General features: G+C 61.3%; 111 protein-coding genes and 3 tRNA genes. 71 read left to right on the forward strand and 43 right to left on the reverse strand.

The genetic code is table 11. The features are described from left to right. Window positions 1-183 precede the first annotated feature (183 nt). Window positions 184-918 carry a glutamine amidotransferase gene (locus AB1E34_RS17840; protein ID WP_372573671.1) on the reverse strand — a complete coding sequence of 245 codons (735 nt, stop codon included), beginning with the start codon at window positions 916-918 and terminating at the stop codon, window positions 184-186. Window positions 919-1026: 108 nt separating this feature from the next. On the opposite strand from AB1E34_RS17840, the gene AB1E34_RS17845 reads away from it, so the two are divergent. Further along, window positions 1027-1647, forward strand: coding sequence for an HAD-IA family hydrolase (locus tag AB1E34_RS17845; protein WP_372573672.1), 621 nt, complete (start codon window positions 1027-1029; stop codon window positions 1645-1647). A 16-nt stretch (window positions 1648-1663) separates the two neighbouring features. Here AB1E34_RS17845 and AB1E34_RS17850 read toward each other — a convergent pair whose 3' ends face one another. Further along, the gene (locus AB1E34_RS17850) at window positions 1664-3436 is read right to left on the reverse strand and encodes an SLC13 family permease (RefSeq protein WP_372573673.1); all 1773 of its coding nucleotides are present in this window, start codon (window positions 3434-3436) and stop codon (window positions 1664-1666) included. Window positions 3437-3543: 107 nt separating this feature from the next. On the opposite strand from AB1E34_RS17850, the gene AB1E34_RS17855 reads away from it, so the two are divergent. Further along, a complete protein-coding gene (locus AB1E34_RS17855; RefSeq protein ID WP_372573674.1) occupies window positions 3544-4284 on the forward strand; it encodes a YebC/PmpR family DNA-binding transcriptional regulator in 741 nt (246 codons plus the stop codon). A gap of 69 nt (window positions 4285-4353) precedes the next feature. On the opposite strand, the gene AB1E34_RS17860 is transcribed toward AB1E34_RS17855, so the two are convergent. Next, window positions 4354-4791, reverse strand: a complete 438-nt coding sequence (locus tag AB1E34_RS17860) for a hypothetical protein (RefSeq protein WP_372573675.1) — start codon at window positions 4789-4791, stop codon at window positions 4354-4356. Between the two features lie 108 nt (window positions 4792-4899). Between AB1E34_RS17860 and AB1E34_RS17865 the strand changes: the two genes are divergently transcribed. Beyond that, entirely contained in the window at window positions 4900-5673 is a 774-nt protein-coding gene (locus tag AB1E34_RS17865; RefSeq protein ID WP_372573676.1) for a helix-turn-helix domain-containing protein, read from the forward strand. On the opposite strand, the gene AB1E34_RS17870 is transcribed toward AB1E34_RS17865, so the two are convergent. Continuing rightward, on the reverse strand, window positions 5666-5968 hold the full coding sequence (locus AB1E34_RS17870) for a YciI family protein (protein ID WP_372573677.1): 303 nt from the start codon (window positions 5966-5968) through the stop codon (window positions 5666-5668). The genes AB1E34_RS17865 and AB1E34_RS17870 overlap by 8 nt on opposite strands. An 87-nt stretch (window positions 5969-6055) precedes the next feature. Between AB1E34_RS17870 and AB1E34_RS17875 the strand changes: the two genes are divergently transcribed. After that, on the forward strand, window positions 6056-6934 hold the full coding sequence (locus AB1E34_RS17875; RefSeq protein ID WP_372573678.1) for a LysR family transcriptional regulator: 879 nt from the start codon (window positions 6056-6058) through the stop codon (window positions 6932-6934). Here AB1E34_RS17875 and AB1E34_RS17880 read toward each other — a convergent pair. After that, window positions 6921-7715: an ArgP/LysG family DNA-binding transcriptional regulator gene (locus AB1E34_RS17880; protein WP_372573679.1), complete on the reverse strand. Its 795-nt coding sequence runs from the start codon at window positions 7713-7715 to the stop codon at window positions 6921-6923. The two genes, AB1E34_RS17875 and AB1E34_RS17880, sit on opposite strands and share 14 nt — an antisense overlap. Window positions 7716-7802: 87 nt before the next feature. Between AB1E34_RS17880 and AB1E34_RS17885 the strand changes: the two genes are divergently transcribed. From AB1E34_RS17885 to AB1E34_RS17915, 7 genes are all read left to right on the forward strand, one after another. Next, window positions 7803-8402 (forward strand): LysE/ArgO family amino acid transporter, encoded by a 600-nt coding sequence (locus tag AB1E34_RS17885; protein WP_372573680.1) that lies wholly within the window; start codon window positions 7803-7805, stop codon window positions 8400-8402. A gap of 40 nt (window positions 8403-8442) precedes the next feature. Then, window positions 8443-9354: a DMT family transporter gene (locus tag AB1E34_RS17890; RefSeq protein WP_372573681.1), complete on the forward strand. Its 912-nt coding sequence runs from the start codon at window positions 8443-8445 to the stop codon at window positions 9352-9354. An 84-nt stretch (window positions 9355-9438) separates the two neighbouring features. Then, entirely contained in the window at window positions 9439-10011 is a 573-nt protein-coding gene (betI, locus tag AB1E34_RS17895) for a choline-binding transcriptional repressor BetI (RefSeq protein ID WP_372573682.1), read from the forward strand. Next, entirely contained in the window at window positions 10008-11516 is a 1509-nt protein-coding gene (gene betC / locus AB1E34_RS17900) for a choline-sulfatase (protein WP_372573683.1), read from the forward strand. Before betI ends, betC begins: the two co-directional genes overlap by 4 nt. A gap of 95 nt (window positions 11517-11611) precedes the next feature. Next, window positions 11612-13270: a choline dehydrogenase gene (betA, locus tag AB1E34_RS17905; RefSeq protein ID WP_372573684.1), complete on the forward strand. Its 1659-nt coding sequence runs from the start codon at window positions 11612-11614 to the stop codon at window positions 13268-13270. 105 nt (window positions 13271-13375) lie between these two features. After that, window positions 13376-13615, forward strand: coding sequence for an HP1242/YdcH family protein (locus AB1E34_RS17910; protein ID WP_372573685.1), 240 nt, complete (start codon window positions 13376-13378; stop codon window positions 13613-13615). Window positions 13616-13816: 201 nt separating this feature from the next. After that, complete coding sequence (locus AB1E34_RS17915) at window positions 13817-14773, forward strand: hypothetical protein (protein WP_372573686.1); 957 nt, start codon at window positions 13817-13819, stop codon at window positions 14771-14773. Between the two features lie 3 nt (window positions 14774-14776). Here AB1E34_RS17915 and AB1E34_RS17920 read toward each other — a convergent pair whose 3' ends face one another. Continuing rightward, window positions 14777-16177: a helix-turn-helix domain-containing protein gene (locus AB1E34_RS17920; RefSeq protein WP_372573687.1), complete on the reverse strand. Its 1401-nt coding sequence runs from the start codon at window positions 16175-16177 to the stop codon at window positions 14777-14779. Window positions 16178-16237: 60 nt separating this feature from the next. Then, window positions 16238-17452, reverse strand: a complete 1215-nt coding sequence (locus AB1E34_RS17925) for a multidrug effflux MFS transporter (RefSeq protein ID WP_372573688.1) — start codon at window positions 17450-17452, stop codon at window positions 16238-16240. Between the two features lie 180 nt (window positions 17453-17632). Here AB1E34_RS17925 and AB1E34_RS17930 point away from each other — a divergent pair, with 180 nt between their 5' ends. From AB1E34_RS17930 to AB1E34_RS17955, 6 genes are all read left to right on the forward strand, one after another. Continuing rightward, window positions 17633-19165 carry an acyl-CoA carboxylase subunit beta gene (locus AB1E34_RS17930; protein ID WP_372573689.1) on the forward strand — a complete coding sequence of 511 codons (1533 nt, stop codon included), beginning with the start codon at window positions 17633-17635 and terminating at the stop codon, window positions 19163-19165. 73 nt (window positions 19166-19238) lie between these two features. Then, window positions 19239-19700: a DUF6497 family protein gene (locus AB1E34_RS17935; RefSeq protein ID WP_372573690.1), complete on the forward strand. Its 462-nt coding sequence runs from the start codon at window positions 19239-19241 to the stop codon at window positions 19698-19700. A 214-nt stretch (window positions 19701-19914) separates the two neighbouring features. Next, a complete protein-coding gene (locus tag AB1E34_RS17940; RefSeq protein ID WP_306197514.1) occupies window positions 19915-20052 on the forward strand; it encodes a hypothetical protein in 138 nt (45 codons plus the stop codon). A gap of 69 nt (window positions 20053-20121) precedes the next feature. Next, window positions 20122-20469 carry a hypothetical protein gene (locus AB1E34_RS17945; protein ID WP_372573691.1) on the forward strand — a complete coding sequence of 116 codons (348 nt, stop codon included), beginning with the start codon at window positions 20122-20124 and terminating at the stop codon, window positions 20467-20469. A gap of 349 nt (window positions 20470-20818) precedes the next feature. Further along, on the forward strand, window positions 20819-21022 hold the full coding sequence (locus tag AB1E34_RS17950; RefSeq protein WP_372573692.1) for a hypothetical protein: 204 nt from the start codon (window positions 20819-20821) through the stop codon (window positions 21020-21022). 135 nt (window positions 21023-21157) lie between these two features. Then, a complete protein-coding gene (locus AB1E34_RS17955; protein ID WP_372573693.1) occupies window positions 21158-23203 on the forward strand; it encodes an ATP-binding protein in 2046 nt (681 codons plus the stop codon). A 66-nt stretch (window positions 23204-23269) separates the two neighbouring features. Here AB1E34_RS17955 and AB1E34_RS17960 read toward each other — a convergent pair whose 3' ends face one another. Next, on the reverse strand, window positions 23270-23716 hold the full coding sequence (locus AB1E34_RS17960; protein ID WP_372573694.1) for a DUF4174 domain-containing protein: 447 nt from the start codon (window positions 23714-23716) through the stop codon (window positions 23270-23272). A 150-nt stretch (window positions 23717-23866) separates the two neighbouring features. On the opposite strand from AB1E34_RS17960, the gene scpA reads away from it, so the two are divergent. The 6 genes from scpA (at window position 23867) to AB1E34_RS17990 (ending at window position 29366) form a co-directional block, all read left to right on the forward strand. Then, entirely contained in the window at window positions 23867-25993 is a 2127-nt protein-coding gene (gene scpA, locus AB1E34_RS17965; RefSeq protein WP_372573695.1) for a methylmalonyl-CoA mutase, read from the forward strand. A 116-nt stretch (window positions 25994-26109) separates the two neighbouring features. Next, window positions 26110-26718, forward strand: a complete 609-nt coding sequence (locus AB1E34_RS17970) for a VOC family protein (RefSeq protein WP_372573696.1) — start codon at window positions 26110-26112, stop codon at window positions 26716-26718. Continuing rightward, window positions 26715-27218, forward strand: coding sequence for a GNAT family N-acetyltransferase (locus AB1E34_RS17975; protein WP_372573697.1), 504 nt, complete (start codon window positions 26715-26717; stop codon window positions 27216-27218). Before AB1E34_RS17970 ends, AB1E34_RS17975 begins: the two co-directional genes overlap by 4 nt. A 31-nt stretch (window positions 27219-27249) precedes the next feature. After that, window positions 27250-27930 carry a TerB family tellurite resistance protein gene (locus tag AB1E34_RS17980; protein WP_372573698.1) on the forward strand — a complete coding sequence of 227 codons (681 nt, stop codon included), beginning with the start codon at window positions 27250-27252 and terminating at the stop codon, window positions 27928-27930. Window positions 27931-27933: 3 nt separating this feature from the next. Next, window positions 27934-28947, forward strand: coding sequence for an endonuclease/exonuclease/phosphatase family protein (locus tag AB1E34_RS17985; RefSeq protein WP_372573699.1), 1014 nt, complete (start codon window positions 27934-27936; stop codon window positions 28945-28947). A gap of 38 nt (window positions 28948-28985) precedes the next feature. Continuing rightward, a complete protein-coding gene (locus AB1E34_RS17990; protein ID WP_372573700.1) occupies window positions 28986-29366 on the forward strand; it encodes a hypothetical protein in 381 nt (126 codons plus the stop codon). Window positions 29367-29375: 9 nt separating this feature from the next. Here the strand turns inward: AB1E34_RS17990 and AB1E34_RS17995 are convergent, their stop codons facing one another. The 4 genes from AB1E34_RS17995 to AB1E34_RS18010 form a co-directional block, all read right to left on the reverse strand. Beyond that, on the reverse strand, window positions 29376-30917 hold the full coding sequence (locus AB1E34_RS17995) for a Ppx/GppA phosphatase family protein (protein ID WP_372573701.1): 1542 nt from the start codon (window positions 30915-30917) through the stop codon (window positions 29376-29378). Between the two features lie 46 nt (window positions 30918-30963). Further along, window positions 30964-31653 (reverse strand): P-loop NTPase family protein, encoded by a 690-nt coding sequence (locus AB1E34_RS18000; RefSeq protein WP_372573702.1) that lies wholly within the window; start codon window positions 31651-31653, stop codon window positions 30964-30966. Beyond that, entirely contained in the window at window positions 31654-32724 is a 1071-nt protein-coding gene (locus AB1E34_RS18005; RefSeq protein WP_372573703.1) for an AI-2E family transporter, read from the reverse strand. 108 nt (window positions 32725-32832) lie between these two features. Then, window positions 32833-34200: an FAD-dependent oxidoreductase gene (locus tag AB1E34_RS18010; protein WP_372573704.1), complete on the reverse strand. Its 1368-nt coding sequence runs from the start codon at window positions 34198-34200 to the stop codon at window positions 32833-32835. 169 nt (window positions 34201-34369) lie between these two features. On the opposite strand from AB1E34_RS18010, the gene proS reads away from it, so the two are divergent. The 5 genes from proS (at window position 34370) to AB1E34_RS18035 (ending at window position 39571) form a co-directional block, all read left to right on the forward strand. Beyond that, window positions 34370-35767, forward strand: a complete 1398-nt coding sequence (gene proS / locus AB1E34_RS18015; RefSeq protein ID WP_372573705.1) for a proline--tRNA ligase — start codon at window positions 34370-34372, stop codon at window positions 35765-35767. Window positions 35768-35780: 13 nt separating this feature from the next. After that, a complete protein-coding gene (locus AB1E34_RS18020; protein ID WP_372573706.1) occupies window positions 35781-36686 on the forward strand; it encodes a glycosyltransferase family 2 protein in 906 nt (301 codons plus the stop codon). Beyond that, entirely contained in the window at window positions 36665-37474 is an 810-nt protein-coding gene (locus AB1E34_RS18025) for a glycosyltransferase family 25 protein (RefSeq protein ID WP_372573707.1), read from the forward strand. Before AB1E34_RS18020 ends, AB1E34_RS18025 begins: the two co-directional genes overlap by 22 nt. Before the next feature lie 131 nt (window positions 37475-37605). Continuing rightward, complete coding sequence (locus AB1E34_RS18030) at window positions 37606-38892, forward strand: lipoprotein-releasing ABC transporter permease subunit (RefSeq protein WP_372573708.1); 1287 nt, start codon at window positions 37606-37608, stop codon at window positions 38890-38892. Continuing rightward, complete coding sequence (locus AB1E34_RS18035) at window positions 38885-39571, forward strand: ABC transporter ATP-binding protein (RefSeq protein WP_372573709.1); 687 nt, start codon at window positions 38885-38887, stop codon at window positions 39569-39571. The genes AB1E34_RS18030 and AB1E34_RS18035 overlap by 8 nt, the downstream gene beginning before the upstream one ends. On the opposite strand, the gene AB1E34_RS18040 is transcribed toward AB1E34_RS18035, so the two are convergent. Next, complete coding sequence (locus tag AB1E34_RS18040) at window positions 39555-39992, reverse strand: DMT family transporter (RefSeq protein WP_372573710.1); 438 nt, start codon at window positions 39990-39992, stop codon at window positions 39555-39557. The genes AB1E34_RS18035 and AB1E34_RS18040 overlap by 17 nt on opposite strands. A gap of 104 nt (window positions 39993-40096) precedes the next feature. On the opposite strand from AB1E34_RS18040, the gene AB1E34_RS18045 reads away from it, so the two are divergent. From AB1E34_RS18045 to tnpA, 3 genes are all read left to right on the forward strand, one after another. Next, on the forward strand, window positions 40097-40486 hold the full coding sequence (locus AB1E34_RS18045) for a c-type cytochrome (RefSeq protein ID WP_372573711.1): 390 nt from the start codon (window positions 40097-40099) through the stop codon (window positions 40484-40486). A gap of 16 nt (window positions 40487-40502) precedes the next feature. Next, window positions 40503-40907 (forward strand): c-type cytochrome, encoded by a 405-nt coding sequence (locus AB1E34_RS18050; protein WP_372573712.1) that lies wholly within the window; start codon window positions 40503-40505, stop codon window positions 40905-40907. Window positions 40908-41039: 132 nt separating this feature from the next. Then, window positions 41040-41456 (forward strand): IS200/IS605 family transposase, encoded by a 417-nt coding sequence (tnpA, locus tag AB1E34_RS18055; RefSeq protein WP_372572594.1) that lies wholly within the window; start codon window positions 41040-41042, stop codon window positions 41454-41456. A 4-nt stretch (window positions 41457-41460) separates the two neighbouring features. Here the strand turns inward: tnpA and AB1E34_RS18060 are convergent, their stop codons facing one another. Continuing rightward, window positions 41461-42141, reverse strand: coding sequence for a hypothetical protein (locus AB1E34_RS18060; protein WP_372573713.1), 681 nt, complete (start codon window positions 42139-42141; stop codon window positions 41461-41463). Between the two features lie 164 nt (window positions 42142-42305). Here AB1E34_RS18060 and AB1E34_RS18065 point away from each other — a divergent pair, with 164 nt between their 5' ends. From AB1E34_RS18065 to AB1E34_RS18090, 6 genes are all read left to right on the forward strand, one after another. Then, a complete protein-coding gene (locus AB1E34_RS18065) occupies window positions 42306-43511 on the forward strand; it encodes an oxidoreductase (protein WP_372573714.1) in 1206 nt (401 codons plus the stop codon). 241 nt (window positions 43512-43752) lie between these two features. Continuing rightward, window positions 43753-44709 (forward strand): ABC transporter substrate-binding protein, encoded by a 957-nt coding sequence (locus tag AB1E34_RS18070; RefSeq protein WP_372573715.1) that lies wholly within the window; start codon window positions 43753-43755, stop codon window positions 44707-44709. A 10-nt stretch (window positions 44710-44719) separates the two neighbouring features. Next, window positions 44720-45772, forward strand: coding sequence for a quaternary amine ABC transporter ATP-binding protein (locus AB1E34_RS18075; RefSeq protein WP_372573716.1), 1053 nt, complete (start codon window positions 44720-44722; stop codon window positions 45770-45772). Further along, window positions 45769-47835 (forward strand): ABC transporter permease, encoded by a 2067-nt coding sequence (locus tag AB1E34_RS18080; RefSeq protein ID WP_372573717.1) that lies wholly within the window; start codon window positions 45769-45771, stop codon window positions 47833-47835. Before AB1E34_RS18075 ends, AB1E34_RS18080 begins: the two co-directional genes overlap by 4 nt. An 86-nt stretch (window positions 47836-47921) precedes the next feature. Then, window positions 47922-48587, forward strand: a complete 666-nt coding sequence (locus AB1E34_RS18085) for an NnrU family protein (RefSeq protein WP_372573718.1) — start codon at window positions 47922-47924, stop codon at window positions 48585-48587. A 67-nt stretch (window positions 48588-48654) separates the two neighbouring features. Next, a complete protein-coding gene (locus AB1E34_RS18090; RefSeq protein ID WP_372573719.1) occupies window positions 48655-49182 on the forward strand; it encodes a DUF2478 domain-containing protein in 528 nt (175 codons plus the stop codon). A 479-nt stretch (window positions 49183-49661) separates the two neighbouring features. On the opposite strand, the gene AB1E34_RS18095 is transcribed toward AB1E34_RS18090, so the two are convergent. From AB1E34_RS18095 to AB1E34_RS18105, 3 genes are all read right to left on the reverse strand, one after another. Continuing rightward, a complete protein-coding gene (locus AB1E34_RS18095) occupies window positions 49662-50660 on the reverse strand; it encodes a HupE/UreJ family protein (RefSeq protein ID WP_372573720.1) in 999 nt (332 codons plus the stop codon). After that, window positions 50657-51487, reverse strand: coding sequence for a peptidylprolyl isomerase (locus tag AB1E34_RS18100; RefSeq protein ID WP_372573721.1), 831 nt, complete (start codon window positions 51485-51487; stop codon window positions 50657-50659). Before AB1E34_RS18100 ends, AB1E34_RS18095 begins: the two co-directional genes overlap by 4 nt. A gap of 166 nt (window positions 51488-51653) precedes the next feature. Continuing rightward, window positions 51654-53597: a DUF3604 domain-containing protein gene (locus AB1E34_RS18105; protein ID WP_372573722.1), complete on the reverse strand. Its 1944-nt coding sequence runs from the start codon at window positions 53595-53597 to the stop codon at window positions 51654-51656. An 87-nt stretch (window positions 53598-53684) separates the two neighbouring features. Here AB1E34_RS18105 and AB1E34_RS18110 point away from each other — a divergent pair, with 87 nt between their 5' ends. Beyond that, window positions 53685-53969 (forward strand): hypothetical protein, encoded by a 285-nt coding sequence (locus tag AB1E34_RS18110; RefSeq protein WP_372573723.1) that lies wholly within the window; start codon window positions 53685-53687, stop codon window positions 53967-53969. A gap of 192 nt (window positions 53970-54161) precedes the next feature. Here AB1E34_RS18110 and AB1E34_RS18115 read toward each other — a convergent pair. Further along, a tRNA-Tyr gene (locus AB1E34_RS18115) sits at window positions 54162-54245 on the reverse strand. 217 nt (window positions 54246-54462) lie between these two features. Between AB1E34_RS18115 and rlmB the strand changes: the two genes are divergently transcribed. The 4 genes from rlmB to AB1E34_RS18135 all read left to right on the forward strand — a co-directional run bounded on the left by rlmB (window position 54463) and on the right by AB1E34_RS18135 (window position 56759). Beyond that, window positions 54463-55239, forward strand: coding sequence for a 23S rRNA (guanosine(2251)-2'-O)-methyltransferase RlmB (gene rlmB, locus AB1E34_RS18120; RefSeq protein WP_372573724.1), 777 nt, complete (start codon window positions 54463-54465; stop codon window positions 55237-55239). Between the two features lie 9 nt (window positions 55240-55248). Further along, entirely contained in the window at window positions 55249-55539 is a 291-nt protein-coding gene (locus AB1E34_RS18125; RefSeq protein WP_372573778.1) for a hypothetical protein, read from the forward strand. A gap of 102 nt (window positions 55540-55641) precedes the next feature. Beyond that, entirely contained in the window at window positions 55642-56088 is a 447-nt protein-coding gene (locus AB1E34_RS18130) for a YHS domain-containing (seleno)protein (RefSeq protein ID WP_372573725.1), read from the forward strand. 200 nt (window positions 56089-56288) lie between these two features. Beyond that, a complete protein-coding gene (locus tag AB1E34_RS18135) occupies window positions 56289-56759 on the forward strand; it encodes a CoA-binding protein (RefSeq protein WP_372573726.1) in 471 nt (156 codons plus the stop codon). A gap of 102 nt (window positions 56760-56861) precedes the next feature. On the opposite strand, the gene AB1E34_RS18140 is transcribed toward AB1E34_RS18135, so the two are convergent. Continuing rightward, on the reverse strand, window positions 56862-57239 hold the full coding sequence (locus AB1E34_RS18140; protein ID WP_372573727.1) for a winged helix-turn-helix transcriptional regulator: 378 nt from the start codon (window positions 57237-57239) through the stop codon (window positions 56862-56864). A 115-nt stretch (window positions 57240-57354) separates the two neighbouring features. On the opposite strand from AB1E34_RS18140, the gene AB1E34_RS18145 reads away from it, so the two are divergent. Further along, window positions 57355-58071 carry a glutathione S-transferase family protein gene (locus AB1E34_RS18145; RefSeq protein ID WP_372573728.1) on the forward strand — a complete coding sequence of 239 codons (717 nt, stop codon included), beginning with the start codon at window positions 57355-57357 and terminating at the stop codon, window positions 58069-58071. Between the two features lie 194 nt (window positions 58072-58265). Here the strand turns inward: AB1E34_RS18145 and AB1E34_RS18150 are convergent, their stop codons facing one another. The 3 genes from AB1E34_RS18150 to hisF form a co-directional block, all read right to left on the reverse strand. Next, a complete protein-coding gene (locus tag AB1E34_RS18150) occupies window positions 58266-58826 on the reverse strand; it encodes a hypothetical protein (RefSeq protein WP_372573729.1) in 561 nt (186 codons plus the stop codon). Window positions 58827-58893: 67 nt separating this feature from the next. Continuing rightward, window positions 58894-59211 (reverse strand): phosphoribosyl-ATP diphosphatase, encoded by a 318-nt coding sequence (locus tag AB1E34_RS18155; protein ID WP_372573730.1) that lies wholly within the window; start codon window positions 59209-59211, stop codon window positions 58894-58896. After that, entirely contained in the window at window positions 59208-59969 is a 762-nt protein-coding gene (hisF, locus tag AB1E34_RS18160; RefSeq protein WP_372573731.1) for an imidazole glycerol phosphate synthase subunit HisF, read from the reverse strand. Before hisF ends, AB1E34_RS18155 begins: the two co-directional genes overlap by 4 nt. Before the next feature lie 171 nt (window positions 59970-60140). Between hisF and AB1E34_RS18165 the strand changes: the two genes are divergently transcribed. Beyond that, window positions 60141-60533, forward strand: a complete 393-nt coding sequence (locus AB1E34_RS18165; RefSeq protein ID WP_372573732.1) for a DUF302 domain-containing protein — start codon at window positions 60141-60143, stop codon at window positions 60531-60533. A gap of 1 nt (window position 60534) precedes the next feature. Here AB1E34_RS18165 and AB1E34_RS18170 read toward each other — a convergent pair whose 3' ends face one another. After that, a complete protein-coding gene (locus tag AB1E34_RS18170) occupies window positions 60535-61014 on the reverse strand; it encodes a DUF2867 domain-containing protein (protein WP_372573733.1) in 480 nt (159 codons plus the stop codon). Between the two features lie 4 nt (window positions 61015-61018). After that, window positions 61019-61741, reverse strand: coding sequence for a 1-(5-phosphoribosyl)-5-[(5-phosphoribosylamino)methylideneamino]imidazole-4-carboxamide isomerase (gene hisA / locus AB1E34_RS18175; protein ID WP_372573734.1), 723 nt, complete (start codon window positions 61739-61741; stop codon window positions 61019-61021). A 136-nt stretch (window positions 61742-61877) separates the two neighbouring features. On the opposite strand from hisA, the gene AB1E34_RS18180 reads away from it, so the two are divergent. Further along, window positions 61878-62276, forward strand: coding sequence for a DUF2147 domain-containing protein (locus AB1E34_RS18180; RefSeq protein WP_372573735.1), 399 nt, complete (start codon window positions 61878-61880; stop codon window positions 62274-62276). A 16-nt stretch (window positions 62277-62292) separates the two neighbouring features. On the opposite strand, the gene hisH is transcribed toward AB1E34_RS18180, so the two are convergent. The 9 genes from hisH to AB1E34_RS18225 form a co-directional block, all read right to left on the reverse strand. Then, on the reverse strand, window positions 62293-62931 hold the full coding sequence (hisH, locus tag AB1E34_RS18185) for an imidazole glycerol phosphate synthase subunit HisH (protein WP_372573736.1): 639 nt from the start codon (window positions 62929-62931) through the stop codon (window positions 62293-62295). A 58-nt stretch (window positions 62932-62989) separates the two neighbouring features. Next, window positions 62990-63577 carry an imidazoleglycerol-phosphate dehydratase HisB gene (hisB, locus tag AB1E34_RS18190; RefSeq protein WP_372573737.1) on the reverse strand — a complete coding sequence of 196 codons (588 nt, stop codon included), beginning with the start codon at window positions 63575-63577 and terminating at the stop codon, window positions 62990-62992. Window positions 63578-63763: 186 nt separating this feature from the next. Then, complete coding sequence (locus AB1E34_RS18195; RefSeq protein WP_372573738.1) at window positions 63764-64630, reverse strand: GNAT family N-acetyltransferase; 867 nt, start codon at window positions 64628-64630, stop codon at window positions 63764-63766. 94 nt (window positions 64631-64724) lie between these two features. Beyond that, window positions 64725-64799, reverse strand: a tRNA-Gly gene (locus AB1E34_RS18200). Between the two features lie 32 nt (window positions 64800-64831). Next, window positions 64832-64906, reverse strand: a tRNA-Gly gene (locus tag AB1E34_RS18205). A gap of 100 nt (window positions 64907-65006) precedes the next feature. After that, window positions 65007-65390: an MAPEG family protein gene (locus AB1E34_RS18210; RefSeq protein ID WP_372573739.1), complete on the reverse strand. Its 384-nt coding sequence runs from the start codon at window positions 65388-65390 to the stop codon at window positions 65007-65009. A 75-nt stretch (window positions 65391-65465) separates the two neighbouring features. Further along, window positions 65466-68903: a pyruvate carboxylase gene (locus tag AB1E34_RS18215; RefSeq protein WP_372573740.1), complete on the reverse strand. Its 3438-nt coding sequence runs from the start codon at window positions 68901-68903 to the stop codon at window positions 65466-65468. A gap of 130 nt (window positions 68904-69033) precedes the next feature. Next, window positions 69034-70185 carry an alpha-hydroxy acid oxidase gene (locus tag AB1E34_RS18220; protein ID WP_372573741.1) on the reverse strand — a complete coding sequence of 384 codons (1152 nt, stop codon included), beginning with the start codon at window positions 70183-70185 and terminating at the stop codon, window positions 69034-69036. A 269-nt stretch (window positions 70186-70454) separates the two neighbouring features. Continuing rightward, window positions 70455-72251 carry a sensor domain-containing diguanylate cyclase gene (locus AB1E34_RS18225; protein ID WP_372573742.1) on the reverse strand — a complete coding sequence of 599 codons (1797 nt, stop codon included), beginning with the start codon at window positions 72249-72251 and terminating at the stop codon, window positions 70455-70457. 186 nt (window positions 72252-72437) lie between these two features. On the opposite strand from AB1E34_RS18225, the gene AB1E34_RS18230 reads away from it, so the two are divergent. Beyond that, a complete protein-coding gene (locus tag AB1E34_RS18230; protein WP_372573743.1) occupies window positions 72438-74777 on the forward strand; it encodes an ATP-dependent helicase in 2340 nt (779 codons plus the stop codon). 346 nt (window positions 74778-75123) lie between these two features. Here the strand turns inward: AB1E34_RS18230 and AB1E34_RS18235 are convergent, their stop codons facing one another. Further along, a complete protein-coding gene (locus tag AB1E34_RS18235) occupies window positions 75124-75348 on the reverse strand; it encodes a DUF1127 domain-containing protein (RefSeq protein WP_372573744.1) in 225 nt (74 codons plus the stop codon). Window positions 75349-76331: 983 nt separating this feature from the next. Here AB1E34_RS18235 and mraZ point away from each other — a divergent pair. Genes mraZ through murD form a run of 9 tightly spaced genes read left to right on the forward strand, consistent with a single transcriptional unit; the run spans window position 76332 to window position 85893 of the window. After that, entirely contained in the window at window positions 76332-76835 is a 504-nt protein-coding gene (mraZ, locus tag AB1E34_RS18240; protein ID WP_372573745.1) for a division/cell wall cluster transcriptional repressor MraZ, read from the forward strand. Continuing rightward, window positions 76816-77826, forward strand: a complete 1011-nt coding sequence (gene rsmH / locus AB1E34_RS18245; RefSeq protein ID WP_372573746.1) for a 16S rRNA (cytosine(1402)-N(4))-methyltransferase RsmH — start codon at window positions 76816-76818, stop codon at window positions 77824-77826. Before mraZ ends, rsmH begins: the two co-directional genes overlap by 20 nt. Next, window positions 77823-78179, forward strand: coding sequence for a cell division protein FtsL (gene ftsL / locus AB1E34_RS18250; protein ID WP_372573747.1), 357 nt, complete (start codon window positions 77823-77825; stop codon window positions 78177-78179). Before rsmH ends, ftsL begins: the two co-directional genes overlap by 4 nt. After that, window positions 78176-79963, forward strand: coding sequence for a peptidoglycan D,D-transpeptidase FtsI family protein (locus AB1E34_RS18255; protein WP_372573748.1), 1788 nt, complete (start codon window positions 78176-78178; stop codon window positions 79961-79963). Before ftsL ends, AB1E34_RS18255 begins: the two co-directional genes overlap by 4 nt. A gap of 23 nt (window positions 79964-79986) precedes the next feature. Next, the gene (locus tag AB1E34_RS18260; RefSeq protein WP_372573749.1) at window positions 79987-81468 is read left to right on the forward strand and encodes a UDP-N-acetylmuramoyl-L-alanyl-D-glutamate--2,6-diaminopimelate ligase; all 1482 of its coding nucleotides are present in this window, start codon (window positions 79987-79989) and stop codon (window positions 81466-81468) included. After that, entirely contained in the window at window positions 81465-82847 is a 1383-nt protein-coding gene (locus AB1E34_RS18265; RefSeq protein ID WP_372573750.1) for a UDP-N-acetylmuramoyl-tripeptide--D-alanyl-D-alanine ligase, read from the forward strand. Before AB1E34_RS18260 ends, AB1E34_RS18265 begins: the two co-directional genes overlap by 4 nt. A gap of 30 nt (window positions 82848-82877) precedes the next feature. Next, entirely contained in the window at window positions 82878-83960 is a 1083-nt protein-coding gene (gene mraY / locus AB1E34_RS18270; RefSeq protein WP_372573751.1) for a phospho-N-acetylmuramoyl-pentapeptide-transferase, read from the forward strand. Further along, a complete protein-coding gene (locus tag AB1E34_RS18275; protein WP_372573752.1) occupies window positions 83957-84502 on the forward strand; it encodes an AAA family ATPase in 546 nt (181 codons plus the stop codon). The genes mraY and AB1E34_RS18275 overlap by 4 nt, the downstream gene beginning before the upstream one ends. Continuing rightward, window positions 84499-85893: a UDP-N-acetylmuramoyl-L-alanine--D-glutamate ligase gene (gene murD / locus AB1E34_RS18280; RefSeq protein ID WP_372573753.1), complete on the forward strand. Its 1395-nt coding sequence runs from the start codon at window positions 84499-84501 to the stop codon at window positions 85891-85893. Before AB1E34_RS18275 ends, murD begins: the two co-directional genes overlap by 4 nt. A gap of 76 nt (window positions 85894-85969) precedes the next feature. Here murD and AB1E34_RS18285 read toward each other — a convergent pair whose 3' ends face one another. Next, window positions 85970-87154 carry a BaiN/RdsA family NAD(P)/FAD-dependent oxidoreductase gene (locus AB1E34_RS18285; RefSeq protein ID WP_372573754.1) on the reverse strand — a complete coding sequence of 395 codons (1185 nt, stop codon included), beginning with the start codon at window positions 87152-87154 and terminating at the stop codon, window positions 85970-85972. A 129-nt stretch (window positions 87155-87283) separates the two neighbouring features. Between AB1E34_RS18285 and ftsW the strand changes: the two genes are divergently transcribed. The 15 genes from ftsW to AB1E34_RS18360 all read left to right on the forward strand — a co-directional run bounded on the left by ftsW (window position 87284) and on the right by AB1E34_RS18360 (window position 103818). Beyond that, window positions 87284-88447, forward strand: coding sequence for a putative lipid II flippase FtsW (ftsW, locus tag AB1E34_RS18290; RefSeq protein WP_372573755.1), 1164 nt, complete (start codon window positions 87284-87286; stop codon window positions 88445-88447). After that, window positions 88447-89544 (forward strand): UDP-N-acetylglucosamine--N-acetylmuramyl-(pentapeptide) pyrophosphoryl-undecaprenol N-acetylglucosamine transferase, encoded by a 1098-nt coding sequence (locus tag AB1E34_RS18295; RefSeq protein WP_372573779.1) that lies wholly within the window; start codon window positions 88447-88449, stop codon window positions 89542-89544. Before ftsW ends, AB1E34_RS18295 begins: the two co-directional genes overlap by 1 nt. After that, window positions 89541-90947 carry a UDP-N-acetylmuramate--L-alanine ligase gene (murC, locus tag AB1E34_RS18300; protein ID WP_372573756.1) on the forward strand — a complete coding sequence of 469 codons (1407 nt, stop codon included), beginning with the start codon at window positions 89541-89543 and terminating at the stop codon, window positions 90945-90947. The genes AB1E34_RS18295 and murC overlap by 4 nt, the downstream gene beginning before the upstream one ends. A gap of 93 nt (window positions 90948-91040) precedes the next feature. After that, window positions 91041-91298, forward strand: coding sequence for a DUF2484 family protein (locus tag AB1E34_RS18305; RefSeq protein WP_372573757.1), 258 nt, complete (start codon window positions 91041-91043; stop codon window positions 91296-91298). Further along, complete coding sequence (locus tag AB1E34_RS18310) at window positions 91295-91537, forward strand: DUF2484 family protein (RefSeq protein WP_372573758.1); 243 nt, start codon at window positions 91295-91297, stop codon at window positions 91535-91537. The genes AB1E34_RS18305 and AB1E34_RS18310 overlap by 4 nt, the downstream gene beginning before the upstream one ends. 4 nt (window positions 91538-91541) lie before the next feature. Next, complete coding sequence (gene murB, locus AB1E34_RS18315; RefSeq protein WP_372573759.1) at window positions 91542-92468, forward strand: UDP-N-acetylmuramate dehydrogenase; 927 nt, start codon at window positions 91542-91544, stop codon at window positions 92466-92468. Window positions 92469-92569: 101 nt separating this feature from the next. Continuing rightward, window positions 92570-93490, forward strand: a complete 921-nt coding sequence (locus AB1E34_RS18320) for a D-alanine--D-alanine ligase (protein ID WP_372573760.1) — start codon at window positions 92570-92572, stop codon at window positions 93488-93490. Continuing rightward, window positions 93478-94491, forward strand: a complete 1014-nt coding sequence (locus AB1E34_RS18325; protein WP_372573761.1) for a cell division protein FtsQ/DivIB — start codon at window positions 93478-93480, stop codon at window positions 94489-94491. Before AB1E34_RS18320 ends, AB1E34_RS18325 begins: the two co-directional genes overlap by 13 nt. Before the next feature lie 4 nt (window positions 94492-94495). Next, window positions 94496-95830, forward strand: coding sequence for a cell division protein FtsA (gene ftsA, locus AB1E34_RS18330; RefSeq protein WP_372573762.1), 1335 nt, complete (start codon window positions 94496-94498; stop codon window positions 95828-95830). 4 nt (window positions 95831-95834) lie between these two features. After that, entirely contained in the window at window positions 95835-96239 is a 405-nt protein-coding gene (locus tag AB1E34_RS18335; protein ID WP_372573763.1) for a hypothetical protein, read from the forward strand. A 348-nt stretch (window positions 96240-96587) separates the two neighbouring features. Beyond that, window positions 96588-98249, forward strand: a complete 1662-nt coding sequence (ftsZ, locus tag AB1E34_RS18340) for a cell division protein FtsZ (RefSeq protein ID WP_372573764.1) — start codon at window positions 96588-96590, stop codon at window positions 98247-98249. Window positions 98250-98462: 213 nt separating this feature from the next. Beyond that, complete coding sequence (lpxC, locus tag AB1E34_RS18345) at window positions 98463-99383, forward strand: UDP-3-O-acyl-N-acetylglucosamine deacetylase (RefSeq protein WP_372573765.1); 921 nt, start codon at window positions 98463-98465, stop codon at window positions 99381-99383. Window positions 99384-99513: 130 nt separating this feature from the next. Continuing rightward, on the forward strand, window positions 99514-100359 hold the full coding sequence (locus AB1E34_RS18350; protein ID WP_372573766.1) for an outer membrane protein assembly factor BamD: 846 nt from the start codon (window positions 99514-99516) through the stop codon (window positions 100357-100359). A 25-nt stretch (window positions 100360-100384) separates the two neighbouring features. Beyond that, window positions 100385-102034 carry a DNA repair protein RecN gene (gene recN / locus AB1E34_RS18355; protein ID WP_372573767.1) on the forward strand — a complete coding sequence of 550 codons (1650 nt, stop codon included), beginning with the start codon at window positions 100385-100387 and terminating at the stop codon, window positions 102032-102034. Window positions 102035-102135: 101 nt separating this feature from the next. After that, window positions 102136-103818 (forward strand): chloride channel protein, encoded by a 1683-nt coding sequence (locus AB1E34_RS18360; RefSeq protein WP_372573768.1) that lies wholly within the window; start codon window positions 102136-102138, stop codon window positions 103816-103818. A gap of 167 nt (window positions 103819-103985) precedes the next feature. Here the strand turns inward: AB1E34_RS18360 and AB1E34_RS18365 are convergent, their stop codons facing one another. From AB1E34_RS18365 to AB1E34_RS18375, 3 genes are all read right to left on the reverse strand, one after another. Next, window positions 103986-105344 (reverse strand): MFS transporter, encoded by a 1359-nt coding sequence (locus AB1E34_RS18365; RefSeq protein ID WP_372573769.1) that lies wholly within the window; start codon window positions 105342-105344, stop codon window positions 103986-103988. A gap of 524 nt (window positions 105345-105868) precedes the next feature. Next, window positions 105869-106213, reverse strand: a complete 345-nt coding sequence (locus AB1E34_RS18370) for a DUF427 domain-containing protein (RefSeq protein WP_372573770.1) — start codon at window positions 106211-106213, stop codon at window positions 105869-105871. Window positions 106214-106384: 171 nt separating this feature from the next. Continuing rightward, window positions 106385-108175: an aminopeptidase P family protein gene (locus AB1E34_RS18375; RefSeq protein ID WP_372573771.1), complete on the reverse strand. Its 1791-nt coding sequence runs from the start codon at window positions 108173-108175 to the stop codon at window positions 106385-106387. Between the two features lie 108 nt (window positions 108176-108283). Here AB1E34_RS18375 and AB1E34_RS18380 point away from each other — a divergent pair, with 108 nt between their 5' ends. After that, the gene (locus AB1E34_RS18380; protein WP_372573772.1) at window positions 108284-108661 is read left to right on the forward strand and encodes a hypothetical protein; all 378 of its coding nucleotides are present in this window, start codon (window positions 108284-108286) and stop codon (window positions 108659-108661) included. 37 nt (window positions 108662-108698) lie between these two features. Here the strand turns inward: AB1E34_RS18380 and cobT are convergent, their stop codons facing one another. The 5 genes from cobT to AB1E34_RS18405 form a co-directional block, all read right to left on the reverse strand. Further along, complete coding sequence (gene cobT, locus AB1E34_RS18385) at window positions 108699-110576, reverse strand: cobaltochelatase subunit CobT (protein WP_372573773.1); 1878 nt, start codon at window positions 110574-110576, stop codon at window positions 108699-108701. Between the two features lie 96 nt (window positions 110577-110672). Then, window positions 110673-111065, reverse strand: coding sequence for a hypothetical protein (locus AB1E34_RS18390; protein WP_372573774.1), 393 nt, complete (start codon window positions 111063-111065; stop codon window positions 110673-110675). Window positions 111066-111226: 161 nt separating this feature from the next. After that, on the reverse strand, window positions 111227-111907 hold the full coding sequence (locus tag AB1E34_RS18395) for an aspartate/glutamate racemase family protein (protein ID WP_372573775.1): 681 nt from the start codon (window positions 111905-111907) through the stop codon (window positions 111227-111229). Window positions 111908-112043: 136 nt separating this feature from the next. Next, a complete protein-coding gene (cobS, locus tag AB1E34_RS18400; protein WP_372573776.1) occupies window positions 112044-113030 on the reverse strand; it encodes a cobaltochelatase subunit CobS in 987 nt (328 codons plus the stop codon). A 152-nt stretch (window positions 113031-113182) separates the two neighbouring features. Further along, window positions 113183-113452 (reverse strand): hypothetical protein, encoded by a 270-nt coding sequence (locus AB1E34_RS18405; RefSeq protein ID WP_372573777.1) that lies wholly within the window; start codon window positions 113450-113452, stop codon window positions 113183-113185. Window positions 113453-113835: the final 383 nt, after the last annotated feature.

Raw genomic sequence — 113835 nt, forward strand, 5'->3', positions numbered from 1 at the left:
GCTCTTTGGAAAGTAAGGCTGAAGCCGCGCCATCTGCTCATCGGTCAGCCAGAATAGATTGCTCATGTTATACCCCTGAAACTCACGGGCATGAATCACGCAGGCGGGATGACGGCAACAAAATTAATAGGTCCAGAACCTAGAGGAAGGCAGGGCGGTCGGGCAACGGGGAATGCCGCTAGGTTATTCGTATTTTCTGGCAAAACGGCGCAGGATTTCACCGGGTTCGGTGACGTCTGCTGCCTTGCATTCGGCAATCAGCCGTTCCGCATCAGAGGGCGGGAAATAGCCATAGTCCTTGTAGATATTGATGCGCTGCTCGAAATCGCGCGCATCCGCTTCCGGGTGAAACTGCGTGGCATAGATGTTTTCGCCATGCCGGATCATCTGGTACGGGCAGGCCTCGGACCTGACCAGATGCACACAGCCAGGCGGCAGGTTCTGCACCGCTTCCTTGTGGCCGACAAAAGCCTCGAATTCCGGTTTCAGCCCGGTGGTGAGCGGGTCGGTCGTGCCATCGGGCGTCAGCGCGCAATGTGATGGGCCGACAGGTTCGCCGTATCGCGCCTTGCTCACCTCACCGCCCAGATGGGCCGCCAACACGCCCAGACCGTAACAACAACCCATGAAGGGGTGATCCTGTTCGATGATCTGCGGCATCAGCCCCATCACCTGCGCTTCGATCCGCGCCTCAAGCGGGGGTTTGGAGGCCGGATCGTCACTGACGCATCCCGGCCCGCCGCCAACGATGACCCCGGCATAATCGCTCACTTGCAGCCCCTCTGGCAGCGTTTCGCAATCCAGCCGGATGCGATGGGCGCGATCCTCGGTCAGGTCGCACTTGTGCAGTATCGAGGCATATTCGGCATCCGCCGCATCATGTTCGGGGCGCAATTGCAGGATCAGAAAGCGTTTCATGGCTGGGCTCTAGCGCGATATGGCCGGTATTGGCAACGCCCATTGGGGCGGCTTGCCATCCCGTATCGCCGCGATAGTCTGAGCGTTCTTCACGTGACGGAGAGTGGTATGACCGAACCTCCTATCATCGCCTGGGACTTCGATGGCGTCCTGAACCGGAACATCCGCGATGGTGTGTTTTTATGGGCAGAGAGTTTCGAGCAGGATCTCGGGCAGTCGCTGGATGTGTTCACCAAGCATGTCTTTGCCGATGATTTTGACCGGATCATTACGGGGCAGGAGGATTTGCGGGATCGCGTGGCCTCTTGGGTCGAAAGGGTGGGGTTTGTTCCGGGGCCGGATGCTTTGCTGGAGTATTGGTTCAAAAAAGATGCCCTGCCGGATGTCGAGGTTCTGAAGGTGCAGGCAGCGCTTTCGGCCAAGGGGATCAGGCACGTCATCGCCACCAATAACGAGGCCCGTCGCGCGCGCTATATCGAGGTCGAGATGGGTTTTGGCGACCGGGCCGTGCATGTCTTTTCCTCGGGCCGGATGGGCGTGCGTAAACCGGACCCGGCGTTTTATGCACAGATCACCGAAACGCTGGATGTGGCACCCGACAGGATGCTTCTGATCGATGACTATCAGGCCAGCGTTGACGCGGCGCGTGCCGCGGGGTGGCAGGCCCATTTCTTTTCGGATAAGAGCAGAGACGATGTTCTGGACCGGCTGAGCGCGGAGTTTTTGTGAACCTGGGTGCGATGCCTCACATCGGCCAGAACAGCAGGATCGCGGGGATCGAGACCGCGACCACCAGTATTTCCAGCGGCAGGCCCATGCGCCAGTAATCGCCAAAGCGGTATCCACCGGGGCCGAGGATCAGCGTGTTGTTCTTGTGTCCGATCGGCGTCAGGAACGCCGCCGAGGCAGCAACCGCCACCGCCATCAGGAACGGGTCGGGTGAGACATCTAGCGTGGTTGCCATCTGGATGCCGACCGGGGCGGCGACAATGGTGGTCGCGGTGTTGTTGAGCACATCCGAAAGCGTCATGGTCACCACCATCAGCACCGTCAGAATCGCCCAGGCGGGCAGGCCGTTGGTGAATTGGATGAGGGCACCGGCAATCAACTCCGTGCCGCCCGAACTTTCCAGCGCCGCGCCCAAGGGGATCATCGAGCCCAGCAGGATCACCACTGGCCATTCGATGTGATCATAAAGCTCGGTGATGGGCAGGATGCGGGTCAGTACATAGGCCACCACGACCATTCCCAGCGCCACCGGCAGGTAGATCAGCCCAACGCTCGCCGCCAGCACCGCCGCCGCAAACAGCCCGATGGCGAGCCACACCTTGTCATTTGCGGTCACAGACAGACCGCGCTCGGCCAGTGGCAGACAACCCAGCCATTCAGTGACGTCGGCGGTCCTGTCGCGGGGGCAGAGCAGCAACAGGATGTCGCCGGGCTCGACCTCGGTCTTGCGGACCTGGTGCAGGATACGCCTGCCCTGGCGCGAGATGCCCATCAGCAGCGTGCTTTGCCGCCAGGCCAGCCCGATTCCCTGCGCCGTGCGTCCGGTGATCCGTGCCCCTTCGGGGGCCACCACCTCGATCACCTCGAGACCTTCGCCCGAAGCGGTCAGCAATTCCTGCCGCTGCGCGTCCGAGAAATCCAGCGACAGTGCTGCGCGAAACTCGTCCAGCGCCTCGGGTTTGGCCTCCAGCACCAGCGCGTCGCCCGCCCGAAGCAGCGAGTTTGCGGCGCGGCCATAGCGGCGCTTGCCGTCGCGGATCAGGCCGATGATGGCCACATCCGACTGGTCCGCAGTATCGTAGAACTCGGCCAGGCGTTTGCCGATATGGGGCGACTCTTCCGGGATCGTAAGTTCGGCGATGTAATCGGCCAGCGCGGTTGCGGTATCACCCTCGGCGCCGCGATCGGGGATCAGCCGCCAGCCGATCAGCGCAACAAATGCCAGCCCGGCCAGCGCGGCAAGACCGCCCACCGGCGCGAAATCGAACATGTGATAGGGCGTGCCCACGGCCTGTTCGCGGATCGAGGCGATGATGATGTTGGGCGGAGTGCCGATCAGCGTGGCCATGCCCCCCAGGATGGTGGCAAAGCTGAGCGGCATCAGCGACAGGCCCGACGCGCGTCCCGCCTTGCGCGCGGTCTGGATATCGACCGGCATCAGCAATGCCAGCGCCGCCACGTTGTTCATGAAGGCTGACAGCACCGCGCCGATCCCGCCCATAAGGGCGATATGGGTGCCCAGTTTGCGCCCCGAATCCACCAGCGTGCGGGTGATCAGGAACACCGCGCCCGAGCGCACCAACCCGGCCGATACCACCAGCACCAGCGCCACCACCACCGTGGCGGGGTGGCCAAAGCCGGAAAACGCGTCCTTGACCGGGACCACACCCAGCACAACGCCGATAAGCAAGGCGGAAAAGGCAACCAGATCATAGCGGTAGCGGCCCCAGAGCAGCATGCCGAAGACCCCGATGAACAACGCGAACAAAATGATCTGATCCAAAGTCATGCTGCCACCATAGGGAAGGGTGGCGCGCGGGCAAGCCGGTCCCTTGATCCTTTTGCCCGCAAGGGTCTATATGATCGCCAATCAGAACACCGAGCGACGAGGACGATATGGCCGGCCATTCCAAATGGGCAAATATTCAGCACCGCAAAGGGCGTCAGGATGCGGCGCGCTCCAAGCTGTTTTCCAAGCTCAGCAAGGAAATCACTGTTGCGGCCAAGATGGGCGATCCCGACCCCGACAAGAACCCGCGCCTGCGTTTGGCGGTGAAAGAGGCCAAGTCGAACTCGGTCCCCAAGGACGTGATCGATCGCGCGATCAAGAAGTCGCAGGCGGGCGAGGGCGATGAATACGAAGAGATCCGCTATGAGGGCTATGGCCCCAACGGCGTGGCCGTAATCGTCGAGGCGATGACCGACAACCGCAACCGCACCGCCTCCACCGTGCGCTCGACCTTTTCCAAGAACGGCGGCAATCTGGGCGAGACCGGCTCGGTCGGGTTCATGTTCGAGCGCAAGGGCGAGGTGATGTACACCGTCGAAGCGGGCGATGCCGATACGATCTTCGAGGCCGCGATCGAGGCCGGTGCCGAAGATGTGGAAAGCTCCGAAGATGGCCACATCATCTATTGCGCCGATACCGACCTGAACGACGTGTCGAACGCGCTGGAAGCGGCGCTGGGCGAATCCGAATCCACCAAGCTGGTTTGGAAACCAACCACAACCACCGAGCTTGATCTGGATGGTATGCAAAAGCTGATGCGGCTGGTGGATGCGCTGGAGGATGATGACGACATCCAGCGCGTGACAACCAATTTTGAAGCCGATGACGAGGTCATGGCGCAACTCTGATCGTGCCTTGAAGAATGACATGGCCCGGAGCATTGCTCCGGGCTTTTTTGCGCGCGCTACCGCGACGGTCTATCCGGTGACGGCGGCACGTTCCTGCGCCGGTCGCCAGAGTGGCCCGACGCCGACCAGCAAAAAAATCATGTTAAAGAACACGTTCGACATATTGCCCGAGGCTGCCGAACCTGCGCTGTCCAGCACGAACCAGGCGAGAATGCCGTAGAGCACGGATTTGCGCACCGCCTCGGGCGCGTGATCGTAGACATGTTCGGACAGGTTCCAGATCATCACGCCCCAACCCAGCAGGAAGCCGCCCGCCAGCGCTGACAGAAAGCGCGTATCAGGCGCTGTGAAGGTTGCGCTGCCATCCAGGGGCCAGCCCAGCAGGTCCAGCGTGATGCGGGCAGGGCCGGTCGTGGCCTCGATGGAGCCGAGGAAGAAAACCGGTGCGAAACTGGCCACCATCAGAGCGGTGATCTTGAGCCAGAACTTGTGGAAACTCTGTGACATCTCTGTCCTCCTTTTGGGATATGGCCCAAGGATGGGCTGCCGGGGATCATCGGCGCAATTACCTGTAAGGTAACTGACCTGCGTCCCGGTCCACGCTATGCTTCGGGTATGACCGAGTTTCCCAGCACCCTGAAAACCTGGCGCTCCGCGCGCCGGATGTCGCAACTGCAGCTCGCGGTCGAGGCCGAGGTTTCGTCCCGGCACATATCCTTTCTGGAGACCGGGCGTGCCCGCCCCAGCCGCGAGATGATCGGGCGCCTGGGCGATGCGCTGCAGATGCCGCTGGATGCGCGCAATCAGATGCTGATCACTGCAGGCTTTGCCCCGCGCTATCCGCAGCGCCAGTGGGAGGCTGACGAGATGGCACCGATCCGCGCGGCGGTCGCGCATACGCTCGACAATCACGCGCCTTATCCCGCGCTGGCTCTCGATCGGCTCTGGACGGTGCTGCGCATGAACGCCGCCGCGCAGCAGCTTTACGGCCAGTTGGGCTTTGCCGAGGGCGGCAGCCTGCTTGATCTGCTGATGTCGGATCATCTGCCCAACGTCATCGAGAACTGGCCCGAAGTCGCCCATCACGCCGCCCGTCGGTTGCGGATCGAAAGTGCCTCGCAGGGCGGGGTGGCCCAGTTGGATGCGGCGGCGGATCATCTGATGCAGGCACCCCCGCCCGCAGATCACGCGCCTGCGCCGGTCGTGCCCACGATCCTGCGGATGGGCGATATGCGGCTGGCACTGTTTGCAACCATCGCCCAGTTCGGCACGCCCGAGGATCTGTTGCTGGATGATCTGAAGGTTGAGCTGTATTTCCCCGCCGACCCCGAAAGCGGCGCGCTGCTGCGCGCGCTGGCTGGGGCCGGGGGAAGACGCGTTCCTAAATGATCTGCCGGATGCCGTTTGCAAAGACTTGCCGCCAGCGCAGAATGCGATAGCTTTTGCGCAACCCGGTGTCCCAGAACGGATCGCGATGCACCAACTGCTCGACCATGTCTTCTGTCTCGGCCGCCACGATCCATAACCCACCCTGACCCGCGCCCGCGGGGCTGAAAAGCGGACCCGCAGCGGTAATGGCCTCTGAATGCGATTCCAGAAAGGCCAGATGCGCGCTCATATGTGTTTTACGGATGTCGGGGTCGGCATCCGGGTTGTCCTCAAACAGAATGATAAAGGTTGTCATGTCAGCTCCTGCATGTGCTTGGGAACACAGAATAGTTCGGCGTTCATGTCGGTTGATCTGGCAAATGAGTAAGTTCATTCTGCAAAAATGCAGGATCATAACTGGAACGACCTGAAGTATCTTCTCGCTCTTCACCGCGCTGGGCGGATGTCTGGCGCAGGCCGCCTTGTCGCGGTGAACGAGACCACAATCGCGCGTCGGATCAGAACATTGGAACGGGTATTGGGCGCGCCGCTCTTTGTGCGTGCGGCGGACGGGAGGTATGAGGTCACCGAATTCGGCCAACGGATCGTGGCGCAGGCCGAAGTGATCGAAACGCAGCACTTGCAGGTCTCCGAGAGTGCCGGTCTGGCGCAATCGGGCCTCACCGGAACGGTCCGGGTCAGCGCCGTACCTGCGTTGGTCAACCGCGTGTTGGTGCCTGGCTTCGCGCCGTTCAACTGCCAGCATCCGGACCTGACGGTCGAGCTTGTGCCCGAGGCGCGCAATGCCGATCTGACGAAACGCGAGGCTGATCTTGCACTGCGGTTTGCCCGCCCCGCGTCGGGCGGGTTGCGCGTGAAGGCGCGAAAGCTCGCGGCTCTGAAATTTGCGGTCTACGGGCCCAAGGCAGATTGCGGGCGCACTGATCTGCCCTGGATCGTCTATGACGACGCCCATGCATCGCTGCCGCAGGCGCGCTGGCTTGGAAGTGTGGCGGGGAGCGATATCAGCGCGCTGCGGGTTTGCGACCTGGACACGGCGCAAGAGGCGGTGGGCGCAGGGTTGGGAAGCACTGCGCTGCCGGTGATCTGTGCCGAGGGGGATGCGCGCCTGATGCGGCGCGACACAGGCGGTATCGCACCACCCGACCGCCCGCTCTGGCTGCTGTTTCATGCCGACCAGCCCCGGCGCGCCTCGGTTGAGGCGGTCAAGGAGTGGATCATCGGTTTGGAGTGGCAGGCCAGCGCGCTCAACCCGCCCTGATCAGCCCAACCTGTGCGGCCTGTTTCACGGCGCGGGTGAGCGGGGCGAGCGCCGGGGCCATCACCCGGCTGACCTGCCAACTCAGCGCAACGTCCAGCGGTTGATACGCCAGCACGGTGACAAGCCTGCCGTCGCGGATCGGTTGCCGCGCAAGCGATTCAGGGTTCATGCCCCAGCCCAACCCGGCGCAGGCGGCATCGACGAAGGCCTGGGTCGAGGGCAGGAAATGGCTGGGTGGCGTGACCCGTTTGCCGATCACCTGCTCGATCCATTTTTGCTGCAGGTCGTCTTTGCGGTTGAAGGTCATGCAGGGCGCGACAGAGAGCGTTGCGGCGCTCACGCCTTTGTCAAACCAGCGATTGGCAAAGGCCGGGCTGGCGGTCGCAAGATACCGCAGATGCCCAAGCGGAACCGCGTCACAGCCCGGTGCCGCTTTGGTGCCGGAACAGATCGCGGCGCTGACTGCCCCGCGCCGCAGCCAGTCGGCAGAATGGTCCTGATCATCGATCACAAGGTCAAACAGCACATCCTCGACCTGTGCCATCGCATCCACGAACCATGTGGCGAGGCTGTCGGCATGTTTGGCGATCCGCAGCCCGGCCCGCGTGCCCGTGCAAGGCACACCGCGTTCGATCAGCGCGGCACCCACCCGTTCCTCCAATGCCCGGATACGCTGCGAGATGGCCGATTGTGTCACCGCCAACTCGGCGGCGGCGGCCTCGAAACTGCCCAGTCGCAAAATCGCGGCAAGGGCGCGCAGTTGGTTGGGGTCGAACTGCATTAGAGTTACTTATCTGGCGTTACCATCTTTAATTTGATAGCGGCGATGCGCCCGGTTAGTCAAACCCCGTTCATAGCGGAGAGGCACATGCTGGCATCATTCATTCCCGGCTTCCTTCTAGGGTTCAGCCTGATCCTGGCGATCGGGGCGCAGAATGCGTTTGTGCTGCGCCAGGGGCTGCGGCACGCGCATGTCTTTGCGGTGTGCCTGAGCTGCGCCATCTCGGATGCGCTGCTGATCGCGGCGGGTGTGGCAGGCTTTGGCGCGCTGGCCATGGCGGTGCCCTGGTTCGAGCCGCTCATGCGCTTTGGAGGGGCCGCGTTTCTGATCGTCTATGGCGCGCGCAGCTTTCACGCCGCTTGGCGCGGTGGCGAAGCGTTGGAGACCCGCAATGGTGCAGGGGCCGGATTATGGGCGACATTGGCGACGCTGCTGGCGCTCACCTGGCTCAATCCGCATGTCTATCTGGATACCGTGGTGCTGATCGGGTCGGTCTCGGCACAATATCCGGATCGGTTGAGCTTTGGTCTGGGGGCGGTGACCTCAAGTTTCGTCTTCTTTTTCTCGCTGGGCTATGGCGCCCGGCTGCTGGCACCGCTTTTTGCCCGCCCGCGGGCCTGGCAGGTGCTGGATGTGCTGATCGGCGTGATCATGTGGGCCATTGCCGTCAAACTCATTATCATGTGAAGGGGTTGTCCCAGTTCGCAATAGGGTGTTGAACCGGGTCATGCCCACGCTCGATTCCCCTCCGCAGCGCCCGCTTGTCGGTATCCTTTGGATGCTTGCGGCGGGTGTGTGTTTTGTTCTTATGACGGCATTGGTCAAGGTGATTGGCGGTACCATGCACCCGGTTCAGCTGGCCTTTCTGCGCTACATATTGGGTTTGGTCTTTGTGCTGCCGGTGATCCGCCCGCTGATCACCACGCGGTTCACGCGCCGCCAATGGTCGCTGTTCTGCATCAGGGGCGCGCTGCAATCGGTGGCGGTGATGCTGTGGTTTTTTGCCATGACGCAGATCCCCTTGGCCGAGGTCACGGCGATGAACTATCTGACCCCGATCTATGTCACGCTGGGGGCCGTGTTCCTGTTGGGTGAGCGGTTGGCTATGCGTAGGATCACAGCCATCGGGTTTGCTTTTGTCGGCGCGCTGATCATCCTGCGGCCTGGCTTCCGCGAAGTCTCTCCCGGTCATCTGGCGATGCTGGGAACCACGTTGTTGCTGGGCGGCGCCTATCTGCTGGCCAAGGTCACCGTGGACGAGGTGCGCCCGGCGCTGGTGCTGGCGCAGATGTCGATCTGGGTGGCGGTGTTCCTTGCCCCGTTTGCGCTTGTGGTCTGGCAGCCTTTCAGTCCCTCAGATCTGGGTTTTGTCTTTCTCGTCGCGACCATGGCGACCGCCGGGCATTACTGCATGACCCGCGCGCTGCAAGCCGCGCCTGTGGCCGTGACCCAACCTGCCACCTTCCTGCAACTGGTCTGGTCGGTCGCGCTGGGGGCACTGGCCTTTGACGAAGGGATCGACCCCTGGGTGGTCGCCGGCGGCACGCTGATCCTGGCCTCGGTCAGCTTTATTTCGTGGCGCGAGGCAGCGCTGCAACGGCGTCAGATTACCCCGGTCAATCTTGCGCCGAAGCTGTGACGCAAGGTGCTTGCGGGTTATTGATTGACGGGTCAATAAAAACATCCTAGCTGTTTTCCCAACCTCACGGAAAGGGAAGCGACGATGCCAAAACTGGGAATGGAACCGATCCGGCGCGAAGCCATCGTGCGGGCGACCATCGCCGAGCTTGGCCAGACTCGCTCGCTGGATGTGACCGTCAGCCAGATCGCCAAACGGGCCGGTATGTCCAGCGCGCTGGCGCATCACTATTTCGGCGGCAAAGATCAGATATTCCTGGCGGCGATGCGCCGTATTCTGGCCGATTTCGCTGCCGAGGCGCGCGCCGAGCTGAAGGCCGCCGCGCCCGAGGATCGCGCGCGGGCAGTGATCCGCGCCTGTTTCGCGCCGTCATGCTTTTCACCGGATGTCATTGCAGCCTGGATGACTTTCTACGTGATGGCCCAGACCAATCAGGAGGCGCTGCGGCTTTGGCAGATTTATCAGTCGCGCATCCGATCCAATCTTGTGCATGCGCTGAAAGGCCGGACCAAAGACCCCAGAGATGTCGCCGAAACGCTGATCGCCCTGATCGACGGGCTTTACATCCGGGCCGCATTGGGTGCGCCGGAGCGGCCTGAACTGGCCGTGCGGCAGGCCTCGACCATCCTCGATACGCTCACAGGCAGACTTTCATGACACAGCCCAACATTTTGATCCTGATGGTGGATCAGCTCAACGGAACCCTGTTTCCCGACGGCCCCGCCGACTGGTTGCATGCGCCCAACCTGAAGCGCCTTGCCGCGCGCTCGACCCGGTTTGCCAACACCTATACCGCCTCGCCGCTTTGCGCGCCGGGGCGGGCGGGCTTCATGTCCGGGCAATTGCCGTCGCGCACCGGGGTCTATGACAACGCCGCAGAGTTCCGCAGCGACATCCCCACCTACGCGCACCACCTGCGCCGGGCGGGTTATTACACCTGTCTCAGCGGCAAGATGCATTTCGTCGGCCCAGATCAGATGCACGGGTTTGAGGATCGACTGACCACCGATATCTACCCCGCCGATTTCGGCTGGACGCCGGATTACCGCAAGCCCGGCGAACGGATCGACTGGTGGTATCACAATATGGGGTCGGTGACCGGTGCGGGCGTGGCCGAAATCTCGAACCAGATGGAATATGATGATGAGGTCGCTTATCACGCCACCGCCAAGCTCTATGATCTTGCGCGCGGCAAGGATGAGCGTCCGTGGTGTCTGACCGTCAGCTTTACCCATCCGCACGACCCTTACGTGGCGCGGCGGAAATACTGGGACCTCTATGAGGATTGCGAGCACCTGACGCCGCAGGTTTCCGACCTTGGCTATGACAATCAGGACCCGCATTCGCAGCGTATCTTTGATGCCAATGATTGGCGCAGCTTTGACATCACCGACGAGGATATCCGCAAGTCGCGGCAGGCCTACTTTGCCAATATCTCGTATCTGGACGACAAGATCGGTGAGATCCTGCATGTGCTGGAAACCACGCGGCAAGAGGCGATCATCCTCTTCGTCTCCGATCACGGCGACATGCTGGGCGAGCGGGGCCTCTGGTTCAAGATGTGCTTCTACGAGGGCTCGGCGCGCGTGCCTTTGATGATCTCGGCGCCTGACATGCCTGTCGGCCGGATCGACACTCCGGTGTCCACCATCGACGTGACGCCGACGTTGGGGGCGCTGGCAGGCGTGGATATGGCTGAGATCGCGCCCTGGAGTGACGGCGAGGATCTTGTGCCGCTGGCCAATGGCGTCGAGCGGAGCGCGCCGGTGGCAATGGAATACGCCGCTGAGGCCTCCTATGCGCCGCTGGTTTCCCTGCGCTATGGCAAGTGGAAGTATAACCGCTGCGCGCTGGACCCCGATCAGCTGTTTGATCTGGAGGCCGATCCGCATGAGCTGACCAACCTGGCCGACAGCCCGGCGCATCAGGGCACGTTGCAGTCGCTGCGCGCCAAATCCGAGGCGCGCTGGGATCTGGACGCATATGATGCCGATGTGCGTGCCAGCCAGGCCCGTCGCTGGGTGGTCTATGAGGCGTTGCGGCAGGGCGGCTATTACCCCTGGGACTACCAGCCGCTGCAACGGGCCTCGGAACGCTACATGCGCAACCATATGGACCTGAACACCGTCGAGGAAAACCAGCGCTTTCCGCGCGGCGAATGATCCCCGCGGCCCCTTTTTTATTGAGCGCTTCCGCGCGCTCTTTTTGCAGACAACAACAGATGTGACGCGCCGGGGCGAGCCGGGCGGAGGTGGACATGGAAGCAGATTTTGTGATCGTTGGCGCGGGCAGCGCCGGCTGCGCGATGGCCTATCGGCTAAGCGAGGCGGGGGCCTCGGTATTGGTGATCGAACATGGCGGCAGTGATATCGGGCCGTTTATCCAGATGCCCGCTGCGCTGAGCTATCCGATGAACATGTCGCGCTATGACTGGGGGTTCAATTCCGAGCCGGAGCCGAACCTGAACAACCGACGGCTGGTGGTGCCGCGCGGCAAGGTGATCGGCGGGTCCTCGTCGATCAACGGCATGGTCTATGTGCGTGGTCACGCGATGGATTTCGAGACCTGGGCCGAGATGGGCGCCGATGGTTGGGCCTATGCGGATGTTCTGCCCTACTACAAGCGGATGGAGCATTGGCACGATGGTGGGCATGGCGGTGACAGCGAATGGCGCGGCACTGACGGCCCGTTGCATGTCAGCCGCGGCCCGCGCCGCAACCCGCTCTATCATGCTTTTGTCGAGGCAGGGCGTCAGGCCGGGTATGAGACCACGGGCGATTACAATGGCGAGAAGCAGGAAGGTTTTGGTCCGATGGAGCAGACCGTCTGGCGGGGCCGACGCTGGTCGGCGGCCAATGCCTATCTGCGGCCCGCGCTAAAGCGGCCCAATTGCGATCTGGTCAATGGGCTGGCGCAGCGGGTTGTGATCGAAGAGGGCCGCGCCGTCGGTGTCGAGATCAAGCGCGGCAACAGCACGCAGGTGATCCGGGCGCGGCGCGAGGTGGTTCTGGCGGCCTCGTCGATCAACTCGCCCAAGTTGCTGATGCTGTCGGGGATCGGTCCGGGGGCGCATCTGGCGGAACATGGGCTTGATGTAGTCGCGGACCGGCCCGGCGTCGGTGCCAACCTGCAAGACCATCTGGAGGTCTATTTCCAGATCGCCTCGCTGAAGCCGATCACGCTTTATCGTCACTGGAACCTGATCAGCAAGGCGCTGATCGGGGCGCAGTGGCTGTTCACCAAGACCGGGCTGGGGGCGTCGAACCAGTTCGAAAGTGCGGCCTTCATCCGGTCTCGCGCCGGTATTCCCTATCCGGATATCCAGTATCACTTCCTGCCCATGGCCGTGCGTTATGACGGGCAGGCCGCTGCCGAAGGACATGGCTTTCAGGCTCATACCGGCCCGATGCGCTCGCCGTCGCGCGGGGCGGTGACGTTGCGCTCAGCGGACCCGGCTGAAGCGCCCGTGATCCGCTTCAACTACATGTCGAGCGAACAGGATTGGGACGAGTTCCGCACCTGCCTGCGCCTGACCCGCGAGATCTTCGGGCAGGAGGCGTTCAAGCCTTTTGTCGGAAAGGAAATTCAGCCCGGCGCCGATCTGCAAAGTGATGATGAGTTGGACGGTTTCATCCGCGAACATGCCGAAAGCGCCTATCACCCTTGCGGCACCTGCCGCATGGGTCGGGCCGATGATCCCAACGCGGTGGTGGACCCCGAGGCGCGGGTGATCGGGGTTGACGGGCTACGGGTTGCCGACAGCTCGATCTTTCCGCAGATCACCAATGGCAACCTGAACGCGCCCTCGATCATGGTCGGGGAAAAAGTATCCGATCACCTGCTGGGTCGCGGAATGCTGCCACGCTCGAACGCGCAGCCATGGGTGCATCCGGACTGGCAGACCGCGCAGCGCTGAGGGAGTTGTACTTTGCTGTGTCCATGCCCAGCTTGATCCGTGTCAAAGCGGTTCACCACGCTGCGATTCTAATCTGAGCCGCACTCAACGATCAGGAGCACACATATGTCCCACACCCCGCACGAACTGGCCGAGGAATTCCCGGACAAGGCCGACCTCATGAGCCAGCTCAAGCAGAGCGATGCCCATTTTGCACGGCTCTCGGACGAATATCATGAGATCAACCGCGCCGTGCATCGCGCCGAGACCAATGTAGAGCCCATCGAGGATCTGGCAGAGGTCGAACTGCGCAAGAAGCGGGCAGCGCTCAAGGACGAGATCTGGGGCATTCTGTCAAATAACTGACGTTCTGAAACCGGCGCCCGCAATACGCCGCGCCTCTCTGGGTCTCGATCAGGCACCAGAGGGGCTTACTCAGCATTATGCTGAGCATATTGTGAACAAGTTTGCACGCATTTGGCTATTGACCTGACATAGGCTGCCCGCAGAGCGGGCGACGAGATTGGCCCGTTTCCAAAATCTGAATTTGATCGAAGGAATGGGGCAATGGCGAAGACGCTTGCGACGATGACCAAAACATTCAACAAGCTGGAAGCACGATTTCAGGAATGCTCTTTGGATCAAGCCAAGATACTTACCGACTATATCAAGCTCAAAGAGCAGGCTTCGGTAGCCGCAGAACAAGCCGGAAAGGATGCCGCCGAGCTCTGCAAGAAAGGTCACAAGGGCAAGGTTCTGGCGGATTTCGCAAAAGACAAGCCGGTTAAGCAAGCGTTGAAGTTTTGGGCGGCGAATGAAGCACAGGCTGCCAAGCGGCGCGACGCCTTGAGCAAGTCACACGCGGCGCTTTTGGCGCTGGGCAAAGATATGCAGTCGATAGCGAGCGAGTTAAGGGCCGATATTGAGAAGCGTGACAAGAAAGCCAATCGCAAATTGCTGAAGATAAAGTCTGATTCACTTCCTGACCTGAAGAAATTGATGAAGAAGACGGAAACTCAGTTCAAGCAGATGCAGAAGCTCGACAAACAGATGCGCGACGATCTCAGGGATGTGCTCGAGATTCCGTTTGCTTCGGGGTTTGAGTATTTCTTTGACAGTTTTTTCAAGGGATCCGAGAAATACCGCAGAGCGGATGACATGCGGGTACAGGCGAAAGGAATCGTCAACCTGAGAGCCCAAAGCGGCAAGCTGCGCGACGCCAAGAAAAAACATGCTGAGCTTAAGAAACTTTGCACGCATGCCCTGAAAGAGGCCCAGGCCGGCAATTCCCCCAAGGCGGCACTGGACGGCGCGTCCAAGGCTCTCAAGGAAATTCGCAAGATGCTCAAAGTACAGCAACAGGGGCTGAATACGTTGTCAAAGGATGAAAAGGCATCGGCGGATGGCAAGGCCTTCGTCAAGGGCCTTGGTGAATTGACAGCGTTGTCAAAGGACGGGCTCAAGCTGTTGACAAGCGCGACAAGAGCCTGCTTTGCCTTGCAGAAGAAAGCGCAAGGGGCCTGACGCCTAGCTGACCTGATAGGGCAGCGTATCGCGCGTATCGGGGTCGATGGTCAGCCTGCGCTCCAACGGTGGTACGGAGCGCTGGTGGCATGTGGCGCGTTCGCAGATGCGACAGGAAATGCCGATGGGCTCGAAGGCGCTGGCATTGTTGACGTCGAGATTATCCGCATAGACCAGCGCATCGGCGTGACGTATCTCGCATCCAAGCGCGATGGCATAGCGGCGCACGGGCGCGCCGAACGACCCACCGGGTTTCGACACGTCGCGCGCCAGCGAGATATAGCGCACCCCGTCGGGCGTTTCGGCCAGTTGGCGCAGGAAATGTCCGGGTGTCTCGAACGCGCGATGCACGTTCCAAAGCGGGCAGGCCCCGCCGAACCGTGCAAATTGCAGCCGTGTGGCAGAGTGGCGCTTGGTGATGGTGCCCGCCTGATCCACCCGGACAAAGAAAAACGGGATGCCCTTGGCGCCGGGCCTTTGCAGGGTGGACAGCCGGTGCGCGACCTGTTCGATCGACGCGCCAAAGCGATGGCCCAGCAATTCCAGATCATGGCGGGTTTCGCGCGCTGCCTCCAGAAAGCTGCCATAGGGCATCAGCGCGGCCCCGGCGAAGTAATTGGCCAATCCGATCTTGGCGATGGAGCGGGCAGCCTCGGTCTGGAACCGCGCGAAGTCGAGCGTGGCCTCAAGCAGCTTGTCCTGCGTCAGCAACGCCACTTGCAGCAGCAGTTGAAAGACGCGTGTCTCGGGCGCGGCGCGTGAGGACAGCCTGAGCAGGCGCGCCTCGGCATCGTAGCTGCGCAATGTCTCGGTATCGATATTTCTGACGGTGATACCCTGCGCGCCCAGCATCGCTTCGGCGGCGGCACTGACGCCGTTTTCGCGGCGGGCCAGATCGGCAAAGCGCTCGGCGCTGCGGTCGACCGCGTCGATGTAGTTGTCACAATAATGGAAGAAATCGCGCACCTCTTCCCACGGGCTGGCCTGTAGGCGGGCATCCTCGCGGCCAAGCGCCTCGTCCAGCGAGGCCAGCCGTTCATGGGTTTGCCGGTAGTGGCGGTGCAACTCGATAAAGGCGCGGGCCAGCGCGGGGGCGTTCGAGGCGGTCAACCGCAGATCAGCAGGCGGTGGCATCGCCTCTGCAAAAAGCGGATCGGCCAGCACCTCGCGCATGTCCGAGACCAGCCGCTCGCTGTCGCCGCTGCTCAGTTCGGTTACATCCAGCCCGAACTCCTGCGCCAGCGCCAGAACCACCGTGGTCGAGACCGGGCGGTTGTTATTTTCCATCTGGTTGAGGTAAGGCAGCGAAATGCCTAGTTTTGTGGCGAATTCTCTCTGGGTCAAAGCCAGCCTGTTGCGGATTTCCCGCAGCTTGGCACCGGCATAGAGCTTTTGGGGAGGCATGAGCGGCCTTTGCAGATTTACCTACCCGTCAGGTTAGGTTTGCAAACCCGCCAGCGCAAGTCATCTCAGGGCAAGTTGGCGCTCGCGCCGGATGACCACGGTGATCGACCCGATCGCCAGCACTGCGGTGCCCAGCATCAGGCCCAGCAGCGGTGCCTCAGAGCTGCCGGGACCCAGCAATGCACCCGCCAACCCGCTCAGCGCCGCACCACCACCCAGCATGATCGCGCCGGACAGTCCCGAGGCGGTTCCGGCCAGATGCGGGCGCACCGACAGGGCGCCTGCGGTCGCGTTGGGGATCGACATACCATTGCCAAGGCCCACAAAGGTCATGAAGCCGAAGAATGTCAGCGCCGAGGCCATGCCGGACAGGGTCAACACCAGCGACAGGCCAACACCCGCGGCATTCAGGATGCAGCCCCAGAGCACCATGCGGTTTACGCCGAAGCGCATTGAATACCGTCCCGACAGGAAGTTACCGAGAAAATAGCCCAGGGCTGGCGCGCCGAAATAGATCCCCATGATCGAGGGCGGCATGCCATAGATCTCGGTGCCGACAAAAGGCGCGCCGCCCAGATAGGCAAAGAACGCGCCCGAACTCATTCCCGACGCCAGCGAATAGCCCCAGAAGCGGGGCGAGGTCAGCAATTCGGGATATTCGCGGAACTGTGCGATCAGGGTCTTGCCACTTTTCAGGGCAGTTTCCCCGAAATCCACATAGGTCAACGCCAGCGTGATGGCGCCAAGGCCGAAGAGCAGCCAGAAATTGGCGTGCCAGCCAAAGATTTCATCCAGAAACCCGCCAATGGCCGGCCCGATCATAGGCACCACTGCCATGCCCATGGTGACATAGCCGATCATTGAGGCCGCCTGATCCTGATCATACATGTCCCGCACAGCGGCGCGGCTCAGCACCATGGCCACAACGACCACAGCCTGACACATGCGGGCCGCCAGAAAGGCTTCGGCGCTGGGGGCATAGATGCAGGCCAGCGTTGCGACCAGGAACAGGGCCAGCCCCCACAAGATCACCGGTCGTCGCCCCGCCTTGTCGGCAATCGGGCCGATCACGATCTGCATCATCGCATTGACCGCCAGATAGAGCGCGACGGACAACTGCATCAGGCGGTAGTCGGTTTCAAAATGCAGCGTCATGTTCGGCAGGCTGGGCAGGAAGATATTCATCCCCAATGCCGACAAACCCGCCAGCAGAATCAGGGTCCCGATTCTGGGCGGGCTGCGCCGCGCCGAAGTCTCATGCTGAAGCTGGGTCATTGTGGGGATGTATGCTGAGGGCTGCGGCCTGTCCATAACCAAGATTCATGAGGATGTTAATTAACAAATTTGCATTTCGCATCAGGATCGCTTCAAAAACTTTGCAAATTTGCTGAAAACTGCTTTGGCCCCAGCACGATCCCCTATATGTATCGCGCGATTTTGAAAGGGACACCGGCCATGAAAGATATCCTCTCCGAGCTTGAAAACCGCCGGGACGCGGCGCGTCTGGGTGGCGGGCAAAAACGGATCGATGCCCAGCACGGGCGTGGCAAGCTGACTGCGCGCGAGCGGATCGAACTGCTTCTCGACGATGGCAGTTTCGAAGAATTCGACATGTTCGTCAGCCACCGCTGCACCGATTTCGGCATGGAAAAGCAAAAGCCCGCAGGGGATGGCGTTGTGGTCGGATGGGGCACGATCAATGGCCGTCAGGTCTATGTGTTCAGCCAGGACTTCACCGTGCTGGGCGGGTCAGTGTCGGCCACGCATGCGATGAAAATCTGCAAGATCATGGACATGGCCGTGGCCAATGGCGCGCCGGTGATCGGGATCAACGATTCCGGCGGTGCGCGGATTCAGGAAGGCGTCGATTCGCTGGCCGGTTATGGTGAGGTGTTCCAGCGCAATATCGAAGCCTCGGGCGTTGTGCCGCAGATCAGCGTCATCATGGGCCCCTGCGCCGGTGGCGCGGTCTACAGCCCCGCGATGACCGACTTCATCTTCATGGTAAAAGACAGCTCTTATATGTTTGTGACCGGCCCCGACGTGGTCAAGACCGTCACCAACGAGGTGGTTTCGGCTGAGGAACTGGGCGGGGCGTCAACCCATACCAAGAAATCCTCGGTCGCGGATGCCGCGTTCGAGAACGATGTCGAGGCGCTGGCCGAAGTGCGCCGCCTGGTCGATTTCCTGCCGCTCAACAATCGTGAGAAGCCGCCGGTGCGCCCCTTCTTCGATGAGCCGGGCCGGATCGAGACCTCGCTGGACACGTTGGTGCCGGAAAACCCCAACACGCCCTATGACATGAAGGAATTGATCACCAAGGTCGCGGATGAGGGTGACTTCTACGAGATTCAGGAAGATTTCGCCAAGAACATCATCACCGGTTTCATCCGTCTGGAAGGGCAGACCGTAGGTGTTGTGGCAAACCAGCCGATGGTTCTGGCCGGATGTCTGGACATTGACAGCTCCCGCAAGGCCGCGCGTTTCGTGCGGTTCTGCGACTGTTTCGAAATTCCGATCCTGACTTTTGTTGATGTGCCGGGCTTCCTGCCCGGAACGACGCAGGAATATGGTGGCGTGATCAAGCACGGGGCCAAACTGCTCTTTGCCTATGGCGAGGCCACCGTGCCAAAGGTGACGGTGATCACCCGCAAAGCCTATGGCGGGGCCTATGTTGTGATGTCCTCCAAGCATCTGCGCGGCGATTTCAACTATGCCTGGCCATCTTCCGAGGTGGCGGTGATGGGTGCCAAGGGCGCGACCGAGATTATCCACCGCGCCGATCTGAACGATCCCGAAAAGATCGCCCAGCATGCCGCCGACTATGAGGAACGCTTCGCCAACCCCTTTGTGGCGGCGGAGCGCGGTTTCATCGATGAGGTCATCATGCCGCAATCGACCCGCAAACGGGTGGCACGCGCCTTTGCCTCGCTGCGGGGCAAGAAAAGCCAGAAACCCTGGAAAAAACACGACAACATTCCGCTCTAAGCCCCATTCGGGCCGCAGCGCAGTTTCATGCGACGGCCCATAGCTTGTTTCAACCGCAGGGACGCCCCATCAGATGATTCGCGCTCTCAGATACCAAGGCTCGCGCGCCGCACCGGCCGCCAGGCTCTGCCGCGGGCAGTGGCTTGGCTGTGTCGTCGGGTTGGTCCTGTGTGGTGTTGCGGGAACGGTGCAGGCGGATGCGCGAATACCGGTGCCCTCGGGGCAACCGGTCGAACTTCAGGATGTGCTGCTCGACAAGAACCCTGGCGCGCTCTGGCTGCGGTTCCGCTTCATGGCCCCGGCCATTGGCAAGACCGAAGAACGCATCGGCTATGAGGTCGCGGCCCAAGACATGGAGTTTCTGTGCAACCAAGTCGTCGTGCCCTATGTCGGCAAGCACGAGCTGGACCCCGCGCGTATCGTCATCTCGATGGCGGACAGAAATGTGGAATTTGGCCAGTCTGACCCCAAGGCAACCCAGTTTTTCGAGACCTATCGGCTGGAAGACGCTCGCTGCATATGGGAGGAATACTGATGCTGCCACTAGATGTTGTGTTTGCGGGGCGCCCCTGTGGCCATAATACGCCTCTGTCTTGCCGCAGCGCAGCTATATCGCTTGTCGCATGTGCATTTCCGTCCTGCTGCCCTATGGTCGCTGCGATCCGCAACACTGCGGGTCACAATCAAAAGATGACGCGGGCAGGGGGCGAACCCTCTGCAGAGGCTGCGTTTATTATCAGGAGAAGCAGATGTCGAAGAGCATCAAATTTGTCACCATGCTTGCCTTCGTCGGCACCGTCGCGGCATGTGCCGGCCAGCAGGAAGAAGAGATCGTTGTGGTCGAGCCGGTCTCGACTGAACCGGTCTTCACCGGCAAGTACAAGTAATACCGGTCCGGGACCGGCCTATGCGCTGGTCCCGACCCATCCATGGCACTCTGTCCGGGGGGCGCTGCCATGCTGAAACATCGCGGTTTTCCCGGCCGTCTTCCCGGCACCGACTTCCAGTTCACGATTCGCCGCCCGAATCCCAAGGGTGTGACGCCTCTGGTTGCGCGCGATCGCTATCGTGATCGCAGACCGGCGGATAAACGCGCCGATTCCGGGTTCATGGCGGCGCTTTGGCAGCAATTCGGCGATCAGCCTTTTGAGCGGGGCAATCTGGATGCCGGCCGATTGAACTGGCTCTTCGGGCGCGAAGTGATTCCCGCAGAAGATCCTTTTGACCCAGAGAGTTACGAGGCGTTGCTTGTGGTTGACGTCAACGTTGCGCGGGCCTCTTTTCCCGATGTTTTTGGGGATTGATCGGCATGAACCCGCAGGCCCCAACCTCAAATCGGCAGAAAGTGGCTCAAAGTGAGCCTTCGAGCTTGCCGTGCTTGGCGCGCCGCGAACTGTCGGGCAATCTCTCAACTGTGGGTGGCTACGCATTGCCTGCGTCACCTGCAAACCATCTATTCCGTACCCCTTCTCTGTGCGGGCAGATTGATGTTCCCCCCTTCAATCTGCCCGCCTTTTTTTCGCCTAGTGCTGCGCGTGCGGGTCGGCGGGGATTTGCGCAGGCATCCGCTTCAACCCGAATTGACTTGCCCGTGACCGGGCTGCGGCTGCATGACTGCGCGCATAAATCCTACGAAAAAGAAGGAAGAGCAGCATGTACACGAACAAGATCGTATTGGCCCTGGCGGTCTGTGCAGGTCTGTCGGCCTGCGGCGACAACACCACCGAGCGGGTACTCTATGGCGGCGCGGCAGGCGCTGCGGGCTCGGCCATCCTCGACACCAACGTGGTTGCCGGTGCAGCCGTCGGTGCGGCGGCAAACGTCATCTACTGCGAGGAAAACCCCGGCAAGTGCTGATCGCACCGCGGGTCTGACCACATTACATACACGACCCCGTTCCGGGTCGTCTGAACTCATGCGATTCGCCGCTCTGGTCCGAAAGGACGGGGGCGGCGTTTTGCGTCTGCGGAATTACAAGACAAAGGACTGCCCATGTTCAACAAGATCCTGATCGCCAACCGGGGTGAAATCGCCTGCCGGGTCATCAAGACCGCCCGCAAGATGGGCATCGCGACCGTCGCCATCTATTCGGATGCCGACAAGCAGGCGCTGCATGTGAAGATGGCCGATGAGGCGGTGCATATCGGCCCGCCGCCCGCCAACCAGTCCTATATCGTGATCGACAAGGTGATGGAGGCGATCCGTTCCAGCGGCGCGCAGGCGGTACATCCGGGCTATGGCTTCCTGTCGGAAAACGCCAAATTCGCCGAGGCGCTTGAGGCCGAAGGTGTTGCCTTTGTTGGCCCGCCCGTTGGTGCGATCGAAAGCATGGGTGACAAGATCACCTCTAAGAAGATCGCGCAGGAGGCTAATGTCTCGACCGTGCCCGGCTATATGGGGCTGATCGAGGATGCCGAAGAGGCGGTGAAAATCTCCAACGAGATCGGCTATCCGGTGATGATCAAGGCCTCTGCCGGGGGTGGCGGCAAGGGGATGCGGATTGCCTGGAACGATGACGAGGCGCGCGAGGGCTTCCAGTCCTCCAAGAACGAGGCCGCCAGTTCCTTTGGCGATGACCGGATCTTCATCGAGAAATTCGTCACCCAGCCGCGCCATATCGAGATTCAGGTGCTGTGTGACACCCATGGCAACGGCATCTATCTGGGCGAGCGCGAATGCTCGATCCAGCGCCGCAACCAGAAAGTGGTGGAAGAGGCGCCCAGCCCGTTCCTTGACCCCGAGACCCGCAAGGCGATGGGCGAGCAGGCCGTGGCTCTGGCCAAGGCGGTGGGCTATGCCAGCGCCGGTACGGTGGAATTCATCGTTGATGGTGACAAGAATTTCTACTTTCTGGAAATGAACACCCGTCTGCAGGTTGAACACCCGGTGACCGAGCTGATCACCGGTGTCGATCTGGTTGAACAGATGATCCGCGTTGCCAATGGCGAGCCGCTGAGCATCACTCAGGACGATGTCACGCTGACCGGTTGGGCGATTGAAAACCGTCTTTACGCCGAAGATCCCTATCGCGGATTCCTGCCCTCGATCGGGCGGCTGACCCGCTATCGCCCGCCGCAGGAGGTTGCCTCGGGCCCGCTGCTGGTCAACGACAAATGGCAGGGTGACGCGCCCGAGGGCGAGGTTGCCGTGCGCAACGATACCGGAGTCTATGAAGGCGGCGAGATCAGTATGTATTACGACCCTATGATCGCCAAGCTCTGCACCTGGGCACCGACCCGTGAGGCCGCGATCGAGGCGATGCGCGTCGCGCTCGACAGTTTCGAGGTCGAAGGCATCGGTCACAACTTGCCCTTCCTGAGCGCGGTGATGGATCACCCGAAATTTGTCTCGGGCGACATGACCACGGCCTTCATTGCCGAGGAATATCCCGACGGGTTCGAAGGGGTCACGCTGCCCGAAGAGGATCTGCGCCGGATCGCGGCCTCTTGTGCTGCCATGCACCGGGTGGCCGAGATTCGCCGCACCCGCGTGTCGGGCCGGATGGACAACCACGAGCGCAAGATCGGCAAACGCTGGAACGTGGCGCTGCAGGGCCAGGAGTTTGCGGTCAAGGTCAAGGCCGACCGCGAAGGCTCGACCGTCAAGTTCGAGGATGGCAGCAAGCTGCGCGTCACGTCGGACTGGACGCCGGGCGATCAGTTGGCGGTTCTCGAAGTGGATGGCAGCCCGCTGGTGCTGAAGGTCGGCAAGGTCTCGGGCGGGTTCCGCGTCCGCAACCGGGGCGCGGATATGAAAGTGCATGTACGCACCCCGCGTCAGGCCGAACTGGCCCGCCTGATGCCGGAAAAACTGCCCCCCGATACCTCGAAAATGCTGCTCTGCCCGATGCCCGGCCTGATCGTGAAGGTCGATGTCGAACTGGGTCAGGAAGTGCAGGAGGGGCAGGCGCTCTGCACCATCGAGGCGATGAAGATGGAAAACATCCTGCGCGCCGAGAAGAAGGGCGTGGTGGCCAAGATCAACGCAGGCCCCGGCGACAGTCTGGCTGTGGATGACGTGATCATCGAGTTCGAGTGATCCGGAACCCACCGGGAAAGGCGGCACCGTGACAGTGGTGAATGTGAAATCAGATCGGCAGCGGGGTCAGTTGAGCCCCCGCTGTTCGCGCAGCTCGCGCTGGCGCAGCGGCATCTTGTCGATGGACCGGCTGATTTCGCGCACGCTCCATGGAAAGGGTTTTCGCAGACGCACGCCGCCATCCTTGCCGATGATGACCAGTTGGAACCCGCGCGGGCGCAGCTTTTTGCGCAGCTCGGACGGGTTGGCCGGGTCGGTATCGGTCAGAACCACCACATCGCGATCCGTCAGCATGCCTTCTTCTGCCATCAGCATGTCGATCTGCTGCTGGAACCGCGGATCGGCCTCGGTGTCGGCAAAGACCACGATGGGTCGGTTTGTCCACAAAAATTCGCTCAGATCGCCATCATCCGCCGTACGGATCATTCCGGCTTCTTTAGGCTCGGACCCATCCGTCGCGGCTGCCGCGAAGGGAATTAGTGTCGCAAAAACAAGCGCGAGCGTGCGTTTCATACTCTCTCCCTTTGGATTGAATATAGACGCGCTGGCGCGGAATGCGACCGCCGAATTGCACCCGTTCACCAAAATGTTGCGCATAGCAGCGCAAGAGACTTCCGGCAAAGCCTGCTTTGCCATTCTCCGACAAGACGAGAGGACCCCGAGATGACGACGACCGCAGATTGGCGGGCGCTGGCCGAGAAAGAACTGCGTGGCCGCGCGCTGGATGACCTGAACCGCGAAACGCTTGAGGGGATTGAGGTCAAACCGCTCTATACCGCCGAGGATACGGCCGAGCTTGATCATATGGGCACTCTGCCCGGCTTTGGCCCGTTCACGCGCGGTGTGAAGGCGACGATGTATGCCGGCCGCCCTTGGACCATCCGTCAATATGCCGGGTTCTCGACGGCTGAGGAATCGAACGCCTTCTACCGCCGCAATCTGGCGGCCGGTCAGCAAGGTGTTTCGGTGGCCTTCGATCTGGCCACCCACCGGGGCTATGACAGCGACCACGCCCGCGTGGTGGGTGATGTGGGCAAGGCCGGTGTGGCCATCGACTCGGTTGAGGACATGAAGATCCTTTTCGACGGCATTCCGCTGGACAAGGTCTCGGTCTCGATGACGATGAACGGCGCGGTGATCCCGGTTCTGGCCAGCTTCATCGTTGCTGGTGAAGAGCAAGGCCATGACAAGTCGCTGCTGGCGGGCACCATTCAGAATGACATTCTGAAAGAGTTCATGGTGCGCAACACCTATATCTACCCGCCCGAACCCTCAATGCGGATCATCTCGGATATCATCGAATACACGTCAAACGAGATGCCGAAATTCAACTCGATCTCGATTTCGGGTTATCACATGCAGGAGGCCGGGGCGAACCTGGTGCAGGAACTGGCCTATACGCTGGCGGACGGGCGCGAATATGTACGTGCCGCGACCGAGGCCGGGATGGATGTGGACAAATTTGCCGGGCGTCTGAGCTTCTTCTTTGCCATTGGCATGAACTTCTTCATGGAGATCGCCAAGCTGCGCGCCGCGCGCACGCTCTGGCACCGGGTAATGACCGAGTTTGGCGCGAAATCCGAACGCTCCAAGATGCTGCGCACCCATTGCCAGACCTCCGGCGTATCGCTGCAGGAACAGGACCCCTATAACAATGTGATCCGCACCGCCTATGAGGCGATGAGCGCGGTTCTGGGCGGAACCCAGTCGCTGCACACGAACGCGCTGGATGAGGCGATTGCCCTGCCCACTGACTTCTCGGCCCGCATCGCGCGCAACACGCAACTTGTGCTGCAGGAAGAGACCGGTGTCACCGATGTGGTCGATCCCTTGGCGGGGTCCTACTACATCGAGAGCCTCACCAATGAGTTGATCGAAAAAGCCTGGGCCCTGATGGAAGAAGTCGAAGAGATGGGTGGCATGACCAAGGCCGTCGCCTCGGGCATGCCCAAGCTGCGCATCGAGGAGTCGGCGGCGCGCCGTCAGGCGATGATCGACCGGGGCGAAGAGGTGATCGTCGGGGTCAACAAATACCGCAAGGAACAGGAAGACCCGATCGATATTCTCGATGTCGACAACATGGCGGTGCGTGACGCCCAGATCGCGCGGCTGGAACGCATCCGCACCACGCGCGATGACGCGGCCTGCGTGGCCGCATTGGACGAGTTGACCCGCGTATCGCGGGAAGGTGGAAATCTGCTTGCCGCAGCGGTAGAGGCCGCGCGGGCGCGTGCATCCGTGGGAGAGATCAGCATGGCGATGGAAAAGGAATTCGGCCGTCACCGCGCCGAGGTGAAAACGCTCGCCGGTGTCTATGGCGCGGCCTATGAGGGCGATGAAGGCTTCGCCGCGATCCAGAAATCCATCGAGGATTTCGCCGAGGCCGAAGGCCGCCGCCCGCGCATGCTGGTGGTCAAGATGGGTCAGGATGGTCATGACCGGGGCGCCAAGGTGATCGCCACCGCCTTTGCCGATATCGGGTTCGACGTGGATGTCGGGCCCCTGTTCCAAACACCCGAAGAGGCAGCGCAGGACGCGGTGGACAATGACGTGCATGTGGTGGGCATCTCGTCCCAGGCTGCGGGTCACAAGACGCTGGCGCCGCAACTGGTCGAGGCCCTGAAGACGGCGGGTGCCGAGGACATCATCGTGATCTGCGGCGGGGTGATCCCGCAGCAGGATTACCAGTTCCTTTATGATCACGGGGTCAAGGCGATCTTTGGGCCCGGCACCAACATCCCCGAGGCGGCGCAGGATATCCTGAAACTGATCGCCGCAGCGCGGAACTGAGACAGAGGGCGCAATGCGCCGAGCAAATTCCAAGCCAGAGCAGGGGGCGCATCAGCGCCCCTTTTTCATTGCGCGCAGGTCGTGGCGCTGTAGCCTGACGGACGGGAGGACCTTTCATGCGTCTGGATCATCTGGCAGTTTTGGGAACGAGCCTTGAAGAGGCCGTAGAGCATGTCGAGACCTCGCTGGGTGTCGCGCTTGGCCCCGGCGGGAAGCATGCGCGCTATGGCACTCATAACCGGCTGATGGGTCTGGAAGGCGGGCTTTATCTTGAGGCAATTGCCATTGAGCCGGGGGTGGAGCCGCAGGAGCGGCCGCGCTGGATGGATCTGGACCGGTTCACCGGACCCGCGCAGCTGGCCAACTGGATCATCCGGTCCGAGGATCTGGCCTCAGAGCTTTCGCTGCTGCCTGAACCGTCGCAAAGGATTGTCGAGTTGGATCGCGGCGATTTGCGCTGGAGGATGACGGTGCCCAAGGACGGTATCCTGCCCTTTGGCGGCATGTTCCCGTCGGTTCTGCAGTGGATGGGGCGGATGCCGGGCGACAGTTTCGCCTCGTCCGGTTGTGCGCTCAAACGGCTGACGATCAGCCATCCGCACGGCGATGATTTACGCGCGGCATTGGGGCGGGTGCTGGCCGATGACCGGATCTCGGTCGAGATCGGCGCGATCGGTATGGTGGCTGCGTTCGCCACGCCCACGGGGCAACGGGTACTGCAATGATCATCCGGCCGGCAGCGGCAGCAGATGCGCCCGCGGTTTCGGCGCTGGTCAATGACATGGTGCGCGGTTCGCTGACGACCTTCACAGTTGAAGAGCGCAGCCCCGGAAGGGTGGCGGAGCAGATCAGGCAGGATGGGCGTCGTTTTCTGATTGCCGAAGAGGCGGGCGCGGTTCTGGGCTATGCCACGTACAAGCCCTTCCGGGACGGTCCCGGCTATCGCCACACCAAGGAGCACTCGATCCTGCTCGCCCCTGCTGCCCATGGGCGCGGGATCGGGCGGGGGTTGATGATCCGGCTTGAGGGCATCGCTGCCGAAGACGATGTCCATGTGCTGGTCGCTGGCATCAGCAGCGCCAATCCGGGTGCGGTGGGGTTTCACAAGGCGCTCGGGTTTGAGGAGGTCGGGCGCATGCCGCAGGTGGGCCGCAAATGGGATCAGTGGCTGGATCTGGTGCTGATGCAGAAAATTCTTGCGGCTGATGCTGAAACCCTTACCTGACAGTGTCAGAAATCCGCAGTAGGCTATAGCCATGTCACTCTGGACCAGAATATCCGAAGCGCTGAGCGCGCTGGCCAAGGGCGAAAGCCTGTCGGACGTGTTCGAACGTCTGCGCACCCCGCCCGAGCGGTCGGTGGCTTTTGCCATTGCGGTTGTGGCGCTTGGGGCCAAGATGGCTAAAGCCGATGGCCGGGTGACCCGCGACGAGGTCACCGCCTTTCGCGACGTGTTCCAGATCGCGCCCGAGGATGAAGAGGGCGCGGCGCGGGTCTTTGACCTCGCCCGCAATGATGTGGCCGGGTATCAGGACTATGCCCGCAAGATCAAACGCATGTTCGAAGAGGATTCGACAACGCTTTGCGATCTGATGGAGGGGCTTTTCCATATCGCGATGGCGGACGGGTTTTATCACCCCAATGAAAACGAGTTCCTGAAAGAGGTCAGCGGTATCTTCGGCCAGACCGAGCAGCAGTTTCGCGCCTTGCGGGCGCGGTTTGTGCCGGATGCCCCCAAAGACCCCTATACGGTTCTGGGTGTGGCACCGGATATGCCTCGTGAAGATATTCGCAAGGTCTGGCGGCAATTGGTGCGCGACACCCATCCCGATGCCATGATGGCGCGCGGGGTGCCGGAAGAGGCGGTGAAGCTGGCCGAAAAGCGGATGATCGATATCAACCGTGCCTGGGACGAGATCAACCAGGCCGCGGCCTGAGCCATGCGGCTGGCAACCTACAACATCGAATGGTTCGCCACGCTGTTTGACGATGAAGACAAGCTGCAACTGGATGATGAACGCTCTGGCCGCTATGGCGTGACCCGCGCGCAGCAGGGTGAGGCAATCGCCAAGGTTCTGACTGCCATGGACGCTGATGCGGTGATGGTGGTCGAGGCCCCCGATACCGGTCGCAGGCAAAGCACCGTTGCGGCGCTTGAGGGGTTTGCCGCCGCCTTCGACCTGCGCACGAAGAAGGCGTTGATCGGTTTTGCCAATGACACCCAGCAGGAAATTGCGCTGCTTTATGACCCCGCACAGCTGCGCGCCCGGCATGATCCGCAGGGGGAAGAGACCGGCAAGAAAGGCAGCGGCGCTGCGCCGCGTTTTGACGGGGTCTTTCGCATCGATCTGGATATCGACGCGACCGAGGATCTGGTACGTTTCTCCAAACCCCCACTGGAATTGGCGGTCGAGACTGCGGCTGGCACGCAATTGCGCATGATTGGCGCGCATCTTAAATCCAAGGCGCCGCACGGGGCGGAAACCCGCGATGAAGTGATCCGTACCTCGATCGCCAACCGACGCAAGCAACTGGCGCAGGCGATCTGGTTGGCCACACGGGTCGAGGCACATGTGACGGCGGGGCAGGAGGTGATCCTGCTGGGTGATCTGAATGACGGGCCGGGGCTTGATGAGTACGAACATCTGTTTGGACGGTCTTCGGTCGAAATTTTGCTGGCTGCGGGGCTTTATGATCCGCATGCGGATCAGGCGCGGCAGCTTCGGCCCGGTGCCGTGCCGACGACAGCGCGCTTCCATCTGGCCGACCAAGGGCGCTATCTGCGGGCATTGCTGGATTACATCATGGTCACACCCGGATTGCGGGCGCGGCAGCCTGCGTGGCGCATCTGGCACCCGTTTGACGATGTCGATTGCTGGTCTGTGCCAGAGCTGCGGGATGCGTTGCTGACCGCCTCCGATCATTTCCCGGTCACATTGGATATCGAGATATGACCTTTGAACACACAGCCAACCGCGCCTATACTCACCCTATGCGTATCTTGCTTGCCATTGCTCTGACTGCTGGCCTTGCCGCACCGGTTTCCGCTCAAGATGACGAGGGGCGGTCGCTGATGGAGCAGGGGGCGGAGCTGTTCCTGTTTGGCCTGCGTCAGGAAATGGACCCGATGCTGCAAAACCTTCTGGGGCTTGCCGATGAGTTTGGCCCCTCGATGCTGAGCTTCTTCGAGGAAATGGGACCCGCCTTTGCCGATATGGCACAGGAGGTGAAGGATTGGAGCGTCTATGAGATGCCCGAAATCCTGCCCAATGGCGATATCATCATTCGCCGCAAGCCCGAGCCGAGCCCTGACCCGGTACCCGAGACGCCCGGACAGGATGCGGAACCGAACCTCGAAGGCACCGAAATCTGAAACGCGGGATCAGCCGCGGATCAGCATTTTGGTTTCGGCCTCAAGCGCAGAGCTGAGCGATTTCAGCCGCGCTTCGGCGATCTCGCTGAACAGCGGGCGGGCCGAGGCGGGCATGCGCAATTCCAGCACGCGCTTTTTCGGAAACCAGTTCAGCTTGCCGATCTTGGCATCCTCGCGCATCCACATCATTGCGCCAAAGCGCATCGCCTTGCCCAGAATCTCGGCCTGTTTCTGGCCCTTCTCGTCCAGCAACTCATAGAGCGGTTCGAACCGGTTGCCTTCGCGTTTGTTCCGATAGCGATGCTGCAAGGCAAGGCCCAGAAAGACCCGTTCGGAGTGTTTCAAGCCGCCCAGATTGGCGCGGGTGACATAGTCGAAACAGACCTCGGCCCGGTAGTCGGGATGCGCGCGCCAGCTGACGTCATGCAGCAGGCAGGCCGCCTTGACCAGGCGTTTGACATGGGCAGGTTGTGATTTGAACAGCGGCATGACGAAGTCAAAGAGCTGCTTGCCAAATTCCGGCAGGCGGGCATCCTTGGCTTCGGCAAAGCGGCAGGCCTCGATCAGCGGATCGCGGTCGCGCAATTTCTGCGACATTTGTTCATAGAGCAACCCTTCGCGGATGCCATAGCTGGACACGGCGATGTCCTTGGGCTTGAAGGTGCGGATCAGGCGGGTCAGCACGTCCATGGCATAAGGTACCAGCGCCATGCGCGAGCCGGACACGCCCGCGGCGCTGCGCAGGTCTTCGGCGTCGCCTGCTTCGATGAACTTCACCGTCTTGCGGATGTCCGAGGCCGTCATCCGGTATTCGTGCAGCACCGCTAGCGGATAGCCCCGGCGCAGCATGTCCAGACGTGCAATCGCCCGCCAGCTGCCGCCGACAAGAAACAGCCGGTCGCGTTGCGGACCCAATTGGTCGCGCAGGTCTTCCATGACTTTCTTGATTTGGGCTTTGCGCCCGCGCCTGCCGCCAGAGATGTCGCGCAGCTTCAACGGACCCAGCGGAGAGGTTAGGCGCTTGCCGACCTGACCATCCGATATCTCGGCCAGTTCCATCGACGAGCCGCCGATATCGCAGATCAGGCCATAGGCGCCCGGCCAGCCCAGCAACACGCCCTGCGCCGAAAGCCGTGCCTCTTCATCGCCGTCGATCACCTGAATGGTCAGCCCGGTCTTTTTCTTGACCTCGGCGCAGAACGCCGGCCCGTCCTTGGCCTCGCGTACGGCGGCGGTGGCCACGACGCGCAGGGGCGGCAGGTCCAGCCCCTCGGCCAGATGCTGGAACCGGTGCAGCGCGGCCAGCGCCCGCTCGCGGCCCTTGGGGTTGAGCAACCCGGTCTCGGACAGCCCGGCCCCCAACCCGCACATGAGTTTTTCGTTGTAGAAATAGGCCGGCGAGCGCGCGGCCCCGTCAAAGATCACCAGCCGGACAGAGTTCGAGCCGACATCGACCACGCCGACACGCGACAGCGCGCGCGCGCCGGGGTCATTGAACAGCGGGCTGCCGAACTCTCCCCAATCCGGGGCTCTGTGTGTGTGCTGGTCCATATCGTGCCTATCGCTGTTCAGAGGATGCAGGGCCACGTCGCACGGGTCAATTCCCTGCAGTGGCCAGATCGGCGTCGTCCGCCATCAGCCTTGCGGCCAGCGCGCGGGTGATTTCGCGCTTTTCGGTCAGCGCGATATGGTCAAGTCGCTCAACCATACGGGCGGCCGCATCGAACCGGCGGTCCATATGTCGCACCAGATAGCGGATCAGATCGGGGCGCGGGTTGAGCTGGCGGTCGAAAAACAGCTTGGCGATCACCGCCCCCAGCAACTCGTCATCAGGCGGCTCAAGCGCGACATGCTGCGCGCCCTGCACCCGGCTTTGCAGATCCGGCAGAGACAGCGCCCAGAAGGGCGGCGCGGCGCGACCCGTAATCAGCAACGGGTGACCATTTGCCAATGTCAGGTTGTGCAGGTGAAACATTGCGTCCTGCGCGGCGGTGTCCGTGGCGATCCGTGGCACATCCTCGACTGCGAGGGGGCTGTCGGAGAGCTGCAACAAGTCTTGCGACGTCAGCGTAGTGGCCGATACGATTCGCGCGCCGGTCTCGGCAGCCCAGACATGGACCAGATGGGTCTTGCCCGACCCCTCCGGGCCGGTCAGCACCAGCTTGCCGCCCGGCCATGTCGAGGCTGAGAGCAACGCAACCGCCATGGCGTTGGAGGGGGACACGAAGAAATCTTCGCGCCCGCGCGCGGTTTTTGATGGCAACTCGAAGCTGAGCTGTTCGGCCATTTACGGGGCGTCCTGTTCATTCTGCTGACTGCCATAAAGCCTGCTGACCATATATTGTGCCGTGCCAAACCGTGCCAACACGCCCAATGCGGCTGCAATCGGAACAGCGATCAGCATCCCGACAAACCCGAACAGCGCGCCGAACACCGACAGGGCCAGCAGCAGCCAGACCGGATGCAGGCCAACCGAACTGCCGACAAGCTTGGGCGTAAGAAAGTTGCCCTCGACCATCTGGCCGATGGCAAAGATCGTTGCGACCAATCCGACCGAGACCCAATCGCCCCAGAACTGAAAAAGGGCCAGACCGATCGCCAGCGCACCGCCGATCAATGCACCTAGATAGGGAATGAACGTGACCAGCCCGGCGATGGCGCCGACCACGAGACCAAATTGAAGCCCGACGAGCATCAACGCGATGGCATAATAGCTGCCAAGGATCAGGCAGACGGTCCCCATGCCCCGCACGAACGAGGCCAGCACGGCATCGATCTCACCCGCGAGCCGACGAATGACCGCGACATGTTCACGGGGCAGCAGTTGATCGATACGCGCAATCATCCGGTCCCAGTCGAGCAACAGATAGACGGCGACGACCGGCGTAACGATCAGCAAAACCACGATGTTGAATGCCGAGGCCGCCGACCCGAGGATCGTTTGCAACAGCTCACCGGATTTAGACTTTATCGCGTCACCGACTGACGTAAGGATCTGATGTACATTGGAATTGCGGTCCAGCAGGGATGGAAACTTCTCGTGCACAAAGCTGCGCATATCTTGATACAGCTGCGGCAGGATATTGATCAGATCGGCCAACTGAGTGATCAGGGCCGGTACCACCAACAACAGCAGCACGACAAAAAGCAGGATCGACACCGCGGTGATCAGCGCCGTCGCCGCAATGCGCGACAGGCCCAGCTTTTCAAGCCGGTCTGCGACGGGATCAAGGAAATAGGCGATGGCCGCGCCGATGACAAAGGGCAAAAGCACATCGCCCAGGGCCCACATGACCAGAACGAACACCGCCGCAGCGATGCCCCAATACCGAAGCTGAGTTGCAACTGGGAGTGACATAGGACCTCTCTGCGCTGGCCACACTCATCGCCCATGGGGCGCTGGCGATCAAGAGGGTGTTCCGTGTTTCGCAACGGTATCCTGGCCCTTGGGAAAGGTCCGCGCTGCTTAGTGTGTTCGCACCCCCTGCCGCCTTAGTTCGGCTTGGACGGCGCTCAGGTCGATTGCGTCCAGCGCGCGGTTGCTTTTCAGCGACAAGGCCGCCGCCACGCCTGCGCCTTGCCCGGCAACGGCGCAGCAGGACATGTTGCGGGTGGCCGCATGCGCGATCCGGTCGCCACCGGTTGACCGGCCCGCAACCAGCAATCCGCTGATTCCTTTGGGCAGCAGGGAGCGATAGGGGATCTGCATATAGCGCCCGGTGGTGGGCAGGATGAGAATGCCGTAGCCGTCAATGAATTCGGGATAGATGCCGATCGTATCCTCGAACCGGCCCTCGTGGCGCACATCACTTTCGGTCATGTTATAGGCGGCGTCGATCTTGCGGGTGTCGCGCACGCCGATGGTCATGCCGAAATTGCGCAGCCGCGCGTTTTCGCAGCCCGGCATGAAACGGCGCAGCGCCTCGATCGCCAGCATCGATTGCCGCCGCCCCTCGATCTCTCCCAACGTCAGGCTGTCGGGGTCGGTGCCGTCCACTTCGTCGAGATGGATCAGATTCATGTAAGTCAGTTCACCAGTATCGTGCAACGCGCCCCAGGTTCCGGCGATGGTGTTCAGATGGGCAGGGATCAGCCCCTCTTTGATCGCCTGATCAAAGGGCTTCTTGATGAAGGGCGAGAACATGTCGTCCTCTTTGCCGCTGGTCTCGATCACCCATTCACCGCTGCCGCCCCAGTCCTTGTAGGTTTGCGGGTCGGATTTGATCCCCTCCATGAAGGTGCGTTTGTCGACCCCGGCCAGATGGAACATGACCGAGGCCGCCATCATCTGCTCGCGTTCGGTCTTATAGGTCGGCGCACCTGCGCGATGCGCCACATCCGCATCGCCGGTGGCATCAATGACGATACGGGCGAGAATGGCCTCGCGCCCCGCCTTTGATTCCACGATGACGCCGGTGACTCGATTGCCGTCCATGATCGGTGCCACGAATTGCCGGTGCATCATCGGGTGTATGCCCGCCTCCTCTACCAGCTTGTCAGCCACCAGCTTGAAGCCTTCGCTGTCCAACTCGTAGCTGAGCGATTGCGTTTCCGGCACCGCTGCGCCCATCTCCTTGGCGCGCTGCTCGAATTCCCAGCCGATGCCGCCCGCTTCGACGGTCTTTTCATGTCGGTACCAGGCGAAGCCCTCGACACCCACGGCGGTGATGTTGCCGCCGAAACAGCCAAACCGTTCCAGCAAAGTCACCTCGGCGCCTGCGCGCGCGGCGGCAAGGGCGGCAGCAAGGCCACCGGGACCGGAGCCCACAACCAGAACCTCGGTGCGATGCACAACCGGAATCTCGCGCGCCGGTTCGCTAATCGTGTCGGCCATCCTGTCCTCCGCCCTCTGTGCTTCGCGCCAGAGTTCGGGATTGCCGGGCGGTTGGTCAATCCCCATTGCGACGCATCGGAGGTCGCCCGGCGGAACAGGTTCGGATTGCCCCCGCCGGGGCTTTGGCATAATCACGGGTCAACTCAAACTTTACCTTCAGGGTCAAACCATGCGCCTCAGCCGTTACTTTTTGCCTGTTCTCAAGGAAAACCCGTCCGAGGCCCAGATCGTAAGTCACCGGCTGATGCTGCGCGCTGGCATGATCAAGCAGGCCACTGCAGGGATCTATTCGTGGCTGCCGCTGGGCTTCAAGGTGCTGCGCAAGATCGAAAACATCGTGCATGAAGAACAGATTCGCGCGGGTCACATCCCGATCCAGATGCCGGTGATGCAATCGGCCGATCTGTGGCGTGAAAGCGGACGGTATGAGGCGTATGGCCAGGAAATGCTGCGCATGAAGGACCGGCATGACCGGGACATGCTGTTCACGCCCACCGCCGAGGAACTGGTCACCGATATCTTCCGCAGCCATGTCAGCAGCTACAAGGACCTGCCGCTGACGCTCTACCAGATTCAGTGGAAGTTCCGCGATGAAATCCGCCCGCGTTTCGGCGTGATGCGGGGGCGTGAATTCTACATGAAGGACGGCTATAACTTCGACCTGACCAAAGAAGACGCGCTGCACGCCTATAACCGCCATCTGGTCAGCTATCTGCGCACCTATGAGCGGATGGGTTTGCAGGCGATCCCGATGCGCGCCGATTCCGGCCCCATCGGCGGTGACGACACGCATGAGTTTCTGGTGCTGGCCGAGACGGGCGAATCCGAGGTGTTCTATGACAGCGCGGTCACCGATCTGACCTTCGGCGATCGTGAGATCGACTATGATGACAAGGCGCAATGCCAGGCAATCCTCGAAGAGTTCACCAGCAAATACGCGCGCACCGACGAAACCCATGATGCGGCCCTGTTCGATCAGGTCCCCGAAGAACGCCGCCGCGTGGCGCGCGGGATCGAGGTGGGGCAAATTTTCTATTTCGGCACCAAATATTCCGAGCCGATGGGTGCCACGGTGCAAGGCCCCGATGGCAAGCCAGTCCCGGTGCATATGGGCAGCCACGGCATCGGCGTCAGCCGTCTGGTTGGTGCCATCATTGAGGCCAGCCATGATGATAACGGCATCATCTGGCCCGAAGGTGTGACGCCGTTCCATTGCGGGATCGTCAATCTGAAACAGGGCGACGATGAGGCGGATGCCGCCTGCGAGGCGCTCTACAAGGCGCTGGCCGCGCTGGGGCTAGAGCCGCTTTATGATGATCGCAACGAGCGGGCAGGGGGCAAGTTCGCCACCATGGACCTGATCGGCCTGCCCTGGCGGATCACCGTGGGCCCGCGCGGGCTGAAGAACGGCGTAGTCGAACTGACCAGCCGCCGCACGGGCGAAAGCGAAGAGCTGAGCCCCGAAGAGGCGGTCAAGAAGGTGGCCCGCATCTACGCTCCGCATCGCGGCGGCACCGAGGAACACCCCGAGCCGATGGCAGGCAGGCCGTTTCACACCTGGCTGTGACCGGCGGTCCGCTATGTCCAAACCGCTGATATCGGTGATCACGGTTACCCGAAACCTCATTGAGGCCGGACGCCGCGAGACGATGCGCGCGGCGCTAGATTGCGTGCAGGCCCAGAGCTTTCGTGCGGTGGAGCATGTGATCTGGGACGGGGCGTCAACAGATGGCACCCAGGCCCTGCTTGAAGAGTGGCAGGCAGAGAATTGTGCCGATGCGACGGCGATTCCCATCATTTATCAAAGCGATACGGATGCCGGGCTTTATGATGCGATGAACAAAGCGGTCGCCTTGGCCAGCGGTGAGTATGTGATCTTCCTGAACTCCGACGACTCGCTCGCGAGTACCGACATCTTAGGTGAATTAGCCACATTGGTGCGGGCCGAACAGCCCGATTTTGTCTATGGTGGCACGCTGCAGACCCTTGAGGATGGCAGCACCAAGAACCACAGCCGCACGAACCTGTCGGCCTTCCTGCAGCGGATGCCGTTCTGCCACAACTCGATGCTGGTACGGCGCGACGTGTTTCTGGCGCTTGGCGGGCATGACCTGTCCTATCGTGTGGCGTCGGATTACGATTTTGTTTTTCGCATGCTGATGGAAGGATATTCCGGCGCGGGCACAAAACTGCCGGTGTCCAAATTCAGCGCGCGCGGGGTTTCGGCAAATATCCTGGGTGTCGCCAAGGATTACGCCGAGGTGTGGAGCCGCTACTTTGGCCAGATGGCGGGGTGTGGCAAGATCGACGGTGAAGAAACGCTGAACTGGTATCGAACAGGGCAATTGCCGATCTCGATGTGCCGGGCAGCCTTGCGGGGGGCCAAGGGCAATGAAACGATGCGGCGGGCGGCCCTGCACAGTCTGAAGATCACCTTGCGCAGGCGGATGCAGCCCTGGCGCAAATGGGATTATTTGCAGGGCTGATCATGCAGATATTCGTCATCAACCTCGACCGTTCGCCAGAAAGGTTTTCCGCGATCCAGGCGGAATTCGCCAAGGTGGGGCTCGACCACCACCTGAACCGGATCAGCGCCATCGACGCACGTGACCCGGGCTTCGAAGCGCCGGGCTATACCCCCCATAGCTGGCGGGACCGGTGGGAGTTAAAACGCTCTGAGCAGGCGGTGTTCGAAAGCCACCGCGCGGCCTGGCGCCGGATCGCCGATCTTGAGGACACGGTGGGTATCGTCTGCGAGGATGACATTCTGGTGTCCACCGCGTTCCCGCGCGTGTTGGAGGTGCTGGAGGGCCAGCATTTCGGCGTGGTCAAGCTCGACGGGTTCAACGCTACGCGCCGCTATGGGCGTGCCACCGAAGTGGACGGCTGGCAGCTGCGCGCGATCGTCGAGCCGGTGCCAAGCGCCGCCTGCTACGCGGTGTCTTCAGCCGCCGCCCGGCACTTGCTGGCGGATAGCGAAAGCTACTGCGAAACGCTTGATGATTTCGTGTTTCGCGCCCGTGCCGGTATTGATCCGTTGCAGCTCTTTCCCGCCGTGGCCGTGCAGCAGATGTGCTGTATCTCTCCCGATAGCGAAGAGGTGCCCGAGACAAGCCAGCGGGAGCGGCAGGACAGCAGCAAGGCCGCCAAGGGACCCGCAGCTTATCGCGTATTGAAAGAAATCCGACGTAGCCTGCGCAAGCGCAATTTGCGCGGATTTGAGGCGCACATGCCCGCGCTTTGCGACGATCTGCCCCGTTATCGTGATGCCTGAGCGGGCGCTGGCCCGGTGCAGGCGGATTGAGGCCATCGGCAAATGGCTGCCAGCTTATGCGCGCTATCGCCGCTTGACCCCGGACGGCTGACAACGCAGGTTGCGCCGACTTTGTTTCGAGGAACTCCGTAATGGCCTCTCAACCGGCACCTTTTGCCCCGTTCGAATGGAAGATTGCCTGGCGCTACCTGAGGGCGCGCCGCGCCGAGGGGGGCGTCAGCGTGATGACTTGGATCAGCCTGATCGGGATCACCCTGGCAGTCTTTGCGCTGATCGCCACGCTGGCCGTGCGTTCGGGTTTTCGGTCCGAGTTCGTGGGCACCATTCTGGGGGCCAATGCCCATGTGACGGTCTACAGCGTGGGTGAGATGGACGCGCAGGGACGGGTGGACAGGACCATCCCGGATTATGACGCCATGGCCGGGAAAGTGGCGCAGGTGCCGGGCGTGACGCGGGCCGCCCCGCTGGTGCGCGGACAGGTGATGATCGCGCAGCAAGGCCGCAATGCCGGGGTGCAGGTTCTGGGCATCTCTGCCGAGGATCTTGCCAGCCTGCCGGGTATCACGGATGGCGAGGCCTCTTACGGGGATCTGGCGCGGTTTGGCGAGGGGATCGCCATCGGGTCGGGCGTTGCGCGCACGATCGGAGCCAGCGTTGGCGATCGGGTCAAGCTGATCTCGCCCGACGGGGCCAAGACGGCCTTTGGCACCTCGCCTCGGGTCAATGCTTATGAGGTGGTCTATGTCTTCAGCGCCGGGCGCTATGATATCGACAACACCCGCGTTTACATGCCTTTCGCCGAGGCGCAAAGTTTCTTCAATCGCGAGGGGGTAGCGGACGAAATTGAAGTGATGGTCGAAGAGCCCGAAGCACTGGACAAGGTGGTGATCCCGATCCTGGTGGCGGCCGGGGATGCGGCCCGCGCCTGGACCTGGCAGGACGCCTCGGGCGGGTTCCTGCGCGCGCTTGAGGTCGAGGACAACGTGATGTTCATCATCCTGTCGATCCTCGTGCTGATCGCGGCGATGAACATCGTTTCCGGGCTGATCATGCTGGTCAAGAACAAGGGGCGTGATATCGGCATCCTGCGCACGATCGGGTTAAGCGAGGGGTCCGTGCTGCGGGTCTTCTTCATCTGCGGCGCCTTCACCGGGCTGATCGGCACCGCGCTGGGCGTGGTGCTGGGCTGCCTGTTCGCGATCTATATCGACCCGATCTTCTCCTTCGTGAATTACGCGATGGGCGGCGGTGTCTGGGACCCGGCCATCCGGGGCATCTACGCCTTGCCGGCCGAGCTGCACCTGTCCGATGTGCTCAAGGCGGTGGGGCTTTCGTTGGGCCTGTCGTTTTTTGTCACCTATTTTCCCGCCCGCCGCGCGGCGCGGATGAACCCGGTTGAGGCGTTGCGTTATGAGTGATCCGGTGCTGAGCCTGTCGGGGCTGACCAAATCCTACAAACGCGGCACGCCGGGTGAGGTGGCGGTGCTTCGCGGCGCTGATCTCGAGATTGCGCCCGGCGAAGTGGTGGCGCTGGTGGCCCCATCGGGGGCGGGCAAGTCTACCTTGCTGCATATCGCAGGCCTGCTGGATACGCCCGATCAGGGGATTGTGCGGATCGGTGGCCGGGACATGACCGGCAGGAGCGATCGCAAGCGCACCGCGACGCGGCGGCGCGACGTGGGTTTCGTCTATCAGTTCCACCATCTGCTGCCCGAGTTCACCGCGCTGGAAAATGTTACCCTGCCGCAACTGGCGAACGGAGCCGGAGAGCGGGAGGCGCAAGCGCGCGCGAAGGAGCTGCTGGCACGGGTCGGCGTCGCAGAACGGGCCGATCACCGGCCCGCAGCGCTTTCGGGCGGTGAGCAGCAGCGGGTGGCGTTCTGTCGGGCGCTGGCCAATGCACCGCGCCTGCTGCTGGCGGATGAGCCGACGGGCAATCTCGATCCCGGCACTTCGGATCAGGTGTTTGGCGCATTGATGGACCTAGTTGCGGGTACCGGATTGTCAGCCCTGATCGCCACGCACAATCTGGAGCTTGCGGCGCGCATGGACCGGGTTTTGCGGCTGGAGGAGGGCGCGATCAGGCCAGCTGCGTGATCGCAACGCCCACGGCCATGATCGCGATGCCCGCCGTGCGCGTCAGGTTCAGGGGGCTCACTTGCGCGCCGAACAGCCCATAGTGGTCGATGGCCGCAGCTGAGATCAACTGACCGATCAGTACGAAGAACACCGCGTTGCCGACCCCGAAATGCGGGGCGACATGGGTGATCGACAGCACATAGAACGCGACTAACAAGCCCGCCAGAAACAGGTGTTTCGGCGCGCCGCCCAGCTTTGCCAATGCCTGAGGACCGGGAAACAGCATCATAATCAGCGCCGAAGCGGCAAAGGCGATCGCAAACAGGACCACTCCCGCAGCCGTGGGGGATCCGATGAGCTTGCCAAGTGCTGCGTTCAATGCGGCAAGAACCGGAATGCCGATCCCGGCGGCCAGCATGATCAGGGCGTATTGTGTCATCGGGTCCGGTCCTTGGGTCGGGTCAGGGGTTGATCTGGATCATTGCGCCCCGCAGCCTTGCGGGCAAGCTTTCCCTGAAGCAAATTCGGCTGCGGAGAGAGAAGATGAAAGCACCCGTAATCTCAATGCTGATGGTTCTGGCGCTTCCGGTTGCGGCACAGGATGTCGCCAATGGCGAGGCGCTTTATATGAAACACTGTGCGACCTGCCACGGGATCGACGCAACCGGGCAAGGGCCCATGGCCGGTGTCCTGATGATAAAACCGGCAGATCTGACGCAATTGCAGGCGGATGGTGTTTTCCCCACCGAACGGGTGGTGCGCCGCATTGATGGTCGCGACCCGCTGGTCAGCCATGGCAGCCCGATGCCGGTCTATGGCGATTTCTTCGAAGGCGAGGACAAGGCCACCAAAACGCATTCTGGCCAACCCATTCTCACAAGCGCGCCGATTGTCGATCTGTTATCCTATCTTGAGACATTGCAACCCAGTTAGAGGAGTTCTGGACACCATGACGCTCAGGTTCGTGCTGATCCCAACCACGATGTTCGCCTTGGCCGCATGTGCCACAGAAAACGCGATGCCCGAGGCTGAGGAGGGGCGGGTGCTGTTTGTGCAGAACTGCGCCGCCTGTCATGGCTCCGACGCCAAGGGAGGGTCCTTGGCAGATGGTCAGCGCGCGCCCGATCTGACCCGGATCGCTGAGCGAAATGGCGGTGTGCTGCCCCGTGCGCAGGTGCTGTCCCAGATCGATGGCTATGGCAGGGGCAAGGCCCCGGCCAGCGTCATGCCCGAGTTCGGCGCCTTGCTGGAGGGCGACACGGTCCCGGTCGAGGTGGATGGCACCCTGACGCCCACGCCACGCCCGCTGGCCGCGCTGCTGGCCTATCTCGAAAGCATTCAGGTTCCCGGTTAGTATCCACGCTCTGGAGCAAACCCTCCGACTTCCAGTCGGACCCGCTTCAGCGTAAAGAATCGTGTAATGATCTTACCCTCTGGAAAATGAGCCGCAGCCGGGTCGAAGGCTCATTTTCCAGAGGGTAAGATCATGCAATATGACAGCGGCAAGCACTGCGTTTTCTATCATCGCTATCATATCGTCTGGTCGACGAAGTATCGCTACAAGGTGTTGACCGGGGCGTTGCGCTTGCGGGTGCGCGACATCCTTCGGCAGGTCTGTCGGGAGAACGAGGTCGACATCTTGCGCGGTGTGCTGTCGAGTGACCACGTCCACATGTTCGTGTCCGCGCCGCCGAAGATTGCCATTTCCGATCTGGTGCGCAAGATGAAGGGCCGTTCGTCCCACAAGGTGCAACGGGAATTCCCCGCGATCCGCAAGCGCTATTGGGGACGCCGGTTCTGGGGGCGAGGGTATTTCTCAACGACCAACGGCGCCATCACCGAAGACGTCGTGTTGCAATACCTCGAAAACCACATCGCCGATCCTACCGACGTCAGTCGGTAGTCGTTTAGTCGCAGATCCCGTCGATCTCGACGCCGTCCCAGGGCAGGTAGACATCGCTCTCCCGCAGCTTGGGCAGATCCGAAACCGGAAAGGCCGCACTCAGCATCTTGTGCAGGCGTTGGGTCCGGGCTGCATCGGGCGCCAAAGCGCGGCAGCAGACATATTCCTCGACAATGGTGCCCTGCTGCTCGAAGCCGTAGTCCAGAAAATTGGGGGTTTCGTCCAGATCGAACAGGTAGGGATCATTGGTCCGGCCATGCTCTGCCGCTGCACGCAATGGGTGATAGCCAGTTTTGTGGCGGTTTTGCCATTGCCAGACATGGGTCAATTCGTGCGCGAATAGCATCGCCTGTACCAGATGGAGGCGATCAGGGTATTCCTGCGCATAGTCCTCCAGATACCAGTCCCGTGTGAACAGCACATGGTTGAACAGGGCGACCGCAGCGGGTTTCGAGGTGACGATCTCTTCCTTTACAGGGGGCAGGATACGCTCGCGGCAGGTCACGCGCGGGCGCGGTTTGCGCTTAAAGGTGACGCTGCCCACCGGCGCGCCTTCAACCAGCCGTACCCGGTCCAGATTAAGCGCGTCACCATGGATGCGACTGGCAAAGTCCTTTTCGGTTTCGGTCAGGGGGCGGCCACAGGCCGCAACCAGAAACAGGATCACAAGGAAACGCAGGAACATGACCGAAACCCTAGCCCGCCGGTCTTGCGCCGCAAGCGTTTTCTGAGCGATGACGCAGCTGTGTTTGGAACAATCGGTAAATTGCCATGATGCGGTGCCACCGTGGGAATACGGTGACGGGCCTGATAGGTAGTCTTCGATCGAAAATCCCAATGGAGGATGATATGAGCCGGATCGTGCAGGATGACTGGATCGCCTTGACGCAACCGCTGGAGTTGCCTTGCGGTGTTCAGCTGAAGAACCGTCTGATCAAGGCCGCCATGTCCGACAGCCTTGGGGATGGTGAGGGGAATCCGAGCGAAACCCAGATGCGGCTCTATGAGCGATGGGCCGAGGGCGGTGCCGCCCTGTCTCTGATCGGCGAGGTGCAGACGAGCCCTTTCTTTCCCGAGAAGCCGGGAAATCTTGTCCTCGTGCCGGATGCGGATCTGGATGGGCTGCAAGCCCTCGCGGCGCGAGGGTCGGTGAACGAGGCGCATATCTGGCCACAGCTTGGTCATGCCGGCGCGCTGTCGCACGGGCCGATCAGCGAGCCAAAAGGACCGTCGCCCCTGAATATCGAAGGCTTGCAATGCGAAGGGATGACACAGGCTGACATCGAAAGCTTGCCAGGGTATTATGCCCGCGCCGCCGGTCTTGCCAAGGGGGCCGGATTTGGTGGCGTGCAAATACATGCAGGTCACGGGTTCCTCTTCAGTCAATTTCTGTCTCCTCTGTTCAATCATCGAACGGATGTCTATGGCGGGTCGGTCGCCCGGCGTTTCCGTGTCATCGACGAGACCATCGAGGCCATCAGACAGGCGGTTGGAGCATCCTTCCCGATCGGCATCAAGATCAACGCCACCGACAAGCTGGTCGGGGGCCTGACCGAGGAGGAGGCGCTGGAAGTGGTGCAACTGCTCGACAAGACCTCCGTGGACCTTATCGATATAAGTGGGGGCACCTATTTTCCCGGTGCCGCCTCCAGTTCGGACGGTAGCGCTTCCTCTGGCCCCTACTTCCTCGAATTTGCCCGCCGCGCCAAAGGCGTCACCTCCATCCCGATCATGCTGACCGGCGGCTTCAGGACGCGGCCACAGGCCGTGGCGGCAGTGCAGGGTGGTGCGGCGGATGCGATCGGGCTGGCGCGCACGATGGCGCTGAACCCGTCGCTGGCAAACGCCTGGTTAAGCGACGCGGGTGGCGATCCAGGGTTTCCGACCTTTGATGCGCCGACGCGTGGCGGTATCACGGCATGGTATTCGATGCGTCTGACGGCGTTAGGAGAGGGTAGCGAGGATCGGTTCGATCAAAGCCTTGTCGCTGCTCTACGGGCCTATGAGGCGCGCGATGCCGAACGCTGTGCGCGATGGAAGAGACGGTTTGACTAGAGGACGCGGAATTGCGCCCCGCTGTTGGTCTTCAGGAAACGCGCAGCGTTTTCAGATCACGTGCGCACCGAAACCGTCCAAAAAACCGCTCTAGGGTCACTTTTTTCTCGACAAGAATCGGGTGACCTGATTGATGATTGACTGATCAATCAAGAAAAACACCATCGCGTAGCGTTGCGTGACACTGGCCAGGAATCAGCCGATACTGCCGGGCGACGCAACAGATGCATAACAGGGAGAAATGCAGATGAAGACAGCAAGCTTGGGGATCGTTCTGAGTGCAGTGGCCGGTGTGGTGCAGGCTGCGGATATGGGCGCGGTGGACGAACCGATCAAACTCGCCGTCAACGAATGGACCGGTCAGCATGTGACAACTCATGTGGCAGGCGAGATGCTCAAGGCCGCCGGGTATGACGTGGAATTTGTCACCGCCGGGATGATGAACCAGTTCCAGGCGCTGGCCGATGGCGATATCCATGCGACGCTGGAAATCTGGTCTTCGAACGTGTCCGACGAATACGCCAAGAAGGTGGAAGAGGGCACTGTCGTCGAGATTGGCGATCTGGGCCTCGATGCCAAGGAGGGCATCGCCTATCCCGCGCATGTGGCCGAGCTCTGCCCGGGCCTGCCCGCCTGGGAGGCGCTGCAGGACTGTGCCCAGATCTTCGCGACTGCCGAAACGTTGCCCGGTGGCCGTCTGGTGGATTATCCCGCCGACTGGGGCACGCCCGGCGCTGATCGCATGACCGGTCTGGACCTGCCGTTCAAGGCCGTGCCGGCGGGTTCCGAGGGGGCGCTGATTGCGGAATTGCGCGCCTCGACCGAACGCAAATCGCCGCTGTTGATCACCTTCTGGCAGCCGCATTGGGCGATGTCGGCCTATGACGTGCAGTTCGTTGACCTGCCCGTGGGCGAAGAGGCGTGCTTCAACGATCCGGCCTGGGGTCCCAACCCCAACGCGGTCAATGACTGTGACTTCGCGCCTTCGCGTATCTTCAAGGCCGGTTGGTCCGGGTTTGAGGATAAATGGCCCGCCGCTTATGAAATCCTGACCAACTACGCGCTGTCCGTCGATGATCAGCAGCCGATGATGGGGGCGATCGACGTGGATGGCGGTGCTGTTGAAGAGGTGGTTGCCACCTGGATGTCCGAGAATGAGGACAAGTGGCGCCCGGTCGTTGACGCGGCAACCAAGTGAGCCGCAACAGGTGACAGACACAAACACGTCAGCCATCGCCTGCCGGAATCTCTGGCAGGTGTTTGGCGATGGCGCAGAGAAGGCCCTGACCGACGCGTTGGCTCGGTCAGGCAATGATGCGGATAAGGCAGCCGACATGCTGCGCGAGGCCGGGATGATTCCGGCGGTGCAGGACGCCAATTTCGAGGTTCATGAGGGCGAGCTTTTTGTGATCATGGGCCTGTCAGGCTCGGGCAAATCCACCCTCATCCGCTGTATCTCGCAACTCTTGTCGGGTACCGGCGGAGAAATCCGTATCGATGGCGAGGATGTGCGCGGGGCCAGCAAGAAACGCCTGACCACATTGCGTCGCCAGAAGCTGGGCATGGTGTTCCAGCATTTCGGACTGTTCCCGCATATGACGGTGACCGAGAACGTGGCCTATCCATTGCGGGTTCAGGGGATCAGCCGCAAGGAACGCACGGAGCGCGCGCGCGAGGTGATCTCTCTGGTCGGGCTTGAGGGGCGCGAAGACAGCTTCCCCCGCCAGCTCTCGGGCGGGCAGCGGCAGCGTGTCGGCATTGCGCGCTCGCTGGCGGTGAATCCCGATATCTGGTTTCTGGACGAGCCGTTTTCGGCGCTTGATCCGCTGATCCGGCGGCAGTTGCAAGACGAGTTCCTCAACATTCAGGCGACGCTGAAGAAATCCATCGTGTTCATCACCCATGACATTGCCGAGGCTCTGAAGCTGGCGGATCGCATCGCGATCATGCGCGACGGCAAGATCGTGCAGATCGGCACCCCGACCGAGATCGTGCTGCATCCGGTTGACGACTATGTGCGCGAGTTCTCCAAGGACGTGGCAAAGGGCCAGCATGCCATCGTGTCCTCGGTCATGCGTGAAGGCGCATCCGCTTTCGGCCCCGACGATCCGGGGCTGCAAACCGGCATGACGCTGGATGCAGCGCTTGCCAAATGCATGAACCTTTACGAACCGGTGCCGGTGCGGGATGCCAGCGGCGATGTTGTCGGCACGGTCCATCCGTCCGATCTGGCCGCCGCCCTTCAGGTGGACGAGGCATGAGTATCGCCGAACCGCTTGCCCCACCTGCGGTGACCCAACTGAGCAAGGGCACGCAAGCTGCGCTGATCACGCTGTTGGTCGGCGCTTTGTGTCTGGCGCTGGAGCCGTTGGTGCCGTGGCTGGTCACCTGGCCTTCGGAATGGGCGCTGCCCGCGACGGATTGGGTCGGGGCCGCGCTGAAGTGGTTTCTGGAAGGGATCAAGCCGGTGGCCCGGCTGTTCTCGGAACTGATGCGCTATCCGATGGATTGGGCCAATGCGGCGCTGGGCGCGACGCCTTGGCCCATCGTGATCGGACTGGTAACAGCGCTGGGCTGGTATATCGGTGGTTTGCCGATGGCAGCTTTGGGCTTTCTGGGGCTGAGCTTTGTGCTGTCCTCGGGCTATTGGCCGCAGAGCATGAACACACTGGCGCTGGTGGCGGTTTCGGTACCGCTTGCGCTGATCCTTGGCGGTGCGATCGGTATCCTCGCCAATGAAGTGCCACGGGTGAAATCGGCGGTGCAGGCGGTGCTGGACATCATGCAGACGGTGCCGACTTTTGCCTATCTCACGCCGCTGCTGCTGCTCTTCGGCTTTGGCCCGGTGGTCGGTCTGATCGCCTCGGCGATCTATGCAGCGCCTCCCATGGCGCGCAACGTGATGCTTGGTCTGGAGCGGGTCGAGCCCGAGATCAAGGAGGCCGCCATCATGTCCGGCGGCACGCGGTTCCAGCAACTCTTTCAGGTCGAGATCCCTTCGGCCACCACTCAGATCATGATCGGGATGAATCAGTGCCTGATGGCGGCGCTGTCGATGGTGATCATCGCGGCGGTGATCGGCGGCTTCAACGATATCGGCTGGGAGGTCCTGCTGACCATGCGCAAGGCGCAGTTCGGCGAGTCGCTGCTTGCGGGCATGGTGATCGTGGTCTTTGCCGTTGTCATCGACCGGATGAGCGGCGCGCTGGCGACCGAGCGCAAGCGCCATGACCGCCGCGTGGTCTGGGCGCTGGTGGCATTTGGTGTCGTCTTCACGGCGCTATTCTGGTCCAGCCTGCCCAACGCCTCGGAATTCACGCTGATGGACCCGGTCGCGGCGGCGGTGGATAGCGGTCTGACATCCTTTACTCAAAACAACGGCCCGTGGCTGGATGCGCTCAAGAACAACTCGATGTTTTACGTGCTGCTGCCCTTGCGGATCGGACTGGATCAGGCGGTGCTGCCCTTCACCTGGGGCTTCGCCTGGACGCCGTCCATGAGCTACGGGCTGTTCGCAGCAGGTGCGGTGATCGCCCTGCTGATGGCCTGGCGCGGGCATGTGACAGGCGGGCTGATGGTGTTGATCGGCATCGGCATGCTGGAAACCGGCATCGCCAATCTGCCGTGGCCCTTTGTTCTGGTCGGCGCGTCGGCACTTGGCTGGGTCGCGGGCGGGCGCAAGCTGGCGCTGATGACCCTGATCCTGCTCAGTACCATCCTTGTTTCGGGCCTGTGGGAGAGGGCGCTGTTGTCGCTCTATCTCAGCGGCGCGGCGGTCTTTGCCTGCGCCGTGGTCGGAGGTGCAGTCGGGTTGCTCAGCGCGGTCAGCGACACCGCGTGGAAGGTCGTGCGCCCCGTTTGCGACATGTTGCAGACGATCCCATTGTTCGTCTTCCTGATCCCGGTGCTGATGGTGTTTCAGATCGGCGAGTTCTCGGCCTTCCTGGCGATCTGCGCCTATGCGGTCGTCCCGATGATCCGCTACACGCGGCACGGGCTGGTAAACACGCCGGACGAGATGATGGAGGCCGCGATCGCAAGCGGTGCGACCGAGTGGCAAATCCTGCGTGATATTCGCGCGCCTTACGCTGCGCCGACCATCCTGCTGGGGCTGAACCAGACTATCCTCTATGCCTTTGCCATGCTGGTGATCGCGGCACTGATCGGCACCACCGGTCTTGGTCAGTCGATCTATCTGGCGCTGGGGCAGGCGGATGTGGGTCTGGGCATTTCGGCAGGCGCAGCCATGGCCATTCTTGCCCTGATCGCCGACCGTATGGTGCAGGGCTTTGCCGAGGAACGCAGACAGGCGCTGGGGCTGTAATCAGGCTCCGGCGACTTGACCAATGACAAGGCATGCAGGGCGTCTCTGCCCCAGAACGGGATCGCAGAGCGACATGAGGCGATGGCATGAGCGGCTGGACCGATTTCACATTGGCGTTGCTGGCCTTTCTGGCCAGCCACATGATCCCGGCCCGGCCCCGGGTCAGATCGGCGCTGGTCGAGGCGGTCGGGCTGCGCCCCTATATTCTGGGCTATTCCCTGTTGTCGGTTCTGATCCTGATCTGGCTGGTCTCGGCGGCCGCGCAGGCGCCTTATGTGCAGGTTCTGCCGCCGCATGACGCGCTGCGTTGGGCACCGGCGCTGTTGATGGCGCTCGCCTGCCCGCTGATCGTGGCGGGTATCTCGATCTGTAACCCGCTCTCGTTTGGCGGGCTCGGGCAGGGTGACTTCGACCCTGAACATCCCGGCATCCTTGCACTGACGCGCCATCCCTTGTTGTTGGCGCTGATGCTCTGGTCGCTGGCGCATTTGCTGGCCAATGGCGATCTGGCCCATGTGATCCTGTTTGGCGGCTTTGCGGTGTTTTCCCTCGCGGGCATGGCGCTGATCGACCGGCGCAAGCGGCGCATGATGGGGGCGGAATGGGAGCAGTTGGCCCGCAACACCGCGCGCTTCTCTTTGCGCGGCCTGTCGGCATTGGCGCAACCACATGCCTTGATCGGCGGGGCGGCGCTCTATCTGTTGTTTTTTGCCCTGCATGGAACGGTGATTGGCCTGTCGCCAGTCCCATAGAGAACGTGGCAGGTGCGGAAAAACCATGCTATCTGAACGCGATGAGACCAGAAAAAGGAAACGGCTCATGAAACTCGCCTGTGTCACAACAACCGAGCGTGGTGCAACCGATCTGCTGCTCAGCGCCTTTGCAGAGCGCCTGTTGCAGGTGGGGACCCCGCTGGCGGGCGTGGTGCAAACCAACACCGAATGCGCCGATGGCTACAAATGCGATATGGACCTCAAGGTGCTGCCCACCGGTGAAACCATCCGCATCTCGCAATCGCTGGGGGCTAATGCCCGAGGGTGTCGCCTTGACCCGTCCGAGCTTGAGCGCGCGGTGGGGCTGGTCACCCAGTCTCTGGACGCCGGGCCCGAGCTGCTGATCATCAACAAATTCGGCAAGCACGAGGCCGATGGCCGCGGTTTCCGCCCGGTGATCGCCGACGCGCTGGAGCGTGAGATTCCGGTTCTGGTAGGTGTCAACGGGTTGAACCTCGACCGCTTCCAGGAATTTGCTGGCGGAATCGCCGATGTGCTGGATGGCGATATCGACGCATTGCAGGGCTGGTTTGACTCGCGGTTGACTTTGACCGGGCGGGTCAGAGCGGTCTGATCCCTCTATCCACCAACCGCTAGCGGCCTCATCTCTTAGATCGCGCCGAAATAGGTCGCGACTGGCGCATCTGACCCACCCTTTGATCCGCGCCGGGGATGCCGGACCAGTCCACGCGGCCGCTCCAACGAAAACTGCGCAGCGAAAGGCTCATGGCTACAAAAGGAGAGGTCGATTGGCGACGCCGGACCGGAAAATTCGACGGGTCGCCACTCATCGGCGTTGCAGACCTCGAAACTTAGTGCATCGATTGCACAAGCCCTGAGCCACTATACCCATGGCACCAATATCCGCCCGGGCTTTCCTCCTTGCCAGGTTCATCGCCGCCGGGTCACACGCATCCAGCAACCAAAAACCTTAGACAAAACGGACATCGGAGCGTTGGCTAGTTCAACGAAGTTGCGTCTGAAAGCGATCAAGTTCGGCTCTATGTGATCAGATTGCCCACTGAGCCAATACAATGCCCAAATATTAGGGTGTCACCACGATTCAAAACCGCTTATGCGTTCTATTAGCCAATACATCGACACCGAACCGATGCCATAGGCGGTAGCCAGTGTTGCAGTTCGACCTATCGGAACCGCGATCAGTCGCCAGGTGGCGACGAGTAGAGCCAATGCCCCGATAAAACTAAGCTGACCAGCTTCGACGCCGATGTTGAAGGCCAGCAATGCCGCAGGGATATCGTTTGATGGTAGTCCGATGTCGGCCAAAGCACCCGCGAAACCAAGGCCATGCAATAGCCCAAAGCCAAAACAAACAATCCAGGGTTTCTGTTCTGAGAGCCGGAATCGGCTTTCCCCGCCTTTAACAATCTCCACCGCCAAAAAAACGATTGATAGGGCGATAACAGCTTCTACAGGTGGGCCCGGAACATTCAAAACGCCGAATGTCGCCAGTGCCAGCGTTATCGAGTGCGCAAGAGTGAAGGCAGTCACCGCCCCCACCAGTCTCCACGGATTGCGGACCAGAATGAACAGGGCAAAGACAAACAGCAGATGATCCCAGCCTTCCAGAATGTGCTCAAACCCCAACAGGAAATAGGCGGAAAAAACTGACCATGTGGTCTGTTGGGCAGGTATGTTCTGAACGGTCACATCCGGGGTGAAACGAAGTGTCGTAGGCTTGCCCGCTAACAGGTGCAGGCGCATCAATACATCGTTCTTCTGGGTCTCCAGGCCGTCAATCGCAATGGATTGACCTGCGAGATTTGCGCCGCACTCGACCACCCAGGATGAAATCCACGCTCCGCCGTCAAAAGTCGGTTCAGGACCACGCGCCGGAGTGCAGATATCCGGCAAGACCGCGTAAATCGCCATCGGCTGACCATTCACATCGGGCTTTCGCCAATGAACGCTCCACGTATCTGATGCAATTTGCCGAATTTCCAGATATCCCGGATCAAGCGCATGCGCAGAGGCGCTCCCTGCCAGCCACGCAAAGACCAGCGCAAGTAGCGAGCAAACTACCGCTTTCATTTGGCCCGACCTAAGAGATCGGGCGCTACAATTTCGTAGCCATTGGCGAGGACCTCATATTGTGCTTGAGCCAGATCGTCACCCATAGTTCGCCGCCAGTCCCTCAGAACCGCATCGTGAATTTCTTCCAAAGGCGGCAGTAGGCTGGGTTCAATGGCAAGAATCTGAACCAAGTGATCGCCATAGCCCGACCGGATCGGACCCGACCATTCCCCCACGTTGAGTTTTTCGAAGCCATTAGAAAACCCTGCACCAAATACCGTATCGATTGCTTTCTTCGCGGTTAAGGGCATTGAAGCGGGTAGCATTCGCGAGCGCCCCAAATCAGGCGGCGACTGCTCGGCGCGCAATGCGGCCAGTGCTTGCTCGACCTCGGCTTCGCTTGGTTTCTCTCCCAGAAAAACTTGATTGAAGGCCACCTTGGCGGGTGTTGCGTAGCGTTCAGAGTTTTGTTGGAAAAAGGCCTCTAACTCTTCCTCTTCCGGAACAACTGATGTCGCGATCGCTTCGGTCAGAAAGTCCATCTTTTGGCTAAGCCGGGACCTGATCACAGTATCTCCGCGATCCAGGCCAAGCTTTCGCGCTTCGCGAACAAGAACCTCTTCACGAACGGACGCATCGACCAGAGCTTGTAGCTCAGTATCGCTTGGCGCTCTTTTCCACCTTGCCTCAAACTGAGCAGCCAATAAGGCGACATCACTTTCGTTGATCGCTATAGTTTCGAGATCTTCGACGTTCCCTTTTTCCGGTGCAACTATTTGGAACCAAACAAATATAGCCATTCCAATCAGAAAGAAATGGAACAGCGGTTCTTTCAAAAAATGCATGAAGGCTCCTGCGTGAAACACGATCCGGTTCTATAAATCGATGCTGCCATCAGCCTGTTGGGTTTTGCAAGGAAATGCATTCTCAGTGAACTTCAGCTGTTCAGTGGACGTACCGGGGGTAGAAATCTCTACCCCCGGAATACCAATTGCCCAGTTGTTAGAGTGATCACTCTGTCGGCGTGTACCAGATCGGAGATGAATACGCGCGTTCCTGATGTGTAAGTACTGCGTCTTCTGGCAATTCCGCGCCAAACCGCAATTTGTCGTACAGCACCCAACGCGGCGTGGGAATTTCGATGACGCGCACGTAATAGAACGCCCGCGCATTTGGATCGAAATCAGGATCGGACCAAACGGTCACAAGTTCGGCCGCGCCGATTGTGTTGGTCCAACTGGCAGTATCCACATCCACTGTGTTTCCAACCGCAGGAACCTTGCCGTTTGCATCAGCAACACGATTATCCGACCACGCCACGTCGTAGACCTTTTCCTGCAAGGCGCCTTCGGAATCCAGCCACCCCTTTACAACCTGCACACGATCCAGATTTGCCCCGACCGGATCGCGCAGCGCAGCGATAAGGAAAGACGGTCCACCGTCGCCTTCGCGAGGCCGCAGATCCGAGCCCATCGGAACGCCCTTGGTATAGCCGACATCTGCGAGGAAACGCGTTTCTACGTCAGCGTCATTGAAATCCCATCCGCCAAAGAACCGCAAGCCGATCCGGGGGCCGGTTGTTGCATAGGTTTCGCGTCGTTTGAACGCATCGAAGATCGCGGCGCGTGTATTCTCGGTAGCCCAGACGGCGGTGTATCCAGATGCGACAAGAAGGTCGCCGGGAATCTCGCCAAGATCATTGGCGATGAAAGGATGACTGATTCTAGAGGCCGAAGGTTCAACGCTGACGGATTTTCCAAAAAAATTGTCTTCTTCGGCCGTCGCCAGGGAAGTATGGCTGTCGGTCGCCCCGCCCATTCCGAACTTGTATGGGTTCACGCCGAACTTTTCTTCCAGCATCAGGCCCCGCTTCAATGCTTCTCTGGCGTATTCGCCTGCCAGCATGTCATCCGTTTTCAGTTCGGTTATGTCGAGGTTGCCGACGTCCCAGTTTTCGTAGTCCGCAAATTCGTCGTCCGGGCTCAGGAAAGGGTGTGCTTCGCCGTCGCCCTTGATCTGTGTGACCTCGTAGTGGGGTTCCCATTTCGCGCGGGCAGCCACGTATTCCTCGTCGACCTTGCCGCCGTGATAGGTATCTTCGGTTGGGAACATCCACCCGTTCGAGAGGTTGCCGTTATGGGCAAAGGCAACCGCCCGCCCGCCGGTTTTGTCCTGATACTCTTCCAGCCATGAATAGAGCGCCCTTGGGTCCGTATCGCCAAAGGGCGGTTGTGTAACCGGAGGTACCATCTGGAGCGCCCTGATTGGTCCATCACGCAGCATGACGTTCCGGTGCAGGTTGAACCCCTTCGGGACCGAGGTCCACTCGAACCCGATGAAAGCGGTGAAGCTGCCGGGGTCATTGTGCCGTTCCGCCGCCAGAACGATATTCTCCCAGGTGAAGGCAAAAGCGTCTGCACCCGGGCTATAGGACTCTAGCAGGATTTCCGGCAGGGTCATTTGCGAGAAATTGGTGATGATGTCGAACGCCGCTTTCCCGGCCTCTTCCCCGCCTGCCGTATACCCTTCGTACCATTCCAGACCTTTTGGATCAGCAAGAATGCCGGGTTTGCCGGCCTGCAGGTCCGGGGCAAACCCCATCAGGTCAGTATGATCCGTGAGGACCATCCAATCCAAGGGTCGGGCCAGTCTTACAGGCTGGCCAGTGGACGAAATAACCTGCTCACCTTTTGCAAAACGCCAGGCATCATCCGGCAGCAGGGTGTTGCCAAAGGCGCCCGCGTCCAATGAAAGACCCGTGTGAAGATGCGTGTCCCCCCATAGCGGACGTTCAGGGAAGGTCCGGTTGGCATATGGAGAGTACGGCTGGTCTGAAAACAAGCCCTCAGCAGCCTGTTCGCTAGGAACAGCGTCGGCGAAGACACTCGTTGGCGCCAACACTAGTGAAACAATGCATGCCGATATCCGAAACATCGTGACCTCCCAAATCAACATTACCTAGTTGCGTCGACGAACCACATCGCGACATTGTGATGTTCTGACTTTTCTATATCACGCCACATCGCGTTTTTGAGAAATTCCTTGGCCGATGGCTTTGTTGCAGCGGCGCAAACAGAAACTCTGACCAAAGAACCCTTTCCGATCATGGCTCGAAAGGTACTACGCGCGATCACTGCTATCTCGATATCGCGAACGGCAACTTTGAAGAGGCTGCGCTGCGGCGTAGAATTGGCTGTCGAACGTCTGGAGAGGGCCGTCTCCGCTCCTGTGGGTGAAGCTCTGTTGGGAAAAGGCGCAATCCGGGTGATGCTGAACACTGGCAACACTCCAATGTTCATGGCCTTTCGTCTTGAGCGCCAGCAGTGAGCGGGTCCGGCTTTCGTCGTTTCCGTGTCCACATTTGTGTAATGGAACATATGGGGAACAATTGCGAGTCGGGCAAGACGCTTATTCGCGAGAACTGCGGTACACCTTGCTCGTAACCCATTGAAACTCAAGGGCCGTCATTTCGAAAGTGCGGTGCACTTCAACATTGATTCTACTGTATTTTTGAGATTTTGGTGGGCGACCCTGGAATCGAACCAGGCGTGCGTCTCCGCGAGGGAGTTACAGTCCCCTGCCACACCTTGCGGCCTGTCGCCCAACAAGCAGGGGAGATAGACAAGCGGGCAGAAGGCGTCAACCGGAAAATGACGAATTTGCGATGCTCTCAGCGCCGCCGCCGCATCGGCACAGCGCACGTGATTTTGTGGCGGAAACCCATGCCGGAAAGGGGTTGGCGAAACGCTCTGGAAGAGCCTGTTTCCCAGCGCCCACACATCTGCTATCTGCGCCAGATCAAAATGCGGATGGGCGAGACATGGCCAAGAAACCCAAATGGGTCGTCGAGAAAGAGCAGGCGCGCAAGGCGGCAGGTAGCGAGACAGTGTGGCTCTTTGGTCTGCATGCGGTGCGCGATGCGCTGTGCAACCCGGCACGGCAGAAACTGCGCCTGCTGGTGACGATCAACGCGCGCGACAAACTGGTCGAGGCGATCGCCGAGGGCGGGATCGAGCCCGAGATCGTCGATCCGCGCAAGTTCAGCGCGCCGATTGATGCCGGCTCGGTCCATCAGGGCGCGGCGCTGGAAGTGCGGCCGCTGAACTGGGGCGGTCTGGCCGAGAATTGCATCGGGGTTGAAAATCCGCGAGTGATCCTGCTGGACCGGGTCACAGACCCCCATAATGTGGGCGCGATCCTGCGTTCGGCCGAGGTGCTGGGCGCCAGTGCGGTGATCGGCACAAGACATCATTCGGCGCCTGAAACCGGCGCGCTGGCCAAATCCGCCAGTGGCGCGCTGGAACGCCAGCCTTATCTGCGGGTCCGAAACTTGGCCGATGCCATCACCGAATTGCAGGGCATGGGGTTTCTGGTGTTGGGGCTGGATGGTGAGGCCGAAGACACCATAGAACAGGCGCTTGGCGATCAAAAGGCGCAGCCGGTGGCACTGGTTCTGGGGGCCGAGGGGCCGGGGCTGCGACAAAAGACAAAAGAAACGGTCGACAAGCTGGTCAAAATCGACGCGGCGGGCGGTTTTGGCTCGCTTAACGTCTCAAATGCGGCGGCGATCGCCCTATATGCCTCTCAACCACGATAGGAGGCCGCCATTTCCAGTCCGCAGAAAATCGCCACCTGCTGCTATTGCGGCACCCGGGCCGCGCTGGTCCTGAGAGGGCGGGATCGGCATGAGTTGAGTTGTTCGGCCTGCGGCGCGCCGCTGCATGATCTGAAAATGCTGCCGCGTGCCCGCCAACAGAGCCGGAAAAAGAGCGTGTCCACCGCCAGCATCTCCTCGGATCGGCGCAAGAAGGTGCAGCGAAAGGTCAAGAAACGCAAATCGCTTTTTTCGCGGGTGTTGGAAGAGGCCTGGGACGTGGTTGAGGACGTCTTTGATTGAAGCACGGGTCGAACACATCGCAATCACATCCCCGTAACCGGGCTTTAACAATTGCGGCGCAGCGGGCATTTTAGGCCAATCGCAACTATGATTCATGCCGGAATGCCGACCAGACGAAATATCCTTGCCGGGTTGGGAGCATTCGCTCTCGCCCCTGCCGCACGCGCTGCCTCGCCGATGATCTTCACGGATCAGGGCGCGGCGATATTGGGCTTTGACACGGTATCCTATTTCGCCAATGGCGGGCCGATTGCCGGCAATCCCGAAAATGCCCTGATGTGGAAGGATGCGGTCTGGCGGTTTGCCAGCGACGCCAATCGCGAGGCATTCGAGGCCAATCCACGCGCATATGCACCACAATTTGGTGGCTATTGCGCTTACGCCGTTTCGCAAGGCTTTCTGACCACGACCGATCCGAAGATCTGGCATATCGTGAATGGCAAGCTCTATCTGATTCATTCACACCCTATGGATCGGGAGTGGATGCGCGATCCCGAGGCCAATATCGTAAGGGCCGAGGCAAATTGGCCCTCGGTGCTATACGGGTGATCGGCGAAAATCCGCCAATACGCGCACGTGCCATCACGAAAATGGCATCCCCCTCTTTTATTTTTCGGGGCGGCACATACCTCACATTGTGACCGCGGACAGGAACTTCCGCGCGTCATTTCACTGTCCCTCGTTCCATACCTTGCGCCCAGGACTTCCTGGGCGCTTTTTTCTTTGGGCAGGACGGGCTAAGGAGCTTTATGAGCACCTATGATGACGCATATCTCAAGGACATCCTTCAGCGCACGAAGGTGGTCGCGGTGGTGGGCGTGTCGATGAACCCGGTGCGGCCCAGCTATTATGTGGCCCGCTATCTGGGTCTGAAAAGGTTCCGGGTGATTCCTGTCAACCCCGGCCATGCAGGTAAGGAGTTGTTCGGTGAAACCGTCCGTGCCGGGCTTGGCGATATTTCGGAACCGGTCGACATGGTCGATATCTTCCGCCGATCCGAAGCGGTGCCGCCGATTGTTGATGAGGCGATCGAGGTCTTTCCCGAACTGCGTACGATCTGGATGCAGATCGGCGTCCAACATGCAGAAGCTGCGGCCCGGGCTGGCGCGCGGGGCATCGATGTGATCCAGAACCGTTGCCCCAAGATCGAATACCAGCGCTTGTTTGGCGAATTGCGCATGGGTGGATTCGCCACCGGGATTATCTCGTCCAAGCTATGAGCAAACGGCTTGTGTTGATGCTGCGCGTCCGCTTTGTGGACACCGAGCGATTCTTCACGTTCTGAACACACATGTCAGCTTCAGATTGGCATCAAAAACCGTTCAGAGTTCCGAGTTACCATTCTCAATGGGTAGATTTTCGCTCCACCTGCGAAGCTCGTCGAGGAAACCGAGTGCCGTTCGACCGAAATCCGTTACTTCGTAGACCACCGATAGCGGCTTCGTTTTGGCGACCTCCCGGTGCACCAGTCCTTGTGCTTCTAGCTGGCGAAGCCGTTCGGTGATCATTTTCTTGCTGGCGCCGCCGATCATGCGCGAGAGGTCGTTGAAGCGCACCGGGCCGTCCTTGAGATGCCACAGGATTGATCCGGTCCATTTCCCACCAATGATCCGCATGCCACGTTCTATCGCGCACGGCGTTACGCATGTGTTGTCGACGGTTTTGCGGCCATTTTGGTCTTGTCTTATGCGGGCATCCATTGGTCTTGTCTCCTCGCTGGAGCAGGTTACGAAAAGTATACTAGTTGAATTTCTTCGTTTTGTGCGCAGCTTTGGTCTGGTCTCGATGCTTGTGACCTTTGATCGGAGATTGATGATGGCCCAACCCGCAATTCACCTCTACACCGCCGCAACAATGAACGGCTATAAACCGGTCATTTTCCTGGAAGAAGCTGGCGTGCCTTACGACGTTACCGCCGTGGATTTCTCGAAGCAGGAACAGAAAGCGCCTGACTATCTGCGGCTTAACCCAAACGGAAAAATCCCGACGATCGTCGACCGTGACGAGGATCGCGCCATCTTCGAAAGCGGTGCCATTCTTTGGCACTTGGCGGAGAAATACGGCAAGTTTCTTCCGGATGATCCGCTGAAGCGCTCTGAGGTCATGCAATGGATGTTTTTCCAGGTGGGTCACGTTGGTCCGATGATGGGACAGGCCATGTACTTCCAACACATCGCTGCGCCCAACGGGCATGAGGAGCCGTTTTCGATAAAGCGATACGTGGATGAATCGCGCCGGTTGCTTGAGGTTTTGAACACGCGTCTCGACGGTCGCGATTGGCTTGCGGCGGATGAGTACACTATCGCGGATATGATGACCTATCCCTGGGCACGCGCCTATGTCTGGGCTCGCGCAAGCATAGACGGCTTGCCGCATTTGCAGGCTTGGTTCGAACGGATCGACGCCCGCCCGGCCGTGCAAAAGGCATTATCCATTCCTAAAGCCAATCCGCAGTTTTGGGATGCCAACGCTGACGCCAGTGCATTTGCGAAAGAAAACGCGGCGCGTTTTGCGGGTGACGTGAGAACTTGATGATGAATGCAGAAAGGGTTTCGTTGGTATGGAAAGACCGGAAACCAGCAGTTCTGCGCCCCGCAGTTCCCGCCACGCTGGGATCATACCGGTCTGCGGGCAATGCGGCTCCGATATGATCTAATTAGACTTTGTGCGGATGGTACGCTGAGTTTTATTTGTCCTTATCAGCACATGGCCGCTATTCGGAGGATTCAGTTTCTGGCTTCTAAGCGGCGGCGTTTTCTTTCCAGCACTTCTAGGCGCGCTTCCCAATCATAGCGGGCATCTTCAAGGGTCGGCATCCAGTGCAACTCACCGGCCCCGCGCCAGGGGTCAAGAACGATTCCGTCCTGAAATCCGTCGCCCCGCCTGCTGATGATGGCGGTGCTGTGATCGACGCGAAAACCGTTGCGCGGTTCGGCAATGGCCCGGTGCATGGTCAGGGTCTGAAAGTTTTCCTGCTTGAGCCGCGCTTCGATATCTTCGGCCCATTGGTAACACAGGCCACGGTCCTTGATTCCGGCGTTGACCTTGGCGTTGTGGACCAGCGGCGGATCGGTGATGTCATATTCCTGCGCCAGTTGGGCGGAATAGCCATAGGCAATGCGTGCGGCGCGCTGTGCTTCCTCGGGATCGACCTCGGGGCCGAGCGAGCGAATCTCCTGCGCCAGCAGATCGACATCGGCGCGGTCCACGTTAACCGGTTGATGCGCACAAGCGCTGATCAGCGCAAGCATCAGCAGGGCCAAGGCGGATTTGAACACTCGTATCATAACGTCATCCCGTGTGAATCGCGGTGAATTTACCCGCTTCCTGCCGCGTTCGGCAGTGGGTTGCAATTCAATCGCCGGATCGTGTGGCTTTTTCGGCAAGACCGCTCATATTCTGACGCCGCGCCAGCTCGTCCAGCACCGCCTCAAGCGATACATCCCGCGCTTCCAGCATGACCAGAAGGTGATAAAGCACATCCGCCGCCTCAGACGTCAGCGCGTCGCGGTCGCCCTTTACCGCTTCGATAATGGCCTCGACCGCTTCTTCACCGAATTTTTCGGCGCATTTCTCGGGTCCCTTGGCCAGCAGTCTGGCGGTCCAGCTGCTGTCGGGGTCAGCGCTTCGACGCGCCTCGATTGTGGCGGCCAGGTCGTGCAATATGCTCATGTCAGCCTCATCGGGATGCCTGCGGCGGCCATATGTGCCTTGGCCTCATGTATCGTGTATTCGCCAAAATGAAAGATCGAGGCAGCCAGCACGGCGCTGGCGCCACCCTTGGTCACGCCTTCGACCAGATGATCCAGATTGCCGACCCCGCCCGAAGCGATCACCGGCACATCTACCGCATCGCTGATCGCGCGGGTCAGCGGCAGGTTGAACCCGGCCTTGGTGCCGTCACGATCCATCGAGGTCAGCAGGATTTCACCAGCGCCCTTGCCGACCACGGTGCGGGCGAAATCCACCGCGTCGATGCCGGTTGGCTTGCGGCCGCCATGGGTGAAGATCTCCCATTTGCCGGGCGAGACGGTCTTGGCATCGATGGCGCAGACGATGCATTGGCTGCCGAACTGGTCGGCGGCCTCGGCGATCACGTCCGGATTGGCCACGGCGGCGGAGTTGAAGCTGACCTTGTCGGCACCGGCCAGCAGCAGCGCGCGCACGTCCTCGCGGGTGCGAACCCCGCCGCCCACCGTCAGGGGCACGAAACACTGTTCCGCCGTGCGCTGCACCACATCGAACATGGTGCCGCGGTTTTCATGAGTGGCATGGATGTCCAGAAAACAGATCTCGTCCGCACCTGCCGCATCATAGGCCTTGGCAGATTCCACTGGATCGCCCGCATCGCGCAGGCCGACGAAGTTGACCCCCTTCACGACGCGACCATCAGCAACATCGAGGCAGGGAATGATACGTGTTTTCAACATGAACTACCCTTTGTTGCGCCACTCCTAGCGGCAAAGCTTCGCCGATGCCAGACTTGTGATTGTAATATGGGCATAAGCCGTGGAAATTGAACGGGAAGTCATAGAGGGAAAGACATCATGCGTGGTTTGTTTTTGGCTGCATTACTCACATTTGGAAGCACGGTAACGGCAATGGCTGACGATATCATCAAGGTGAAGACCGACAAATCGGTGAGCGAGGCGTTGGATGCGCTCGAAGCGGCGATCGGCAATGCGGGCGCGACCGTGTTTGCGCGGATTGATCACGCGGCGGGGGCCGAGAAGATCGGCGACAGCATTCCGGCCAATCAGGTTCTGATTTTCGGCAATCCGAAGATTGGCACACCGGCGATGAAGATCGACCCGCTTGCCGGGTTGTTTCTGCCGCTCAAGGTGCAGGCCTATGAGGATGCGCAAGGGCAGGTCTGGCTGAGCTATGAAGACCCCAAAGAGACCTTTGACGAGTTGGACGATGTCGAGAACTCTCCGGCGGTCGAAGTTATGCAGGGCGCGCTGAAGAAGCTGACAGCAGCTGCGGCAGGGTGACCTAGATGAACTTTCGGGCCGCGCTTGCGCGGCCCACCCGCGCCAGAGCATTGCGCGCGATCAGGATGTGAAACGGCAGGATCGCGGCCAGATAGAGCCGACCGCCCAGATTGTGCCGGTGCACCCAAGTGGCGAGCGAGACACGGCCCGCTTCGGAATGGATAGATACCCTGAAATCAAGATGGCGGTCGTTGAACCCGGCGATCACCTCAGTGTCGCCATCATGTTCGACCGGGAAAATGCCGACCTTGTCGGCTGCCTCCGGCCCCGTCCTGCTGATCCCGAAAGGGGCCACCAACAGGCCGCGCAGGCGCACCAGAGCCATCGCCCATGCGGGAAAGCTGGTGATAATCTCTGCCGCCTGCCGGGGCGGCAGGTCTGACGGAACGCTGAAGCAATCCAGAAAATCGCCTTTGCGGAGCCGTCTGTGCAGCCGACTGGAGCGCGGCAGGTCGGAGCGTGTTACAGATGGCATGGTCATGGGGTCATGTGCCAAGCGTCGTCAGGGCCTCCGCCAGATCAATTGCCCCATCATACAGCGCGCGGCCCGTGATTGCGCCGTTCAGGTCCGCGCCGCAATCGCGCAGGGCGATCAGGTCGGCGATGGATGACACCCCGCCCGAAGCGATCACCGGGATCGATATGGCGCGGGCAAGCGCGGCGGTAGCCTGGATATTGGGCCCCTGCATCGCACCGTCGCGGTTGATATCGGTGTAGATGATCGCAGCCACGCCCGCATCCTCGAATTGCCGCGCCAGATCGGTGACCTCGACATCGGTTTCCTCGGCCCAGCCTTTGGTGGCAACCATGCCATTGCGGGCGTCGATACCCACGGCGACCTTGCCGGGGAAGGCGCGGGCGGCCTCGCGCACCAGATCGGGGTTTTCGACCGCGACCGTGCCCAGAATGACGCGAGCCAGCCCTTTATCGAGCCATCCTTCAATGGTGGCCATGTCGCGAATGCCGCCGCCAAGTTGGGCGGGCACGTCGCAGTCACGCAGGATCGCCTCGACCGGGGCTGCATTGACCGGCTCACCGGCAAATGCTCCGTTCAGATCGACCAGATGCAGCCATTCGCAACCCGCTTCGACAAAGGCGCGGGCCTGCGCAGCGGGGTCGTCGTTGAACACCGTCGCTGCCTCCATCTCGCCGCGCAATAGTCGCACGGCCTGACCGTCCTTGAGATCGATGGCAGGGTATAGGATCATGGGATAAGCGGCCTTCTGCTGATTTAGCCGGGGATATGGCACAGCAGGCGCAGGGGATGCAACGCGACCCAACGTATCGCTTGCCTGAATCGCGCATTTCCTCACAGTGGCCGCAGTCAACAGGAGGAGACTCAAAATGAAGAAAACGATCCTTGCCGCTGTGACGCTGGTGGGTTTCGCGGCAGTCGCCCATGCCGATCCGGTCGATGGCATCTGGAAGACGGGCGCAGGCGACGGAGGCGGCTATCTGCACGTGTCCATTGCGCCCTGCGGCAGCGCCATCTGTGGCACGATCGACAATGCGTTCAATGCCTCTGGCGACGAAGAGCCGAATTACGAGCATGACGGCAAGCAGATGATCTGGGATATGGTACCGGACGGAAATGGCGCCTATAGCGGCGGCAAGATCTGGGATCCGGAAGCGGACAAGACCTACAAGTCGAAGATGACGCTCAATGGCAACACGCTGACCGTCAAAGGGTGCGTCGCAGGCGGTTTGGTCTGCAGAGGCCAGGACTGGACTCGCGTCCAGTGATCCGCACGGCGCCCCGTCAGGGGCGCCAGTTCAGGAAGTTCCCGATCAGTCGCAACCCGGTGGCTTGGCTCTTTTCCGGATGGAACTGCATGCCGATCATTGTGTCGCGCCCGATTACGGCGGTAACCTCGCCGCCATAGTCAACGTGGGCCAGCCGCTCTGCCGGATTGGTGACGCGGAACTGATAGGAATGCACGAAATAGGTGTGATCACCGGTCTTGATGCCGTGAAAGACCGGATGATCGCTGTCGATTGCCAGATCGTTCCAACCCATATGCGGCACTTTCAGCGCGCCGTCTTCCGGTTCAATTTTCACCACGTCGCCTGACACCCAGCCAAGGCCCGCCGTCTCTTGATATTCATGGCCGGTGGTTGCCATCAGTTGCATGCCAACGCAGATGCCCAGAAAGGGCCGGCCGCGCTGTTCCACCGCCTCGACCATCGCGTCATGGATGCCTTTATGCCCACGCAACTCGGCCGCGCAGGCGGGAAAGGCGCCGTCACCGGGCAGCACCAGCCGATCGGCACGGGCGACAACATCCGCGTCCGAGGTCACCACGACCTCACCCGCATCCATCTCTAGCGCCATGCGCTGAAACGCCTTTTCGGCGGAATGCAGATTGCCCGACTCGTAGTCTATGATGGCGGTCAGCATCTGGGTCCTTTCTGCGCGCAACTTGTCCGAAAACCGGAGCACACTTTGCGGGTTGCGCTCAAAGCGTGCCTTTGGTCGATGGCACCGCATCGGCCTTGCGCGGATCGGTTTCCACCGCTGCGCGCAGCGCGCGGGCCACCGCCTTGAAGGCGGCCTCGGCGATGTGGTGGCTGTTCAGCCCGTGCAACTGGTCCACATGCAGCGTGATGCCGCCATGGGTGCTGAAGGCCTGAAAGAACTCGCGCACCAGTTCGGTATCGAAGCCGCCGATTTTGGGTGTCGGCAGATCGACATTCCAGATCAGAAAGGGGCGCGCCGACAGGTCCAGCGCGCAGCGGACCTGTGCGTCATCCATGGGCAGGTGGCATTCGCCATAGCGGCGGATGCCTGTTTTTTCACCCAGAGCCTCGGCCAGCGCCTGACCCAACGCGATTCCGGTATCCTCGACCGTGTGGTGATCGTCGATATGCGTGTCACCCTTGGCCCGGATCGTCATGTCGATCAGCGAATGGCGCGACAGTTGGTCCAGCATGTGGTCAAAGAAGCCGACCCCGGTCTGGATGTCATAGCGACCGGTCCCGTCGAGATCGATCTCGACGGAAATCTCGGTTTCTGCGGTCTTGCGGCTGATCGTGGCGCGGCGCATGGCGAAATCCCTTTGTTTCGGATGTGCTTATAGGTCCGCAAGCAGAGGAATTACCAGACCACCAATGATGCAGATGGCGAAGTGTTGCGCCGAAACAGGGGCCGAAACGGGGGATTGCGCGGCAACATCCGTTACAGCCTACACACAGATCGAACGCTCGCTGACCGCCATCGCTTTCGACGCGTTTTAGCCCAGCTCATAGCTGGTGATGCCATAGATCCGGTTCAGATCGATATCGGGCGCATGGTCGGAATACATGCGGGCGGTTTCAAACACCTGGGTAAACCCAAGCTGCGCCGCCAGTTTCAGCGCCTCCGCGTTTGGTTCCGGCAGGTCCAGATATACAGTTTCGCCGCGCTGATCGTCGGGCACTTCCGCAAGCAGTGCGGCCAGCAGGGCGCGGGCGATCTCGGGATCGTCAGCAAAAAGCGGCCCGATCTTGAATCCGCCATGGCAGGGGCGCAGCGTGGCATAGCCGGTGATGCCATCCTGATCCTGCGCCATGCGGGAGATATGGCCGGGCGCGCCCAGCCAACTGGTCAGAAACACATCGCGCGGGGCAGGGAAGAGCGCGCGGTCATAGGTTTTTAGCGCCTCTGATGGCTGTCGCAGATGGGTGATGCCGGTTTCGGGCGGTGAGGGGAGCGCCTCCAGCGCCTGCGCCACGGTGCCGGCAAAGCGGATGTTGCGATAGATCAGCTTGAACCCGTAACGCTTGTAATTCTCCTGCTGCTCGACAACCCCGTCCAGACCCTTGTTGCGGTCGCCGCAATGGGCCAGCGCCGCCTTGGCCAACTCATAGCCATAGCCCACGCCGCGATAATCGGGATCGGCGATGTAGAACCCCATGAAGGCAAAGCTGTCGTCATAATTCACCCCCGAGATAGAAGAGATCATCCGACCATCCAGAAACCCGGCCTTGAACCCCTCCGGGTCGGTGGCGGTGAAGCAGCTTGCGTCCTGAAACCCCGGCCCCCAACCTTCACGCGCGGCCCAGTCCACGGCGGTTTGCACCTGTTCGGGGGTCATGGATCGGATGACGTAGTCGGACATCGGGGCACCTCGCTTCGGATCGTATTGACACCATAGATGTGACGCATTGGGCGACGCTACTAGGCCAAAGCGAAAATCTGAAGAGAGTTTAATTTGGAGCGGGCGAGGCGATTCGAACGCCCGACCCTAACCTTGGCAAGGTTATGCTCTACCCCTGAGCTACGCCCGCATCCATTTGGCCAATCGGCCTGGGGTCTCAACTGGAGCGGGCGAGGCGATTCGAACGCCCGACCCTAACCTTGGCAAGGTTATGCTCTACCCCTGAGCTACGCCCGCCCGGTTGAGTGAGGAGGGAGATATAAAGTCCCGTCAGTCCCTGCAAGGGGAAAATGGTTGGTGCGGAAACTTTTTGCCGGTGCGCATCCCGGCGTCAACATCACAGCGCCAGGGTGAGGTTTGTCAGCGCTGCAAGCAGGATCGAGGTAAAGGTCAGCAGAATGCCAATCTGGCGCAGCAGCAGGATCGGATCGGCTCGACCGAACCCATATGCGTGCAGCACGCGGCCCAGCAGCAGCAACAGACCCAGCAGGTGCAGGTACCAATGTGCCGCACCTTGCAACTCGGCGATCAGCAACAAGAGCAGGGCAAAAGGCGCGTATTCGGCACAGTTGCCTTGTGCCCGCATCGCCTTCATCAGGTCATCGTCGCCGCCATGGCCCATCGAGACGCGCTGCCGCCCGCGCCGGACGATCACATTTACACTCAAGGCCACAAAAAGAACGGCGATTAGGGATGCGTAAATCGGTGTGACGGAAATCATGCGCTCTGCCCCGGTCTGTTGCAATCGACCCTGCGCCAACCGAAATCGGTGCAGGGTCGCTCGGCAGATAGCACGTTATTCCAGTTCAACCAGCAGATCTTTTGCGTCGATCTGGCCGCCGGGCTGGACGTGCAGCGCGGTGACCACCGCGTCGCGCTCGGCATGGATGCCGGTTTCCATCTTCATTGCCTCGATGGTCAGCAACAGATCGCCCTCGCTGACCTTCTGGCCTGATTGTACCGCAACACTGGCCACCACGCCGGGCATCGGCGCGCCGACATGATTGGCGTTGCCCGGCTCGGCCTTGGGCCGCTGCACGGTCGTGGATGTGACCAGACGGTTCGGCACCCGGATCACGCGCGGCTGGCCGTTGAGTTCGAAGAACACCTTGACCTCGCCTTTCTCATCCGTCTCGCTGACGGCCTGGCAACGGATTTCCAGCGTCTTGCCGGGATCGATTTCGGCGCTGATCTCTTCGCCCGGTTCCATACCGTAGAAGAAAGTGCGCGTAGGCAGGGTGCGAACCGGGCCGTAGGTGCGGTGGCGGCCCATGTAATCCATGAAGACCTTGGGATACATCAGATACCCGTTCAGGTCCTCGTTATCGACCTTTTTGCCCTCAAGCTCCTTGCTGATCTTGGCGCGTGTCTCTTCCAGATCGACCGCAGGCACATCCTTGCCCGGGCGTTCGGTATTGGGTTGCTCGCCTTTCAGCACCTTGGACAGGATCGCGTCGGGGAAGCCGCCCGGAGGCTGGCCCAGATTGCCGCGCATCATGTCGATGACCGAATCGGGGAACGACACTTCGGTTTCGGGGTTCTCGACATCGGCGCGGCTCAGCCCCTGACTGACCATCATCAGCGCCATGTCGCCCACCACCTTGGACGAGGGTGTCACCTTGACGATATCGCCGAACATCCGGTTCACGTCGGAATACATCTGCGCCACTTCGTGCCAACGCTCCTCCAGCCCCAGCGAGCGCGCCTGCGCCTTGAGGTTGGTGAACTGGCCGCCCGGCATCTCGTGCAGATAAACCTCGGAGGCCGGGGCCTGCAGACCCGACTCGAAGGCTGCATATTGCCCGCGCACCGCTTCGAAATAGTCGCTGATCTCACGGATTGCCTTGATATCCAGTCCGGTGTCGCGGTCGGTGTGGCGCAGCGCCTCGACCACGGTGCCCAGCGTCGCCTGACTGGTGTTGCCGCTGAACGCATCCATGGCGCAATCGACCGCATCCACCCCGGCCTCTGACGCGGCCAGAATGGTCGCGCTGGCGATCCCGGCCGTGTCATGGGTGTGGAAGTGAATAGGCAGGCCCACCTCTTCCTTGAGCGCCTTGATCAGGACGCGGGCCGCAGCCGGTTTCAGCAGCCCGGCCATGTCTTTCAGACCCAGCACATGGGCACCTGCATCGCGCAGCTCCTTACCCATGTCGACATAGTATTTCAGGTCATACTTGGCGCGATCGGGATCCAGAACATCGCCGGTGTAGCAGATGGTGCCTTCGCAGATCTTGTTGTTCTCAACCACCGCATCCATCGCGACGCGCATGTTCTCGACCCAGTTCAGGCTGTCGAACACGCGGAAGACATCGATATTTCTGGATGCCTCCCGGACGAATTCCTGCACGACGTTGTCGGGGTAGTTGGTGTAGCCCACACCGTTTGCCCCGCGCAGCAGCATCTGGGTCATCAGGTTCGGCATTGCCTCGCGCAGATCGCGCAACCGCTGCCACGGGCATTCCTGCAGGAAGCGATAGGCCACGTCAAAGGTCGCGCCGCCCCAGCACTCCACCGAGAAGAGTTGCGGCAGGTTGGCCGCATAGGTCGGCGCCACCTTGATCATGTCGATCGAGCGCATCCGGGTCGCCAACAACGACTGATGCCCGTCACGCATGGTGGTGTCGGTGATCAGGAGCTGGCGCTGCGCCTTCATCCAGTCGGCGACGGCTTGCGGACCCTTCTGCTCCAGCAGGTTGCGGGTACCCATCATCGGCTCGGCCTTTTTGGCCGGGGCCACGGCAGGCTTCAGATCGGCGCGGGGTTCGGGCCGGTCCTTGGTTTCGGGATGCCCGTTCACCGTGATGTCGGCGATATAGGTCAGAACCTTGGTGCCTCGGTCGCGGCGCTGCTTGAAGCTGAACAGCTCGGGCGTCTCGTCGATGAACTTGGTGGTGTATTCATTGCTGAGGAAAGTGGGGTGCTTCAGCAGGTTCTCGACAAAAGCGATGTTGGTGCTGACGCCGCGAATACGGAACTCGCGCAGCGCCCGGTCCATCCGCGCGATGGCCTTTTCCGGGGTCTGGGCCGACGCCGTAATCTTGGTTAGTAGCGAATCGTAATAGCGCGTGATCACGCCGCCCGCATAAGCCGTGCCGCCATCCAAGCGGATGCCCATGCCGGTGGCCGAGCGATAGGCGGTGATGCGGCCATAATCGGGGATGAAGTTGTTCAGCGGGTCCTCGGTGGTGATCCGCGTCTGCAACGCATGACCGGTCAGTTGCACGTCGTCCTGGCTGGGTTTGCCGGTCGCTTCGGCAATGGTCTTGCCCTCGGCGATCAAGATTTGTGACTGCACGATATCGATGCCGGTCACCTCTTCGGTGACGGTGTGTTCAACCTGGACGCGCGGGTTCACTTCGATGAAGTAGAACTTGCCCGTCGCCATATCCATCAGGAACTCGACCGTGCCGGCGCATTCGTAATTCACATGTTTGCAGATTTTATAGCCCAGATCGCAAATTTCGGTGCGCTGTTCCTCGGACAGGTACGGGGCAGGGGCGCGTTCCACCACTTTCTGGTTGCGGCGCTGGACTGAGCAATCCCGTTCGAACAGGTGATACATGCCGCCATGCTTATCGCCGAGGATTTGCACCTCGACGTGGCGCGCGCGGGTGATCATTTTCTCCAGATAGCCCTCGCCATTGCCAAAGGCGGCTTCGGCCTCGCGGCGGCCTTCCAGAACCTTCTCTTCCAGTTCGTCCTCACCAAAGATCGGACGCATGCCGCGCCCGCCGCCACCCCAGGAGGCTTTCAGCATCAGGGGATAGCCGACCTCAGCCGCTTCGGCGCGGATCGCATCCATGTCATCGCCCAGCACTTCGGTCGCCGGGATCACCGGCACGCCGGCCTCGACGGCGACGCGACGGGCGCTGGCCTTGTCGCCAAGAGCGCGCATGGTTTCGGCCTTGGGGCCGATGAAGGTGATGCCGTTCTTGGTGCAGGCATCGACGAAATCGGGGTTTTCGCTCAGCAAGCCATAACCAGGATGGATCGCATCCGCGCCACATTCCTTGGCCACGCGAATGATCTCGTCAATCGAGAGATAGGCGGCGACCGGTCCCATGCCCTCGCCGATCCGATAGGCCTCATCCGCCTTGAAGCGGTGCAGGCCCAGCTTGTCCTCCTCGGCATAAACGGCGACGGTTTTCTTGCCCATCTCATTGGCGGCGCGCATTACGCGGATGGCAATTTCGCCTCGGTTGGCAATCAGGATTTTCTTGAAGTCAGTCATTGGATGTCCCGCGTCATTGTCGAGTTGGCCGCTTTGTAGAGGTCTGGTAGCGTCAAGTATATTGGGAGTTCTGGGTAGAAACGGCATTTAGGTGTCGGCAAACGGCTAGAATCTTGCCAGCCGCGTCGATTCATGGGGGTGCGAGGGGTCGCAAGGCTATCGGTGCAGGCAGATCGCGCAGGGATCTGGCCCCCAGCTGGCCCATATTCGCTTCCATATCGCTCTTGAGGATATCGATCACGTGATCCGGCCCGCCGGCCCCCAGCGCGGCCAGCCCATAGTGAAACGCCCGCCCGAGCATCACAAAAACCGCGCCCAGGGCCAGCGCGCGCAAGATGTCCAGCCCACCTTCGACACCGCTGTCAAATATCAACGGCAGATCGGTGGCGGCACGGATCTCCGGCAACCTGTCAATCGCGCCGGGCGCGCCGTCAAACTGGCGCCCACCATGGGTCGAGACCCAGAGCGCGTCCACGCCTGCCCGTTGCAACGGGTCCGCGTCTTCGCTGCGCAAGACCCCTTTGATGATAAGCTTCCCCTCCCAATGGTCGCGCAGCCAGGTCACATAGTCCATGTCCGGGGACGCTCGCAGCAGATATCCGATATGGGCGGTCGGGGGCAGGTTTTCCTGCCTCGAGATATATTTGTCCAATGTGCGCATGCGCGGCTTGCTGCCCCGTGCCATCGCCATCGCCCAGGCAGGCCGTTTTGCGATCTGCGCCAGCAGGCGCGGCGTCAGGCGGGGCGGGTGGGTCAGGCCGGACCGGGTCTGCCGCTCGCGGCGCGAGGCGGTCGGCACGTCCACGGTCAAGACCAAGGTCGAAAATCCCGCCTGCCTGACCCGGTTCAGCAAGTCTTGCCGTATCTCGGGGTCTTTTGGCGGGTAGAGCTGAAACCACGCCTCCGGCCCGATGTGGGGTGCCATGTCTTCGGGGCTCTGGCTGGCCACGGTGGACAGGACATACGGGATGCCCGCTTGCGCGGCGCTTTGTGCAAGCGCCTGTTCTGCTCCCTGCCAGACAAGGCCAGACATCCCGACCGGAGCAACACCAAAGGGCAGAGGATAGTCGCGATCCAGAAACCGGGTGGTCAGATCGAATTGCATCGGGCCTTTCAGGATGCGCGGCAGAAACCCGATCTGATCCAGGGCCTGTCGGTTTCGCGCCTTGCCGTTCTCAGCGCCGGTGCCACTATCGAGATAGTCCCAGACGAATTTCGGCAGGCGACGTTGCGCCCTTTCTTTGAGATCAGCAATGCCGGGATAGGTGCTGTGCAAATCCATGGGCGGCTTTTACGCTGCGTCGCGGCGATAAGTCCAGACTTATCCGGTCAGCGAATAGCTGTTATGCGGCCAGGTCAGTTTTTCGAAACACAACATGAACACCCTTTTGCTTTATTCAGTTTTGCGATGAGTTCAGACTTGGGACGTTTCGACCAGATGGGTGCCTTTGATGGCGTCTTACCGTTGGGCCTCGCGATGCTGCGCGCCCGCCGCCTTAAAACGATGTGAACGCGGGTTGATCCAAACTGTCGTGCAAATCGGTAATGCGTTCAGGCGGCCGTCGCGGATGGTGGCGTCTGGTGCTTTATCTTGTGCTCATCCGACCCATTGCCGCCAGCGGCACCAGATTCTGCCGATCCAGCGACCTGCACCTGATTGCGGCCCTTGTCCTTGGCACTATAGAGCGCGCCGTCTGCTGCGCGCAGCAGGTCCTGCGGTATCGTGCCATGCGCCGGATAATGCGCGACGCCGACCGAAATAGTGATGCGCGGCAGGGCTTTCTCACCATAGCGGACCGAGACCGCCTCGACCGCTTGCCGGAGCTGCTCGGCACTTATCATGGCATCATCCGGGGTGTTGTCAGGCAGGATTAACACGAACTCCTCCCCGCCAATGCGACAGGCGATCTCGTCCCGGTCACAGCCTTGCTCCAGCGCCGCGCCCACTGCACGCAAGACCATGTCTCCGGCATCGTGCCCGTGAGTGTCGTTGAACTTCTTGAAGTGATCGACGTCTACGGCAATCAGGCTCAGCGGCGCGCCCGTCTGTTGGCTGCGGCTGATGCCCTTGCGCAGGGTTTCGGTCATGTGGCGGCGATTGAACAGCCCGGTCAGCGGGTCGCGTACCGACTGATCGTGCAACTGATCCCGCATCCGCACATTGGCAATCGCCATGCTGATCTGTTCGGCACAGAGCTGCGCAAGCTTTTTGCTGTTGTGAAACTCCTCTCCGCGGCCCTCATGCGAGCGAAGATGCAGCAACCCCACGGTTTCGCCATGCGCCAGAATCGGAAAACAGAAATACGCCCGCCCGTCATGCGGTTCGGCATGTTCACAGACAAAATCGATCTCTGAGGCGCCAAATTCATAGGTGCGACCCCGGCGCAGACCCCAGCACCCTTCGGGGTGAATATGTGCCTTATGTGAGCCACCATTCCAGCTGGCACAGCCGTCCAGCACGTCACGGGAGTTGGAATAGACATACACGCTGCCTTCGGCCTCGGGCAGGATATGGGTCATGAAGCGGGATACCATATCGAACAGTTCATCCAATGAGCGACTGGATTGCAGCCACTCGTTCAACTCACCCAGCAGCCGCACCTCTCGTGCCAGACGCAGTTGATCTTCCATCAACTCGCGTTCCTTATCATTGCGATTGTTGAGGGCGCGCAGTTGCATGCGATTGGCGCGATAGACGACAAAAGAGACCATGAGGATGGACACAACCACCAAACCACTGATCAGAAACATCAGCGGCTGCACGCGGTCCAGGAATGTTTTGCGCAATTCAGTAACGTCGGTAAAGAATTCCAGCGCCCCCAGATAGGCACCGCCACTGGTGACGGGGGTGACGGTTTCAGCAACATCTCTCATCTGATCCGAGCGCGCGATGGCACTGGTTTCGGCATAAAGCACCTCAAGCGCTGAGCGGCTGGACAGATCAAAGAATATCTCGCCGCTTACCGTCGTGCCCCGTCTTTCCGGATGCAGGGCGGGCGCGTGACTGTGCGGCCCGGCAGAAGACCAGATAGGCTTACCGGTCGCATCGTAAATCTGCAGGCGATAGATATCGGAGGTTTGCGGAACAAGATGCAGCAGTTCAAGGTCTTGTTGCGCGATTTCGCCCTCCCCAAATGTCTCATGCAGGTTTGTGATGAAAGACGTCACTTGCCGCTGCCAGACACCGGATTGGTGCCGTATATCAGCCTCGATCATCCTGTCGACGATGGGATTGGCACCGCGTAAAGCGCCCCAGGCGGCCACGGCGAGCACTGCAAGAACAGCCAGACCGATGCTCAGCCGCGACAGCAGTCGTCTGACACGCCGCGTCATCGAAGTATTTGCCATCTCGAGTCCCCCAGAGCCTGTGCAAGACTGTGCCGGGGCCGGGTTTGACAATTGGTAAACGCGGTCACGCGGATTGGCGCGGATTTTGTTCTAATTGTTCAGAGTTTTCAGAAAACCGGGATTTCGCACGAACAAGAGGTGAACAAACTCTTTCCAATCGGTTTGTACCGGCGTAGTTTACGCGCCATGAGCAGCCATGACGAATTAGAGGCGTTCGAACACGCCTCTCTCTCCGCCCGCGCCATGGGTGCGCGCCCGACAACTTATCTGGATGACCTGAACCCGGCGCAGCGGGATGCGGTTGAATTGCTGGATGGCCCGGTGCTGATGCTGGCAGGCGCAGGTACCGGCAAGACCAAGGCGCTGACCACCCGGATCGTGCATCTGCTGAATACCGGAGCCGCGCGCCCGAACGAGATTCTGGCGGTGACCTTCACCAACAAGGCCGCCCGCGAAATGAAAGAGCGGGTGGGGCGCATGCTTGGCCAACCCGCCGAAGGGATGCCCTGGCTGGGCACGTTCCACGCGATCTGCGTAAAGCTGCTGCGCCGCCATGCCGAACTGGTGAACCTGAAATCGAACTTCACCATCCTCGACAGTGACGACCAGCTGCGCCTGCTCAAACAGTTGGTGCAGGCTGCCAATATCGACGACAAGCGCTGGCCCGCCCGGATGCTGGCGGGGATCATCGACGACTGGAAGAACCGCGCGCTCACGCCCGACAAGGTGCCCTCTGCCGATGCTGGCGCCTATAATCACAAGGGTGTTGAACTCTATGCGCAGTACCAGACGCGCTTGCGCGAACTGAATGCGGTCGATTTTGGTGACCTGCTCCTGCACATGGTCACCATTTTTCAGACCCATGCAGACGTGCTGCAGCAATATCAGCGTTGGTTTCGCTACATCCTCGTAGATGAATATCAGGACACCAACGTCGCCCAGTATCTCTGGCTGCGGCTGCTGGCGGGGGCGCACAAGAACATCTGCTGCGTGGGCGATGATGACCAGTCGATCTATGGCTGGCGCGGGGCTGAAGTGGGCAACATCCTGCGGTTCGAAAAGGATTTTCCCGGTGCTCATGTGGTGCGGCTGGAGCAGAATTATCGCTCCACCCCGCATATCCTTGCGGCGGCTTCGAATGTGATCCGCGGCAATCAGGGGCGTCTGGGCAAGGAGTTGTGGACCGAGGCGGATGAGGGTGAAAAGGTCCGTCTGATCGGCCATTGGGATGGTGAGGAAGAGGCGCGCTGGATCGGCGAGGAAATCGATGCGATGCAGGGCGGCACCCGCGGGGTGCGACCCATGAGCCTGGATGAAATGGCGATTCTTGTCCGTGCTTCTCACCAGATGCGCGCCTTCGAGGATCGGTTTCTGACCATCGGGTTGCCTTACCGCGTGATCGGCGGGCCACGGTTCTATGAGCGGATGGAGATTCGCGATGCCATGGCCTATTTCCGGCTGGTGGTCAGCCCAGAGGATGATCTGGCCTTCGAGCGGATCGTGAACACCCCCAAACGCGGACTAGGTGACAAGGCGCAGCAGACGATCCAGATGACTGCACGCGCAAACGGCGTGTCGCTGGTCGAAGGCGCGCGCCTTGCGGTCGAGCAGGGTGCGATCAAGGGCAAGGGCGGCGGCGCTCTGCGCGAGTTGGTCGAAGGACTGGCGCGCTGGGGCCGGATGGCGGGTGACAAGGACCTGAGCCATATGGAACTGGCCGAGATCGTTCTGGACGAATCCGGCTATACCAGCTTCTGGCAGAACGACAAGACGCCCGAGGCACCGGGGCGCTTGGAAAACCTCAAGGAGTTGATCAAGGCGCTGGAAGGCTTCGAGAATCTGCAGGGATTTCTCGAACATGTCAGCCTGATCATGGAAAACGAACAAAATGATGGCGGGGCCAAGGTCTCGATCATGACGTTGCACGCGGCCAAGGGGCTGGAATTTCCCGCCGTCTTTCTGCCGGGATGGGAGGACGGGCTGTTCCCCTCCCAGCGCAGCATGGACGAATCGGGGATCAAAGGCCTCGAGGAGGAACGACGGCTGGCCTATGTAGGCATCACCCGCGCCGAGGAGGTCTGCACGATCTCTTTTGCCGCGAATCGCCGGGTCTTTGGCCAGTGGCAGAACTCCATGCCGTCCAGATTCATCGATGAACTGCCCGAGGATCATGTCGACGTACTGACGCCACCCGGTCTTTATGGTGGCTCGGGCGGCGGATTCAGTGCGCAAGGGATCGAAACTCGCGCGGCAGAGGCCAATGTCTATAACTCGCCGGGCTGGAAACGCCTGCAGGCGCGGCAGGGTCAATATGGCGTGTCGCAACCGAAAGAGAGCCGCAATACGGTGATCGACATGGATGCGGTGGCTAGTTTCACGCTGGGCGAGCGCGTGTTTCATCAGAAATTCGGCTATGGCGCGGTGATCGGCATCGAAGGTGACAAGGTCGAGGTGGAGTTCGAAAAGGCCGGGCTGAAGAAAGTTGTCGCTCGGTTTTTGAACGCCAGCGACGACGTGCCTTTCTGAGCCAATCTCGAACCTGACCCCATGAATCGAAAACGGCGGCACCCGGGAGGAGGTGGGTGCCGCCGCTCTCTTGCAGCACCAAGCCTAGGGAGGAGGAGAAGGCCCGATGTGTTCCGCATCCGGGTCACCCCGGTATTTGAGTAACGGCGATGCCCCGGGAGGAGGTGGAGCATCGCCGCTCTTGCAACACCGAAAGCCTAGGGAGGAGGAGCGGCCCCGGTGGTGTCTTATCCGGCATCTTTGGCCGGTATTTTGGCGACGGCATCAGGGAGGAGGAGGATGCCGCCGCTGCTTTCAGTTCCCCAGGGAGGAGGAGAGGGGCGCTGAAATTCTATTCTCTTGCGCCTCAGGCGGCGCGGTTGTCGTAAGCGGCTTCCATCGCGATGCTGCGGATCATGCCGCGGTGCATGCCGAGGTCGGCCAGTTCACGGTCCGACAGAGCCGAAAGCTCACTCAGGGTCCGGCGATATACGCGGTACTGTTCGAACCGGTTCTTGAGGCTTTCGATACCGGCATAGAAGCCGGAAAGTTCGAGGCCGTTTGCGGCGCTGAAGTCGTTTGTAGCTGCCATTTTGCTCATCCATCCGTGTGTCGTTGCGCTGGGTACGTCCTGCGCTGTTGAGACTGAAGATAGGCGAATGCTGCGGATGCACAATGGCTCACGTGATCAATGCTGCTATGCAGAAAACGCATGGATTGTGTATTGAAATCATGTAGTTCGATTTTTTCCCTTTTTTTGTTAGCGTTAGCGCATGGGTGAAGATCGGGGTCATGAATCTCACGAAAAAGTGTGCGCCCACCATTTACGCACTGCGCCAGCGCTTTGGTTGTCTCTTGTGCGAAATGAGGGCGGTGTTCTTTCTTTGCGTCCTGGGGAAATCGGGTAATCTTGTCTCGCGCGCTTCTGCCTGTCGCATGACTCTGCCTGCGTTACTTGCGGGGTGGGAATTCATGGGCGGGCTTGGGTTTTGCTACCTCAGGGGCCGGAATGCTGCCTCTAAACCCCTCTTTATTGCTTTGATTCGCCTTTGATGTTTCGAACATAGGGTGAACATCTGACTTTTTACTGATAAGGGTTAAATTTTTCTGGGATTATATGGGATATTTTGATGCACTCGTTTTTGAGCTATATATAGTATGTGCTCTGATATATTTTGATATATGGGGTATTTCAGGGGGGAAATTTGCGATATTTTATGTGCTCTGACAGTAGCTCCTCGCTTCTAAGTTAAGATGCGCTCATAATTTCCTATTGATTTCCATGAATTCCCATGGCATCCCTTATTCATCCGATGAGGACGAGGCGACAAGGGGCACCAAACGACCCCGGTAAGAACAAAAAAACGGTTTCATACAGGCATCTCGCTTTCATCAGACCAAAGAGATCCGGCGCGCGGGCGAGCAGACATCCCCCCCCCAGGTGCGCGTGCAGTCGGACTTCCCGCAAAGCGGGCCAATGCGGCGGGTTGATCAGTGGCAGCAGATCAACCCGCCGTTTCTCGTTTCCGGGGGCGGAAGAGTTTTGGTGGGGCGCGAGCGAAAGGGACAGTCAGCTTGGCGCGCATGTTCAGAGGCGAAAGCCACCATAAGGTGGACAGCAAGGGCAGGGTGTCGATCCCGGCCTCGTTTCGCCGTGTTCTTGAGGCGGGCGATCCCAACTGGCAATCCGGCAGCAATCCCGAACTGGTCATCGTCTATGGTGATCACCGCCGCAACTTTCTTGAATGCTACACGATGGAAGCCATCGAAGAGGTCGATGCCAAAATCGCCCTGCTGTCGCGCGGCTCGATGGAGCGCAAGCTGCTGCAGCGCCTGTTTCACGGACAGTCCTTTCCCACCACTGTGGACGAGACCGGACGCTTGGTGCTGCCCGCCAAGCTGCGCAAGAAAATCGATCTCAAGGATGAGGCCTTCTTCTTCTCCACCGGGGATACCTTCCAGATCTGGAAGCCCGAGACCTATGACGTTGAGGAACTGGGCAAGTTCGAAGACTTCATGGACGATCTGCCGGACGATTTCGATCCGATGCAGTTCCTGGATGGCGCCGGGGGCGCGTGACGGCATGGCCGCGCGTGCGTCTTCCGATGATCCCCACATTCCCGTTTTGCTCCGCCCGTTGTTGCAGGCGGTCGCTCCGGTCTCGGGTGTCTGGCTGGACGGCACTTTTGGCGCCGGCGGCTATACCCGCGCCTTGTTTGAGGCCGGCGCCGAGCGCGTGATCGCCGTAGACCGTGATCCGCTGGCTTTCGAGATGGCGGCAGGCTGGGCAGGTGAATATGGTGACCGGCTGGTGATGCAGCAGGGCGTGTTCTCGCGCATGGACGAGTATGCACAGGACCTCGATGGCGTGGTGCTAGACCTCGGCGTGTCCTCGATGCAGCTCGATCTGGCAGAGCGCGGGTTTTCCTTCATGAAAGACGGCCCGCTCGACATGCGCATGAGCCAGGAGGGTGAAAGCGCCGCTGATCTGGTCAACACCGCCACCGAGGCTGACCTGGCCGACATCCTGTTTCACTATGGCGAAGAACGCGCCAGCCGCCGTATCGCCAAGGCGATCGTCAAAGCGCGCGCCGAAGCTCCGTTTGAGACGACGCTGCAACTGACCGGCGTGATCGAGCGTTGCCTGCCACGTCCCAAGCCCGGCCAGTCCCATCCCGCGACCCGCAGCTTTCAGGCGCTGCGCATTGCGGTGAACGCCGAATATGATGAGCTGTTTCAGGGGCTGATGGCGGCCGAGCGGGCGTTGAAGCCCGGCGGCACGCTGGCGGTCGTGACCTTCCATTCCATCGAGGACCGGATGGTCAAGCGCTTCCTGCAGGCCCGCGCCGGACGCACCGGGCGCGCCAATCGTTACGCGCCCGAGCAGGTGCAGGAGCACCCACAATTCGACCTCAAGACCCGCAAGGCTATTGGACCTGATCCGCAGGAGCTTGAGGAAAACCCGCGATCGCGGTCGGCAAAGCTGCGGGTGGCGGTGCGCACGGATGCGCCTGCCGGGGGGATCGATGCCAAAAGCATCGGTATGCCGCAATTGAAGGGGGCAAGATGAGAAGCGTGATTTACGTGCTCACCGCCTTGGCCGTGTTCGGCCTTGCGCTCTGGGCCTATCAGGAAAACTACAAAACCCAGCAAGTGCTGAAAGAGACACAGACGTTGCAGCGCGAGATCGGCGCAGCGCAGGTGCGGCTGAGCGTGCTGCGCGCCGAATGGGCCTATCTCAACCGCCCCGACCGGTTGCGCGAGCTGGCGGATCTGAACTTTGACCGGTTGGGCCTGCTGCCCCTGCGCCCCGACCAGTTCGGCAAGGTGGATGAGGTCGCCTATCCGCGCCCGCCAGAGCCTGAGATCACCATCAACAACGCCATTGATGTGCGTGCCATCCTTGAGGAGCAGTTCCCATGACCCGCACGCCCCTGCGACCGCTGGCCCGTGTGCTTGAGGCGCGTGCCAAGGGTCAGAACCCGGCGGCCATCGAACGCGAGAACATACGCAAACGGCATGAAGAGATGCGCGACCGCACCCGCGCCCGGGCCGAGGGCCGCCTGCTGGTGCTGGCCGCCTTCTTCTTCTGCGCCTTTGGTGTGGTTGGCGCGCGCATGGGCGTCATGGCCACCGCCGAGCCGCAGGAGCCGATTGCCAGCGTCCCGGGCGCATCGATTGCCACCCAGCGCGGCGACATCGTCGACCGGCAGGGGCGCATTCTGGCGACCAATTTCGAGACCCATTCGCTTTATGCCCAGCCGCCGCTGATGGTCGATCCGATGGCTGCGGCCGACGGGCTGGTACAGATCTTCCCCGATCTCGACCGCGACCGGCTGGTCAAGGATTTCACCGGCAAGCGCAAGTTCCTCTGGATCAAGAAGCGCATCTCACCGGAACAGAAACAGGCGGTGCATGATCTGGGCGATCCCGGTCTGCTGTTCGGTCCCCGCGAAATGCGCCTCTATCCCAATGGTCAACTGGCGGCGCATGTTTTGGGCGGCGCCGGGTTCGGCAAGGAAGGCGTCAGCGCCGCCGAGGTGATCGGGGTGGCCGGGGTCGAGAAGAAATTCGACACCTATCTGCGCGACCCGGCCAACGGCGCCAAGCCGCTGCAATTGTCGCTGGATCTGACCGTGCAGGCTGCGGTCGAGCGGGTGCTCTATGGCGGCATGAAGATCATGAACGCCAAGGGTGCCTCGGCCGTGCTGATGGATGTGCATACGGGCGAAGTGGTCTCGGCTGCCTCGCTACCCTCTTTCGATCCGAATGATCGCCCGCGCCCACCCACCTCTGGCTTTGATCCGTCCGACAGCCCGCTGTTCAATCGCTATGTGCAAGGGGTGTATGAACTGGGCTCGGTCTACAAGATCTTCACGGCGGCGCAGGCGGTTGATCTGGGGCTGGTGAACTCCAATACCATCATCGACACCTCCGGCCCGATGCGGATCGGGCGCTTCCCGATTGGCGAGTTTCAGGGCAAGAATTATGGTAAGCTGAGCGTCGCGGACGTCATCGTCAAAAGCTCCAACCGGGGCACCGGGCGATTGGCCATTCAGATAGGTGGCAAGCGGCAGCAGCAATTCCTCGACGGTTTGGGCATGTTCGATCCGACCCCGTTCGAGATTGTCGAAGCGGCGGGTGGCAAGCCGCTTTTGCCCAAGAAATGGGGTGAACTGAGTACCGTCACCATATCCTACGGCCATGGGCTTTCGACCAGCCCGATGCATCTGGCCGCCGGGTATGCCGCCATCGCCAATGGCGGCAACTATGTCAGCCCGACGATCCTGAAACGGACCGGGGCGCAATACGGTCCGCGCGTGATGTCGAACAACGCTGCGAAACAGGCCCGCGACATGCTGCGCAAGGTGGTGACCAGCGGCACGGCCAGCTTTGGCGAGGTGCCGGGGTATGAGGTGGGCGGCAAGACCGGCACCGCCGACAAGCCCAAGCCACGCGGCGGCTACTACGACAAGAAGGTGATCGCCACCTTCGCTTCGATATTCCCGATGAGCGACCCGAAATATGTGCTGGTGGTGACTCTGGATGAACCGTCTATCCTGGCCTATGGCGAAAAGCGCCGCACCGCGGGCTGGACCGCTGTTCCGATAGCGGCAGAGCTGATCGGGCGCGTGGCCCCATTGCTGGGGTTGCGGCCAAAGGTTGAGCAACCCGATCCGGCTGCTATAACGCTGACCGCAAACTGATCGGCAAGAAGGCAGGCGCGAATATGGGCGGACCGGCAAAAACACTCAGCCAACTGGCCCTGACCGCGCGCGGTGGAGCGAACCCGCAGATCACCGGGCTGGCCGTCGATAGCCGCGAAGTGCAGGACGGTTTTCTTTTTGCAGCGCTGCCGGGCAGCCGTGTGCATGGTGGCGAGTTCATCCAATACGCTCTGCGCATGGGAGCCGCTGCGATCCTGACGGATGCAAAAGGGGCCGAAATCGCGGCCACCGAGTTGGCCGCCTCGGATGCAGCTCTGATCGTCACCGAAGACCCGAGGCAGGCGCTGGCCTATAGCGCCGCCCTATGGTTCGGTGCGCAGCCCGAGGTGATGGTGGCGGTGACCGGCACCAATGGCAAAACCTCCGTCGCCACGTTCGTGCGCCAGATCTGGTCGGAACTGGGCCATAAGGCGGTGAACCTGGGCACCACCGGCGTCGAAGGTGCCTGGACCGCGCCGCTGGCCCATACCACGCCGGAACCGATCACCCTGCATCGCTGCCTGGCGCAGGCGGCAGAGGCGGGCGTGACCCATGCCGCGATGGAGGCCTCGTCTCATGGGCTGGAACAACGCCGCCTCGACGGTGTGCGGCTTGAGGCGGCGGGGTTCACCAATTTCTCGCAGGACCATCTGGATTATCACGATACGTTCGAGGCCTATTTCGCCGCCAAGGCGGGCCTCTTCCGCCGGGTGCTGTCGCCCGAGGGCACGGCGGTAATCAATATCGACGACCCAAAAGGGGCCGAGATGCGCGCCATCGCCGCCGCGCGCGGGCAACAGGTTATCACGGTTGGGCAGGGGGTCGGCGATCTGAACCTGCTCAACCAGCGCTTTGACGCAAGCGGTCAGGACCTGCGCTTTTCTTATGATGGCAAGGTGTACCAGACCCGCCTCAATCTGATTGGCGGGTTTCAGGCGCAGAATGTGCTGATGGCCTGTGGATTGGCCATCGCGGCGGGGGATGACCCCGAACGGGTGTTCGAGACGCTGCCGCATCTGACCACCGTGCGCGGACGGATGCAGTTGGCCGCAACCCGTGACAATGGCGCGACGGTGTTTGTCGACTATTCCCACACGCCTGACGCGGTGGCGACCGCGCTCAAAGCCTTGCGTCCGCATGTCATGGGCCGCCTTGTCGTGGTGGTCGGGGCAGGTGGTGATCGCGATACGGGCAAGCGGCCCCTGATGGGTCAGGCTGCGGCAGAAAACGCGGATGTGGTCTTTGTCACCGATGACAACCCGCGTAGCGAGGACCCGGCCCTGATCCGCGCCGCTGTGATGGGCGGCGCCCCTGACGCCAGCGAAGTGGGCGACCGGGCAGAGGCCATCCTGCGCGGTGTCGACAGCCTGCAACCGGGTGATGCGCTGCTGATCGCTGGAAAAGGACATGAAACCGGGCAGATTGTTGGCGATGACGTGTTGCCTTTTGATGATGTGGAACAAGCAAGCGTGGCCGTGGCTGCCTTGGACGGGAGAGGTGTATGACACTCTGGACAAGTCTTGAGGCCGCACAGGCCACTGGCGGGCGGGCGACGCAGGATTGGGAGGCGAGCGGCGTCTCCATCGACACCCGCACGATCGAACCCGGCGATCTGTTCGTTGCGCTCAAGGATGTGCGCGACGGCCATGACTTCGTGGCGCAGGCGCTGGAAAAAGGCGCGGCGGCGGCTCTGGTCAGCCATGTGCCGGACGGGGTGGCCGAAGACGCGCCGTTGCTGATCGTCGATGACGTGCAACATGGGCTGGAGGATCTGGGCCGCGCCGCCCGAGCCCGCACCGGTGCGAAAGTGGTTGCGGTGACCGGTAGCGTCGGCAAGACCTCGACCAAGGAAATGCTGGCCCAGATGCTGGGCGATCAGGGCGAGACCCATGCCAGCGTCGCCAGCTACAACAACCACTGGGGCGTACCCCTGACGCTGGCTCGGATGCCGCGCGACACAGAATATGCGGTGATCGAGATCGGCATGAACCATCCCGGCGAGATTGCGCCACTCGCCCGTCAGGCCCGCCCGCATGTGGCGCTGATCACCACTGTTGCGCCAGCCCATCTGGAGGCGTTTGAGTCCGTCGATGACATCGCTCGCGAGAAAGCGGCGATCTTCGATGGGTTGCCCCATAACGGCATCGCCATCATCAACGCCGATATCAAACAGGCCGATATCCTGCGTGGCAAGGCCGAACAGGTCGGCGCGCGGGCGCTGACCTTCGGCAGAAACGCCACGGATTTCAAACTGGTCGAGTTGGAAAGCGATGGCACCTCGACGCTGGCCAAGGCCAATATCTACGGCTCGGTTCTGGGCTACAAGATCCGCTCGCCGGGCACGCATTTTGCGATGAACGGGCTGGGCGCGATCCTGGCCAGCGCTGCCCTTGGGGCCGATCTGATCCAGGCGATCACCGCGCTAAAGGATTGGACGCCCTATCATGGCCGCGGCGCGCGCCGGAAGATGGAGCTGCCGACCGGCGGCACCATCCAGCTGCATGATGACAGCTATAACGCCAACCCCGCCTCGATGGCCTCGGCACTCGAAGTGCTGGGGGCAAGCGAAGGTCGCCGCCGGGTGGCCTTTCTGGGTGACATGAAGGAGTTGGGCCCCAAGGCCGAAGACTTCCACGCTGAACTCGCTGAGCTGGAGGCGATGGCCAATGTAGACAAGGTTCATTGCATCGGCCCGCTGATGAAAGCACTGCATGCGGCTCTGCCCGAGGACAAGCGCGGCATCTGGGCCGAGACCAGTGGCGATATGGTGCCATCCCTGCCTGATCTGATCGATCCGGGCGATATTGTGCTTGCCAAGGGCTCGCTCAGCATGGGATTGGCGCAGATCGTTGACGGCATCCGCCATATGGATGACGCCGACTGAACAAAAATACGAACGAGGGGCCGTTCTGAAATGCTGTATTGGTTGACCGCATTGTCGGATGGAGGGGACTTCTTCAATCTCTTCCGCTACATCACATTCCGTGCGGGCGGGGCCTTTCTGACGGCGTTGGTCTTCGGCTTCCTGTTCGGACGTCCGCTGATCAACGTCTTGCGCCGCAAGCAGGGCAAGGGCCAGCCCATTCGCGACGATGGCCCCGAGGGGCATTTCTCCAAGGCCGGAACGCCGACCATGGGCGGGTTGCTGATCGTGGGCGCGCTGCTCAGCTCGACGCTGCTTTGGGCGCGGCTCGACAATCCGTTTGTCTGGTTGGTGATCTTCGTGACGCTGGCCTATGCGCTGATTGGGTTTGCCGATGATTATGCCAAGGTCTCCAAGCAGAATACCAAGGGCGTGCCGGGGCGGTTGCGGCTGGCGCTGGGCATCATCATCGCGGTGATCGCGTCGGTCTGGGCGGCGGCCTATCACCCGGACTTGCTGCGCAACCAACTGGCGCTGCCGGTGTTCAAGGATACGCTGATCAATCTGGGCGTCTTCTATATCCCATTCTCGATCATCGTCATTGTCGGCGCGGCCAATGCGGTCAACCTGACCGACGGGTTGGATGGGCTGGCCATCATGCCGGTGATGATCGCGGGCACCACGCTGGGCATCATTGCCTATGCGGTGGGCCGCGTTGATTTCACCGAATATCTCGATGTCCATTACGTGCCGGGGACCGGGGAAATCCTTGTCTTCGCAGCCGCGCTGTTTGGAGCCGGGCTGGGCTTCCTGTGGTACAACGCCCCCCCTGCGGCGGTGTTCATGGGCGATACCGGCTCTTTGGCGCTGGGCGGCGCGCTGGGCGCGATTGCGGTGGCCACCAAGCACGAGCTGGTGCTGGCCGTGGTCGGTGGGCTCTTCGTGGTCGAGGCGATGAGTGTGATTATCCAGGTGCTCTATTACAAACGCACCGGCAAGCGTGTGTTCCTGATGGCGCCGATCCATCACCACTACGAGAAAAAGGGCTGGGCGGAATCCACCATCGTGATCCGGTTCTGGATCATCTCGCTGATCCTGGCGATGATCGGTCTGGCCACGCTCAAGGTCCGGTGATAGCGCGCCGGATCGTCCTGTCGGGCTGTTCCGGCGGCGGCAAATCCACGCTGTTGCGCGAAATGGCGCGCCGGGGCTATGCCACAATTCCCGAGCCGGGCCGTCGCATCATTGCCGAGGAACGGCAATCGGGCGGGCAGGCCCTGCCATGGCGCGATCCTGCCGCGTTTTGCCATCGCGCCATCGAGATGGCGATTGAGGATGCAGCTCGCGCGATAGGCGATCCGGTGATCTTCGACCGCTCGGCACTGGACGCGCTGATCTGGTTCGATCGGACCGGAACGGAACTGGCGCAGACCACCCGTGATCGCGTGCTGCGCATCGGCTACGACCGCCAAATCTACCTGACCCCGCCCTGGCCCGAGATATTCGAGACAGACGATGACCGTAAACACGGGATGGCCGATGCCCTTGCGGAATTCGAGGCGTTATGCGACCGCTTACCGCAATATGGGTTCGAGACGATACTGGTCCCCAAACAGCCTGTTCTGGCACGGGCGGGCTGGTTTGAGGGGCAATTGAGCAAGGGGGCGGCGACATGATCCCGGTCAAGGGTTACGCGGGCAAACAGGTGGCGGTTCTGGGGTTGGGCCGGTCGGGTCTGGTGGCTGCGCGTGCATTGCGAGCGGGTGGCGCAGAGCCCATCTGCTGGGATGACAACCCGGCCGCGCGCGAGACGGCCGAAGGCGAAGGGTTCACCTGCCGCGATCTGTTGAAACAGGGCGCTTTTGAAGAGGTCGCCGTGCTGATCGTTTCGCCGGGCATTCCGCATCTCTATCCCAAACCCAACCCGGTGGTCGCCGCCGCGCAAGAGGCGGGCGTACCGGTCGATAACGATATTGGCCTCTTTTTCCGCTCATTCGCTACGCGGGACTGGGATCGCTTCGATATCATGCCCCGCGTGGTCGCGGTGACCGGGTCAAACGGCAAGTCGACCACCGCCGCGCTGATTCATCACATCCTGACCGAGGGTGGGCGGAATTCGCAACTTGCGGGCAATATCGGACGCGGCGTGCTGGATATCGAGCCCGGCGGCGATGGCTCGGTGGTGGTGCTAGAACTCAGCAGCTACCAGACCGATCTGGCCCGCGCACTGACCCCGGATGTGGCCGTCTTCACCAATCTCAGCCCTGATCATCTGGACCGTCATGGCGGTATGGGCGGCTATTTCGCGGCCAAGCGACGTCTGTTTGCTGAGGGCGGTCCCGACCGGGCGGTGATCGGCATCGATGAGCCCGAAGGGGCTTATCTGGCGGGGCAACTTGCCGAGGGGCCAAGTGACGACCGGGTGATCCGGATTTCGGTAGCGCGCAAGCTTTCGGGGCCGGGATGGCAGGTCTTTGCCAAGAAGGGTTTTCTGTCGGAATACCGCAAGGGGCGGCAGGCGGGATCGATTGATCTGCGCCAGATTCGCGGGTTGCCGGGGGTGCATAACCACCAGAACGCCTGCGCCGCCTATGCTGCCTGCCGTGCTTTGGGGCTTGCTCCACGCGATATCGAGAAGGCGATGCACTCCTTTCCGGGCCTGCCCCATCGCAGTCAGATCATCGCCGAGGCGGGCGGGATCACCTATGTCAACGACTCCAAGGCCACCAATGTCGACAGCGCCGCCAAGGCGCTATTGGCCTTCGGGAATGTCCGCTGGATTTGCGGCGGGCTTGAGAAAGAGGGCGGGCTGGATGCGCTGGGCGATGCGCTGGGATCAGTCACCAAGGCCTATGTGATCGGGCGCGAGGCCGCCGAGTTCGCCATGCAACTTGATGTGGAGAGCGAGGTCTGCACCACGATGGCCACGGCCGTTGAACGGGCCATGGCCGAGGCGCAGGACGGCGACACCGTGCTGCTGGCGCCCGCGGCGGCGAGTTTCGATCAGTATGACAATTTCGAGCAGCGCGGCGAGGATTTCACGGCGCAGGTTCTGGCCCGGCTGTAAGAGGGGCGCTGCCCCGCCGCCGGTTTCGGGTGCTTCCCCCTGGATATTTCTAGCCAGATGAGGAGACGGATCCTTTTTAGACGCGGCGGGCGGCGATCGCGGTTCCAGCGGCGTGGCCCGAGGACCAGGCCCATTGGAAGTTATAGCCGCCCAGCCAACCGGTCACATCCACCGCTTCGCCGATGGCATAGAGGCCGGGAACGCTCTTGGCCTGCAGGGTCTTCGAGGACAGCCCATCGGCATCGATCCCGCCCAGCGTGACCTCGGCGGTGCGGTAGCCTTCGGTGCCCGACGGGGTCAACTGCCAGTTCTGCAAAGCGGCGCAGAGGGTTTCGAGCCGCGCATCGGATTGGTCCGCGAGATTACCGTCAAGCGAGAGCTCCGGCTTCAGCGCCTCGACCAGCCGGCCGGGCAGGTGGCGGGCAAGCTCGGTGGTCAACGCCTTGCGCCCGCCTTGCTGACGTTGGGCGCGCAGCAAGTCGTAAAGCGCGAGATCGGGGATCAGGTTCACCGACACCGCCTCGCCCTCGCGCCAGTAGGAGGAGAGCTGCAGCACCGCCGGGCCGCTCAGGCCGCGATGGGTAAAGAGCAGCGCTTCGTCAAAGCGGGCCCGCGCGTTGCTGAGTCGCGTCGGCAGCGAAACGCCCGCAAGCGACTTGAAGCGGCCATCGGGGAAGGTGAAGGGCACCAGCGCGGGGCGGGTTTCGGTCAGGGCCAGTCCAAATTGGTGGGCGATGTCATAGGCCAGCCCGGTGGCCCCCATCTTAGGGATCGACTTGCCACCGCTGGCCAGCACCAGATTGCGGCAGGTGAGCGTTCGGGAGGTGCCCTCGCGCTCAACCTGCAGGCGGAAGCCGTCGGCGGTTTTTGCGACGTCGCGGACCGAGCTGGACAGCCACAGCTCTGCCCCGGCCTGTTGCAGCTCTTGCACCAGCAGGGAGACGATCTGTTTTGAGGACCCGTCGCAGAACAGCTGCCCCAGCGTTTTTTCATGCCAGGCGATGCCGTGGCGGTTCACCAGATCGATGAAATCCCATTGTGTATAGCGCGCCAGTGCCGATTTGCAGAAATGCGAATTGCCGGAGATAAAATTCTCGGGCCCGGCATGTAGGTTGGTGAAATTACACCGCCCGCCACCCGATATCCGGATCTTTTCGCCCGGCGCGCGGGCGTGATCCAGCACCAGCGTGCTGCCTCCGCTGTGGGCGGCGCACATCATGCCGGCCGCGCCTGCACCAAGAATGATCGTCTGATACTTCATGCCCCGCCCTTGGCCCGGAATCTGACCTTTGGCAAGAGGAAGAGACTGGCCTGAGAAGCGAAATTCCTGTAGCCTTTTGCTCAGACCCCGAAAACGGGGCGCATGTGAGGCAGAAAACGGCGGTATCTCATGACTGAGATGGTCTATGGCGCGGCCCCGGACAGGGGCGGCGAACCGATTCTACCCAAGTGGTGGCGGACGCTGGACAAATGGTCGATGTCCTGCGTGCTGATCCTGTTTGTGATCGGCCTGTTGTTGGGGCTGGCTGCCTCGCCGCCGCTGGCCTCGCGCAACGGCTTCGATCCGTTTCACTATGTCGAGCGGCAGGCGTTTTTCGGCGGCATGGCGATTGTGGCCATGCTGCTGACCTCGATGATGTCACCCACGCTGGTACGCCGTCTGGCAGTGCTGGGCTTTGTGGTCTCGTTTGTGGCGCTGGCGCTGCTGCCGTTTCTGGGTACTGACTTTGGAAAAGGCGCGGTGCGCTGGTACTCGCTTGGCTTTGCCTCGCTGCAGCCTTCGGAGTTCCTGAAACCCGGCTTTGTGGTGGTCGCCGCCTGGATGTTCGCCGCCAGTCAGGAGATCAACGGCCCTCCGGGGCGGCTTTGGTCCTTTGCGCTGTGCATGGCGATTGTTGGCATGCTGGTGATGCAGCCCGATTTCGGGCAGGCCTGTCTGGTGCTCTTTGGCTGGGGCGTGATGTATTTCGTGGCCGGTGCACCGATGCTGCTTCTGGTGTGCATGGCAGCTGTTGTCGTGCTGGGCGGTATGTTCGCCTATTCCAGTTCCGAGCATTTCGCTCGCCGCATCGACGGCTTTCTCAGTCCCGAGGTCGATCCGACCACGCAGTTGGGCTATGCCACCAACGCGATCATGGAGGGTGGCCTCTTTGGCGTTGGTGTCGGTGAAGGGCAGGTAAAATGGTCTCTGCCCGATGCCCATACCGATTTCATCATCGCCGTGGCGGCCGAGGAATACGGCTTGATCCTGGTGATGATGATCATCGCGCTTTATGCCATGATCGTGGTGCGTTCGCTGCTGCGGCTGATGCGCGAACGCGATCCCTTCATCCGGTTGGCGGGTACCGGTCTGACCTGCATGTTCGGCGTGCAGGCGATGATCAATATGGGCGTGGCGGTGCGGCTCTTGCCCGCTAAGGGCATGACGCTGCCTTTCGTGAGCTATGGCGGCTCGTCGCTGATCGCGGGTGGCATTGCCGTGGGCATGTTGCTGGCCTTTACCCGTACTCGCCCGCAGGGCGGGCTGGGTGAGATTTTGCGCGGGCGGGGATGATGCGGCAAAACTATCTGCTGATCGCGGCGGGCGGCACCGGGGGGCACATGTTCCCGGCGCAGGCGCTGGCCGAGACGATGCTGGCCCGTGGCTGGCGCGTGCGGCTGTCCACCGACGCACGCGGCGCGCGCTATACCGGTGGGTTCCCCCATTCGACCGAGATTGTCGAGGCCTCCTCGGCCACTTTCGCGCGCGGCGGGGTGCTGGCCAAGGCGCTCGTCGCACCGAAAATCGCGGCGGGCGTGGCAGGAATGGCGCTGAACATGCTGCGCGACAAGCCCGATGTGGTCGTCGGTTTTGGCGGCTACCCGTCGATCCCGGCGCTGGGTGCCGCGACGTTACTCAATCTGCCGCGCATGATCCACGAACAGAATGGCGTGCTGGGCCGGGTCAATCAGGTCTTTGCCAAACGGGTCGGGCATGTCGCCTGCGGCGTCTGGCCCACTGACCTGCCCGAGGGCGCCCGCGGCATCCATGTGGGCAACCCGGTGCGCGGCGCTGTGCTGGACCGTGCAGCGGCGGCCTATATCATGCCCGGAGAGTACCCGATGTCGATCCTGGTGATGGGTGGCAGTCAAGGTGCGCGCATCCTCAGCGACGTGGTGCCGGGCGCAATTGCTGCGCTGCCAGAAGGGCTTCGCCGCTTTGTGCGGGTGGCGCATCAGGCGCGTGACGAGGATGGCGCGCGGGTCACGGCCTTTTACGCGGAACACGGCATCAAGGCCGAGGTAAAGCCGTTCTTTCAGGACGTCCCGCGCCGCATGTCCGAGGCGCAGCTGGTCATCAGCCGGGCCGGGGCGTCGAGTGTGGCGGATATCTCGGTGATCGGGCGTCCCTCGATCCTGATCCCCTATGCCGCTGCGGCAGGCGATCACCAGACCGCCAATGCGCGCGGTCTTGTGCAGGCAAATGCCGCCATCATGATCCCCGAATCGGCCCTTGACGTTTCATCACTGGCAGAGCAAATCACCTCGGTTCTCACGAATCCCCGCGCCGCCCAGCAAATGGCCAACGCCGCCCTTACGGTCGGCGCACCGGATGCGACCGGACGACTGGCCGGATTGGTCGAGGACCTCGCACGAAAGGAGACGCCATGACCCCCGCAACAAAGCTCCCACAGGATGTGGGCTCGATCCACTTTGTCGGGATCGGCGGTATCGGCATGTCGGGCATCGCCGAAGTGCTGCTGAACCTCGGCTATCAGGTGCAGGGTTCGGACCTGAAAGCGTCCAAGATCACTGACCGGCTGGCCGAATTGGGGGCGACGATCTTCATCGGGCAACGAGCCGAGAACCTGGAGGGCGCCCGCGTTGTCGTCGTCTCAACCGCGATCAAACCGGGTAACCCGGAACTGGATGGCGCGCGCTCCATGGGCCTGCCAGTGGTGCGCCGGGCCGATATGCTGGCCGAGTTGATGCGGCTGAAATCCAACGTCGCCATCGCGGGCACCCATGGCAAGACCACCACGACGACCATGATGGCGGAACTGATGGTGGCTGGGGATTTCGACCCGACCGTCATCAATGGCGGGATCATCCACGCCTATGGCTCGAACGCGCGGATGGGGCAGGGCGAATGGATGGTGGTTGAGGCCGATGAGTCCGACGGCTCGTTCAACCGTCTGCCCGCAACCATTGCCATCGTCACTAATATCGACCCCGAGCATATGGAGCATTGGGGTGATTTCGATAAGCTGCGCGACGGGTTCTATGAGTTTGTCTCGAACCTGCCTTTCTATGGTCTGGCCGTCTGCTGTACCGACCACGCCGAGGTGCAGGCGCTTGTGGGCCGTATCCATGACCGCCGCGTGCGCACCTATGGGTTCAACGCGCAGGCCGATGTGCGGGCGATTAATCTGACTTACGAGAAAGGCGTGGCGCATTTCGATGTGGTCCTTCAGGAAGAAGACATCACCATCGAGGGCTGCACGCTGCCCATGCCGGGGGATCACAACGTCTCAAACGCGCTGGCCGCGATCACAGTGGCCCGCCATCTGGGCATGAAAACCGCCGAGATCCGCGATGCGCTGGCCAATTTCGGCGGGGTCAACCGTCGCTTTACCCGTGTGGGCGAGGTGAACGGCGTGACGATCATCGACGATTACGGCCACCACCCGGTCGAGATCGCCGCCGTGCTGAAAGCCGCGCGCCAAGCCTGCGAGGGCCGGGTGATCGCCGTGCATCAGCCGCACCGCTACTCGCGCCTGTCCAATCTGTTCGACGATTTCTGCACATGCTTCAACGAGGCTGACGTGGTCGCCATTGCCGAGGTCTTCGCAGCCGGTGAAGACCCGATCGATGGCGCGGGCCGCGACGATCTGGTCGCGGGTCTGATCCGTCACGGTCACCGCCATGCCCGCGCGATCCTGAATGAGGATGATCTGGAACGGCTGGTGCGTGAACAGGCCCGGCCCGGCGACATGGTGGTCTGTCTTGGGGCGGGCACCATCTCGACCTGGGCAAACGGGCTGCCTGAGCGGCTTCACAAGATTGCGTGCTGACAAGAAAACTATGGAAAACCTGACTTGTTTGTTCAATTATAAGGCGAGCAGACAGTCAGAATCAAAAAAGACTTCCGGAACGGGGCGGCTTGGATGGGCCTTTCGATACTTCTAGCGGTGGCATGGGTTTGCGCGGCGACACTCGTTGCGCTGCTGCCGATGCGACTGCAATATAAGCCGGGCGGGGCGCTGATGCTGGCTGCTCCCGCATTGATTGTATTCATCGGCTACCAGCACGGGGCGCTTGTGGGGCTTGTGGCGCTCGCGGCGTTTGTGTCGATGTTCCGCAAGCCGCTGGCCTATTTCTGGCGCAAATGGCGCGGGTGTGGGACCGGAGGGGCCGCGCAATGACCCTGTCTCTGACCCTTGTCTGTGTCTGGGCAATCTCGGCCAATCTGATGGCGATGATCCCCAGCCGCGACAACCACTGGTCCCGCGCCTATCTGCTGATCGCGCTGGGTATCCCGCTGCTGGGTTATGTCACCTATCAGAACGGCCCCTGGGTCGGTTTGATCGTGCTGATTGCGGGGATGTCGGTTCTGCGCTGGCCTGTGATATACCTGACCCGTTGGATTCGCAGGCAGCAGTAAACCCATGAAAGACTTGCCGGAGGTGCGGGGTCGTCTGACCCCCGATCGCCCATTGAACGACCTAACCTGGCTGCGCGTGGGCGGCCCGGCAGATGCGCTGTTTCAACCTGCCGATATTGAGGATTTGCAGAGCTTCCTGCGGGATTTGCCCCCTGAGATCGACGTGTTTCCGATGGGCGTCGGGTCGAACCTAATTGTTCGGGACGGCGGGTTGCGTGCTGCGGTGATCCGGCTTGGCCGGGGTTTCAACGGGATCAAGGTTGAGGACCGTCGCGTCACCGCGGGGGCGGCGGCGCTGGATGCGCATGTGGCGCGCAAGGCGGCGGATGCGGGCATCGACCTGACCTTTCTGCGCACCATTCCCGGCGCGATCGGCGGGGCTTTGCGCATGAATGCGGGCTGTTATGGCAGCTATACGGCAGATGTCTTTGTCTCGGCCCGTGCGGTCACACGGCAGGGCGAAGTGATCACTCTCAGCGCCGATGACCTCAATTTCCGCTACCGTCAGACCGACCTGCCCGCGGGCGCAGTGCTGATTGACGCGGTGTTCGAAGGTCCCGAAGGTGATCCGGCAGAGCTTCATGCCCGCATGGAAGCGCAGCTGAAAAAGCGTGATGAGACGCAGCCTACCAAGGATCGCAGCGCTGGTTCGACCTTTCGCAACCCGGCCGGGTTTTCCTCCACGGGCCGCGCGGATGATGTCCATGACCTCAAGGCGTGGAAGGTGATCGATCAGGCGGGCCTGCGCGGCGCGCGCCGGGGCGGGGCGCAGATGAGCGAGAAACACTCGAATTTCATGATCAATACCGGCACTGCCACCGCCGCCGATCTCGAAGGATTGGGCGAAGAGGTGAGAAAAAAGGTTTACGATTCCAGCGGGATCACGCTAGAATGGGAAATCATGCGGGTCGGTGAGCCGCTGACAGAATAAACCCCGGACCGAACCCCTTTCAGGCATTTTTCAGGGGCGGGAAATCGGGACAAAAACAAAGCGGATCGCCAAAATAAGATCCGGGCATATTGAGGCGCATTGTGGGTCAGTCGAGCAGGACAACCCCCAAAGTGGCGGTATTGATGGGTGGCCCCTCGGCGGAACGCGAGGTGTCGCTCAGCAGCGGGCGTGAATGCGCAGCCGCACTACGGGGCGAAGGATTTGAGGTGGTCGAGCTGGACGCTGGCCCGGACCTCTGCGACCGTCTGGCCGAAATCAAACCCGATGTCGCCTTCAACGCGCTGCACGGCCGCTGGGGCGAGGATGGCTGCGTGCAGGGCCTGCTGGAATGGCTGCGCATTCCCTATACCCATTCGGGCGTGCTGGCCTCGGCTCTGGCGATGGACAAGCAGCGCTCGAAAGAGGTCTATGAGGCGGTCGGCCTGCCCATCGTGGAAAGCGTGATCTCGCATAAGGATGCGGTCATGGCGGCGCATCTGCTGGAGCCGCCTTATGTGGTCAAACCCAACAATGAAGGCTCCTCGGTCGGTATCTATATCGTGCAGGAAGGTGCAAATCGCCCGCCGGTGCTGGAAGAGACCATGTCGACCTATGTCATGGTCGAGGAATATGTCGCGGGCCGCGAACTGACGACCACGGTGATCGGTGACCGGGCGCTGACCGTGACCGATATCATCACCGAAGGCTGGTACGATTACGAGGCGAAATACGCCGTTGGCGGCTCGCGCCACGAGCTGCCCGCAGATATCCCGAAAGACGTGTTTGAGCGTTGTATGGACTATGCCCTGCGCGCCCATGACGCGCTGGGCTGCCGGGGCGTCACGCGCACCGATTTCCGCTGGGACGAGGCGCGCGGGGCAGATGGGCTGATCCTGCTGGAGACCAATACCCAGCCCGGCATGACCCCAACCTCTCTTGTGCCGGAACAGGCGGCGCTGTTTGGCATGACATTCGGTCAACTCTGCGCCTGGATGGTGGAGGATGCCTCATGCGATCGCTGACACGGATCTTCCTGCCGGTGCGCTACCGCGAGAAACCGCTGGTGCGCAAGGATGCGCGGTTCTCGTCCGCCGAAACCTCGGGCTATGTCGCCAAACCCGCCGTCAAGCTGGATGGGCATGGCCGGATGGGGCGCGAGGCACCGCGACGCGCCGACCCGGCCCCCTCGCGCCTGAACTACCGCATGCAGCGCTGGATGCTGACGCCCGGCATTCGCCTTGGGTTGCGCATCGGCGTGCCGCTCTGCCTTGCCTTTGCGGCGGGGGCGGCCTTCTGGGCGGATGAAGCGCGGCGCGATGCGGCAACCGGTTTCGTCGCCGAGATCCGCGCATCGATCCAGGAACGCCCGGAATTCATGGTCAAACTGATGGTCATCGACGGGGCGGGCACCAATCTGGCGCAAGATATTCGCGAGGTGGTGCCGCTGGATTTCCCGGTCTCCTCCTTTGATCTTGACGTGGCGCAGATTCGCGATGTGATCACCGGGCTGGATCCGGTCAAATCCGCCTCGGTCCGGGTGCGTCCGGGCGGTATTCTGCAGGTCGACGTGGAAGAGCGGCAGCCCGTCGTGGTCTGGCGCACCCGTCAGGGCATCGAGATGCTGGATGAAACCGGCGCCCATATCGACATTCTGGAAAGCCGCAAGCTGCGCACCGACCTGCCGCTGATCGCGGGCAGGGGGGCGAACGCGCATGTGGATGAGGCGCTGGCGCTTTTTGCCGCCGCCGAGCCACTGGGCGAGCGCATGCGCGGTCTGGTCCGCGTCGGCGAGCGGCGGTGGGATCTGGTTCTGGATCGCGGCCAGCGCATCATGCTGCCCACAACCCGCCCCGTGCAGGCGCTGCGGCGGGTGCTGGCGGTGAATGAGGTACAGGACATGCTGGAGCGGGATGTGGCCTCGGTCGATATGCGCATCGGCGAGCGTCCGACACTGAGAATGACACAGAACGCCACCGAGGAATGGTGGCGCATAAGAAACCCAGGCGGGGACGGGCAAGACTAAGATGATGACGGACCTTTATCAGTCGCAACGGGCCATGCGTCAGATGCGCCAGCAGGCGATGCAACGCGGCGTGGTGGCCATTCTGGATGTTGGCAGTTCCAAGATCGCCTGTCTGGTGCTGCGTTTCGACGGCACTGGCAAGCTGGCCGATGATGGCTCGATCGGGTCGATGGCCGGACAGACCGGGTTCCGGGTGATCGGGGCTGCGACCACCCGCTCGCGCGGGGTGCAATTCGGCGAGATCACCGCCATGCAGGAGACAGAGCGTGCCATTCGCACCGCGCTCCAGGCGGCCCAGAAGATGGCCGAAATCCGCGTCGATCATGTGATCGCCTGTTTCTCAGGGGCCAACCCGCGTTCGTACGGGCTGGATGCCGAGGTCGAACTGGATACGCAGGAGGTCACCGAATCCGAGATCGGTCGCGTCCTGAACGCCTGCGAAGTGCCGGAATATGGCGCGGACCGTGAAGTGCTGCACGCCCAGCCGGTAAATTTCGCACTTGATCACCGCTCTGGCCTGATTGATCCGCGCGGGCAGTTGGGACAATCGCTGTCGGTCGACATGCATATGCTGACCGTCGATGGCACCGCCATCCAGAACCTCGTGCGCTGCATCAAGCGCTGTGATCTGGAATTGGCGGGGATTGCGAATTCGGCCTATGTGTCGGGCATTTCCTCGCTGGTTGAGGACGAGCAGGAGCTTGGCGCCGCCTGCATCGATATGGGTGGTGGCACGACCTCAGTGTCGATCTTCATGAAGAAACACATGATCTATGCCGATTGCGTGCGCATGGGCGGGGATCATGTAACCGGCGATATCTCGATGGCGCTGGGGGTTCCGGCGGCCAATGCGGAACGGATCAAGACCTTTTCCGGCGGGGTGCATGCCACCGGGGCCGATGACCGTGACATGATTGATATCGGGGGCGAGACTGGCGATTGGGAGCATGACCGGCGCAGCGTCAGCCGGGCCGAACTGATCGGCATCATGCGGCCTCGGGTCGAGGAAATCCTGGAAGAGGTGCGCGCCCGGCTCGACGCGGCGGGCTTTGACCATCTGCCGAGCCAGCAGATCGTGCTGACCGGTGGGGCCAGTCAGGTGATGGGCCTTGATGGGCTGGCAAGTCGTATCCTGGGCCAGCGGGTCCGGCTGGGTCGCCCGCTGCGGGTTCATGGCCTGCCGCAATCGGCCACCGGGTCTGGCTTTTCCAGCGCGGTGGGGCTCAGCCTGTTTGCGGCGCATCCGCAGGATGAATGGTGGGACTTCGAGATCCCGGTCGACCGCTATCCGGCGCGGTCCTTCAAGCGCGCGGTCAAGTGGTTCCGCGACAACTGGTAGAATGATGCGCCGGGCGACAGCCACGCTGGCGGGTGTGCTGGTGGCGGGGGCGGCTGCGGCCCAGACCCTGATAACGCCCGAGGCGTTTCTGGAAGTGGCGACGGGCAAGACGCTCAGCTTCTATGAAATCGAATCCGGCGAGCTGGTCGGGGTCGAGCAATTTCTCAACCCGTCGTTGTCGGTCTGGAGGGAGCCGGGCCAGCCCTGCGTCTACGGCAAGATCACCACGCCCGAGGGGCGAATCTGCTTTGCTTACGACAACCGGCAGGGGCCGCCGGTCTGCTGGTGGCCGTTCATGCGCGGTGACCAACTGATGGTGCGACTCGACGTTTTGCTGAACGCGGAAATCCAGGAGGTCCGCGCGATCACCGACGAGGGGATCGACTGTCCGAACGCACCGACAAGCTAAAGAAACTGGTTGCGGCCAACCGAGTTGTCCCGCAAAATATCCACAAGGTCCGGCAGAGACCCGGCGGCAGGCAGAGCAGTCGCCTCAAAAACCGAACAATCTCCGCGCATCCGGCGCGACCGTGGCTCATGCTGCGGCTGGACGCCCCTGCTCTTGTGGTAGGTGAGCTCGAAGCCGCAAGATTTTCCCTGTCATCCAAAATGAAGCGGGTCCCAGCGAAAATTCGCCCATATTTTGCGGTGTTTTTGCGTTTTTTTGGTGACGATCCGTCTGCATCACGGTAGGATCGGATGTGGATAGGTAAAATAACGCCCGCGAATGCGGGCATTTAGTACAGGCGGACAGAGTATGACACTGAACCTTTCGATGCCCGGTCAGGACGATTTGAAGCCCCGGATCACTGTATTCGGGGTCGGCGGGGCAGGCGGCAATGCCGTCAACAACATGATTGAAAAGCAATTGGAAGGCGTCGAGTTTGTCGTCGCCAACACCGACGCGCAAGCGCTGCAGCAAAGCCGCTCGGAAGCGCGGGTGCAATTGGGCGTGAAAGTGACCGAAGGTCTGGGTGCCGGCGCGCGCCCGACGGTTGGCGCTGCGGCTGCCGAAGAAAGCATCGAACAGATCGTCGATCACCTGGCCGGCGCGCATATGTGCTTCATCACCGCTGGTATGGGCGGGGGCACGGGCACCGGGGCCGCTCCGATCATCGCGCAGGCAGCGCGGGAACTGGGTGTTCTGACTGTTGGCGTGGTAACCAAGCCCTTCCAGTTCGAAGGCGCCAAGCGGATGCGTCAGGCCGAGGACGGTGTTGAGAGCCTGCAAAAGATGGTCGACACGCTGATCATCATCCCCAACCAGAACCTCTTCCGTCTGGCCAATGAAAAGACCACCTTTACCGAGGCGTTCTCGATGGCCGATGACGTTCTCTATCAGGGTGTGAAGGGCGTGACCGACCTGATGGTCCGTCCGGGCCTGATCAACCTCGACTTCGCCGACGTTCGCGCCGTGATGGACGAGATGGGCAAGGCGATGATGGGCACCGGCGAGGCCGATGGCGAAGATCGCGCAATCCAGGCCGCCGAGAAGGCCATCGCCAACCCGCTGCTGGACGAAATCAGCCTGCGCGGGGCCAAGGGCGTGCTGATCAACATCACCGGTGCGCATGACCTGACCCTGTTCGAGCTGGACGAGGCCGCCAATCGTATCCGCGAGGAAGTGGACCCGGACGCCAACATCATCGTTGGTTCGACGCTGGATACGGCGATGGAAGGCACGATGCGCGTTTCGGTCGTGGCCACCGGCATCGACGCCACCGAAGGTGCCGCTGAAACGCCTGTTGCCCGCCGTCCGATGTCAGCGCCGCTCAAGCAGAAGGTCGACGCCGAAGAGGCCCAGGCCGAACCGGCGCCGCAGCCTGTCGCTGCTCAGACATCGCAACCAGCGCCGGAACCGGCCCGCGTGGCAGAAGCCCCGGCAGAAGAGCCCGGCCTGTTTGACGGTGTTCCCGCACAGCCCGCCGCGGCTCGTGCTGCGGTCGACGAGGTCGAAAGCAGCCAGCAGGTGCAGGATGATGATGGTCTGCCTCAGCCGGTCTATCAGCCCCGGGTTCCGGCCTTTGAGCCGCGCACCGAGGCACATGATGCGCCGGTTGACAGCTTTGTCGCCCCCAAAGCACCAGAGCCGGGCACCCCGTCGCCCGAAGCCCTGCAGCGCTTGCAGGCGGCGGCCCAGCACGTGCCCTCGCAGCCCAGACAACCTGCGAGCCAGCCCGAGCGCCTCGCTGCCGCAGTGCAGCAAGCGCAGGCCGACAAACCGCGTTTCGGCTTCAATCGACTGATCGACCGTATGACCGGCCACGCAGCGGACACGCCGGACGAGCGTGCCGCGCCGCCGGTGCGCCAGCAGCCGGTTCTGCGCCAGACTGACGCTGCGGCACATGCGCCGGTCGATCCGGACCCCGAACAGGAGCGGATCGAAATTCCCGCCTTCCTGCGCCGTCAGGCCAACTGATAGCGGTCACAAAGTTGATGAATCTGGCCACCTTCGGGTGGCCTTTTTCTTTTTGAAAACAAGAGTTTGACGGCCCGCAGGCGGTCTTCTGCCGCTCTGTTACAAACATGTTTCATTTGGTTGCAAAGATTGAGTTGAGCCTTAAGGGCCCCTCCATTAGTTGATCTGGCAACACAGCTCACTGAGGCTGGAAACCGTCCCAAGAGGTCTCTCTTGCAACATACGCTGAAAACTCCGGTCACCTTCAAAGGTGTTGGTCTGCACGGCGGCGCGCGTGTGATGATGACCCTGCGTCCGGCGGCTGCCGGTCACGGCATCTGGTTCAAGCGGACGGATATCGAATTGGGCGACGCGATGATCCCGGCCATTTATGACCGGGTCGAGCGGACGCCGCTCTGCACCAAGCTGGTCAATGACAGCGGTGTGTCGGTTTCAACGGTGGAACATATTATGGCGGCATTGGCGGGCTGTGGGGTCCACAATGCGCTGATCGAGGTTGACGGGCCCGAAGTTCCGATCATGGACGGCTCGTCGGTCGCATTCGTGCGCGGCATCATGGCAAAAGGGGTACGCCAGCAAGCCGCGCCGGTTTTGGCTTACGAGGTTATGAAACCTGTCACTGTAGAAAAAGACGGAGCCAAGGCCACATTGCTGCCCGCTGACCGGCTGGAGATCGACTTCAGCATCGACTTCGACGACGCCGCCATCGGGCAGCAAACCAAAACGCTCGACATGTGCAACGGTACCTTCGCCCGCGAGCTGTGCGACAGCCGGACGTTTTGCCGCAAGGCAGATGTGGACATGATGCGCGAGAACGGCTTGGCGCTTGGCGGCACGCTCGACAATGCGGTTGTCGTGGATGGTGACATCGTGATGACCCCCGGCGGCCTGCGCCACGAGGATGAGGCCGTGCGGCACAAGATGCTGGACGCGCTTGGCGATCTCTACATGGCTGGTGGCCCGATTCTGGGCCGCTATGTCGGCGATAAGGCGGGGCATTCCATGACCAACACGCTGCTGCGGGCGCTGTTCGAAACACCCGGCGCAGTGCGCCCGGTTCTGTGTGACGCGGAAACGACCGCCCGCCTGCCCGGTCAGGGTCTGGTCTGGACCGAGATTCCACTGGTGGCCTGACACTTTTGCCGGGCCATCAAACTTGTGACCTCCTGCGCGCTTTAAGGCGTTTTGCACCCGAAGCTTATGTGCTAGACCAAGCCCCATACGGGCTGTGCGCCCCAATGCAGGACGACAAGGAATAGTGGGAATGATTGGCAGCAGGGCAGGGGCCAAATTGATTGGCGCACTTCTTGTGGCAGTTTGTTTGACGGCCTGTGGCAATCGCAGTGGGGCGGATCGCACTCAGAATCTGGACGGATTCACGCCCGAGCAGATTTTTGAACGCGGTGAATTCGAACTTTCGCAGGAACGTGCGGAAGACGCTGCATATTACTTCTCCGAGATAGAGCGGCTCTACCCCTATTCCGACTGGGCCAAGCGAGCGCTGATCATGCAGGCCTTTGCCTTCCATTCGGGCCGCGACTATGTCGAAAGCCGCGCCGCCGCGCAGCGCTATATCGACTTCTATCCGACAGATGAGGATGCCGCTTATGCGCAGTATCTCCTGGCGCTCAGCTATTATGACCAGATCGACGAGGTCGGCCGCGACCAGGGCCTGACCTTTCAGGCGTTGCAGGCGCTGCGCACGGTGATCGAGGTTTATCCTGACAGCCAATATGCCACATCGGCGATCCTGAAATTCGATCTGGCCTTTGACCATCTTGCCGGCAAGGAGATGGAAATTGGCCGCTATTACCTGCGCAAGCAGCACTATGCCGCTGCGATCAACCGCTTCCGTGTCGTTGTCGAGGATTTCCAGACCACAACCCACACAGCCGAGGCGCTCTATCGTCTGGTCGAAGCCTATCTGTCACTGGGTCTGGTGAATGAGGCGCAAACCGCAGGCGCGATCCTTGGCTATAACTACCAGTCGACCGATTGGTATCAGGATGCCTATAAATTACTGACCTCGCGCGGGTTGGAGGCCAGGTCTCGCGGCAATAACTGGCTCAGCCAGATTTATCGCCAGTCGATCAAGGGGCAGTGGCTCTGATCATGGCTGCGTGACGGACGGATCGATGCTGCGCGCGCTTGATATCCGCGACATGCTGATCATTGACCGGCTGGACTTGCAGTTCCAGCCGGGTCTCAATGTGCTGACCGGTGAAACCGGGGCGGGCAAGTCGATCCTGCTCGACAGTCTGGGGTTCGTTCTGGGCTGGCGGGGCCGTGCCGAACTGGTCCGCCAGGGCGCCACACAGGGCGAGGTTGTAGCCGAGTTCGAACTGCCCGAGGGGCACGCCGCCCATGCGGTTCTGGCCGAGGCCGGACTGCCGGGCGGGTCCGAACTGATCCTGCGCCGCATCAACACCGCCGAGGGGCGCAAGACCGCCTGGGTCAATGACCGTCGCTGTTCGGGCGAGGTGCTCAGGGCGCTGTCGGATACGTTGATCGAACTGCATGGCCAGCATGATGACCGTGGCTTGCTGAACCCGCGCGGCCACCGGGCCATGCTTGATGCCTTTGCCGGGCTCGACGCGGCGCTCACAACCTGCCGTGCGGCCTGGCGCACCTTGTCCGAGGCCCAGCACGCGCTGGCCGAGACCCGCGCCGCGCTGGACACGATGCGGACCGAGGAAGAATTCCTGCGCCACGCCGTTGCGGAGCTGGATGATCTTGATCCGCAGCCGGGCGAGGATGCCGATCTGGATGCCCGCCGCCGCATGATGCAGGGGGCCGAGAAGATTCGCGATGATGTGGCCCGTGCGCAGGCGCTGATCGGCACAGACGGGGCCGAAACCGCGCTTGGCGATGCGCTGCGCTGGCTGGAAAGCGTCTCCGACAAGGCCGATGGTCAGCTGGAACAGCCCATCGCCGCCCTTGGCCGCGCCCTGATCGAGCTGGGCGAGGCGCAAACCGGAGTCGAAGCATGCCTTGATACGCTCGATTTCAATCCCTCCGATCTGGAGCAGGCCGAAGAACGCCTGTTCGCCATCCGCGCTTTGGCGCGCAAACATGGCGTTGCCAGCGACGAGTTGGGCACATTCGCCGACGGGCTGCGTAAAAAGCTCACCGCACTGGATGCAGGCGACGCCGATCTGCAGACTCGCGAGGAGGCGCTGAGAGCGGCGCAAACCGCCTATGACACCGCAGCAAGCACCTTGAGCGAGGCGCGCAAGGCGGCAGCGGCGCAGCTGGATGCGGCGGTGATGGCCGAGCTTGCCCCGCTCAAGATGGAACGCGCGGTCTTTGCCACCCAAGTCATGGATGGCGAACCGGGACCCGAGGGGCGCAACAGCGTGGCCTTTACCGTCGCCACCAATCTCGGCGCACCCGCCGGTCCGCTCAACAAGATCGCCTCGGGCGGGGAACTCAGCCGCTTTCTGCTGGCGCTCAAGGTCTGCCTGAGCGGGGATGGCGGCGACCGCACCATGATCTTTGACGAGATCGACCGGGGTGTCGGTGGCGCCACTGCAGATGCGGTGGGGCGCAGGCTGGCCGCGCTGGCGGGAGAGGGCCAGGTGCTGGTGGTAACCCATTCACCGCAGGTGGCTGCGCAAGGCGCGCATCACTGGCGGGTGCAGAAACAGGTTGAGGGCGGCGCGACGCTGTCCACCGTTATCCCGCTCGGCCCCGATGACAGGGTGGACGAGATCGCGCGCATGGTTGCGGGTGACACGATCACCGATGCGGCCCGCGCCGCGGCACGGGCGTTGCTGGAGGCCTGATCGCGCAACACTGGCGCATTAATCCCGGCCCGCACGGCAATCACGCTTTTCTGTTTGATCCGCGCTGCTTACCATGAGCCAAGCGAAATTTCTGATCCCCAATGGCCCAATCCACCCGCACCCTGATCCTTGAACAGCTAAAATCGGCCAGGACGGCAATCGCCGGTGGCTGGGAGGTGCTGCGTCAACGCGGGCCAAGCCAGGTGCAGTTCTGGTTCATCGCCCTGCTGATCGGCATTGCCGCAGGCTTCGCGGCTTTGGGCTTTCGCATGGCGATCACCGAGCTGCAATCCTTCATCTACGGCGCGGATGACAGGCTGCGCCTGCACAGCTTTGCAGCGGGCCTGCCATGGTACATGTTGCTGCTGATTCCGACACTTGGCGGTCTGCTGGTGGGGCTGATCTTTTACTGGTTCACCGATGATGGCCGCGTCCGCTCGGTCGCGGATGTGATCGAGGGGGCCGCCCTGAATGACGGGCGGGTTGAGACGCGGGCAGGGATTGCCTCGATGTTCGCCTCGCTTATCACGCTCAGCTCTGGTGGCTCCAGCGGGCGGGAAGGGCCGGTTGTCCATATGGCGGGCGTCATCTCGACCTGGGTCAGCAACCGGATGGATGCCGATGGCATCACCGGGCGCGATCTGCTGGGCTGTGCCGTGGCCGCTGCGGTTTCGGCCAGTTTCAACGCGCCCATCGCGGGCGCGCTGTTTGCATTGGAGGTGGTGCTGCGGCATTTCGCGGTGCATGCCTTTGCCCCCATCGTCATCGCCTCGATCGCGGGCACGGTGATCAATCGGCTGGCCTATGGCGATGTGACCGAGTTCCTGCTGAAAACCCCCGGTTCGCTGCAATTCTATGTCGAGCTGCCCGCCTTTCTGATCCTTGGTCTTGTCTGTGGCATGGTCGCGCTACTGGTCATGCGCTCGATCTTTCTGGCAGAAGATGTGGGCAGCCATATCCAGGCGAGGCTGCATCTGCCGCCCTGGCTGCGGCCGGCTGTCTCAGGCGCAATGCTGGGTGGGATCGCGATCTGGTTTCCGCATATCATCGGTGTCGGATATGAGACCACCTTGCGCGCACTCAGCGGCGATCTGGTGCTGAGTACAGCGGTGATCTTCGTGATCGTCAAGACGGCGGCGCTGGCCATCACCATGGGCGGGCGCATGGGCGGCGGGGTGTTCTCGCCCGCTCTGATGATCGGGGCGCTGACCGGGCTGGCCTTCGGCTTGATCGCCACCGGGCTGCTGCCCAGCGTGTCGGGTACGCATACGCTTTATGCCTTTGCCGGGATGGGCGCGGTGGCCGCAGCGGTGCTGGGCGCGCCGATCTCGACCACGCTCATCGTGTTCGAGCTGACCGGCGATTGGCAGATCGGTCTGGCGGTTATGGCCTCGGTCTCGACCTCGACCGCGCTGGCCTCGCGGCTGGTGGACCGGTCCTTCTTCCTGACACAGCTGGAGCGGCGCGATATTCACCTTGCTGCCGGGCCGCAGGCCTATCTGCTTGCGATGATGCGGGCAGGGGCCGTCATGCGCCCGCTGGGTGATCCCAACGGGCCTTCGCCTGAGGATTGCCAGTCCCTGCTAGACAAGGGACTGTGCATCCACGCCCGCTCGACCCTGGAAGCGGCGATGCCGATCTTCGAGCGCGACGATCTGGCCTGGATACCGGTCGTCACCACCGAGGACGAGGCGGAAACCCCGGTCGGCGCGCTTTATCATATCGATGCGCTCAAGGCCTATAACCGCGCCCTGGCAGCCACCGCCGCCGAGGAGCATTCCTGATGCGCAGAGCACCGAAGACCTGCCCTCTGGCCTGCATCGATTGAGCCATGAGGCGAGAGAGCCCGCTCCGTCGCATGGAACGCAGCAAGGTCCGAGTTGAAACTCATCCGCAACCCACCGGCGAAGCCGCCTCGAGTCAAGCCAGCTTGCAGTTCAGCTCTACATTCTTACCCATTCATCCTTCGCAAGGTGCGGCGATCAATCGCTGCACGCAGACGTGTTTGACGTTCCCGCGTGAGCGGCCAGGACAACATGATGGGACAGACCAGAATGAAGGCGATGCCGGGCAGGAACCCGAATACCCACAAGAGCGCACTTGGATTAAAGACTTCACCGTCCACGACCTGATAGCCCAGCAACGCGGGCAAATTCGTCGCAACCAGAACACCGCCTGCGATGGCGCCTTTGATAACCATGCCCCACAAAGCAAAATAGATGCCGGTTTTTGTCTCGCCTGTGCGCGCGGTGTCGATGTCGATCACATCAGCTGCAATCCCGTTAAAGAAGACAACGAAAGAGCCGACGCATACTGCTTTGACAAGGGACAGCGCACAAAAGACGATCAGCGAGCTGCTTGCGACAAATGGGATCAACAGGCTGACCACGCCACCAACAAGCGCTGCAATCGCAATGGCCTGATGCTTGGAATAGCGCTTGGAAAACAACAGCCAGCTAGGCGTCGCAAGCACCATCACGATCAGCTCGGCCAGCATGAGTACCGGGAATATGTCTTTGTCGTCATAGACCTGCTCAAGAATGAGCGCCTTGAGCGCGGATGATCCAAACTCGGCTGCCAGGACAAGAAACGAGGCCATGATCAACAGCCTAAACGCCCCATTCTTGAAGATGTGCTTGGCCGTTTTCGACCAGGAAGAAACCCGCGCTTCTTCCTCCTGAATCTCTGGTTCACGCAAAATCGAGAAGGTGATGGCAAACAGTATCGGTGTCGAGACGACAGCGATTAACGCCAGCGCATACATCTGATCGCCCAACTCACCGCTGCCTTGCAGTGCTATGTAGACGGCGGCGCAAAGCCCGATTGCCGTTCCCGCAAGTCCAAGCGCTTCTCGCCAACCCGCAAGTTCGGCCCTCTCGTCGTAGCGTGGCGAAAGCTCGGCCCCGAAGGCTTTGAAGGGCAGGTCAACAAGCGTAAAACTGAAATACAGCAATGCTGACCAGACAAAGACGTACCAGATACCGACCTGCTCGGCAGGTACGAACAACATCCATACGGAAATGCACAACAAGGGCAGACCAATCAGCGAGACGGGCTTGCGGCGGCCGATTGGCGTTCTCAGCCGATCCGATGCCCAACCCACAGCCGGGTCCGTGAACACGTCCGTTATCCGCGTCAATGCGAGTATCAGCCCGATTGCTCCGATATCCAGGCCGCGTTCAGATGCGTAAAAAGCAGGCACAAACGCCACGACCGGCAATGAGGCGATGGAATAGCCAAGATAGGGGAGCCCATAGACGGCACGTTGCCAACGCTTAAGCGCCGGTTCTGGTGTGTTTGTGTCGTTCATAAAATGCTTCTTTTGTTCGCTCTAGCAACCAATGATCAGAAATGTGTTTCATGTTGCCCGCCATCAAACAACCCAAAAAAGAGAAACGTCGCGGCACAAGAACCCTAATATCTAAGCGTCGTTAAGCGGGTGAATGCGTCCAGTGGCAAGTATCATCGTGAATCCTGATGGGGTTACGTGATGTTGCTTTGTCCTACTTACGCTACCGATTTCTATCTATCCAATAGCACATGATCGGCTGGTCCGGCTGCGGCGGCCAGGCGTTTCGGGCGGGTGATGTGCCTTCTCTCGTCGTCCAAGTTACAGAATCACACCCGTTTTGGCGCATCGGGCGCAGGCCTAAGCATTTGATTTCGCAACCGGCGAGCGATCGCCTACATCATTGCTTTGCCCATGCTTCAAGCAAGGGCAGCCGCGCTTGTGAGAGGTTGGGATCGACTTCGACTTTGCCTTGTGGGGTGTTAGGGGCGTAGCGCCTCGTCAGGCGTTCTTCCATGTGGCAGGAAACACCAGATCATCAGCCCTCAGATCTGTTCGATCTTGACGGAATCGCTCAGCACAAAGGCAAGATGCTCGCGGATTTCAGCGACCGCGTCGATCGGGTTCTCATAGCTCCAGACCGCGTTTTCGGTCACGGAAGAGCGGTTCACGATCGAAAAATAGGTGGCATCGCCCTTGCCCGGGCAATGGGTCTGCTTGTCGGAAGGGTCAAGAAAGGCCATCGCGATGTCCTCGCGCGGGAAATAGATCACCGGCGCCAGGTCGCCTTCGCTCAACTCCAGCGCATTCACCGATTCACCCAGGATTGCCCCGCCCGAGCGGACGGTCCACCTGCCGGGTGCCTTGCGGATCGTGATCGGTCCAGCCATGTTCTCTTCCTTCTATCGCGTCTTGTGTTTCAGTTTGTGCAGGATTCCAACATCCCCTTGCGGGGCCGTTTTCGTCTGACATAGCGTGTTGGCGTGACACGCTGCATCTGGTCGCACGCAGCATGTGCCCCTGCAGCGCGCAGATGACACCTGAAATGTGACAGGCAGATGTCAGAGCGGGCGGGTTGCCGCATCCAACCACATGCGGGCGGCGCTGCCTAGTCTTGGGCCAATCTTTGTCGCCACGTCGCTGTGATAAGCGTTGAGCCAGGCGATTTCTTCAGCGGTCATCATCGCGGGCAGGATCAACCGCCGGTCGATGGGCACGTATGTCAGCGTGCGCCAGCACAGCATCGCGCGTTCCGCGTCGCAGCCGGGCAGGGGGGCGGCCTCTTCGACCACCACCAAATTCTCGATGCGGATGCCGAAGGCGCTTTCGCGGTAGTAGCCCGGTTCATTGGACAGGATCATGCCCGGCTCGAACGGCACATGGCTGGTGCGCGCCAGTCGTTGCGGCCCTTCATGCACACTCAGATAGGCGCCCACACCATGGCCGACCCCGTGGTTGAAATCCTGCCCCGCCGCCCAGAGCGGCTGGCGCGCGATGCATTCGATGTCCCGCCCGGCCAGACCCACCGGCCAGCGCAGCATCGACATCGCGATCATGCCGCGCAGCACGCGGGTGAAACAGGCCTTTTCCTCGTCTCCGACGTCGCCAATGGCAATCGTGCGGGTGATGTCGGTGGTGCCGTCCAGATATTGCCCGCCGCTGTCCAGCACCAGAAGATGGCCGTTGTCCAGCCGACTGTCGGTCTCTTCCGTCACCCGGTAATGCATGATCGCGCCGTTGGGGCCGGTGCCTGCGATGGTGTCAAAGCTTATATCGCGCAGCGCGTTATCCTTGCGCCGTTCCGCCTCAAGCCGGGTCACTACCTGCGTTTCGGTGACCGTTCCGGGGTCTTGATCGTCGAGCCAAGCGAGCAATTCCACCACCGCCGCCCCATCGCGCAGATGCGCCTCGGCGCTGCCCTTGATCTCGGCGGCATTCTTGCGCGCCTTGGGCAGGGCACAGGGATCGCCGCCATCGGTCAGATTGTCGCCCAGCCGGTCCGCCACAATCTGCGGCACGGTGCTCATGTCAACGCTGACGGCGCCCTCCAGGGCGGCCACCGCGTCCAGAAACCCCTCGGGCTCATGCTGGGTGACGTGGCCCCCCAGATGGTCCCGCACGTCGTCCAGCTTGGCAGCCGCCATGAACAGATCAACCCGCGCATCGTCATGCAGGATTGCAAAGCCATGCGCCACCGGGTTGCGCGGGATGTCCGAGCCGCGAATGTTCAGCAGCCACATGATCGAGTCGGGCAGGGTGATCACCGCCGCTTTGTGCCCCTTGTCGCGCAGGCCCTCAGCCAGCCGCGCGCATTTGCTGTCCGCACTTTCGCCCGCAAATTCCAGCGCGTGCGGCTTGACCGGCTGCATCGGCGGCGCGGGCTGATCCGGCCAGACCCGGTCCACCAGATTGTCGCTGCGCACCAGTTCGACCCCCGATCCCTCCAGATCCTTCTGCGCCCGCTTGATCTGCCCGGCGGCATGCAGCCAGGGATCGAAGCCGACCTTGCCGCCATTGGGCAGATGCTCTTTCAACCAATCGGCCAGACCCACATCCGGCCAGGGCACCGGGGTGAAATCCTCCGCCACCTGCGCCTTGACTTGGGTGCGATAGCGCCCGTCGACAAAGACCCCTGCGATGTGCGCAAGGACAACGCAAAACCCCGCCGAGCCGGTGAAACCCGTCAACCAGGCCAGCCGGTCGTCGCGCGGGGCGACATATTCGCCCTGATGGGCATCAGCGCGCGGGATCAGGAACCCGTCCAGCCCGGCGCCGCCCAATTCACCACGCAGAGCTGTCAGACGCGGCGGGCCTTGTTCTGGCCGGGCGGTGACTTCGAAATTCTGGAACATCTGCGCCTCGCTCTTGTGACTGTGGCCCGAAGGTGAGCGTCGCGGCCAAAAATGTCCAGCCCGCCCGGCGCATCTTGGCAAGCTCTGGCTGTCCGGTATCATGGCACCATGAGGATATGTATTTTGCTTGCGGTCCCGCTGTTGGCGACACCGCTTCTCGCTCAGGAAGAACCTGGAGAATTGCCGCTGGATCAGCGCGCGCAGCTTCTGTCCGCCGAGGCCGTATTGAAGGACATGCAGGACCCCAATCGCCCGGGCGAGGCCGAAATCTCGCCGCTCTACCCCGTCAAGGGCGGCTACAAGATGTGCGCGACCACGGATGCATATAACTCGTCAGGCACCTATATCGGCCGCGACTATTGGGAGGTCACGCTGGACGCAGACGGGCAAGAGGTCGTCAGCACCCGAGACGTCACCGGCCTTAACTCGCCATGCTATGGGGCCGAATACAAGCCGTTCGAACAACTGATCGAAGGCGCCAAGTAACAAGCGTCGCGCAACAAGGCCGCCCGAACGGGCCCGATCAGCTCGCCCGTTTGATCCCCATCACCCGCGCGCGGGCGCGCGGGTCGCTGTCGAACAGGGCTGCGAGCTGTTCGGTCATCGCACCGGCGAGTTGCTCCACATCGGTGATTGTCACTGCGCGGTCATAATAGCGTGTCACGTCATGGCCGATGCCGATCGCCAGCAACTCCACCTGTTTGCGTTTCTCGACCATTGCGATCACGTCGCGCAGGTGTTTCTCAAGATAATTTGCCGGATTCACGCTGAGGGTGGAATCGTCCACCGGCGCGCCGTCCGAGATCACCATCAGGATCTTGCGGGCCTCGTGGCGCGCCACCATCCGCCGATGCGCCCATTCCAGCGCTTCGCCGTCGATGTTTTCCTTCAGCAGCCCCTCTTTCATCATCAGCCCAAGATTGGGCCGCGTCCGCCGCCAGGGCGCATCCGCTGACTTGTAGATGATGTGACGCAGGTCGTTCAGCCGCCCGGGCTGTTGCGGGCGGCCATCATTCAGCCACGCCTCGCGCGCTTGCCCGCCCTTCCATGCCCGCGTGGTAAAGCCGAGGATTTCCACCTTCACATTGCAGCGTTCCAGCGTGCGGGCCAGAACATCGGCGCAGATCGCCGCAATGGAAATCGGGCGACCCCGCATCGAGCCGGAATTGTCCAGCAGCAGGGTCACAACCGTGTCGCGGAATTCGGTATCCTTCTCGACCTTGAAGCTCAGCGGCGTGGTCGGGTTGGCGACAACCCGCGCCAGACGGCCCGCATCCAGAATGCCCTCTTCGCGGTCGAACTCCCAGCTGCGGTTCTGTTGTGCCTGCAAGCGACGCTGCAGCTTGTTGGCCAGACGCGAGACCGCGCCCTTCAGCGGCTCAAGCTGCTGGTCCAGATAAGCACGCAGCCGTTCCAGTTCGACCGGTTCGGCCAGATCTTCGGCGGCGATCTCTTCGTCGTGATCGGGCAGGTAGACCTTGTAGTCGGGGTCCGCCTCAGACACCGGGGGCGGGGCGGGTGGCTCCAGCGGAGCCTCTCCCTCCGGCATTTCGGTATCTTCGCCCATCTCGTCCTCGGCCATCTCATCCATCGAGACCTGGGCCTGAGACTGATCCTGCTGTTCTTCCTGCGTCTGTTCGGGGTTGGCGTCGGCGTCCTGTTCGTCCTGATCATCCTGACCGGTGCTGTCAGGGTCGGGCTGTTCGTCGGCGTCGTCCTCGGCCTGATCCTCCTGATCGTCATCCAGATCGTCGGGGTCATCGCCCAACTGGTCGCCATAACCCAGATCCTCGATCACCTGCCGGGCGAATTTTGCAAAAGCCGCCTGATCGGACAGCATGTCCTGCAGGTTCTCAAGCGTGCCACCGGCCTGTTCCTCGATGAAGCCGCGCCACAGGTTCATGACATTCTCGGCCGCCTGCGGCAGGTCACGCCCGGTGGCCAGATGCCGGATCAGATAGCCCGCCGCCACCGGCAGGGGCGCCTCGGAGGGCTGTCTGCACTGATCGTAACCGCGCCGGATCGCTTCATGAGTGATCTTGACGTCGATATTGCTGGCTGTACCCGGCATATCGCGCGCGCCCATCGCCTCGCAGCGTGCGGTTTCCATCGCCTCATAAAGGTCGCGCGCCATGTCGCCCGGCGGGGCGTAGCGGTTATGGGTCGCCTCGTCGTGATATTTGCGTTGCAGCGCCAGCGCATCCGCCGTGCCGCGCGCCAGCAGAACCTCTTCCCGCGTCATCCGGCGGCTGACCTGTGGCAGGCGCATGGAATCGCCGGTCACGCCCGAGGGATCGACCGAGTAGCTGACGCTCAGCTCGGGATCGTCGGCCATCACCTTGGTGGCCTCGGCCAGGGCCTTCTTGAACGGATCGGCGGGGTTGTCGTTGGGTTTGCTCATGGCGGTGCGGCCCGAATTGGTTTCAGGCCCGCAACCTAGAGCCAAGCGCGCGCAATGACCAGTGGGTGCCGTGCCGTTCCAGGCAAAATCGACCGCTCAGAGCAGCACCGCGCGACAGCTGGAAATCCGCTGCCACATCGCCTCGCGGGCCAGTTTGGCGCGGCGCGGGTCAAAACTGTGATCGACATCTGCCAGCAGCGCCGCGATCTCGACCCAGCCCTGGCTGCGCCAGTGTCGCGGCTGGGTTTCTGGCACCCCCTCGGACAGCGCCATCGGCAGCACGGCGTCCAGCAAGGTCTGGAATTCGTCCCTGAGCCGCGCGCTGTCCTGCGCTCCGGCCTCACTCAGGGTTTGCTGTCGCATCGCCAAGGCGTCCAGCCGCCCCGAACAGGTCGCAAAAAGCTCGGCTCTTTCATAGGCGCGGACTGGCAGCGATGATGCTGACGCAGATGAAAACAGCATCGCCACGGCGCCCAATATGGGGATCACTCTTGCTGTCATGCGACAAGTCTATGCCAGCACAGCTTTCAATCAACCTAATCCCCATATTGGATGTGCGGGGACGTCAGGATGCGAGCAAAATCGCGCATATGCGCGCGTTCACGCCGCGCATTTATGCGAAAAGCGAGGAAACCAGCGGTCACATCCACTCAGAGCGCCCGCTCTCCGGCGGCCAGACCGGCCAGCACATCCACATGCACGTCCAGCGCATCGATCACCGGATAGCCCAGCGCCTGCTCGTCAAAGGCGAGGTTCAGGTCGGTCCCGGCCAACACCACGGCATCGGCACCACGATCCTCGATCAGTCGTCGCCCAGCGTCGAGAAACAGCGCGCGTTGCGCTTGCGTGCACCTGCCTGCAACCGCCATATCCAGGTAGCTTTGCCCCAGCAGATCGACCTCATCTTCGAGGGCCACCGCGCGGGTCCGGGCCAACTGCCCGTAGAGCTTGGTTCTCATCACCACCCGCGTCCCCAAAAGCCCCACTGTACCCAGCCCCTGCGACGCGAAATAGTCATCGAGCGGCTCCACCGCCGAGATCAGCGGCAGCGAAGACAGTGCTTTTGTCTCGGCAAAACAGAAATGCCCACCCAACGAGGTGATCGCGGCACACTCCGCACCCGCCGCCCTCAACCGGTCGATCAAAGGCGCAAAGACCCGTGCCTGTTCCTCGCGCCGGTCGTTGGTGTTGTTGGCAATCAGCGTGCTGGTTTCTGCCTGCACGATGGTCAGGTCAAGCGGCTTGCCTCGCGCCGCCATCGCTGCGGCCAGTTTCTGGTAATAGGCCACCGTGGCCGCGACGCCGATTCCACCGATCAAACCAATATGCACAATCGCCTCCCTGCATCATTTTGCAAAAGACGCACGGGCTGGCGTGGCAAGTCAAATCAGGTCTTGTGATGCGCGCCATTCCCGAAGGCGATCGACTCTCGGCCGCGCCCTTGGGAGCCTCTCGGCGTCGACGTTCTTACCCCAAGCTCGCGCTTGCGGCACTTTCAGGCAGTTCCTCGTCAAAGCAACGCTGGTAGAATTCGGCGACGGTCTGGCGCTCCAGCTCGTCGCATTTGTTCAGGAAGGACAGGCGGAACGCATAGCCTACATCGCGGAAAATCTCGGCATTCTGCGCCCAGTTGATCACCGTCCGTGGGCTCATCACCGTGGACAGGTCGCCATTCATGAAGGCGGTCCGGGTCAGGTCGGCCACGGTCACCATCTGGCTGACGATCTTGCGGCCCTTCTCGGTGTTGTAATGCGGGGCTTTCGACAGAACGATCATCGTTTCGGCGTCATGGCTGAGATAGTTCAGAGTCGCCACCAGCGACCAGCGGTCCATCTGTGCCTGGTTGATCTGTTGGGTGCCGTGATAAAGCCCCGTCGTGTCGCCCAGACCCACCGTGTTGGCGGTGGCGAACAGGCGGAAATTGGGGTGCGGCGTGATGATCTCGTTCTGGTCCAGCAGGGTCAGCTTGCCGTCATGCTCCAGCACCCGCTGGATCACGAACATCACATCGGCGCGCCCCGCGTCATATTCGTCGAAGACGATGGCGACGGGATTGCGCAGTGCCCAGGGCAGGATGCCTTCGTGAAACTCGGTCACCTGTTTGCCGTCGCGCAGCTTGATCGCGTCCTTGCCGATCAGGTCGATCCGGCTGATATGGCTGTCGAGGTTCACGCGCACGGCAGGCCAGTTCAGACGCGCGGCGACCTGTTCGATATGGGTCGATTTGCCGGTGCCGTGATAGCCTTGGATCATCACCCGGCGGTTATGGGCAAAGCCTGCGAGGATCGCCAGCGTGGTGTCGGGGTCGAATTTGTAGGTCGGGTCTATCACCGGCACCCGATCGCTGCGCTCGGCAAAGCCCTTGACGATCATCGGCGTGTCGATGCCGAACACCTCACGGACCGAGATTTCCTCGGTCGGTCTTGCGTTGATGTCGATTGCGCCGTCAGCCATGCCCGTGGTCCTTATCCTCTGCCCCGCTCCGGGGTCCGAACCCGCCTGTCGTGCAACATAATGCGGGCAAGGGCAAGGGGCCGTGGCGGTCAATTTCCGCCGCTGCCGGATTCAACCGGCGCGATTGGCTGAAACGCCCCCCTCCGCAAAGGTCAGGGCGCGCGCGGTGTCTCCTGTGGTTGCAGGCGGCCCTGCAGAAAGGCCTCCATCCTGTGCAGGGCGGACAGCACCGCATCAAAGGAATATCCGAACAGGAAACAGGCCAGGAAGATCAGCGTCGGGTTGCTCTGCTCATTGATCGAAAACACATTGGCCGGGATGAACAGCATCGACAAGGTCATCGCCGCAAAGGCACCGAACAGGATACGCAGGAAGGCGCGCGCAGGTGCTAATTCGGACAGGGCAGGGGTCAGAACACGCACCAGACAGAACAAAGCGGCTCCAAGTGCGCCGTATATTACTGGTAGAAAGAAACGATTGGCCAATGGGATTTTTGCCTTCAAACTTTCAGCAGTTCCTGTCAGTGCGACTCGAGTTATCGCAGGACCTGAGGGATTCGAAGCGATATTGCGCCCGGTCATCATAGATATTTCCCGCACGGCCTCTAAAAAGGCATCGTGCCGTGCGAAAGCGATGTCGAGTTGGCGTGCATTTTCGGGTTTGACCTGAGCCCCAAGTTTCCTCCATCTGTCTGAGAGTCCTTGGGGTTTGGTTGATGTCCTTACGCGGCCAGTTTGTCCATGTTTGTTTTCTCAGCAAATTCTCTCGGCGTCAGATTTCCGAGCGCCGAATGTGGTCTGTTGGT

The sequence above is a fragment of the Ruegeria jejuensis genome (genome assembly GCF_041537905.1).
GTDB lineage: Bacteria > Pseudomonadota > Alphaproteobacteria > Rhodobacterales > Rhodobacteraceae > Ruegeria_C.

Coding starts and splice junctions, on each gene's coding strand:
- AB1E34_RS18360 (WP_372573768.1), top strand. CDS start 102,136: ATGGCCCAATCCACCCGCACCCTGATCCTTGAACAGCTAAAATCGGCC.
- AB1E34_RS18145 (WP_372573728.1), top strand. CDS start 57,355: ATGGCCCAACCCGCAATTCACCTCTACACCGCCGCAACAATGAACGGC.
- AB1E34_RS18090 (WP_372573719.1), top strand. CDS start 48,655: ATGAAACTCGCCTGTGTCACAACAACCGAGCGTGGTGCAACCGATCTG.
- AB1E34_RS17950 (WP_372573692.1), top strand. CDS start 20,819: ATGTACACGAACAAGATCGTATTGGCCCTGGCGGTCTGTGCAGGTCTG.
- tnpA (WP_372572594.1), top strand. CDS start 41,040: ATGCAATATGACAGCGGCAAGCACTGCGTTTTCTATCATCGCTATCAT.
- hisB (WP_372573737.1), bottom strand. CDS start 63,577: ATGCGCCGCGCCACGATCAGCCGCAAGACCGCAGAAACCGAGATTTCC.
- ftsW (WP_372573755.1), top strand. CDS start 87,284: ATGACTGAGATGGTCTATGGCGCGGCCCCGGACAGGGGCGGCGAACCG.
- AB1E34_RS17910 (WP_372573685.1), top strand. CDS start 13,376: ATGTCCCACACCCCGCACGAACTGGCCGAGGAATTCCCGGACAAGGCC.
- AB1E34_RS18040 (WP_372573710.1), bottom strand. CDS start 39,992: ATGACACAATACGCCCTGATCATGCTGGCCGCCGGGATCGGCATTCCG.
- ftsZ (WP_372573764.1), top strand. CDS start 96,588: ATGACACTGAACCTTTCGATGCCCGGTCAGGACGATTTGAAGCCCCGG.
- AB1E34_RS18170 (WP_372573733.1), bottom strand. CDS start 61,014: ATGACCATGCCATCTGTAACACGCTCCGACCTGCCGCGCTCCAGTCGG.
- AB1E34_RS17880 (WP_372573679.1), bottom strand. CDS start 7,715: ATGCAGTTCGACCCCAACCAACTGCGCGCCCTTGCCGCGATTTTGCGA.
- AB1E34_RS18350 (WP_372573766.1), top strand. CDS start 99,514: ATGATTGGCAGCAGGGCAGGGGCCAAATTGATTGGCGCACTTCTTGTG.
- AB1E34_RS18020 (WP_372573706.1), top strand. CDS start 35,781: ATGTCCAAACCGCTGATATCGGTGATCACGGTTACCCGAAACCTCATT.
- AB1E34_RS18030 (WP_372573708.1), top strand. CDS start 37,606: ATGGCCTCTCAACCGGCACCTTTTGCCCCGTTCGAATGGAAGATTGCC.
- scpA (WP_372573695.1), top strand. CDS start 23,867: ATGACGACGACCGCAGATTGGCGGGCGCTGGCCGAGAAAGAACTGCGT.
- AB1E34_RS17925 (WP_372573688.1), bottom strand. CDS start 17,452: ATGACCCAGCTTCAGCATGAGACTTCGGCGCGGCGCAGCCCGCCCAGA.
- hisF (WP_372573731.1), bottom strand. CDS start 59,969: ATGTTGAAAACACGTATCATTCCCTGCCTCGATGTTGCTGATGGTCGC.
- AB1E34_RS18255 (WP_372573748.1), top strand. CDS start 78,176: ATGACCCGCACGCCCCTGCGACCGCTGGCCCGTGTGCTTGAGGCGCGT.
- AB1E34_RS17855 (WP_372573674.1), top strand. CDS start 3,544: ATGGCCGGCCATTCCAAATGGGCAAATATTCAGCACCGCAAAGGGCGT.
- rlmB (WP_372573724.1), top strand. CDS start 54,463: ATGGCCAAGAAACCCAAATGGGTCGTCGAGAAAGAGCAGGCGCGCAAG.
- AB1E34_RS17935 (WP_372573690.1), top strand. CDS start 19,239: ATGATTCGCGCTCTCAGATACCAAGGCTCGCGCGCCGCACCGGCCGCC.
- AB1E34_RS18215 (WP_372573740.1), bottom strand. CDS start 68,903: ATGACTGACTTCAAGAAAATCCTGATTGCCAACCGAGGCGAAATTGCC.
- AB1E34_RS18370 (WP_372573770.1), bottom strand. CDS start 106,213: ATGGCTGGACCGATCACGATCCGCAAGGCACCCGGCAGGTGGACCGTC.
- AB1E34_RS17990 (WP_372573700.1), top strand. CDS start 28,986: ATGCGTATCTTGCTTGCCATTGCTCTGACTGCTGGCCTTGCCGCACCG.
- AB1E34_RS17995 (WP_372573701.1), bottom strand. CDS start 30,917: ATGGACCAGCACACACACAGAGCCCCGGATTGGGGAGAGTTCGGCAGC.
- AB1E34_RS18130 (WP_372573725.1), top strand. CDS start 55,642: ATGCCGACCAGACGAAATATCCTTGCCGGGTTGGGAGCATTCGCTCTC.
- betC (WP_372573683.1), top strand. CDS start 10,008: ATGACACAGCCCAACATTTTGATCCTGATGGTGGATCAGCTCAACGGA.
- AB1E34_RS18220 (WP_372573741.1), bottom strand. CDS start 70,185: ATGGATTTGCACAGCACCTATCCCGGCATTGCTGATCTCAAAGAAAGG.
- AB1E34_RS17845 (WP_372573672.1), top strand. CDS start 1,027: ATGACCGAACCTCCTATCATCGCCTGGGACTTCGATGGCGTCCTGAAC.
- AB1E34_RS17920 (WP_372573687.1), bottom strand. CDS start 16,177: ATGCCTCCCCAAAAGCTCTATGCCGGTGCCAAGCTGCGGGAAATCCGC.
- AB1E34_RS17985 (WP_372573699.1), top strand. CDS start 27,934: ATGCGGCTGGCAACCTACAACATCGAATGGTTCGCCACGCTGTTTGAC.
- AB1E34_RS18005 (WP_372573703.1), bottom strand. CDS start 32,724: ATGTCACTCCCAGTTGCAACTCAGCTTCGGTATTGGGGCATCGCTGCG.
- ftsL (WP_372573747.1), top strand. CDS start 77,823: ATGAGAAGCGTGATTTACGTGCTCACCGCCTTGGCCGTGTTCGGCCTT.
- AB1E34_RS17915 (WP_372573686.1), top strand. CDS start 13,817: ATGGCGAAGACGCTTGCGACGATGACCAAAACATTCAACAAGCTGGAA.
- AB1E34_RS18375 (WP_372573771.1), bottom strand. CDS start 108,175: ATGTTCCAGAATTTCGAAGTCACCGCCCGGCCAGAACAAGGCCCGCCG.
- hisA (WP_372573734.1), bottom strand. CDS start 61,741: ATGATCCTATACCCTGCCATCGATCTCAAGGACGGTCAGGCCGTGCGA.
- AB1E34_RS17975 (WP_372573697.1), top strand. CDS start 26,715: ATGATCATCCGGCCGGCAGCGGCAGCAGATGCGCCCGCGGTTTCGGCG.
- AB1E34_RS18265 (WP_372573750.1), top strand. CDS start 81,465: ATGACACTCTGGACAAGTCTTGAGGCCGCACAGGCCACTGGCGGGCGG.
- recN (WP_372573767.1), top strand. CDS start 100,385: ATGCTGCGCGCGCTTGATATCCGCGACATGCTGATCATTGACCGGCTG.
- AB1E34_RS18085 (WP_372573718.1), top strand. CDS start 47,922: ATGAGCGGCTGGACCGATTTCACATTGGCGTTGCTGGCCTTTCTGGCC.
- AB1E34_RS17890 (WP_372573681.1), top strand. CDS start 8,443: ATGCCCACGCTCGATTCCCCTCCGCAGCGCCCGCTTGTCGGTATCCTT.
- betA (WP_372573684.1), top strand. CDS start 11,612: ATGGAAGCAGATTTTGTGATCGTTGGCGCGGGCAGCGCCGGCTGCGCG.
- murD (WP_372573753.1), top strand. CDS start 84,499: ATGATCCCGGTCAAGGGTTACGCGGGCAAACAGGTGGCGGTTCTGGGG.
- AB1E34_RS18035 (WP_372573709.1), top strand. CDS start 38,885: ATGAGTGATCCGGTGCTGAGCCTGTCGGGGCTGACCAAATCCTACAAA.
- AB1E34_RS17960 (WP_372573694.1), bottom strand. CDS start 23,716: ATGAAACGCACGCTCGCGCTTGTTTTTGCGACACTAATTCCCTTCGCG.
- AB1E34_RS18155 (WP_372573730.1), bottom strand. CDS start 59,211: ATGAGCATATTGCACGACCTGGCCGCCACAATCGAGGCGCGTCGAAGC.
- AB1E34_RS17955 (WP_372573693.1), top strand. CDS start 21,158: ATGTTCAACAAGATCCTGATCGCCAACCGGGGTGAAATCGCCTGCCGG.
- AB1E34_RS18000 (WP_372573702.1), bottom strand. CDS start 31,653: ATGGCCGAACAGCTCAGCTTCGAGTTGCCATCAAAAACCGCGCGCGGG.
- AB1E34_RS18285 (WP_372573754.1), bottom strand. CDS start 87,154: ATGAAGTATCAGACGATCATTCTTGGTGCAGGCGCGGCCGGCATGATG.
- AB1E34_RS18060 (WP_372573713.1), bottom strand. CDS start 42,141: ATGTTCCTGCGTTTCCTTGTGATCCTGTTTCTGGTTGCGGCCTGTGGC.
- AB1E34_RS18010 (WP_372573704.1), bottom strand. CDS start 34,200: ATGGCCGACACGATTAGCGAACCGGCGCGCGAGATTCCGGTTGTGCAT.
- murC (WP_372573756.1), top strand. CDS start 89,541: ATGACCCCCGCAACAAAGCTCCCACAGGATGTGGGCTCGATCCACTTT.
- murB (WP_372573759.1), top strand. CDS start 91,542: ATGAAAGACTTGCCGGAGGTGCGGGGTCGTCTGACCCCCGATCGCCCA.
- AB1E34_RS18080 (WP_372573717.1), top strand. CDS start 45,769: ATGAGTATCGCCGAACCGCTTGCCCCACCTGCGGTGACCCAACTGAGC.
- AB1E34_RS18235 (WP_372573744.1), bottom strand. CDS start 75,348: ATGGCAGCTACAAACGACTTCAGCGCCGCAAACGGCCTCGAACTTTCC.
- AB1E34_RS17850 (WP_372573673.1), bottom strand. CDS start 3,436: ATGACTTTGGATCAGATCATTTTGTTCGCGTTGTTCATCGGGGTCTTC.
- AB1E34_RS18180 (WP_372573735.1), top strand. CDS start 61,878: ATGAAGAAAACGATCCTTGCCGCTGTGACGCTGGTGGGTTTCGCGGCA.
- AB1E34_RS18210 (WP_372573739.1), bottom strand. CDS start 65,390: ATGATTTCCGTCACACCGATTTACGCATCCCTAATCGCCGTTCTTTTT.
- AB1E34_RS18230 (WP_372573743.1), top strand. CDS start 72,438: ATGAGCAGCCATGACGAATTAGAGGCGTTCGAACACGCCTCTCTCTCC.
- cobT (WP_372573773.1), bottom strand. CDS start 110,576: ATGAGCAAACCCAACGACAACCCCGCCGATCCGTTCAAGAAGGCCCTG.
- AB1E34_RS17945 (WP_372573691.1), top strand. CDS start 20,122: ATGCTGAAACATCGCGGTTTTCCCGGCCGTCTTCCCGGCACCGACTTC.
- AB1E34_RS18135 (WP_372573726.1), top strand. CDS start 56,289: ATGAGCACCTATGATGACGCATATCTCAAGGACATCCTTCAGCGCACG.
- AB1E34_RS17930 (WP_372573689.1), top strand. CDS start 17,633: ATGAAAGATATCCTCTCCGAGCTTGAAAACCGCCGGGACGCGGCGCGT.
- AB1E34_RS17875 (WP_372573678.1), top strand. CDS start 6,056: ATGCAGGATCATAACTGGAACGACCTGAAGTATCTTCTCGCTCTTCAC.
- AB1E34_RS18380 (WP_372573772.1), top strand. CDS start 108,284: ATGAGGATATGTATTTTGCTTGCGGTCCCGCTGTTGGCGACACCGCTT.
- AB1E34_RS18295 (WP_372573779.1), top strand. CDS start 88,447: ATGCGGCAAAACTATCTGCTGATCGCGGCGGGCGGCACCGGGGGGCAC.
- AB1E34_RS17940 (WP_306197514.1), top strand. CDS start 19,915: ATGTCGAAGAGCATCAAATTTGTCACCATGCTTGCCTTCGTCGGCACC.
- AB1E34_RS18335 (WP_372573763.1), top strand. CDS start 95,835: ATGCGCCGGGCGACAGCCACGCTGGCGGGTGTGCTGGTGGCGGGGGCG.
- rsmH (WP_372573746.1), top strand. CDS start 76,816: ATGGCGCCGGGGGCGCGTGACGGCATGGCCGCGCGTGCGTCTTCCGAT.
- AB1E34_RS17970 (WP_372573696.1), top strand. CDS start 26,110: ATGCGTCTGGATCATCTGGCAGTTTTGGGAACGAGCCTTGAAGAGGCC.
- proS (WP_372573705.1), top strand. CDS start 34,370: ATGCGCCTCAGCCGTTACTTTTTGCCTGTTCTCAAGGAAAACCCGTCC.
- AB1E34_RS18260 (WP_372573749.1), top strand. CDS start 79,987: ATGGGCGGACCGGCAAAAACACTCAGCCAACTGGCCCTGACCGCGCGC.
- AB1E34_RS18325 (WP_372573761.1), top strand. CDS start 93,478: ATGCGATCGCTGACACGGATCTTCCTGCCGGTGCGCTACCGCGAGAAA.
- AB1E34_RS18365 (WP_372573769.1), bottom strand. CDS start 105,344: ATGAACGACACAAACACACCAGAACCGGCGCTTAAGCGTTGGCAACGT.
- AB1E34_RS17860 (WP_372573675.1), bottom strand. CDS start 4,791: ATGTCACAGAGTTTCCACAAGTTCTGGCTCAAGATCACCGCTCTGATG.
- AB1E34_RS18150 (WP_372573729.1), bottom strand. CDS start 58,826: ATGATACGAGTGTTCAAATCCGCCTTGGCCCTGCTGATGCTTGCGCTG.
- AB1E34_RS17980 (WP_372573698.1), top strand. CDS start 27,250: ATGTCACTCTGGACCAGAATATCCGAAGCGCTGAGCGCGCTGGCCAAG.
- AB1E34_RS17840 (WP_372573671.1), bottom strand. CDS start 918: ATGAAACGCTTTCTGATCCTGCAATTGCGCCCCGAACATGATGCGGCG.
- hisH (WP_372573736.1), bottom strand. CDS start 62,931: ATGCTGACCGCCATCATAGACTACGAGTCGGGCAATCTGCATTCCGCC.
- AB1E34_RS18100 (WP_372573721.1), bottom strand. CDS start 51,487: ATGCATTTTTTGAAAGAACCGCTGTTCCATTTCTTTCTGATTGGAATG.
- AB1E34_RS17865 (WP_372573676.1), top strand. CDS start 4,900: ATGACCGAGTTTCCCAGCACCCTGAAAACCTGGCGCTCCGCGCGCCGG.
- AB1E34_RS18105 (WP_372573722.1), bottom strand. CDS start 53,597: ATGTTGATTTGGGAGGTCACGATGTTTCGGATATCGGCATGCATTGTT.
- AB1E34_RS18065 (WP_372573714.1), top strand. CDS start 42,306: ATGAGCCGGATCGTGCAGGATGACTGGATCGCCTTGACGCAACCGCTG.
- mraY (WP_372573751.1), top strand. CDS start 82,878: ATGCTGTATTGGTTGACCGCATTGTCGGATGGAGGGGACTTCTTCAAT.
- AB1E34_RS18025 (WP_372573707.1), top strand. CDS start 36,665: ATGGGATTATTTGCAGGGCTGATCATGCAGATATTCGTCATCAACCTC.
- AB1E34_RS18310 (WP_372573758.1), top strand. CDS start 91,295: ATGACCCTGTCTCTGACCCTTGTCTGTGTCTGGGCAATCTCGGCCAAT.
- cobS (WP_372573776.1), bottom strand. CDS start 113,030: ATGGCTGACGGCGCAATCGACATCAACGCAAGACCGACCGAGGAAATC.
- AB1E34_RS18070 (WP_372573715.1), top strand. CDS start 43,753: ATGCAGATGAAGACAGCAAGCTTGGGGATCGTTCTGAGTGCAGTGGCC.
- AB1E34_RS18095 (WP_372573720.1), bottom strand. CDS start 50,660: ATGAAAGCGGTAGTTTGCTCGCTACTTGCGCTGGTCTTTGCGTGGCTG.
- AB1E34_RS18045 (WP_372573711.1), top strand. CDS start 40,097: ATGAAAGCACCCGTAATCTCAATGCTGATGGTTCTGGCGCTTCCGGTT.
- ftsA (WP_372573762.1), top strand. CDS start 94,496: ATGACGGACCTTTATCAGTCGCAACGGGCCATGCGTCAGATGCGCCAG.
- AB1E34_RS18195 (WP_372573738.1), bottom strand. CDS start 64,630: ATGTCCGACTACGTCATCCGATCCATGACCCCCGAACAGGTGCAAACC.
- AB1E34_RS18165 (WP_372573732.1), top strand. CDS start 60,141: ATGGCTGACGATATCATCAAGGTGAAGACCGACAAATCGGTGAGCGAG.
- AB1E34_RS18140 (WP_372573727.1), bottom strand. CDS start 57,239: ATGGATGCCCGCATAAGACAAGACCAAAATGGCCGCAAAACCGTCGAC.
- AB1E34_RS18050 (WP_372573712.1), top strand. CDS start 40,503: ATGACGCTCAGGTTCGTGCTGATCCCAACCACGATGTTCGCCTTGGCC.
- AB1E34_RS17885 (WP_372573680.1), top strand. CDS start 7,803: ATGCTGGCATCATTCATTCCCGGCTTCCTTCTAGGGTTCAGCCTGATC.
- AB1E34_RS18305 (WP_372573757.1), top strand. CDS start 91,041: ATGGGCCTTTCGATACTTCTAGCGGTGGCATGGGTTTGCGCGGCGACA.
- AB1E34_RS18225 (WP_372573742.1), bottom strand. CDS start 72,251: ATGGCAAATACTTCGATGACGCGGCGTGTCAGACGACTGCTGTCGCGG.
- AB1E34_RS17870 (WP_372573677.1), bottom strand. CDS start 5,968: ATGACAACCTTTATCATTCTGTTTGAGGACAACCCGGATGCCGACCCC.
- betI (WP_372573682.1), top strand. CDS start 9,439: ATGCCAAAACTGGGAATGGAACCGATCCGGCGCGAAGCCATCGTGCGG.